Here is a 111,630-nt window from a genome sequence, read left to right as displayed (position 1 = left end):
ATTACCGTCTGGTCGACTTCCGTCGCAACGACAAGGATGGCATCGCTGCCATCGTCGAGCGTATCGAATACGATCCAAACCGTACTGCTCACATTGCCCTGCTGCGTTATGCAGACGGCGAGCGTCGCTACATCATCGCCCCTAAAGGCGTGAGTGCAGGCGACCAGCTGATCTCCGGTGCCCTGGCTCCAATCAAGCCTGGTAACACTCTGCAGCTTCGCAGCATCCCGGTCGGTAGCACCATTCACGCTATCGAGCTCAAGCCTGGTAAAGGTGCTCAGATCGCACGTTCCGCTGGCGCATCCGCTCAGCTGATCGCTCGTGAAGGTGTCTACGTGACTCTGCGTCTTCGCTCCGGCGAAATGCGTAAAGTACTGGCTGAGTGCCGTGCAACGCTGGGTGAAGTCTCGAACTCCGAGCACAGCCTGCGTTCGCTGGGTAAAGCTGGTGCCAAACGCTGGCGTGGCGTTCGCCCAACCGTTCGTGGTGTTGCCATGAACCCGGTTGACCACCCACATGGTGGTGGTGAAGGTCGTACCTCCGGTGGTCGTCATCCGGTATCGCCATGGGGCTTCCCAACCAAGGGTGCGAAGACTCGTGGTAATAAGCGTACCGACAAAATGATCGTCCGTCGTCGCAAGTAAATAGAGGGATACGACAGTGCCACGTTCTCTGAAAAAAGGTCCTTTTATTGATCTTCACCTACTGAAGAAGATCGAAGTGGCGGCGGAGAAGAACGATCGCAAACCAGTTAAGACCTGGTCTCGTCGTTCGATCATCCTGCCACAAATGGTCGGTCTGACCATCGCAGTACACAACGGCCGCCAACACGTACCAGTTCTGGTAAGTGAAGACATGGTTGGCCATAAACTGGGCGAGTTTGCCGGTACCCGTACTTATCGCGGGCACGTGGCAGACAAGAAAGCCAAGCGTTAAGGGGTAAGGAACGATGGAAGTAGCCGCTAAGTTGTCGGGCGCTCGAATCTCCGCCCAGAAAGCCCGCTTGGTCGCCGACCAGATTCGCGGGAAGAAGGTGGGCGAGGCGCTCAACCTGTTGGCTTTCAGCAGCAAAAAAGCCGCTGAGATCCTGAAAAAATTGCTGGAGTCGGCCGTAGCCAACGCCGAGCATAACGAAGGCGCAGACGTTGATGACCTGAAGGTCTCCACCGTTTTCGTCAACGAAGGGCGTTCGCTGAAGCGCATCATGCCACGTGCCAAAGGCCGTGCTGATCGCATCGTCAAGCGGTCTTGCCATATCACTGTCAAGGTTGCTGACAAGTAACGGAGTCGAAGAGATGGGTCAGAAAGTACATCCCATTGGCATTCGCCTGGGAATCGTCAAGGAGCACACCTCCGTCTGGTACGCAGACGGCCGCACTTATGCAGACTACCTGTTGGCAGATCTGAAAGTGCGTGAGTACCTCCAGGACAAATTAAAAAGCGCGTCCGTAAGCCGTATCGATATCCATCGTCCGGCTCAGACAGCACGCATCACCATCCACACCGCTCGTCCCGGCATCGTGATCGGCAAGAAGGGTGAGGATGTTGAAAAACTGCGTCAGGACCTGACCAAGCAAATGGGTGTGCCCGTGCACATCAATATCGAAGAGATCCGCAAGCCGGAACTCGACGGTATGCTGGTTGCCCAGAGCGTTGCTCAGCAGCTGGAGCGTCGTGTGATGTTCCGTCGCGCCATGAAGCGCGCCGTACAGAACGCCATCCGCATTGGTGCCAAGGGCATCAAGATCCAGGTGAGCGGTCGTCTCGGCGGTGCTGAAATCGCACGTACTGAATGGTATCGCGAAGGGCGTGTGCCACTGCACACCCTGCGTGCCGACATCGACTATGCCACTTACGAAGCTCACACCACCTACGGTGTGATCGGTGTAAAGGTTTGGATCTTCAAAGGCGAAGTAATTGGTGGTCGCCAGGAAGAGCTGAAACCTCAAGCACCAGCGCCTCGTAAAAAAGCTGCCAAGTAAGGGGTACGCCAAATGTTGCAACCAAAGCGTACGAAGTTCCGCAAGCAGATGACCGGCCACAACCGTGGTCTGGCACTGCGCGGTAGCAAGGTCAGCTTCGGCGAATTCGCGCTGAAAGCTGTTGCCCGCGGTCGTCTCACCGCCCGTCAGATCGAGTCGGCACGTCGTGCCCTGACCCGTCACGTAAAACGTGGCGGCAAGATCTGGATCCGTGTATTCCCGGACAAGCCGGTTACCAAGAAGCCTCTCGAAGTGCGGATGGGTAAAGGTAAGGGTTCGGTAGAATACTGGGTTGCCCAGATCCAGCCAGGCAAAGTCCTGTACGAGATCGAAGGTGTTTCTGAAGAGTTGGCGCGTGAGGCATTTGCCTTGGCGGCTGCAAAGCTGCCACTCGCCACCTCCTTTGTTAAGCGGACGGTGATGTGATGAAAGCGAATGAACTTCGTGAGAAATCAGCACAGCAGCTGAACGAGCAATTGCTCGGCCTGCTGCGCGACCAGTTCAATCTGCGTATGCAGAAAGCAACTGGTCAGTTGGGGCAGTCGCACCTGCTCTCGCAAGTTAAGCGTGACATCGCTCGCGTGAAAACTGTGCTCAACCAGCAGGCAGGTAAGTGATCATGGCTGAAGCTGAAAAAACCGTCCGCACGCTGACCGGCCGTGTCGTCAGCGACAAAATGGACAAGACCATCACCGTTTTGATCGAGCGTCGCGTCAAGCACCCGATCTACGGTAAATACGTTAAGCGTTCGACTAAGCTGCACGCGCACGACGAAACCAATCAGTGCCACATCGGCGACAAGGTCACGATTCGTGAAACTCGTCCGGTAGCCAAGACCAAGTCTTGGGCCCTGGTTGAGATCCTCGAACGTGCTGTGGAAGTCTAAGGGCTAGGGGTCGGAGAAATTTTATGATTCAGACTCAATCCATGCTCGATGTGGCCGACAACAGTGGCGCTCGCCGTGTGATGTGCATCAAGGTGTTGGGCGGTTCTCATCGTCGTTACGCCGGTATCGGTGACATCATCAAAGTGACCGTCAAGGAAGCCATTCCTCGCGGTAAAGTGAAGAAAGGCCAGGTGATGACTGCTGTTGTAGTCCGCACCCGTCACGGCGTTCGCCGTGCCGACGGTTCGATCATTCGCTTCGATGGTAACGCTGCTGTTCTGCTGAACAACAAGCAAGAGCCGATCGGTACCCGTATCTTTGGGCCAGTGACACGTGAACTTCGCGGTGAGAAGTTCATGAAGATCGTCTCGCTCGCCCCTGAAGTGCTGTAAGGAGATCCGACATGCAAAAGATTCGTCGTGACGACGAGATCATCGTGATCGCCGGCAAAGACAAAGGTAAGCGCGGTAAGGTGCTGAAGGTGCTCGCTGACGACCGTCTGGTCGTGGGTGGGATCAACCTGGTCAAGCGCCATACCAAGCCTAACCCGATGTCGGGCGTACAGGGCGGTATCGTCGAGAAAGAAGCGCCATTGCACGCTTCTAACGTAGCCATTTTCAACAGCGAAACCAGCAAGGCTGATCGCGTAGGCTTCAAAGTTGAAGAAGGCAAAAAAATTCGTGTCTTCAAGTCGACCCAAAAAGCGGTTGATGCTTGAACACTGCTAGGTAGAAGACCATGGCACGACTGAAAGAGATTTATCGGAAGGAAATCGCTCCCAAGCTTAAGGATGAACTTAAGCTGGCGAACGTGATGGAAGTTCCGCGCGTTACCAAAATCACCCTGAACATGGGTCTGGGCGAAGCGATCGGCGACAAGAAAGTCATCGAACACGCTGTGGCTGATCTGGAAAAGATCACCGGTCAGAAAGCCATTGTGACTTACGCTCGTAAATCCATCGCGGGCTTCAAAGTCCGTGAGGGCTGGCCGATTGGCGTCAAGGTCACTCTGCGCCGTGATCGTATGTACGAATTCCTGGATCGTCTGCTGTCGATCTCCCTGCCTCGGGTCCGCGACTTCCGCGGCCTGAATGCCAAGTCCTTCGATGGTCGTGGCAACTACAGCATGGGCGTGAAAGAGCAGATCATCTTCCCGGAAATCGATTACGACAAGATCGATGCTCTGCGCGGTCTGGACATTACCCTGACCACCACTGCCAAGAACGATGAAGAAGGCCGCGCGCTGCTGCGTGCTTTCAAATTCCCGTTCCGCAACTGATTGGAGTAGGACTAATGGCCAAGAAGAGCATGAAGAACCGTGAGCTGAAGCGTCAGCTCACCGTTGCCAAGTACGCCAAGAAGCGTGCCGAGCTGAAAGCAATCATCGTCGATCTGAACGCAAGTCCAGAAGCGCGTTGGGAAGCGACCGTAGCTCTGCAGAAGCAACCACGTGATGCAAGCGCTGCGCGCCTGCGTAACCGTTGCCGCCTGACGGGTCGTCCGCACGGTGTTTACCGCAAGTTCGGCCTTGGCCGTAACATGCTGCGTCAAGCTGCTATGCGTGGTGACGTACCAGGTCTGGTCAAAGCCAGCTGGTAACAACTGTCTAGCGTCGCCAGGCCGACGGGTCAAACCGTCGGTCAGTGCGAAGCCTGATAATGAATCAAGCCCCTTTTGGGGCTTGATTCATTTCTGGCCTAGGTCTAGAATTGCCGGCTCGCCTGAGCCCGTGTTTTTCAATAAACCGGTGTTGCTCGGCGATACGTTGTAGCCGCAAGGCTAATATTTTTTGTATCAGGAGCGTCTAGCCCATGAGTATGCAGGACCCGTTAGCGGACATGCTAACTCGTATCCGTAATGCCCAGATGGCCGAAAAGCCCGTTGTAAGCATGCCATCCTCCACGTTGAAGGTGGCTGTAGCCAAAGTCCTGAAGGACGAAGGTTACATTGCGGATTACCAGGTCAGCGGCGAAGTCAAGCCTTCGCTGTCTATCGAGCTGAAGTACTTCGAGGGCCGTCCGGTCATCGAGGAAGTCAAACGCGTCAGCCGTCCAGGCCTGCGTCAGTACAAGTCCTCCGACGATCTGCCAAAAGTTCGTGGCGGTCTCGGTGTGTCTATCGTCTCCACCAACAAAGGTGTGATGACGGATCGTGCTGCACGCGCTGCCGGTGTCGGTGGCGAAGTGCTTTGCACAGTGTTCTAAGGGGGGGATAGGTATGTCACGCGTAGCTAAGAACCCCGTCAAGCTGCCATCGGGCGTCGAAGTCAAACTCGTCGGTCAGCAGCTTTCGGTGAAGGGTACCAAGGGTACTCTTGAACTGAACGTCCATTCGTCCGTTGAAGTTGTTGAAGAGTCTGGTGAGCTGCGTTTCGCTGCTCGCAACGGCGATCAACAGACTCGCGCAATGGCCGGTACCACCCGTGCCCTGGTCAACAACATGGTCCAAGGCGTAAGCCAAGGCTTCGAGCGCAAGCTCCAGCTGGTCGGTGTTGGTTACAAGGCGCAAGTTAAAGGCTCGGTCCTGAACCTGGCACTTGGCTTCTCGCACCCGGTGGATTACGAACTGCCAAATGGCATCACCGCTGAGACCCCCAGCCAGACCGATATCCTGATTCGCGGTATCGACAAGCAGTTGGTTGGTCAAGTGGCCGCTGAGATCCGCGACTTCCGCCGTCCAGAGCCTTACAAAGGCAAAGGTGTGCGCTACGCGGACGAAGTCGTCCGTCGTAAAGAAGCCAAGAAGAAGTAGGGCATAGCAAATGACCGTCAAAAAAGTTACCCGACTGCGTCGCGCTCGCAAAGCACGCCTGAAAATGCACGAACTCGAAGTCGTGCGCCTCTGCGTGCACCGCTCTTCGCAGCACATTTATGCCCAGGTCATCTCGGCCGACGGCAGCAAGGTCCTGGCAAGCGCCTCGACCTTGGACAAAGAACTGCGTGATGCTGCCACCGGCAACATCGAGGCGGCCACTAAGGTTGGCAAGTTGGTTGCTGAGCGTGCTAAGGCCGCTGGCGTATCGCAAGTTGCTTTCGACCGTTCTGGCTTCAAGTACCACGGCCGTGTCAAAGCGCTGGCTGATGCTGCTCGTGAAGGCGGGCTGGAGTTCTAAGTTATGGCAAATAACGACCAAAAACGCGACGAAGGTTACATCGAGAAACTCGTCCAGGTTAACCGCGTTGCCAAGACCGTCAAAGGCGGTCGTATTTTCACCTTCACCGCGTTGACCGTGGTAGGTGATGGCAAAGGCCGTGTTGGCTTCGGTCGCGGTAAATCGCGCGAAGTACCTGCTGCTATCCAGAAAGCTATGGAAGCTGCTCGTCGCAACATGATCCAGGTTGATCTGGACGGCACCACCCTGCAGTACGCTATCAAGTCCGCCCACGGCGCCTCGAAGGTGTACATGCAGCCTGCTTCCGAAGGTACCGGTATCATCGCCGGCGGCGCCATGCGTGCCGTACTGGAAGTGGCTGGTGTCCAGAACGTTCTGGCCAAGTGCTACGGCTCGACTAACCCTGTAAACGTGGTTCACGCCACTTTCAAGGGTCTGAAGAGCATGCAGTCTCCTGAGTCCATCGCTGCCAAACGTGGCAAGCGTGTTGAGGAGATCGTCTGATCATGGCTACCGTTAAAGTAACGTTGATCAAAAGCGTCGCCGGCCGTCTCCCTAACCACAAGCTGTGCGTTAAGGGTCTGGGTCTGCGTCGCATCGGTCACACCGTAGAAGTCCTTGATACTCCCGAGAATCGCGGGATGATCAACAAGGCCTACTACCTGCTGCGCGTCGAGGGTTAATCGATGAAACTCAATGATCTGAGTCCTGCTCCAGGATCCCGTCCTGAGAAGCATCGTCCGGGCCGTGGTATCGGTAGCGGTTTGGGCAAGACCGGTGGCCGTGGCCACAAAGGTCAGACCTCCCGTTCCGGTGGCACCATCGCTCCGGGCTTCGAGGGTGGCCAACAGCCTCTGCATCGTCGTCTGCCGAAGTTCGGTTTCGTTTCCCTGAAAGCCATGGATCGCGCAGAAGTGCGTCTGTCCGAGCTGGCCAAAGTGGAAGGCGACATCGTTTCCGTGCAGTCCCTGAAAGATGCCAACGTGATCAACCAGAACGTACAGCGTGTGAAAATCATGCTGTCGGGCGAAGTGACTCGCGCTGTCACCATCAAGGGTATCGCCGTCACCAAAGGTGCACGTGCGGCTATCGAAGCAGCTGGCGGCAAGTTCGAGGAATAAATGGCTAAGCAAGGTGCTCTCTCAGCGCTCAGCAAAGGCGGGTTGTCCGAACTCTGGGCTCGACTGCGTTTCCTGTTCATGGCGATTATCGTCTATCGGATCGGTGCGCATATCCCAGTGCCAGGTATCAACCCGGACCGGCTGGCCGAACTGTTTCGACAGAATGAGGGGACCATTCTTAGCTTGTTCAACATGTTTTCCGGTGGTGCACTGGAACGGATGAGCATCTTTGCACTGGGGATCATGCCGTACATCTCGGCATCGATCATCATGCAGCTGATGACCGCCGTCAGTCCGCAACTGGAGCAGTTGAAGAAGGAAGGTGAGGCTGGTCGTCGCAAGATCAGCCAATACACCCGCTATCTCACCGTCATCCTGGCCCTGGTTCAAGCTGTCGGCATGTCCGTCGGCCTGGCCGGTCAGGGCGTTGCGTTCTCTGCAGACTTCGGTTTCCACTTCGTGGCCGTCACCACCTTTGTGGCGGGGGCGATGTTCATGATGTGGCTGGGCGAGCAGATTACAGAGCGCGGTGTTGGCAACGGTATCTCGATGTTGATTTTCGCAGGTATTGTTGCCGGTCTTCCGAGGGCGATCGGGCAGTCTTTCGAGTCTGCACGTCAGGGCGATATCAACATTTTCGCGTTGGTCGCCATCGGGTTGCTGGCTGTAGCGATCATCGGTTTCGTGGTGTTCATTGAGCGTGGCCAGCGTCGCATCGCTGTGCATTACGCCAAGCGTCAGCAGGGCCGCAAGGTCTTCGCTGCGCAGACCAGCCACTTGCCGTTGAAGGTGAACATGGCAGGCGTCATTCCGGCCATTTTCGCCAGCAGCATTCTGCTGTTCCCGGCTTCGCTGGGTTCCTGGTTTGGTCAGTCCGAAGGTCTGGGCTGGTTGCAGGACATCTCGCAGTCGATCGCTCCTGGTCAGCCGTTGAACATTCTGCTGTTTAGTGCAGGGATCATTTTCTTCTGCTTCTTCTATACGGCGTTGATGTTCAATCCGAAAGACGTAGCGGAAAACCTGAAAAAGTCCGGTGCCTTTATTCCGGGTATCCGTCCAGGTGAGCAGTCGGCCCGCTACATTGATGGCGTGCTGACCCGTTTGACCCTGTTCGGTGCTCTCTATATGACGGCGGTGTGCCTGCTTCCCCAGTTCCTGGTGGTCGCGGCCAACGTTCCGTTCTACCTTGGCGGGACCTCGTTGCTGATCGTGGTCGTGGTTGTGATGGACTTCATGTCGCAAGTACAATCGCACCTCGTTTCGCACCAGTATGAATCCCTGATGAAGAAAGCCAACCTGAAGGGCTACGGTGGCGGCAATATGCTGCGCTGAGAGACCCATAAGGTTCGAGGAGTTGGTGATGAAAGTTCGTGCATCGGTGAAAAAGCTGTGCCGCAACTGCAAGATTATTCGCCGCGAAGGTGTCGTTCGAGTAATTTGCAGCGCGGAACCACGTCATAAGCAGCGCCAAGGCTGATTGTGAGCTGTGTTTAAGCCCAGCAGCTAGTGCGCTGCTGGGTTGATTATTTGTTACTACAGCGATATTATCTCGCGCCCTATTTCTTGGCTTCCGGGGCGTAGGTAGCTGTCAACTGGAGTTCCACTGAATGGCCCGTATTGCAGGCGTTAACATTCCGGATAACAAGCATACTGTTATCTCGCTGACCTACATCTACGGTGTTGGTCGCACCACTGCGCAGAAAATCTGTGCAGTTTCCGGGGTCAACCCGGCCGCAAAGATCAAGGATCTGAGCGACGAGCAGATCGAACAACTGCGTGGCGAAGTAGCGAAGCTCACCACTGAAGGTGACCTGCGTCGCGAAATCAACATGAAGATCAAACGCTTGATGGACCTGGGCTGCTACCGCGGTCTTCGTCATCGTCGTGGTCTGCCAGTACGCGGTCAGCGTACCAAGACCAACGCACGTACTCGCAAAGGTCCGCGTAAGCCGATCCGCAAGTAATCGTTTTAGCGTTTCGACAGGAATATAGTCATGGCAAAACCTGCTGCTCGTCCTCGTAAGAAAGTCAAAAAGACAGTGGTTGATGGCATCGCCCACATCCACGCGTCTTTTAACAACACCATCGTCACCATCACCGATCGTCAAGGTAACGCGCTGTCTTGGGCTACCTCCGGCGGTTCGGGTTTCCGTGGTTCGCGTAAGTCCACCCCGTTCGCAGCTCAAGTAGCCGCCGAGCGTGCTGGTCAAGCCGCGCTGGAGTACGGTCTGAAGAACCTCGACGTTAACGTCAAGGGTCCAGGCCCAGGTCGTGAGTCCGCTGTCCGTGCATTGAACGGCTGTGGCTATAAGATCGCCAGCATCACCGACGTGACGCCAATCCCGCACAACGGGTGCCGTCCGCCGAAGAAGCGCCGCGTGTAATCCAGGAGACTGTAAGAAATGGCTCGTTACATTGGTCCAAAATGCAAACTTGCTCGCCGTGAAGGCACCGACCTCTTTCTGAAGAGCGGTGTTCGCGCACTCGAGTCCAAGTGCAACATCGAAGCAGCTCCAGGCATCCACGGTCAGCGCCGCGGTCGTCAGTCCGATTACGGCACCCAGCTGCGTGAAAAGCAAAAAGTACGTCGTATCTACGGTGTTCTCGAGCGTCAGTTCAGCGGCTACTACAAGCAAGCCGCGAGCAAGAAAGGTGCAACCGGTGAAAACCTGCTGCAACTGCTCGAATGCCGTCTGGACAACGTCGTATACCGTATGGGCTTCGGCTCGACGCGTGCCGAATCCCGTCAGCTGGTTTCGCACAAGTCCATCAGCGTAAACGGTCAGACCGTCAACGTGCCTTCGTATCAGGTGCGTGCTGGTGACGTTGTTGCTGTACGTGAAAAAGCTAAGAACCAACTGCGTATTGTCCAGGCTCTGGATCTGTGTGCCCAACGTGGCCGCGTAGAATGGGTAGACGTAGACACTGAGAAGAAATCGGGCGTTTTCAAAAGCGTTCCTGCTCGCAGTGATCTATCCGCCGACATCAACGAAAGCCTGATTGTCGAGCTCTACTCCAAGTAAGGGCTAGAAAATAGGTGCATCCATGCAGAGTTCGGTAAATGAGTTCCTGACACCCCGCCATATTGATGTGCAGGTTGTCAGTCCAACCCGCGCCAAGATCACGCTCGAGCCTCTCGAGCGTGGCTTTGGCCACACCCTGGGCAACGCGCTGCGTCGCATTCTGTTGTCCTCCATGCCCGGCTGTGCAGTAGTCGAGGCCGAGATCGACGGTGTACTCCATGAGTACAGCGCGATCGAAGGTGTACAGGAAGATGTCATTGAAATCCTGTTGAACCTCAAGGGCCTGGCTATCAAGCTGCACGGTCGAGACGAAGTTACGCTGACCTTGTCTAAAAAGGGTTCGGGGGTGGTTACCGCTGCCGATATTCAGCTGGATCACGATGTCGAGATCGTCAACCCCGATCACGTAATCGCTAACCTGGCGTCCAATGGCGTCCTGAACATGAAGCTCACCGTAGCTCGTGGTCGTGGTTATGAGCCGGCAGACTCGCGTCAGAGCGATGAAGACGAAAGCCGCAGCATTGGTCGCTTGCAGCTTGACTCTTCGTTCAGTCCGGTACGTCGTATCGCTTACGTGGTGGAAAACGCCCGTGTCGAGCAGCGTACCAACCTGGACAAGCTGGTTATTGATCTGGAAACCAACGGTACCCTGGATCCTGAAGAGGCTATCCGCCGCGCTGCAACCATCCTGCAACAGCAGTTGGCTGCGTTCGTCGACCTCAAGGGTGACAGTGAGCCAGTGGTAGTCGAACAGGAAGACGAGATCGATCCGATCCTGCTTCGTCCGGTTGACGATTTGGAACTGACTGTACGTTCGGCCAACTGCCTGAAGGCGGAGAACATCTACTACATCGGCGACCTGATTCAGCGCACCGAAGTAGAGTTGTTGAAAACTCCGAACCTGGGCAAGAAGTCCCTGACCGAGATCAAGGACGTATTGGCCTCCCGTGGTCTGTCACTCGGCATGCGCCTCGACAACTGGCCGCCGGCAAGTCTTAAGAAGGACGACAAGGCCACGGCCTGATCGTCGTAATCACCGAACGAGAGTTTGGTAAGGAATGAACCATGCGTCATCGTAAAAGTGGACGTCACCTGAGCCGTACCAGCTCCCACCGCAAAGCCATGTTCCAGAACATGGCGGTGTCGCTGTTCGAGCACGAGCTGATCAAGACTACCCTGCCGAAAGCCAAGGAACTGCGCCGCGTTGCCGAGCCGCTGATCACTCTGGCCAAGGTAGACAGCGTTGCCAATCGCCGTCTGGCTTTTGACCGTACCCGTTCGAAAGAAATGGTCGGCAAGCTGTTCAACGATCTGGGCAAGCGCTACGCCACCCGTCAGGGCGGTTACCTGCGTATCCTGAAGTGCGGTTTCCGCGCTGGCGACAACGCGCCTATGGCGTACGTCGAGCTGGTTGATCGTCCTGTTGGCGGCGCTGTAGAAGCTGCTGAATAAGACGTCAGTCTGATCACAAGAAACCGGGCCCTGTGCCCGGTTTTTTGTGGCCTGTGAATAGCTATTGCTTATGCCTATCAACATTTAACAATCAATCAATTTACCCTTGTAACGATTCTGGACGATACTCTGCCTCATGCCGATTAGCCGGCTGCATCGAGCCTGAGGAAGATAAATAATGAGCCAGAACAGAACCCTTACCACCGCCAGCGGCGCACCCGTTGCGGATAACCAGAACTCTCGTTCCGCAGGCCCGCGCGGCCCTCTGTTGCTTGAAGATTTTCACCTGATCGAAAAGCTGGCCCACTTCAATCGCGAAAATATCCCTGAGCGCCGTGTGCACGCCAAAGGCTCGGGTGCCCATGGCACCTTTACCGTCACGCGCGACATCACCCAATACAGCCATGCCCGGCTGTTTGAGGCGGTCGGCAAACAGACGCCGATCTTCCTGCGCTTTTCCACGGTCGGTGGCGAGCGTGGCTCGGCAGACACCGAGCGCGACCCGCGCGGCTTTGCGCTCAAGTTCTATACCGAAGAAGGCAACTGGGACATCGTCGGCAATAACACCCCGGTGTTTTTCATCCGTGATCCGATGAAATTCCCCGACTTTATCCACACCCAGAAGCGCCTGCCGCAAAGCAACCTGAAAAGTGCGCAGATGATGTGGGATTTCTGGTCGCATTCGCCTGAGGCGTTGCACCAGGTCACCATCCTGTTCTCGGACCGTGGCATCCCCGACGGCTACCGCCATATGCACGGCTTCGGCAGCCACACCTACAGCCTGATCAATGCCGCCGGTGAGCGTCATTGGGTCAAGTGGCACTACAAGACCCGCCAGGGCATCAAGAACCTGCCGCCGGCTGAAGCCGCACGTCTGGCCGGTACCGACCCCGATTACGCCCAGCGTGACCTGTTTGGCGCCATCGAGCGCGGCGACTTTCCGAAATGGCAGGTGTGCATCCAGCTCATGACCGAAGAGCAGGCCGCCAATCACTACGAGAATCCGTTCGATGTGACCAAGACCTGGTCGCAAAAGGAATTCCCGCTGATCGAAGTGGGCGAGCTGGAACTCAACCGTAACCCGCTCAATTACTTTGCCGAAGTCGAGCAGGCCGCCTTCGGACCGAGCAACATGGTGCCTGGCGTTGGCCTGTCGCCGGACCGTATGCTGCAAGGTCGCGTGTTCGCCTATGCCGATGCGCATCGCTACCGTGTCGGTACCAATCACCAGCACCTGCCGATCAACGCTGCGCTGAGCCCTGTGCACACCTATCAGCGTGACGGTGCCATGGCCCTGGGTGACAACGGTGGTGCCGCACCGAACTACGAGCCCAACAGCTACGCCGATGCGCCCAAGCAGGCGCCTCGCTACGCGGAACCTGCCCTGTCGCTCAGCGGCACGGCTGATCGTCATGACCATCGCGAAGACACCGACTACTACAGCCACGCTGGCAAACTGTTCAACCTGATGAACGATGAGCAGAAAGCCCTGCTGATCAGCAACATTGCCGGGGCCATGGCCGGCGTCAGCGACGATGTGGTGCAGCGTCAGTTGCAGCATTTCTTCAAGGCCGATGCCGCTTATGGTCAAGGTGTTGCCAACGCATTGGGCGTAACCTTGAGCTAAGTCGTAGTGATAAACAGAACCGCCCGCATTTGGGCGGTTTTTCGCATCTGGATGCCCGATTTTCGCAGCTTTTTATCGAATTATTGCGTCAACGGTCGTGACCTTGGAGAAGCCTTGGTTCAAAATACAGCCTTTCAGTAGGAGATGGACGGCGATGCAAGGCCACCCAGACGTAATCGATTATCTCAACACGTTGCTCACCGGCGAGCTCGCTGCCCGAGACCAATATTTCATCCACTCGCGCATGTACGAAGATTGGGGTTTCGCCAAGCTCTACGAGCGCATCAACCATGAGATGGAAGAAGAGGGCCAGCACGCCGACGCGCTGATCCGTCGGATCCTGATGCTCGAAGGCACGCCGCGCATGCGCCCGGACGACCTGGACGTCGGCACCACCGTGCCGGAGATGCTCGCCAGCGACCTGCGCCTGGAATACAAGGTGCGCGCCGCCCTGTGCAAAGGCATCGCGTTGTGCGAGCAGCATGGCGACTACATCAGCCGTGACATCCTGCGCGCCCAGCTGGCCGACACCGAAGAAGACCACACCTACTGGCTGGAACAGCAGATGGGCCTGATCAAGGCCATCGGCCTGCAGAACTACCTGCAATCGCAGTTCTGATTCAAGCGCCCATGAAAAAGCCCCTGCACGCTCTGTGTCAGGGGCTTTTTTCATGGCGCGGGATCAGGCGCGATCGCGCTCCAGCAGCGGCTTGAGGTAGTGCCCGGTATAGGACTGCTCCATCCCGGCGACCTGTTCGGGCGTGCCGACCGCAATGATCTGCCCGCCGCGTGAGCCGCCTTCAGGACCCAGGTCCACGAGCCAGTCGGCGGTCTTGATCACATCCAGGTTGTGCTCGATCACCACCACCGTATTGCCGTGGTCGCGCAGGCGATGCAAGACGTCGAGCAATTGCTGGATATCGGCAAAGTGCAGACCTGTGGTCGGCTCGTCGAGGATGTACAGGGTCTTGCCGGTGTCACGCTTGGACAGCTCGCGTGACAGCTTGACCCGCTGCGCTTCACCGCCCGACAGCGTGGTCGCCGACTGGCCCAGCTTGATGTACGACAGCCCCACATCCATAAGCGTCTGCAGCTTGCGCGCCAGGGCCGGTACGGCCTCGAAGAAGTCGCGGGCGTCCTCGATGGTCATTTCCAGCACCTCGTGGATGTTCTTGCCCTTGTACTTGATCTCCAGCGTCTCGCGGTTGTAGCGCTTGCTCTTGCACACATCGCACGGCACGTAGATGTCGGGCAGAAAGTGCATTTCGACCTTGATCAGACCGTCGCCCTGGCACGCCTCGCAGCGCCCACCCTTGACGTTGAAGGAAAAACGCCCAGGCCCGTAGCCGCGTGAACGTGATTCCGGCACTCCGGAAAACAGCTCACGGATCGGCGTGAACAGCCCGGTATAAGTCGCCGGATTGGAGCGGGGCGTACGGCCGATCGGGCTTTGATCGATGTCCACCACCTTGTCCAGGTGCTGCAGGCCATTGATGCTGTCATGCGCCGAGGCTTCCAGCGTGGTGGCACCATTCAGGGCCGTGGCGCTGAGCGGAAACAATGTGTTGTTGATCAGCGTCGACTTGCCCGACCCGGATACGCCGGTCACGCAGGTCAGCAGGCCGATGGGGATTTCCAGGTTCACATTGCGCAGGTTGTTGCCGCGCGCGCCCTTGAGGGTCAGCGACAGCTTCTTGTTGCGCGGTGTGCGCTTGGCCGGCACGGCAATCTTCACCCGGCCCGACAAGTACTTGCCGGTCAGCGAGTCAGGATGATTCATGACTTCATCAGGCGTACCCTCAGCCACGATCTGCCCGCCATGCACACCGGCGCCAGGGCCGATGTCCACGACGTAGTCGGCCAGGCGAATGGCGTCTTCGTCGTGCTCGACCACGATCACCGTGTTGCCGATGTCACGCAGGTGCTTGAGCGTGCCCAGCAGGCGATCGTTGTCGCGCTGGTGCAGGCCGATGGACGGCTCGTCGAGGATGTACATGACGCCCACCAGGCCCGCGCCAATCTGGCTGGCCAGGCGAATCCGCTGGGCTTCGCCCCCCGACAATGTGTCGGCGCTGCGGTCCAGGGTCAGGTAATCAAGCCCGACGTTGACCAGAAACTGCAGGCGCTCGCAGATCTCCTTGAGAATCTTGGCGGCAATCTCGCCGCGGCGTCCGGTCAGGGTCAGGCCGGCAAAATACTCGGTGGCATCACCGATCGGTATGCCGGTGACGGCCGGCAGGGTCTTGTCACCCACCCATACATGCCGCGCCTCACGGCGCAGGCGAGTGCCGCGGCAATCCGGGCAGGCCTGGGTGCTGAGCAACTTGGCCAGCTCTTCACGCACGCTGGCCGACTCGGTCTCGCGGTAGCGGCGCTCCAGGTTCGGCACGATGCCTTCGAATGCATGCGCACGCTTGACGATGTCGCCGCGGTCGTTGAGGTAGCGGAATTCCACGCTGTGGCTGCCGCTGCCGTGCAGCAGGACCTTCTGGATCTCGGCGGGCAACAGCTTGAACGGCTCGTCCAGGCTGAAGCTGTAGTGTTGCGCCAGTGAACCAAGCATCTGGAAGTAATACACGTTGCGCCGGTCCCAGCCGCGTATCGCCCCCTCGGCCAGGGTCAGCTCGGCATTGACCAGCCGCTTGACGTCGAAGAACTGCTTCACGCCCAGGCCGTCACAGGTCGGACAGGCGCCGGCCGGGTTGTTGAACGAAAACAGCTTGGGCTCCAACTCGCTGATCGCATGACCGCAGATCGGGCAGGCGAAGCGTGCAGAGAAAATCATTTCTTCGCCAGGCTCGTCGTCCATCGGCGCAACCCAGGCAATGCCATCGGCCAGTTGCAAGGCGGTCTCGAAGGACTCGGCCAGGCGCTGCTGCAGGTCGTTGCGTACCTTGAAGCGGTCGACCACCACATCAATGGAGTGCTTCTTCTGTTTATCCAGCTTCGGCACTTCATCGAGTTCGTACAGCTTGCCGTTGATCCGGGCCCGCACGAAGCCCTGGGCGCGCAGCTCCTCGAACACCGACAGGTGCTCGCCCTTGCGCTCGCGGACCACGGGGGCCAGCAGCATCAGCCGGCGGCCTTCGGGTTGCGCCAGCACCAGGTCGACCATCTGGCTGACGGTCTGGGCTTCCAGCGCAATATCGTGATCCGGACAGCGCGGCTGACCGACCCGCGCATACAGCAGGCGCAGGTAGTCGTAGATTTCGGTGATGGTGCCAACGGTAGAGCGCGGGTTGTGCGAGGTCGATTTCTGTTCGATGGAAATCGCCGGCGACAGGCCTTCGATGGTGTCAACGTCAGGCTTTTCCATCATCGACAGAAACTGCCGGGCATAAGCCGACAGCGACTCGACGTAGCGGCGTTGCCCCTCGGCATAGAGCGTGTCGAATGCCAGCGACGACTTGCCCGAGCCTGAAAGTCCGGTAATGACGATCAGCTTGTCGCGAGGAAGGGTCAGGTCGATATTTTTCAGGTTGTGGGTTCGAGCCCCACGAATCAGGATTTTGTCCACTGCGGCCTCGCTTGGCGGGCATAAACGACGGAGTATACGGCTCCACTGCAATGCGCGGCAAAGCGCCGCGTATGTGCTGTATGACGATGGGACTGGTAGAATCGCCGCCGGTTCACACGAGGTTTTTCCATGCAAGATCCCCATAGCGAACGCATGAGTGGCGTCGAGACCCGCGCCGCCGGTGGGCTGGCGCTGGTGTTTGCGTTCCGTATGCTTGGCATGTTCATGGTCCTGCCGGTCCTGTCGACCTACGGCATGGACCTGGCCGGCGCCACGCCTGCGCTGATCGGCCTGGCCATCGGCGCCTACGGCCTGACCCAGGCCATCCTGCAGATCCCGCTGGGCTTCATCTCCGACCGCATTGGCCGGCGCCCGGTGATCTACCTGGGCTTGCTGATCTTTGCCATCGGCAGCGTGGTGGCCGCCAACGCACATTCGATCGAGGGTGTGATCCTGGGCCGTGTGCTGCAAGGGGCGGGCGCCATTTCGGCGGCCGTGATGGCGCTGCTGTCGGACCTGACCCGCGAGCAGCACCGCACCAAGGCCATGGCCATGATCGGCATGACCATCGGTCTGTCGTTCGCCATCGCCATGGTCATCGGTCCGTTGCTCACCAGCGCCTTCGGCCTGTCGGGGCTGTTCCTGGCCACTGGCGGGATGGCCTTGCTGGGCATCCTGATCGTTGCCTTCGTCGTGCCCAAGGCCGGTGGCCCCTTGATGCACCGTGAGTCGGGCGTCGACAAGCAGGCCCTGGGGGCGACCCTGCGCCATCCGGACCTGCTGCGCCTGGACGTGGGCATCTTCGTGCTGCATGCCATGCTCATGTCCAGCTTCGTCGCTTTGCCGCTGGCGCTGGTCGAACGGGCCGGCCTGCCCAAGGAACAGCACTGGTGGGTGTACCTGACCGCGCTGCTGGTGTCGTTCTTCGCGATGATTCCGTTCATCATCTACGGCGAGAAGAAGCGCCGCATGAAGCGCGTGCTGCTGGGCGCGGTCGCGGTTCTGATGCTCTCTGAAATATACTTCTGGGCTTTTGGCGACACGCTGCGGACTCTGGTGATCGGCAGCGTGGTATTCTTCACCGCGTTCAACCTGCTCGAAGCCACGCTGCCTTCACTGATCAGCAAAGTGGCGCCAGCAGGCGGCAAGGGCACGGCCATGGGGGTGTATTCCACCAGCCAGTTCCTCGGCTCGGCGCTCGGTGGCATCCTGGGCGGCTGGCTGTACCAGCAAGGTGGCCTGGACGTGGTATTCCTCGGGTGTGCCGCCATGGCCGGCGTCTGGCTGATCGTCGCCATGACCATGCGCGAGCCGCCCTACGTGACCAGCCTGCGCCTGCCGCTGTCGGACCAGGCGCAACGCGAAACGGGCCTGGCACAACGCCTGATGTCCGTACCCGGCGTGACCGATGCAGTGGTCGTGACCGAAGAAGCAGCTATCTATATCAAACTTGATGCAAAACTATTGGATCGTGCGTCGCTCGAAAGGCTGGTCAACAATCCAGCCGCTCAAACGTGCGAAGCCTAGGAGAACGTTATGGCCCGTGGGGTTAACAAAGTCATATTGGTCGGTACATGCGGCCAGGATCCCGAAGTCCGTTACCTGCCTAACGGCAACGCCGTGACCAACCTGAGTCTGGCGACCAGCGAGCAGTGGACCGACAAGCAGAGCGGCCAGAAGGTCGAAAAGACCGAGTGGCACCGCGTGTCGATGTTCGGCAAGGTCGCCGAGATCGCTGGCGAATACCTGCGCAAGGGTTCGCAGGTCTACATCGAGGGCAAGCTGCAGACCCGCGAGTGGGAAAAAGACGGTATCAAGCGCTACACCACCGAGATCATCGTCGACATGCAGGGCACCATGCAGCTGCTGGGCGGCCGTCCACAGGGCGATGCCCAGCAAGGTCAGGGCGGCGGCGGTAACAACTACGCCCAGTCCGCACCGCGCCCACAGCAGTCGCGCCCGGCGCCGGCGCCTCAGCAGCAGCCACAGTCGTACGGCCAGCCACCGCAGCGCGAGTCGCGTCCTGCGCCTCAGCAGGCACCGCAGCCGGCTGCGGATTTCGACAGCTTCGATGACGATATTCCGTTCTAAGCGCCGCATTTCAGGGCTGTAACAACAAGAAGCGAAGCCATTGATCCGGCTTCGCTTTTTGCTGCCCGGACGTATGACATTGGCACGGGCGCAAGCGCGCTCAAGGGTCTTCAGTAAACAAAGAAACGCTGATGTAGAAGAACGTGATCGCGGGCCACCCGTCCCGTGTGTGCACCAGCGTTTCCTCGGACCCCATGCCGATCATGTACGGCCGGTGTGTTTTTTCATCGCGATAGAAATACGGGGTTGAATCCCAGCCGCAGCACATGAATCTGAGCGCAGGCAAGCCAAAGGCGTGGCGCATGTACTGTTCAGCCTCATGTGCATCCGAGCCTTTCACGCGGTAACGCGCCACGAAGGGTTTTCCCTGGATGTCGTTGTGCTGGGTGCATTCCAGCAACACGACAAATTCAGGCTTGTTGCTCAGTTGCGCGAGGAAATCCCCGCAGTGCGGTTGCGCCTTCGCGCCACCCGCCGAAATCAACAGCATCAGGAAGAAAAGGTCGTGGCACAGGCTTTTCACTGACATATTCATGGCCACGTTCGCGCAGGGTCTCTGAAGCCTTCACTTATCCAGATCACAGACGTCATTCACCTTGTCGCCAAGCGATTCGCGCAGCCAGGCGGTATGAAACGCCATGTCCTTGTCCTGGATATGCACCCAGAACCGCAGCCAGACCCGTTTGCCATCGGCATCGTCAAAGCACACCACGATATGAGAAATGGCGCTAAAGGCGGTCATCTTATAGGGGGCGACACCGAGGATGTTGCTGTAGGGCACACTGCCCGCCGTCGGCGCCCGGGCAGGTCGTTGCTGGGTGAAGGTGAAGCGCTGTTGCGGCGCATCGAAACAGAAGCCCAACCCTTCGGGCTCACCGTTCAGCCAGTACAGCATCCAGCCGGCCAGCATGACAGCCAGCGGTACCACCATGCAGGTCACAGCCGAATCGATCAGGTCGATATGCGCGGTCACCAGGCCTTGTCCGGGATAGAGCAAGTGAATGGAGATCACCACGGCCACGTACAGCGGAAAGGCCAGTAACAACGCCACGATGTACAGCATGGTGCCGAGCGAACTCAATCTGACCGTGTCGTCGCGGTCCTCCCAGATCGGCGGATGCCGCAGCGCTGAGGCTGTCGTGTCGGTCATGGCAGGTGGCTCGACCAGACTCGACGGAGGTGTGCTGTTCATGCGTCAGGCTCTTGAAAAGACCTGCCACTCATAGCGCCATTGTTTGAACCCGTCCATTGAAAGCGGCGCCGATGGCGCTTTTGTATTACGTGCTGTTGCCAAATGCACCCTGAATGCGAGCGGTTGTCGTGCCCTTGAGCGTGATCCTGTTCAAGGGCGGATCATGGCTACAAGCCACGCTCTGCAAGGTCCTGCACGGTTGTTACAGGTGTCGCCAGACTGCTGGAATGTAATCTTGATCGACGATATTCAAGCCATCGCAAGGCGTCTATGCCGCATGAAATCTTCCCGGGTCTGCGAACTTTGCGGGACGAATGGTAATCAGTTTCTGGTGGGCGAAGGCCCGTCCCTTGAATGTCGGTGCAGGAGGAGTGGCGTGGCGGCTCAGTTGAAGACCCTGATTCTGCTGTTAGTGTTGTCGTTTGCCGGCAGTCTGCCGTTGCAGGCGGCCGAGGTGCCGTCCCTGCCGATGGGCGCGGCGGCCGACCAGCCTGACGACAAGGCCGCCTCGGGACCTGCCGAGAAAGACGCGGCGCAGGAAAAAAGAGAAGCTGCACAGGAAAAGAAAGAGGCAGCGCAAGAAAAGAAAGAAGCCGCTCAGGCAAGGCAGGAGCAACAGGAAAAAAAGGCGGCAGCGGAAAAACCCGCCGAGGGGGAGCCGGCGCAACCGGAAATCCTGCTTCAGGGTGGCTTGCTCGGGGCCCTGAGCAGCAGCATCGAGGATGTGCAGCAGGCCCTGAACCTCGATGAAAACCTCTACGATACCTGGCGCGTCAGGGCCGACCGTGCCGCCAACGAACTGGGACGCCTGGTCAAGAAGCCGTCCGAGCGCAGCGCCTGGGAAATGGTCGGTGATTTCCTGCTGCTGTCGCTGGTGTGGATGGGCGCCTTTGCGATTCTGTTCGTGGTAGGACGCTTTCTGGCCCGTCGTCTCAATCGACGCGCATTCATGAGCACGCGCGTGCGCATCCAGGCGCTGTTGCGCTACATCCTGCCGTTTACGTTGCCGGCGGTCATCTGCCTGCCGCTGACCCTGTACATCAGCCAGATGCTGCCGTCCTCGGTCGGGCGGGCGCTGGCGCTGTGCTTTGCCTACGCCACCAGCAGCGGTATCTTTTCCACCTCCGTGCTGTTGTGCGTGATCGTGATGTTCAATGGCGGTCACAAGCGCACGGCGGTGCACATCATCCGCCAGTACAGCCCGCGACCGTTGTTCATCATCGGTTTTCTGGCCGCGCTGAGCGATGCCCTGACCAGTCCGCAGATTGCCCGGCAGTTCGGCAGTAACGTCACCACCAGCGTGGCGGTGTTCACCGGCCTGGTTGCCTCGGCCGTGTTCTGCCTGCTGGTAATCCGCATGCGCCGTCCGGTCGCGCACCTGATCCGCAACCGCTCGTTGACCAGCCGTATCCAGCAACCAGCCCTGCAGCAATCGCTCAAGGTCTTTTCCAGCCTGTGGCACTTGCCGATCCTGCTGATGATCCTGGTGTCGGCCATCAACCTGATTGGCGCGGGCGAAGACAGCCAGGAAACCCTGCGGTGTGCGTTGTTCACCACGCTGCTGCTGATTGCCACAGTGTTTCTCAGTACCGTCTTCCAGCATTTCTTCAGGGCGCCCGCCGACACGGGTGGGCGCAACACCCATGCCTACAAGGCCCGCCTGCTCAGCCTGCTGCATGCCTGCCTGCGCATCGGCCTGGCAATCACCTTCATTGAAATCCTTGGCCGGATCTGGGGGTTCTCGCTGTTCGAATTCGCCCAGCGCAACACACTGGGCCGGGCGATCAGCGACTCGCTGAGCAGCATCGGCCTGATCTTTCTGGTGACCTGGCTGCTCTGGGTGGTGCTCGACACCGCCATCCAGGAAGCGCTCAAGCCGCCGGTCAACCAGCGCTCGGGCCGCCAGCCCAGCACCCGCACCAAGACCATCCTGCCGCTGCTGCGCAACGCGATCAAAATCATCCTGGTGGTGATCTGCGCCATCACCACCATGGCCAACCTCGGCATCAACGTGGCGCCGCTGCTGGCCGGTGCCGGTGTCGTGGGCCTGGCGATCGGTTTCGGTTCCCAGCAACTGGTGCAGGACGTGATCACCGGCCTGTTCATCATCATCGAGGACACCTTTTCGATTGGCGATTGGGTGGTGCTCAGCACCGGCCACTCCGGCACCGTCGAAAGCCTGACGATCCGTACCGTGCGCCTGCGCGACGGCAAGGGTTTTGTACATTCGGTGCCGTTCGGGCAGATCAAGGCGGTGACCAACCAGTCAAGGCAGTTCGCCTATGCGTTCTTCTCGGTGCAGTTCACCTACGACACCGACATCGACGAAGCGCTGGCGCTGATCCGCGAAACCGGTCATTCGATCAGCGAAGACATTCTGCTCAAGCACAACCTGCAAGGCCCGCTGGAAGTGTTCGGCGTGGACCGCATGGACCTCAATGGCGTCGTGCTCACCGCGCAGTTCCGCACTTCGTCCGGTGGCCAGTACAGCGTCGGCCGGGCCTTCAACGAGCGCCTCAAGAAGCGGGTCGACCAGCATCCGAAGGTCAGCTTCGCGCAAACCTATCCACAGGTGGTCATGAGTCCTGGGGCGGCCCATGCCAGCCCGCCGACGCCTGCACTGGAAGGTCCGCCGGCGCCAGCCGCCACTTGACCTGCAGGCCTGTGCCCGGCTTGTCGGGCGCAGGCACCTTGCAACTGTTGGGCCTGGCCGGGCAACGTGATATGTTTGCAGACGTTTCTATTCCAATGACCTGATGAATTCGATACCGAGCCTGCTGACTTTATGCGAATGCGCCTTATGCTGTTGGGCGGCGGGAATGCCCTCGGGCAGGCGCTGATACGTCTGGGTGCCGAGGAAGACATTGGCTTCCTTGCACCGCGTCCGCCGCAAGAGGGCTGGGACGCTGCCAGCCTCACGCAACTGCTCGACGACACCCGCCCCGATGCCTTGATCAACCTGGCCTATTACTTCGACTGGTTCCAGGCCGGGACCGTGAGCGAAACACGCCTGAACGCCCAGGAACGCTCGGTCGAGCGCCTGGCCGAACTGTGCCAGCACCACAACATCATGCTGCTGCAGCCGTCCAGCTACCGGGTCTTTGACGGCTCGCGGGCCACGGCCTACAGCGAAAAGGACGAACCGGTGCCGCTGGGCCTGCGTGGCCAGGCGTTGTGGCGCATCGAACAGAGCGTGCGTGCGGCCTGCCCGCAGCATGTGCTGGTGCGCTTCGGCTGGCTGCTCGACGACAGCAGCGACGGGGTGCTGGGGCGTTTCCTCAAGCGCGCCGAAACGCCGCAGGAACTGTTGCTGGCCGATGACCGGCGCGGTAACCCGACACCGGTCGACGATGCCGCGCGGGTGCTGCTCTCGGTGCTCAAGCAACTGGACTGTGAAGCGCCACTGTGGGGTACTTATCACTATGCCGGTCACGAGGCCACCACGCCGCTGGCGCTGGGCCAGGCCGTACTGACCGAAGCGCGACTGCTGCACGCGCTGGCCATCGAGTCGCCGACCCCGCAGGCCCATGCCGCGCAAGCCGACGCCAACGAAGAGCCCCAGCACGCCGTGCTGGCCTGCAAGAAAATCCTTCACACCTTTGGCATCAAACCCCGTGCCTGGCGCGCCGGGTTGCCTGTTCTGCTCGACCGGTATTATCGACATGTCTGATGCGCCCATTCTCATCACAGGCGGTGCCGGCTTCATCGGCTCGCACCTGGCCGATGCGTTGCTGGACAAGGGGCATGCGGTGCGCATTGTCGACGACCTGTCCACCGGCAAGCGCAGTAACCTGGCGCTGGACAATCCGCGCCTGGAACTGATCGAAGGCAATGTGGCCGATGCCGCCTTGCTGGCGCGTGTCGCCCAGGGCTGTCAGGCCGTGGTGCACCTTGCCGCAGTCGCCTCGGTGCAGGCGTCGGTGGACGATCCGGTGTCCACTCACCAGAGCAACTTCGTCGGCACCCTGAATGTCTGCGAGGCCATGCGCCAGGCCGGCATCAAGCGCGTGCTGTTCGCGTCCAGTGCGGCGGTGTATGGCAACAACGGCGAAGGTGAACCGATCAGTGAAGACACGACCAAGGCACCGCTGACCCCGTATGCCGTCGACAAGCTGGCCAGTGAGCAGTACCTGGACTTTTATCGGCGCGAGCACGGCCTGGAGCCGGTGGTGTTCCGGTTCTTCAATATCTTCGGCCCGCGCCAGGACCCGTCCTCGCCGTATTCCGGCGTCATCAGCATCTTTGCGCAATACGCCAGCCAAGGCCTGCCGATCACGGTGTTTGGCGATGGCGAGCAGACCCGCGACTTTTTCTACATCGCCGATCTGGTCAAGCTGCTGCTCCAGGCCCTGGAGCAACCGGCCCCGCAACAAGGCGCGATCAATGTCGGCCTGAACCGCACCACTTCGCTCAACCAGTTGCTGGCCGCGCTTGAAGGCGTAGTCGGCAAGCTGCCGCCAGTGTCCTACCAGGCGCCACGCCAGGGCGATATTCGCCACTCCCGAGCCAATAACCAGCGCCTGCTGGAGCGCTTCGCAGTGGACACGCCGACACCTCTGGGCGAAGGCCTGGCCAGACTGCTGGGTCGCTGAGTGCAGGGATTGAATACTGCAATTTCTTTATGGGCGTAATCCGCAAGAAAGCAGTGTTGTGCTCTTTTTGAGAATCTTATGTAGGACTTTTCTTTAAAGCTGATAGCGGCTTGAAAGTGCATTTAAATACTCTGATATTTCCGCCCCTTATCAAAAGGGATACGCTCATGTCAGATAAATATATACGCGGCTATCATGGCGATGTGTTGCTTGCCGCATTGCCGTGTGAACATGAAGTTACATGTTTTACCGAGCATTACACGGCCTATCTGGAAACGGCCAGGGAAGATGAACAGTCCAGCAAGAACCTGGGCACCCTTCTGCAAATCATTGGCGTTCTGCTGGCGTTGGTAGGGCTTGTAGGTCTTGGCGGACCCTCGACGATTCAGGTCGGGCCAGGCGGTCTGACCTTCATTCAACTGATCCAGCTCTTCCCTGGCCCGCTCATGACCCTGGGTTTCTTCCTGATCACCATTGGCGCCTGGATCGGCCAGAAAGGTGCCGATCCTGCCCTGGGTGCCGAGGAGTACCTGCTAAAGGCCTGGCGCATCAAAATGTCCTGTGGCCATTATTGCGAGGAGCCTTTGGTGGTCACTGCAACAGCGCCCGATACGTTTGGTTTTGCGCTTGCCAGTGAGACGGCCGGTGACACCGCATCGGCTTGAGTGCGGGCTGAAACCAGATGCCCCGCACGACCCAAAAGCGTGTGCAGGGCATTTGCAACGGCCTGTCGGGTGCTTCTAAAAACGCGGCAATGACACGCAGGTAGTTTTTAGAAGTGCCCTGTATTGACTCAGAACTTGTAACCCACGCCTACCATGTACACCCACGGGTCGATATCCACATCGACCTTGGTCTTGCCGATGCTCAGCGCCGAAGGCCCGTCAACCGTGGCCTTGGTGTCGATGTCCACGTACCAGACCGAGGCGTTGAGCAAAAAGTTATCGGTCAGCAGGTAATCCACGCCGATCTGCCCGGCCAGGCCCACCGAGTCCTTGAGCTTGAGGTTGTTGAAGCCCTGGTCCTTGCGGTTGCCGGTCAGGTCGGTGTCGAAGAATTTCGTGTAGTTGATGCCCACGCCGACATACGGCTGCAAGGCCGAGGAGGGCGCCATCGGGTAATACTGCAACGACAGGGTCGGTGGCAATTGCTTGATGTCCGCCAGCTTGCCATCCAGGCCGGCACCCAGGCCGCTGACCGAAACAGTGTGGCTGAACGGCGTGGCGGCCAGCAGCTCAAGGCCCACATGGTCGGTCAGCATGTAGGCGAAGGTCAGGCCCAACTGGTTTTCACCGTCAAGCGAGGCCTTGGTGCCCGAAACCTTGCTGCCATCCAGGCTCAGTTCGCTGCTGTCTTCATGCGGATCAACGTGAGCGACGCCGGCGCGGACGATGAAATCACCCGGTTGGTAGGCCTGTGCAGCGGCAGGGACAGCGAGGGCGAGTGCGCACAGCGAGGCGCGCAGCAAGGAGGTGTTCATTGAGGCTCCAGAGCGTTTAAAAAGTCTGGTGTCATGGTAAGCACGCGTCTGGGACGCGGCTTTGACGCAGCTCAATGAAATCGTAATGAAGCCTGCAACCGGTCAGGAATCCGACAACTCATAAACAAAGATCTTGTCGGCGACCATCTGGTAACCGGCTTCGGCCAGCTCGCTGGTCGAGTGCCTGGCCTGCATCGGCCCCTCGATCCAGTACGGCTGGTACAGCTCTTCGACCTTGACCCCCAACTCGCTGGTGACATGCACGATCTGGTTGGCCGGCGGTGGCGGAACATGGATGCAGGCGCCGAAGTATGGCACCAGCAGGAATTCGGTCACCCGGCCTTCCTCGCTGACCTCCAGCGGCACGATGTATCCCGGCAGGCGCACCTGCTTGCCGTCCAGCGCCTTGACCACCGGCGCATCGGGCGCCACCTGGCTGGCGGCGGGCGCGGCCTCCATGGCCAGGGCATCGGACAGCTTGGACATGTCATGCAGCGGCTGGGTCACCGGCGCCACCACCGGTGCATCCGGCGGAATCATTTCGGCCCAGGTCAGCACGCGCGGCTCGGCGGCCCAGGACGACAAGGGCAGGCACAGCAGCAGGGCAGGCAGCAGGGAAAGCAGGCGCCGCATGGTCAACGTCCTCATAAGCGAATCGACAGCCCATCGGCCAGGGACTGCCGATAGGCACGCCAGGCAGGGATCACCCCCATCACCAGCGCAGCGCCAAGAATGCCAGCAAGCAGCGTCCATTCATATTGGCTCGGCCAGGAAAGCGGCAGGTACAGGCCGTATTCCGACTGTACGTAGCCTTGCGCCAGCGCGATGCCCAGGTACAGCAGCGCCACCCCGGCCAGTACGCCGATCAGGGCCAGGGCGAAAGCTTCCAGGATCAACAGGCTGGCGACATGCCAGGGGCGGGCCCCCACCGAACGTAGAATGGCCATTTCCCGGCGTCGTTCATTCAGGCTGGTGAGGATCGCAGTCAACATACCGATCAGGCCGGTCAGCACCACGAACAGCGAGATCACGAACAACGCTTTCTCGGCAGTACCCATCAGGCTCCACAGCTCCTGCAGTGCCACCCCCGGCAGAATCGCCAGCAGCGGCTCGCCCCGGTACTCGTTGATCTCGCGCTGCAGGGCAAAGGTCGAGATCTTGCTGTTCAGGCCCAGCATGACGGCAGTGATGGCCGTGGGTGTCAGGTCCATGTTGCGGGCCTGATCGGCAGAGACGCGCTCGTTGCCACGGGCGGGTGCCCCGTTGTGCCAGTCGATGTGGATCGCCTCCATGCCGCCGAGGCTGATGTGCAGCGTGCGGTCCACCGGGGTGCCGGTGCGCTTGAAGATACCCACCACCGTGAACGGCTTGTCGTCATGCTTGACCAGGCTGATCGCCGCCACGCCATGGGCCAGCACCAGCTTGTCACCGAGCTTGTAATGCAGTGCCTCGGCCACTTCGGCACCGAGCACGACCTCGAACGGGTCGCTCTGGAACGGTCGGCCCTGGGCCAGTTCCAGCGGCTGCTGGCGCCCATAACGGTAGTGCTCGAAGTAGCTCTCGTTGGTGCCCATCACCCGGTAGCCACGATGCGAATCCCCCAGTGAAATGGGAATGGCCCACTTCACCTGGCGATGCTGGGCGAAGTGCTCGAAGCTCTCCCAGCGAATATTGTTGGTGGCATTGCCGATGCGAAACACCGAATACAGCAGCAGATTGACCGAGCCTGAGCGTGCGCCGACGATCAGGTCGGTGCCGCTGACCGTGCTGGCGAAACTGGTGCGCGCCTCGGTGCGCACCCGCTCCACCGCCAACAGCAGGCACACCGACAAGGCGATGGCAAAGGCGGTCAGGAACGCGGTGAAGCGGCGGTTGGCCAGGCTGGCAAGCGCCAGACGAAACAGATACATCTCAATTCTCCACGACGACGGTGGCGCGATTGAGCTCGGCCAGCGACAGGTTGCGGTCGAACAACGGCGCCAGGCTCTGGTCATGGCTGACGAACAGCAGGCTCGCCCCGGCGTCGCGGCATTCGCTGAACAGCAAGTGCAGGAACGCTTCGCGTGCATCAGCGTCCAGTGCCGAGGTCGGCTCGTCGGCAATCACCAGTTCCGGCTGGCCGATCAGGGCCCGGGCGGCCGCGACCCGCTGCTGCTGGCCGATGGACAGCGAATCGGCGCGACGCGCCAGCAGGGCCGGATCTTTCAGACCCAGGTGATCAAGCAGGGCGACGGCGGCGTTGTCCACCGAGCCATGGCGATCCCGGGCACGCGCGGCACGGACCCTGGAAAAATGACACGGCAGCTCGACGTTCTCACGCACCGACAGGAAGGGCAGCAGGTTGAACTGCTGGAAGATATAGCCGGTGTGATCGACGCGGAAGCGATCCCGGGCGCTGGCCGACAAGCCTTTCAATTCCTGGCCCAGCAGGCGGATGCTGCCGCTGCCAGCGGTCTGCACGCCGCCCAGCAGGCCCAACAGGGTGGTCTTGCCACTGCCGCTGGGGCCTTTGAGAAACAGTGTTTCACCCGCCTCCAGGCGAAAGGCCGGAATCTCCAGCAGGGGTGGCTGGCCCGGCCAGTTGAAGCTCAGGTCCGACAGCTCGATCAATGCTTGGCTCATGGCCCGACTCGTACTCGGATGAAGATAAAACGAAACGACCGGGCAGGCCCGGTCGCAGGACCCATCAACCGCGTCAGAACTTGACGCTCGGGTTGGCGGCAATTACTTCGGCGCCGGACTGGCCGCCCGGCGAAATCAGCTGCACTTGCAGTTTCTTGGTGGCCGGGAAGGTCTTGAACACCTGGCTCAGGTCGAGCTTTTTCAGAATGGCCGGCGCATCGCAGGTAAAAATGTATTTGCCGTGGATCTCGCTGTGTTCGTGCTCGTGTGCAGGCTCGCCGGCCTTGGCGGGTTCGTCATGGTCATGATCATCGTCCTTGTCGCCGAACAGCGGGCTTTCCAGCTTGACCGACTGTGCCGAGCATTGAGCCGCCTCGGCAATGCTGAACAGGGCATTGGGCTTGAGCAACAGCTCACGGGCCTTGGCCACGGCGGCCTTGTCTGCGTCGCTGGCCGGGGCGTGCTCGAAGCCGACGATGTTCATGGCCGGGCTGTCGAATTGCAATTCCAGGGTCTTGCCTTCCAGCACCACGTCCAGGCGCCCGATGCCGTGCTCATGCGCACCCAGGCTGCCGTGCTCGTGATCATGGTCGTGATCGTGCTCAGGCGCGGCCTGAGCAAAGGTCAGGGGCAGCAGGGCAAACGGCAGGGCGAGCAACAGACGGCGCATAAGGGACTCCGGGTGGGGCGACTTGGATGTAATGTGATCTTATAACAATAGTTTGGCGAGGTGCCGGCTTTTTTCTGAACGCTTGCCAAACGCCAGCCATCAGCACGCCTGGGAAAGATGTGGGAGCATAGGCGTCTGATTGTCAAAGGGGCAGGGTATGGTACGGATTCGTGGAAGCATTGGTCAGTGGCCGGTTGATCTGACCCTTGAGCTGGATGACAGCGACTGGGCGCAATTGGGTGCGCATCTGGGGGGCGGACTCAAGGCGAGCACGCCCGCTACGCCCGCAGCACCTGAAGCGCCGCGCAGCCCGGCGACCCAGGATGATCGACTCTGGCAGGACGCGCAGCAACGGCTGCAACACGCTGGTGCTCTGAACGGCCCCGACCTGCTGGCGCAACTGGAAGCCTTGACCGGCAGCGCTGCCGCTGGCAAGCGTCTGTTGGTGCGCCTGCGTCACAGCACCAATGTCAAAGTCGAAAGCGGCGCAGATGCGCCGCTGTACCGCTGGGTCGGTGATTGTCCGTAATCAGTACAACGCGGCAAACAGCTTGCGCCGGTAAGTGGTGACCAGCGGGTGGTCGTTGCCCAGCAGCTCAAACACCTGCAACAGCGTCTTGTGCGGCAGGCCTTCGCTGTAGCTGCGGTTACGCATGAACAGCTTGAGCAGGCCTTCCAGTGCCGCTTCGTACTGTTGGCGGGACAGTTGCTGGATCGCCAGCTGATAGGCGGCTTCATCATCCTGCGGGTTCTGCGCCAGGCGGCTCTTGAGCTCGGCGCTTTCGGGCAGTTGCCTGGCTTGGGCCAGAAAGGTCAACTGAGCCTTGGCGCCGGCCAGTTCGGCCTTGTGAGCGTCTTCGCTCTTGACGGCGTCGAGCACGGTACGCGCTTCGTCCAGTTCGCCGCGTTCAGCCAGGCAACGTGCATACAGGATCAAAGCCAGCGCATGGGTGTTGTCTTCAGCCAGCAGCGCCTTGAGCTGCGCCTCGGCCTCGGCGAAGCGGCTTTCGGCAAACAGGGCCTGGGCCTGCTTGAACGGGTCGGCGCTGACCGGCGCCGGCAGGGCCACATGCGGCTCCAGCAACTTGCGGATTTCCGACTCCGGCTGCGCGCCGGCAAAACCGTCCACCGGCTGGCCATCCTTGAACAGCACCACGGTCGGCAAGCTGCGGATGCCGAAGCGGCCGACAATATCCTGCTCGGTGTCGCAGTTGACCTTGGCCAGAATCAGATTGCCCTGGTAGCTCTCGGCGATCTGCGCCAGCAACGGCATCAGCACCTTGCACGGCGCACACCACTCGGCCCAGAAATCGACCAGCACCGGTTGTTCGAAAGACTTCTCGATCACCTGCTGATCGAAGGTGGCGACGGTGACGTCGTAGATGTAGGAAGTGTCCTGGTTCATTGCGCGCCTCGCGAAATCGTAATGCCGCCAACTATAAAGGTCACAAGGCCTTGCCGGAAGCAGCACGCCGCCCTGGCGGGCAAAGCCGGCCGGGCGGCGATCTGTGTTCCCGGCTGAAGCCGATCAGTCAGGGCTGCAGATCAAGCATTCAGCGCCGGCCTGAATGCTTGCAAAAACTGGCTTGGCTGATTGATATCAGGCTCTTGTAGTACGACGCGCGTGATACAGGCTCACCTGCCGAAACTCGTGTGGCTCGGCCAGGTCCGGCAAGGTCAGGGCCTGCAGGCTGGCCAGCCGTTGATAGGCCGGATGCTGAAAGTCGCGCACCCGCGAGTCGGCCACCAGTGCTTCGCGGCCACGGCTCAAGAACTGATCGAGCAGTGGCAGGTTGGCGCGGTCGTACAGCACGTCCGCCACCAGGATCAGGTCGAAGCGATTGGCCTCGGCAAAAAAGTCCGCCGAATAGCCCAGTTCCACACCGTTAAGCGCGGCATTGGCGCGGCAGGCCGCCAGCGCCAGCGGATCCAGGTCGCAGGCGACCACTTCCAGAGCCCCGGCCCTGGCCGCTGCAATCGCCGCCACCCCGGAGCCCGCGCCAAAATCCAGCACCCGCTTGCCGGCTACCCATTCGCGATGTGCCGCCAGAAAGCGCGCCAGGGCCAGGCCGCTGGCCCAGCAGAAGCTCCAGTAGGGCGGCTCGTCGAGGATGCGCCGGGTTTCTTCAGGGCTGAACGCACGGTTCATGTTATCGGCATCAATCAGCCACAGGCGCAGGTCGGTGCCCGGCAACGGTGTGGCCACCAGTTGCGCGTCGCCGAGCAACGCACTCAGCGCCGCCTGCAGCGGCTTCACGGCGCCTTGACGAACTGCAACGGCCCCAACGCCTGGGTGGCCGGCTGGTCGATGCGCAGCGACGGCAGATGCAGGATCAACTGCCCCGACTGGCTGGCGCGCCCGCGCAGTTCGACGCGGGCGCCGGCCGGAAAGGCCTCGGGGTTGAAGCGTAACTGGAAGGGCAGGGACTGGCCGTTGCCCTTGAGCTGGGTGTTGGTCAGCAGTTTTTGCGGGCGGCCACGCTCGTCGATGACCAGCATGGCCAGCTCGACCTCGGCACCCGCCGGTACGCCGAGTAGTTGGCCGCTGAGCTCACGCTGGTAGGCCTGCAAGGGGCCTGGGCCTTCCGGGGTCTTTATAACCGGCACGGTTGCCGGGCGTGCCGCCGTTTGTTGTGGGGCATCGTTGCTGCTGCAGGCCGCCAGCAGGACGGCAAAACCGAGCAGCAAAATACGTGTGGGGGTCATGAAGGCTCCGGCGAAACGATAAGGGAACGGGCAACCGCTCTGGCAGGCAGTGGGATCAATAGCGGCAGTTTCATATTGCCGTGCCTGCGTGTCCATCCCTTGATGCATCTGTCGATGGCTTGTCTTGCCAGCGGGATGCGCTACCATGTCGCTCCTCTTTATCCAGTGGCTTGCCACCATGCATTGTCCGTTCTGCGCCGCCAATGACACCAAGGTCATCGATTCGCGCCTGGTTGCCGAAGGCGAGCAGGTCCGCCGCCGCCGCGAATGCCTGGCCTGCGGCGAGCGTTTCACCACCTTCGAGACCGCCGAACTGGTCCTGCCCCGCCTGATCAAGCAGGACGGCCGGCGCCAGCCCTTCGACGAAGACAAACTGCGCGCCGGCATGCAGCGGGCCCTGGAAAAGCGCCCGGTGAGCGTCGAGCGCCTGGAAGCGGCGCTGGCGCACATCAAGCACAAGCTGCGCGCGACCGGTGAGCGCGAGGTCAAGTCGCTGGTGGTCGGTGAGCTGGTCATGGCCGAGCTGCAAAAGCTCGATGAGGTCGCCTACATTCGTTTCGCCTCGGTGTACCGGCGCTTCCAGGACCTCAACGAATTTCGCGAAGAAATCGAGCGGCTGGCTCGTGAGCCGAGCAAGGAATGACCCCCGAACAGGCCGTTCTCGACGCCCATTACATGGCGCGCGCGCTGGAGCTGGCGCGCCGGGGGCTGTATTCGACTCATCCCAACCCGCGGGTCGGCTGCGTCATCGTTCGCGATGGCCAGGTGGTCGGCGAGGGCTGGCACGTGCGTGCCGGCGAGCCGCATGCCGAAGTGCATGCCCTGCGTGAAGCCGGCGAACGGGCCCGTGGCGCCACCGCTTATGTGACGCTTGAACCGTGCAGCCACCATGGCCGTACTCCACCGTGCGCCGATGCACTGGTCAATGCCGCCGTCGGCCGTGTGGTCGCGGCGATGCAGGACCCCAATCCGCAAGTGGCCGGCCGTGGCCTGCGACGGCTACAAGATGCAGGCATCGCCGTGCACAGCGGTGTGCTGGAAAACGAAGCGCGGGCGCTCAACCTGGGTTTCATCAAACGCATGGAGACCGGTCTGCCGTACGTGCGGGTCAAACTGGCGATGAGCCTGGACGGGCGTACTGCCATGGCCAGCGGCGAAAGCCAGTGGATCACCGGCCCCGACGCTCGCGCCGCCGTGCAGCGCCTGCGCGCGCAGTCGAGCGTGGTGCTGACCGGCGCCGACACGGTATTGATCGATAATGCCCGCCTGACCGTGCGTCCCGATGAACTGGGCCTGGCGCCCGACGTCACGGCCCTGGCAGTGGCCCGTCCGCCCCTGCGAGTGTTGATCGATGGCCGCCTGCGCGTGCCCCTGACCGCCAGCTTCTTTGCGGCCGGCCCGGCGCTGGTCGCGGCCTGCGCGACCGAAGCGTCCGTACCCGAGTACCGCGAGCAAGGCCATGAACTGTTGAACCTGCCGGGCAGCGGCGGGCATGTCGACCTGCAAGGCCTGCTGGTCGAGCTGGGCGCGCGCGGTGCCAACGAGGTGCTGGTCGAGGCCGGCTCGCGACTGGCCGGTGCCTTTGCCCGCCTCGGGCTGGTCGACGAGTTCCAGATCTTCATCGCCGGCAAGTTCCTCGGCTCCTCGGCCCGGCCCCTGCTCGACCTGCCGCTGGTGCAGATGAGCGAAGCGCTGGAACTGAACATCACTGACATACGCGCCGTCGGCAATGACTGGCGCGTCATCGCTCACCCGGCGCCGAGACGCAGCGTATAATTTCCGGCCTTGCCCGGACGCCCCTCGGCGTGCAGCCCGTTTTGCGGAGGACCTCCATGTTTACCGGCATCATTGAATCCATCGGCAGCATCCGTGCCCTGACCCCCAAGGGCGGTGACGTTCGCGTCTACGTCGAAACCGGCAAGCTCGACCTGGGCGACGTCAAGCTGGGCGACAGCATCGCCGTCAATGGCGTGTGCCTGACCGCCGTCGAGTTGCCCGGCGACGGCTTCTGGGCCGATGTCAGCCGTGAGACCCTGACCGTCACCGCGTTCGTCGATCTCAAGACCGGTAGCCGGGTCAACCTGGAAAAAGCCCTGACGCCAAGTTCGCGCCTGGGCGGGCACCTGGTCAGCGGCCATGTCGACGGCGTGGGCGAAATCGTCTCGCGCGAAGAAAATGCCCGCGCCATCCAGTTCCGTGTACGTGCGCCCAAAGAGCTGGCCAAGTACATTGCCCACAAGGGCTCGATTACCGTCGACGGCACCAGCCTGACGGTCAACGCCGTGCACGGCGCCGAGTTCGAACTGACCATCGTGCCGCACACGCTGACCGAAACCATCATGGCCGACTACCGCCCGGGCCGTAAGGTCAATCTGGAAGTCGACCTGCTGGCCCGCTACCTGGAACGCCTGCTGCTGGGCGACAAGGCCGCAGAGCCTGGCCATGGCGGCATCACTGAAAGCTTTCTGGCCGCCAACGGCTACCTGAAGTCCTGAATTAAGGGGGTGCCGCGTGGCGCTCAACACGATTGAAGAACTGATCGAAGACATTCGTCAGGGCAAGATGGTCATCCTCATGGATGACGAAGACCGCGAGAACGAAGGCGACCTGATCATGGCCGCCGAATGCGTCAAGGCCGAGCACATCAACTTCATGGCCCGCTACGCGCGCGGCCTGATCTGCATGCCCATGACCCGCGAGCGCTGCGAACTGCTCAAGCTGCCGCTGATGGCGCCGCGCAACGGCTCCGGCTTCGGCACCAAGTTCACGGTGTCGATCGAGGCCGCCGAGGGCGTGACCACCGGCATCTCCGCTGCCGACCGTGCCCGCACCGTACAGGCCGCTGCTGCCCGGGACGCCAAGGCCGAAGACATCGTCAGCCCTGGCCATATCTTCCCGCTGATGGCCCAGGCCGGCGGCACCCTGGCGCGTGCCGGGCACACCGAAGCGGCCTGTGACCTGGCGCGCATGGCCGGTTTCGAGCCCAGTGGGGTGATCTGCGAGGTGATGAACGACGACGGCACCATGTCGCGTCGCGCCGAGCTTGAAACCTTCGCGCTGGAACACAACATCAAGATCGGCACCATCGCCGACCTGATCCATTACCGGATGACCCACGAACGTACCGTTCAGCGGATTTCCGAGCAGCCGCTGGACAGCGAGCTGGGTCATTTCAACCTGGTCACCTACCGTGACTCGGTCGAAGGCGACGTCCACCTGGCGCTGACCCTGGGCAAGATCTGCGCCGAAGAAGCGACCCTGGTGCGGGTGCACAACATGGACCCGCTGCGTGACCTGATGCTGGTCAAACAGCCCGGCCGCTGGAGCCTGCGCGCCGCCATGACGGCGGTGGCCGAGGCCGGCAGCGGCGTGGTGTTGCTGCTCGGTCACCCGCTCGATGGCGACGTGCTGCTGGCGCACATTCGTGAAGCCACCGGCCAGCAGACGATCAAAATGCCGAGCACCTACAGCACCGTGGGCGCCGGCTCCCAGATCCTGCGTGACCTGGGCGTGCGCAAGATGCGCCTGATGAGTTCGCCAATGAAGTTCAATGCAATATCCGGTTTCGATCTGGAAGTTGTAGAATACGTCCCTTCTGAATGACAACCGCCGTGCGGACCCGGTAAAAGCTTCGGTTTTTGCAGGGTTTGCGTCGGTCATTGGCCATTTCTGACGTAACCTTTTTCAAAGTCCGCCATCTGGGCGGGCTTGCTCTTTAATACGAGACCCAGCCGAATGACCCTGAAGACCATCGAAGGTACCTTCATCGCCCCGAAAGGCCGCTACGCCTTGGTTGTGGGCCGCTTCAACAGCTTTGTCGTGGAAAGCCTGGTGAGCGGTGCCGTCGATGCGCTGGTTCGCCACGGCGTCAGCGAAAGCGACATCACCATCATCCGTGCCCCGGGTGCCTTCGAAATCCCGCTGGTGGTGCAGAAAGTTGCCCAGCGCGGTGAGTTCGCGGCCATCGTGGCCCTGGGCGCCGTTATCCGTGGCGGTACACCGCACTTCGAATACGTGGCTGGCGAATGCGTCAAGGGCCTGTCCCAGGTCTCGATGGAATTCGGCCTGCCTGTCGCCTTCGGCGTGCTGACCGTCGACACCATCGAACAGGCCATCGAGCGCTCCGGCACCAAGGCCGGCAACAAGGGCGCTGAAGCGGCCCTCTCGGCGCTGGAAATGGTCAGCCTGCTGTCGCAGTTGGAGGCCAAGTGATTTTCGACGACACCGATCAGTTCAACCCGCGCGAACCCAAGTCGCCCGATGCCGCCAAAAGCAAGAGCGCCAAGCGTCGCGAAGCCCGGCAGATGGCAACCCAGGCCCTGTACCAGTGGCAGATGGCGGGTCACTCGCTGAACGAAATCGAAGCGCAATTTCGCGTCGACAACGATTTCAGCAACGTCGACGGTGGCTATTTCCGTGAGCTGTTGCACGGCGTGGCGACCAACAAGACCGAAATCGACGCCGTGCTCAAGCCTTGCCTGGACCTGACCATCGATGAACTCGACCCGGTCGAGCTGGCCGTGCTGCGCCTGTCGACCTTCGAGCTGCTCAAGCGCATCGACGTGCCCTATCGCGTGGTGATCAACGAAGGCATCGAACTGGCCAAGGTCTACGGCTCCACCGATGGCCACAAGTTCGTCAACGGTGTGCTGGACAAGCTGGCGCCGAGCCTGCGCGCGGCTGAAGTGCAGGCTTACAAGCGCTGATCAGCGCCTGTAGCGCTATGGGTGCTTTAACGCAGCGATGACAACGCAGGTAGTTTTTAAAGGTGCCCATGGGTGAGTTCGAACTGATCCGTCATTACTTCGCCGCCGCGCCCTGTGCGCGGGCCGGCGATTCAGTGGTGCTGGGCATTGGTGATGACTGCGCGCTGCTGAGCCTGGCGCCGGGCGAGCAGCTGGCGGTGTCCACCGACACGCTGGTGGCCGGCGTGCATTTTCCGGCGGTCTGCGATCCTTTCCTGCTCGGCCAGCGCGCCTTGGGCGTATCGGCCAGCGACCTGGCCGCGATGGGCGCTCGCCCGATCGGTTTCACCCTGGCCCTGACCGTTGCCGATTTCAATGCCGACTGGCTGCAAGCCTTTGCCCAGGGCCTGAACCGCATGGCTGAAGGCTGTGACCTGCGGTTGATTGGCGGCGACACCACCCGCGGCCCCCTGAGCCTGACCCTGACCGTATTCGGTGCCGTGCCGACAGGCCTGGCCCTGACCCGCAGCGGTGCCCAAGTGGGCGATCTGTTGTGTGTGGGGGGCGCGCTGGGCGACGCCGCTGGCGCCTTGCCGCTGGTACTGGGCGAGCGTACGGCGGAGCCGGCGCTGGCCTTGCCGCTGCTGGCGCGCTACTGGTCGCCGCAGCCGCAACTGGCCCTGGGCCAGGCGCTGCGCGGCAAGGCCACGGCGGCGCTGGACATCTCCGACGGCCTGCTGGCCGACTGTGGGCATATCGCCAAGGCTTCCGGTGTGCGCCTGCTGGTCGAGCGCGAGCAGGTGCCGCTGTCGACCGCCGTGCTTGGCTTGCTGGGCGCGGATGCCGCGTACGAGGCGGCCCTCAGCGGCGGCGACGACTACGTGCTGGCCTTCACCCTGCCGGCTGAACACCTGCAGGCTTTGCAGGCCGAAGGTGGGGCGGTGCAGATCATTGGCCGGGTCGTGGCAGGCGAGGGTGTGGCCCTGATCGATGCCGATGGCCGGGACATCACCCCGGCGGTGCGCGGCTACCAACATTTTCGAGCGTCTGAGTGAATGACAACCCCGGCCCATCAACCGGGTCGCCGGGCCTGTGCAGGCCTGGTTGTCATGGCAAGGGCTGGTGTGGATCGTCGATCTGATCTAGCGTTTCGATCTTAACGTACGAATATTCGGCATAAGCGTCGCTTAGTACCTGCTGTTACAATGCGGCCCTTGCCAGTTCTCACATTTAGGAGCACACGGTGCCCGTCGTTTTTGTCGCCGCTTCCAAGCTGCCCACGCCTTTCGCGCAATTCACCATGCATGGCTTTCTTGAGTCGGCCACCGGGCGCGAGCACGTTGTCCTGAGCCTGGGCGACATCGCCGACGGTGCGCCGGTGCTGGGGCGCGTGCATTCCGAATGCCTGACCGGCGACGCCTTGTTCAGCCAGCGTTGCGACTGTGGCTCCCAACTGGAAGCGGCCCTGCGAGCCATCGCCAGCGAAGGCCGTGGCGTGCTGCTGTACCTGCGCCAGGAAGGGCGCGGCATCGGCCTGATGAACAAGATCCGCGCCTATGAACTGCAAGATGGCGGGGCCGACACGGTCGAAGCCAACGAGCGCCTGGGCTTTGCCGCCGACCAGCGCGAATACGCCATCTGCCTGCCGATGCTCCAGCACCTGGGCGTCGGGTCGCTGCGGCTGATGACCAATAACCCGCGCAAGGTCAAGGCCCTGACCGACATGGGCATCAAGGTGGCCGAGCGTGTGCCGCTGCACACTGGCCATAACCCGCACAACAAGCTGTACCTGGCCACCAAGGCCGGCAAGCTGGGGCACATGATGGGCAACGAACACCAGAGCGAGGTCGACCCGGCGTGACGCGCGGCCAGGTCTACCAGCGCCTGGAGCTGGCCTGGTGGCGGCAACTGGGCCTGACCCTGGCGCCGTTGCTGCTGGCCTGCGTGTTCTTCACCGTCTCGGAGCCCGGCATCCTGGCGCTGTTGCTCTTTATAGCCGGTGTCGGCTCGCTGTTGATCAGCTTCAAGCTGTACGGCGCCTACAAGCGGGCACTCGACCTGACCCGCGCTGCCCTCGACACCTCCGACGAACCCGCCGCCTGGCTCAGGCTCGCCGCCGTACGCCGCACCGCCTTCCTGGCCGCCAGCCTGCCGGCCTGGTTCGCCGCCGTCGGCGTGCTGTTCAGCCTGCACGCCGTGCCGGTGGTGCTGCTGGCGCTGGCCAGCCTGGGACTGTTGCTGCTGTACCGTATCCCGCCATTGGTGCCGGTGCCGCCGGTGGCTTGAAGGGTTATTCATAATTGCCCTGCCAGACCCTCTCGGTGTACTTCACCGTAGGCCGCAGGACGGTATGTAAAAAAGCCAGATACTGCTCCAGCAGATCATCATCAGGAAAGCGGACATCAAAGCCCTGCGGTACATCCGTGCAGTGATGGACGATGATGCGGTACTTGCGGTCCACCGTGACGAAGTGAAACTCGTCCCAGGGCAGGCCTGGATGATGCCTGGGCTCGGGACGTTGCCACGACATCAAGGCCCCTCCGGTGCCCACCAGAACGATGCCCTTGAACAGGTCTTCGGTGTAGTCGGGGTAATAGAGGCAGTCGTCGCTTTCTATGTGGTCAGGGTAAACCCGGTAGTTGAAGAGGGTTTTTTGAAGAATCATGGCAATAAAAGCCCATGACAGTAGCAGCATGCCGGGGATAAGCCATAGCCCCAACGCTTGGTCATCTTCATCACCGGTATAGAATGCCCAGAGGACAAAAACAATATTCAGCGCTGGTCCTGTCAGGCAAACACCAATGTTTATTGTTTTTTCTTTAGGTGATTGGTCGAGTGCTTTCAGTGACCAGTTCATTAGAGTTTTATGTTTTTCGTGCTGGGCTTTTTTGTTGGTTGACGTTTCAGATATCATTTGTGTATTTCTTTTATATGCTGTTTTTGGCTTCGCTGGTTCAGGTGGGTTTCAGTGTCGTCCTGATTTGCAATTCTTTATTCTCTAAGTTCGTGATTTGACTGCGGTCATCACAAGTTCGTGCGGTCTTGTAAGGGGGGCGATATTCTGGCGTGAGGCTGTTGGTTCATTTTTTCTATAACTCCGCATGCTCCAACTAAAATTGCCAGTGGCTTGAGGTTCTACTGGTAGCTCCCCGGCCAGACCTTCTCGGTATATGTCACGGTTGGCTTGAGCACCGTACGCAAAAAAGCCAGGTACTGTTCGAACAGGTCGTTGTCGGGAAAGCGGACTTCAAAGCCTGGCGTCACGTCAGTGCAATGGTGGACGATGATGCGGTACTTGCGGTCCACTGTGACGAAGTTGAACTCGTCCCAAGGCAGGCCTGGATGATGCCTGGGGTCGGGGCGTTGCCACGACATCAAGGCCCCGCCGGTGCCCACCAGAATGAACACCGACGATGCCCTTGAACAGGTCTTCGGTGTAGTCGGGGTAATAGAGGCAGTCGTCGCTTTCTATGTGGTCAGGGTAAACCCGGTAGTTGAAGAGGGTTTTCTGGCGGACCATGGCCAGAATTCCGAAGGAGGCTAAAAGCATACTGACGGTGATTGAAATCGGAAATCCATAGCTCTCGACGGTGCTGAGATCAGTCAGCCAGAGTATGTAGGCCAGGAAAGCGCCAGGTGCACCAAAAGAAAACAGGGCGAGAAATCTTCTGTCGCTAGGCGATTGATCGATTGCCTTGATTGACCATGTCATCAGTGTTGAGGCTTCTTTGTCGGTAATCTGTTCTGCCGTTGAGTTATTAGTGCTCATCATCTCATCCATCTGAAACTTTTGATGGTGTCGGCAATGCTGTTGCCAAGACGCTCTCCCGGCCCGCTCGGGCTGAGAGGCTGTCTTGAAAGACTTCATTGTCAATCATGAAATCAGGTAGATCTCCCACGCGCCCTCACGGGTCTCGTTCCTGACTTGCAGTTCAGTGTTCTCGGCACCATTGATTGCACGACTGCCCTTACGATTCAGCGCAATTTGATAAAGGTAACCAATGTCCTGCGGCGCGGCTTTCAGGATGTTATCGGGGTACCAGATCTGCAGCTCCAGAAAATCGGCATCCGGCTCGACGGGTATCCAGGTTTGCCAGATGACACCGTCATCCTTGTCCAGGGTTGCTCCGAAGGGGATGATGTATTCCGACGGTGGCCTTTGATTATTGATGTCTCCCCATTTTGCCGGGTTTCTATAAGTGCCTTTGTCAAGAAAACTTTCCTTGATCGGGAACGCCATTTTTTCTGCGCCCAGCAGGCCGTAAGCCCTCTTGCTGATAATCGCATCGAAGCCTATGACTTGATCACGCAAGGCATTAGGGAAACGGATTTGTACCCAGGCACCGTTCTTTTCAGCGACGGGGATGGAATCGCCTTTGCCAATGTTCATGTCGTAATAGTGCTCGGTACTCTTGACCAGCACCTCAGGGCTCAGCTCTATTTCCATGAAGGCGCGCTTTTCTTCAATCTGGCCCTCCAGTGTGTCGGGGTAGCGGTACTTAGGCGTGTGGGACCAGCAGCACTTTCTCAGCCATGAGCCGATGGTGTCCTGCTTTAAGTAATTAATGAGTACTGTCATAAAAAGATAGGCGCCGCCTATGATCATCATAGTGACGGCAAACCAAGGTCCCATCACCATCGCCGCAAAGCGGGCGTTAAAAATTGCCCTTATATATAAACCCCCACCAAAGCCCATGGCAGCTACAGAAAACATTTTCATACCAATGAATAGTTTTTCTTCTTCCGTTTGAGCCCGTTTTTGATCATCCCGAAGATCCCATAGCTCCAATCCAGCAGCTGCTATCGCAAATATCCCCGTTCCTAACAGCCTTGTTCTAAAACCGCTGACGGCTTCAGCCCACACCGGATTTCCCCGAGCTCTCCAATAAGCCGCTGAATGATCCAGTATGGATATATTCTTTCCGCCAATTACCACCGGCTTCGCGCCCCTCACCACCGACCACGGCGATTCCAGATACAACGCCGTCAACAGGTTGAGGCTCCACGCCAGGCTGTACGCCACCTTGGCCAGGTCCTTTTGCGTCAGGGTTCCATCGCGGCTCAGGTCCCGCCATATGAAGGCGGTGTTGATGAAGTTGAGGATGATCACGCCCCAGCTGATGCTGGCGCCATGAACGCCCAGGTGTTTGCTCCAGGCCTGCATGTGTTTTTGCCAGTCCTTGAGCGTGTGTTTGCCCGATTGTATGAAGGCACGAATGTCTTCCTGCAGCAGGCGGGCATATTGATTGTTCTGGTAGTCCAGCAACGCTGGCCGGCTGGCTTCATGGGCGCGCAGGCGTGCGTTCATGGTGCGCAGGGCCTGCATGCGGCTGCGCCGGACGTAGGGACGCTCCGGATAGGCCCATTGACGTTTCAGTTGCGTAAGCTGTCGCTCCAGAGAGGCCAATGTACTTTTCCATTGCTGGACCTTGTGGCCGATATTCGCGTCGATTTCGGGTTTTCCCGGCGAGTTAGTGATGACCAGGTTAATCAGGAGATTACGTATCAGCGCCACCAGGCTCTGTTGCTTGCCGGTGGCCAGGCGGCTGTCCGCCGCAGCAAACGCCATGACCAGACCTTCGGCGGCCTGCTTGCCAGCCCCGCTGACCAAGGCTCGCAGGGCCTTGAAGCCGTCCTGCACCGGTTGCTTCAGCGCTTTCATCCACGGTGCATCGGCAAAGCCGGGATGGTTGAGCACGGCGTTCAGCTCGCCCGCGCGCGTGGCCAGGTTGGTCATGTCATTGAGGCCGTTGAGCAGCTTGTTGGCCTGGGTGTGCAGGGCTTCTTTCAGGCCTGGCGAAAAACCGTAGCGCGCGGTGCCGAACAAGCTGCTGTTGGTGTCTTCCTGTTCTTGCAGCCAGTCGCTGCCATGCAGGTCCTGAGGGTAGAGGGCCAGCAGGTTTTCCAGCGTCGTCATCAGGTAGTGCAGGGAGTCGGTATTGGCGATGTCGACAAACAGCGCTTCAGGGTCATTGCCGATGTGCACGGCCCAGCGTTCGAAGTCGGCCAGCGTGTCCTTGATCTGTTGCAGCAGGCGCTGTTGGGCGGGTTGCTGTTGCCTCAGGTGGGTGCGTGCGCCTTCAAGGTTCACTTCACGGCGCCACTTGCTGCGCTGCAGCCATGACTCGATGTCTCGGGCCGGCGGGGTGACGCCATAGCGCTTGAAAAGCGCCTCACGCAGGGCCTCGCTCCTGGCGCGTGACACAAAGTGGATTTCCGGCGCGGCGGTGGCGTTTTCTTCGAGGATGCGTTCTTCAAGCTCGTATTGCTCCAGATACGCTTCCAGCTCCAGCAGGTACGTGTGCGTCCTCACCGGATCGCCGCGTACCGCGTCCGGCAGGCCGGTGTCTGGCTGGTCGGGCATGCCGCACAGATGGGTCACAAGGGTCGCCATCTGTGAGCGATGCTCATGCGTGCCCTGCCAGTCCTGATAAGCCACCTGATCGGCTGCCAGTTGCAGGCCCAGGTCATTGAGAACGGCCAGCGGGTCATCCAGGGCGATCAGCAGGGCGCTGTCCTTGTCCGGCACGCTGCCCAGCCAGCAGACATCAGCCCCCAGCGGGACCCAAGCGGCCTTGCCCGACGACGGATTGAAAGGCGGTTGGGTGCTGGGAATGGCTGAGTCATAGAAGCGCAGGTCTTCATTGACCTGGTAATAATCGATGTCGGCCACGGCTTCGGCGATGTTGCGCAGTGGCAAGGTGCCGGGCTCGTTCATGGTGACGCAGTAGCTCGCCAGGTCCAGGCGTTTCATGCGTGCCGCCCGGCTGCCATCGTGGGAGCGCAGGTGTTCGCAGGTCCGCCAGGTCCATTGCAGGGGCGAATAGGCAATGTGCAGGACGTGCTTGCGCGGGTAGAGCAGGTAGAGCTGCGCCTCGTCAGTGTCGCTGCCCACGCGGGTGTCCTGACCCAACTGGGCCTCGCGCCAGACAATACGTCGCAGGCCGGCATCGGTGGCCGAGTAGGTGTATTCGTGCAATGTCCCGGCGGTTTCGTCGAATACATAGACATAACCGTCGTAGAGCTGGCGCAACGTATAGCGGCGGCTTTTCAGCGCCGGCAGGCGCGGCCAGTTGCCTGACTTGAGCAGCGGCTTGAAGACCGTGGGGTAGGGGTCGTAGCGCGAGCGGTCCAGGGCATAGCGCACCGGGACGATGGCGATGTGCGGACCCTTGAACGGGCACAGGCTGGTGCCAGTGGCGGGAGTCTTGTCGAAGAGAGTGGCGCGGTGCTGCCGAGGGGTTCCGAGCTTATCGGCCATGGGGCGGTCTCCTTGTGATGATGTCTGCCACGACAGCCCGGGAGGCAGACGCCATCGCCAGACACTGAGTCTGGACATAACAAGAACCGTGCCCTTGTTTAATTTTCTCTTTAAATCAAATGGTTAAGTATTCAATACAAAGTGATTGATCGTTTCTTGATCGATTTTAAAGATGAAAGCGCGCAACACCTTGCCAGGCCTGTGCAAGCCGTTGCGCATTCGTCTGCAGGCTTCATGATGCGCGGGGCAGGGGAAGGTGCCCACACCGTTATCCACCGCCCGGTGAGCAATGGTTTGCGCGCCTGGACGAAAAAGCCCCGGCTCTTGCGAGTCGGGGCTTTGGTGCATCAAGCGTACCGGTAAGGGCTTGCTTCAGGCCTTGCAGATCAGCGCCAGGCGCTCACGGATGGCCGTTTCGATACCGGCGGCGTCCAGTCCGCACTCGGCCAGCATCTGCGCCGGCTTGGCGTGTTCGACATAGGCATCCGGCAGGCCCAGGTGCAGGACCGACTTGAGGATATTGGCCCGGGCCAGGCATTCGCTGACGGCCGAGCCGGCGCCGCCCATGATCGCGTTTTCCTCAAGCGTGACCAGCAGCTCATGACCGGCGGCGGCTTCGTGCACCAGGGCTTCGTCCAGCGGCTTGACGAAGCGCATGTCGATGACCGTGGCATCGAGTTTTTCTGCCACCTGCAGGGCTTCGGTCAGTTGCACGCCGAAGGCCAGGATAGCAACGCCCTGGCCCCGACGACGGACCACACCCTTGCCGATCTCTACCGGCTCGAGGCTGGCTTCTATCGGGGTATTCGGGCCGGTGCCACGCGGGTAGCGCACGGCGGCGGGACCGGTGTGCAGGTAGCCGGTGCTGAGCAGCTTGCGCAGTTCGTTTTCGTCGCTGGGCGTCATGATCAGCATGCCGGGGATGCAGCGCAGGTACGACAGGTCGAAGCTGCCGGCGTGGGTCGGACCGTCTTCGCCGACCAGGCCGGCGCGGTCGATGGCGAACAACACGTCGAGGTTCTGCACCGCCACGTCATGCACCAGTTGGTCATAGCCGCGTTGCAGGAAGGTCGAGTAGATCGCCACCACCGGCTTGCTGCCTTCACAGGCCATGCCGGCGGCCAGGGTCACCGCATGTTGCTCGGCGATGGCCACGTCGAAGTAGCGCGACGGGAAGCGCTCGCTGAACGCCACCAGGTCCGAGCCTTCTTTCATCGCCGGAGTGATGCCGACCAGGCGTGGGTCGTGCTCTGCCATGTCGCAGATCCACTGGCCGAACACGCCGGAATACTTGGGGCCAGAGGCCTTTTTGGGCGCTACGGCGGGGGCGTCGAGCGGGTCGAGCTTGGTGATCGCATGGTAGCCGATGGGGTCGACTTCGGCCGGGGCAAAGCCCTTGCCCTTCTTGGTCACCACGTGCAGGAACTGCGGACCCTTGAGGTCACGCATGTTGCGCAGGGTGGCGATCAGGGTCGGCAGGTCGTGGCCGTCGATCGGGCCGATGTAGTTCCAGCCCAGTTCCTCGAACAGCGTGCCGGGCACCAGCATGCCCTTGGCATACTCTTCGGTGCGCCGGGCAATTTCCCAGGCACCGGGCAGGCGCGACAGCACTTTCTTGCTGCCTTCGCGCATGCTGGTGTAGGTGCGGCTGGACAGGATCTTGGCCAGGTAGTTGGACAGGCCACCGACATTGCGCGAGATCGACATGTCGTTGTCGTTGAGAATCACCAGCATGTCGGCGTTGACTTCCGGCGCGTGGTTCAGCGCCTCGAATGCCATGCCGGCGGTCAGCGCGCCGTCACCGATGACAGCGATGGACTTGCGCTCGACGCCCTGCTGGCGGGCGGCCAGCGCCATGCCCAGCGCGGCGCTGATCGAGGTGCTGGAGTGGCCGACGCCAAAGGTGTCGTACTCGCTCTCGCTGCGCCGCGGGAAGGCGGCAATGCCGTCCTTCTGGCGCAGGGTCGACATGCGCAGGCGGCGCCCGGTCAGGATCTTGTGCGGATAGGCCTGATGGCCGACGTCCCAGACCAGGCGGTCGTCAGGGGTGTCGAATACATAATGCAGGGCGATGGTCAGCTCGATGACGCCAAGGCCTGCGCCAAAGTGGCCGCCGGTCTGGCCTACGCTGTAAAGCAGTTCAAGGCGCAGTTCATCGGCCAGGGTTTCCAGCTCGGCTTCACCCAGGCGGCGCAGTGCGTCCGGTGTATCGACTCGATCGAGCAACGACGTGACGGGGCGCTCGCGGGGAATGTCTTTGAACGTCTTGGGCATCAGGCGGATCGTTATAGTAGAGGACGCGGCAGTTTACCCTATGCGTTGCAGGCTGCCCATGAAGTGCGTCGAGGTGGATGATCAGGGCTGAAACGTTGGACGTGGCAAATCTGTATTGATTCGCCACAGCGCGACGTGCGGTGCGATTCAGTTGCGCCGCTCGACGATATAGCGCGCCAGCAGCCGCAAGGGCTCGGCGGCGGTATCGAAGGGCTGCAGCGCTTCAAGCGCCTGGTCGCGCAGTTGCAAGGCATACGCCTTGGCCGCGTCCAGGCCCAGCAATGCCGGGTAAGTCGGCTTGTCACGGGCGATGTCGGCGCCCTGGCGTTTGCCCAGCGTCGCTGTATCACTTTCGACGTCGAGAATATCGTCCTGCACCTGAAATGCCAGGCCGACGGCGCGGGCGTAGACCTGCAAGGCATCGAGGCGCGCGGCATCGCCATGACCGCTGGCCAGGGCGCCGAGGCGCACGCTGGCTTCGATCAGCGCGCCGGTCTTGTGCCGGTGCATGTTTTCCAGCGCCGCCTGATCCAGCTTCAGGCCCACCGAGCCCAGGTCGATGGCCTGGCCACCGACCATGCCGGCGGGCCCTGCGGCCTGCGCCAGGGTCTGGACCATCTGCAGGCGGGTTTCGGCATCACGGGTGTTCAGGCGTGAGTCAGTAAGTGCGGTAAATGCCAGGCTCTGCAGGCCGTCACCGGCCAGGATCGCGCAGGCTTCATCGAAGGCCTTGTGGGTGGTGGGCTGGCCACGGCGCAGATCGTCGTCATCCATGGCCGGCAGGTCGTCATGCACCAGCGAGTAGGCATGGATCAACTCCACCGCGCAGGCCGCGCCATTGGCGTCCTCGGCCACGCCGCCCAGGGCCTCGCACGCGGCATAGGCCAGCAACGGGCGAACCCGCTTGCCGCCGTTCATCACGCTGTAGCGCATGGCGGCGTACACACGGTCGAGTTCAGCAGCCGGGGCCTGGAACAGCGGCTCAAGGGCCGTGTCGACGCGTTTCTGGCACAACGCCTGATAGGTCGCAATCATTCGGCTTGATCCGCATCGAAAGGCACTTCGGCCAGTTCACCGTCGCGCTCGAGCAGCACCTGGACCTTTTGCTCGGCCTGGGCCAGGGCACTCTGGCAGTCGCGGGTCAGGCGCACGCCCTGTTCGAAGGCGGTCAGCGAGTCTTCCAGTGACAGTTCACCGTTTTCCAGGCGCTCTACCAGTGTTTGCAGATCGGCGAGGGACTGTTCGAAATCCAGTGCAGCTTTCTTGCGGGCCATGAGGGCGGTTCCGGTAGAGATTTAACCGGGCGACACTAGCAGAGCCGCGCCATCGGGGCAAATGGCGACTGGCTGCTTTGAATGTTGCCCAGAGGGCGGCTCAGCGAAAGATTTACGCGGCCCTTGGGCCGTGGTGATGTTCCGCACGTGCCAAGGCCTGCGCTGGCAGGTCGGGTTGCACCTGTGGTTTGATCCGCAAGCCATTTCAAGAGATCGAGTGCATGACCCTGTTACCCGTGTCGGGCCTGTCAGTGCTGTTGCTCATGGGCGCCCAGGCTGCATGGGCTTTCGACCCTGAGCTGCACCGTGCCTATACCCGGCAGGCTGTTGCCGCCTGGGCCGGTTGCGCCAGCCTGCTACCTGAGGTCGGCGCAGCATTGGCCGCCGGCACCGATGCCGAGGATACCGGTGTGCTGACGGCCTGGCAGCGGCTTACCCATTGGCACTTCTACAACCGTGACGGCAAGCTGCTGCCGTTCTGGTTCATCGACCGTAACATTGACCGGATCTTCGCCCTTCGTGTCGAAGCACTGGAGCAGTTGCTCCAGCAGAAGCGGCCGCCGATTACCGAGGTGTATGAGCAGGCCGGCCGGGTTCTGCACTATATCCAGGACATGAGCGTGCCGGCCCATGTGGTGCCGGTCTTTCATGTCGCTGGCAGCGCGGACCCTTTCGACAGCTTCAAGCGCCGCGAAAGCCTGCCGGCCTTCAGCCTGAGCCTGGATGAATGTCAGCAATTAAAAGCAGAAACGGCAACGGCCCCGGCCTATTTGCACACACTGCTCAATGAGGCTGCCGAGTCGACCTTGCGGGCGATCGGCCAAAGACCGTCCGGCCCTGAAATGGCTGAAAACGCATGGCAGCGCTACTGGGCCTGGCCTGCGCGCGACCCTGACGAAGCGGCCAAGGGCTGGGGCGAGTACGGGACTTGTACCTTCGCCCTCGGCCCGGTCAACCCGGGGTGTAAAAGCGAAGCCGAGCTGCAGGCATTCTTCGAGCAGCAATACCGGCAAACGCTGTGGAACTCGGTGCGTGTCCTGGCCTACCTGTCCAGGCGCGTCGAGCCGTAGGGTCCGGCCCAGGCCGTACTACAGCGCTGCAAACCCCGCCTGCAGGTCAGCCAGCAAGTCTTCAGGATCTTCCAGGCCGATCTGCAAGCGCAGCACTTGCCGCGCGCGGCCTTCGGCAAACACGCCCACTTCGCTCACCAGGCTCTCGTAGCCGCCCCATGAGTAACCAATGCCGAACAACTGCAAGGCACTGACGAAGCGGTCAGTGGTGCCCGGTGCAGCGCTTTTGAATTCAAAGCTGAGCAAGCCGTTGCAGCCATGAAAGTCACGTTTCCAGAGGTCATGACCCGGATGTTCAGGCAGCGCCGGGTGCATGACGCGCGCCACCTGTGGCTGGGCCTGCAACCACTGAGCGATGCGCAGGGCGTGCTGCTCATGCAGGGCCAGACGTGCGGCCAGGCTGCGAGCGCCGCGTAGCACCAGGTAGGCATCGTCGGGGCTGACGGTACTGCCGGTGGCAATCTGCATCGTTTTCAAGGTGCCGAAATGCGCCTCGGTGGTGCTGATGCTGCCCATCATCACGTCCGAGTGCCCGGCCACGTATTTGGTCAGGGCCATCAGCGAAATGTCGGCGCCCAATGCCAGCGGCTTGCACAGCACACCCGAGCCCCAGGAGTTGTCTACCGCCAGCAACAGGTCGCGGGCCTTGCACAGCGCGGCCAGGGCCGGCAGGTCGGTCATGGCGAAAGTCTGTGAACCGGGCACTTCGGCGTAGATCATCCGGGTGTTGGGCTTGATCAGCGCTTCGATATCACTGCCGTTGGCGGCGTAATAATCGAACTCGATACCGAATGCCGTCAGCAGCGTACGCGCCAGGCGTCGCACCGGGGCGTATACCGCGTCGGTGATCAGCACATGCTGACCGGGGCGCAGAAAGGCCTGGAACACCTGGGCCACCGCATTCAAACCTGTGGGGTACAGGCAGGTGCCGTGGGCGCCTTCGAGTGTGTTGATCAGGTCTTCCAGGGCAAAGGCGGTGGGGTTGCCGTTGGCGGCGTAGGTCAGCGAGCGCTCGCTGTGCGCCCGCTGCGCTTCGGCCTCGCGCAGGCTGGCGAGGCTGTCGAACAAGACGGTGCTCATGCGCACCACCGGCGGGTTGACCGGTAATCCCGGACCGCTGTCGGCGCTGCGCCCGCGTTGGGTGAGCGCGGTGGCAGCGCGGGGATCGTTGGAAGGGGGCATGGCGGGCTCCGCAGCAGAGGAATGTGCCGCCATGTTATCCCGTGGTGAACACTGTCAGAAATCGTAACTCACGCTGGTGTAGTAAAACGCGCCCTGAGCCCCTTCCGGTGAGGTGATGCTGTACTTGGGCACGCCATACAACTGCGTCCCTTCAAGCTTGTCCGGGTGGCTGTCGAACAGGTTGATCGCGCCCACGGTGAGCTTCACGCCCTTGGCGAAGGTGTACGACACGTCCAGGTCGGTGACCCATTGCGCGCTGAAGGTCTGGTCCAGTGCCGGGTTGGTCGCGTTGCGGTTTTTCCACTCGCCGTAACGACGCTGCGCCACGTTCACGCCCCAGTTGCCGTAGTTCCAGTTGGCGCCGAGGGTAAACTTGTTTTCCGGTGTGCCTTCTTCGATCAAGCCTTGCGTGTTGCGACCCACGATCTGTGACCCCCCGATGCTGCCGACATCGTGTAGCGCGGTGATTTTGGTGTCGTTCTGGCTGAAGCCGGCGCTCAGGTTGAGGCTGCCGAATTCGTTGAGGTTCAGGCGGTAGTTACCGGTCAGCTCGATACCGTTGGTGCGGGTGTCGGCCACGTTGGTGTAGAACGCCGCGCTCTGGATATTGCTGTACTGGGTGCCGGCGAAAATCGGCGCGACCACGGCGCTGGTCAACTGATCCGACAGGGTGATGCGGTTGTCGATTTCGATGCGATAGGCATCCAGCGTGACCGAGGCGTTTTCCAGCGGTCGCCAGACCAGGCCCAGCGAGAAACTGGTCGATTCTTCAGGCTTGAGTGCCGCACCGCCCAACAGGCGCGCTTCGGCACTGTCGGCGCGCAGCAGACGTTGCTGCACTTCGACCCAGTTGCCGCTGCCGGCCGGTTGTTCGACGGCCTGCACGCTGAACGACGACAGGCCGCTTTGCACCAGCGACGGCGCGCGATAGCCGGTGCTGGCAGTGGCGCGTGCGGCGATCTGTGGCGTGAAGTCATAGCGCAGCGACAGCTTGCCGTTGGTGGTGTCGCCAAAGTCCGAATAGTGCTCGGAGCGCACGGCAACACCGGCCTGGAATTTCTCGGTGACTTGCGCTTCGACATCGACATAGCCGCCGAAGACCTTGCGGTCCAGCGAAGCGGCGTCGACCTGGGTGATGCCCGAGTAGTAGCCAGGAATGCGCCGCCCGGTGATCGGGTCGACACTGTTGAACAGCGGCCCGTTGGCCCAGCCCTCGGCCTGTCCGGCGGTCAGTTCGTAGTTCTCTTTGCGCCACGCCAGGCCTGCCGACACGGTCAGCGGCTTGTAGAACAACGTGTTGTCGAAATCGCGCACCCAGTCCAGGGTCACGTTGGTCTGGTCGAACTCACGCTGGCCGGTGTAGATTTTCGACGGGCTGGCCGCGCCGTAGCTGGCGTTGATCGCGTTGCGGTCGGTCGACTCCAGGGTGTCGTTGCCGTAGTTGACCGCCAGGTCGAACTTGCCCAGTTGCTCGTTCTCGTACCGCAGGCCACCGGTGGCGGCGTAGTCTTCGAGGTTGTAGCGCGTAACCGGAATACGCCCGTCCGGGAAGCGTGCCAGGGCCACGCTGCCGTAGTTGGCGCTGAGGGTGGTGGGCGGATCGTAGAAGCTTTCGGCGTCGGTGTTTTTGTGCCCGTAGCTGGCAAAACCGTAGGCGGTCAGCGAATCGGTCAGGCTGATTTCGCTGTTGGCAATAAAGTTGTACTGGTCCGAGACATTGCCTGAGCCCCAGCGCCAGTGGCGATAGCCGTTGTTCTGCTCGCGGTCGGTGTTGATGTTCGGGGAGCCTGCGTAAAAGATCCGGTTGTCGTCGCGGGTGTCGTTGGCCGGGTCCTGGCTGCCGGCATCGAAGCTCAGGGTCAGGAAGCCGTCGTTGGGCAGGGCGAAGCCTTTCCAGCCGCTGAGTTTGCGTTGCAGGCCGTCGCCCTTGCTGTAGCCGCCGAAGCGGTAGCCGATGTTGCCGCCGTCGTCACGCTCCTTGAGCACGATGTTGATCACTCCGGCAATGGCATCGGAGCCGTACTGCGCCGCCGCCCCGTCGCGCAGGATTTCGACCCGCTCGATGGCACTCAGCGGAATCAGGCTCAGGTCCACGGCCGCCGCTCCGCGGGCGTTGACCACGCCCTGGCGGGTGACGTTGGCGCTGCTGTGACGGCGCTTGCCATTGATCAATACCAGCACCTGGTCAGAGGCCAGGCCGCGCAGCGAAGCACCTTGGGCAATGGAGCCGGCAAACGCACCTTGTGGTGATTGCGGGAAACTGAACGATGGCGACAGCGCCGTCAGTGCGGTTTGCAGGTCGCTGGCGCCGGTGGTTTGCAGTTGCGCGCCAGACAGCACATCGACCGGGGCTGCGCTTTCCAGTGCAGTGATGTCGCTGCGGCGGGTGCCGACCACGACCACGGTGTCCAGTTGGCCGCCCTTGTCGCTGGCCGCGGGTGCCTGGGTTTGTGCAGCCAGCGCCGGCAAGGCGAGGCCGCTGGCGATCAGTGCAATGGCACCGGCCAGAGGGTTGAGACGCACGTTCATGATGACCCCTGTTGAAAAGGAAAACGGTGTGCCCGGGTTGTCCCTTCTCGACACCTTTCTGACACCGGCGCGTACGAGCGGCCGGCGCATGGTGATGGTTAGAAGCGTTGTGTGGCGCTGATGCCCACAGTGCGAGGATCGCCATAGACAATCACGTTCTGCCCGACGCCGCCGTTGGGCCGGCCGTGCACCTGGTATTCACGGTTGGTCAGGTTGTTGGCGAAACCAGTGACGCTGAGTTTTTCGTCGGGGCTGAACCAGGTCAGGCGCGCATTGGCCAGCGTGTAGTGCGGCTGGCTGAGATCCTTGTCGGCACTGCTCTGGCGGTCTGCCAGAAAGTATTCCTTGTCACGAAAGCTGATATCGCCACCCACCACCAGCTTGCCGCCGACCTGCAGGGGAATGGTGTAGTCGCCGCCCAGCGATACCACGTACTTGGGCGAGCGCACAAAGCTGTTGCCGCTGTAGTCGCCAGTCACCGCACCGGTGCTCGGGTTAACGTTCTTGAAGTCGGTGTATTCGGTGTCCAGGTACGACAGCGCCGCCCGCAGGTGCAGGTACTCGGTCGGCTGGCCTTCCAGTTCCAACTCCGCGCCCTTGACTGTGCCCTTGGCGCCATTGGTCAATGCGGTGGTGAGAATGCCGTTGTTGACCGTCAGCAGGTTCACCTGGATGTCGGAATAGTCGTAGTAGAAAACGTTGGCGTTGGCGATCAAGCGGCCCTGGAACCACTCCGATTTCAATCCCAGTTCGTAGGCGTCCAGTTCTTCGGGATCGACGGTGCTCAACTGCGCGAGGCTGGTGGACAGGCCGGTGTTGAAACCGCCGGAGCGAAAGCCGTGAGCATAACGGGCGAACACCCGGACGTTGTCGTTGATGCGGTACTCGGGCGTCAGATCATAGGTCCATGCGTCCCAGGTCTTGTCGCGTTCGCTGCTGCCGTTGCTGCCGGCTGCCCCGAGCGGCATCAGTGGGCCGCTGGCGCTGGCGCGGGTCAGTTGCGTCAGGTTCAGGTCGATGTCTTTCTTTTCCTGGGTATAGCGCAGGCCGCCGGTAAGGGTGAAATTGTCGGTCAGGTCGAAGGCTACGTTGCCGAACAGCGCGTAGCTGTCGGTGCTGTGATCGAAGTTCAGGTCGCGAAACACCGTAGCACCGGTCTGGTTGGAGCCGGTGCCATTGGGCAGGGGACCGGGGGCGATGCTGCGGGTGCCGCTGCTGTCCAGGTCTTCGTGGAAATAATGTGCACCGGCCAGCCAGCGCAGTTGCTCCTGTTGCGGCGAAGCCAGGCGCAGTTCCTGGGAGTACTGGCGGTACTCGTTGTCGCTGCGCGAGGTGCCATTGACTTCATAAGGGGTGTAGTCGCCATCGCTGACCGACTTGCTGCGAATGTTGTCGTAGGCGCTGATCGAGGTCAGGGTGTAGTCGCCCAAGTGCCAGTTGAGGGTCAGCGAGGTGCCATCGTGATCCAGGCGTGAGCTTTCCTTGACGTTGAGCTCGATGCGTCGGCCTTCGGGGCGCTGGTAGCCGACGTTGTAATAAGTGCCCACTGGCAGCGAGCCATTGCTGCCGTCGCCCTTGTATTGGCGGCTGTGGATTTTCCACAGGACGTCCAGGTCCTCGTTCAATTGCGCCAGGAACTGCACGCGGGCAGCCTTTTTGTTGACGTCGCCGTAGGTCTGGTCGGTGGTCAGGTTCTTGCTGAAACCGTCGCGCTCCTCGGAATACAACGACACGCGGGCGGCGAGTTTCTCATCGACCAGCGCGCCGCCCAGGGCACCGCTGAGGATGCGCTCGTTCTTGCTGCCAAAGCCCAGGGTGCCGTAGCCGTTGGTGTCGAAGCCGGGCTTTTTGGAAATGATGTTCACAGCGCCCGCGGTGGTGTTTTTGCCGTACAGCGTGCCTTGCGGGCCACGCAGGATCTCGATGCGTTCCAGGTCGAACAGCGGGCCGCCACCGGCAATGGGCGCGTTCAGGTAGACGTCATCGGCATAGATGCCCACCGGGTATACGGTGGCCGGACCGGTGTCGCCGGTGCCCAGGCCTCGGATATACCAGCGTGGGCGCCCGTCGCCGTCGGGGTTCTTGGCCGCCGCATTGGGCACGAAGGTGGTGATATCGCCCATCGAGCGCACGCCGTCGGCGGTGATGCTCGATCCATTGACCACTGACACCGCTGCCGGAATCTCCTGGACGGTCTCTTCGCGGCGTTGTGCGGTGACCGTGACGGTCTTGAGGGCCGGCGCTTCGTTGGCATTCGTGCCGACGGGCTCTGCGGCCCAGGCAGCACCGGTACCGGCGCCGCTCAAGGCCAGGGTCAGCCAGATACCCTGGGTGATCGGATTGATCTTCAACATGATGAAATCCCCGTAGACGCAAGAAAGACTCGCCGTGATGGCGGCTGCGCATTCTTCCAGGAGTGGGATGCGCTTTATGTTCTACAGGGAGATAGCAGGGTTTATGCCAGTTGTGAAAAAAGCGTAATTCGATGTTTTAAATTTTTAAGTTATTGATATTTATAGATTTTTTATTTCGTGAATCACGCCGGATTCAGCCGTTGCGTCTGCATCGCCAGCCGCTGCTGATAGGTTGCTTCTGGAGCAGCACCGCATTGCTGGATGTGAGACAGGCAGCGGTCTGATGCGCTCCCTGTCTGTCCGTTTCAGTCCGGCACCCTCAAGGCGCTTTTCTGACCAGTGCGGGGTTCTTGGCGGAGTCGGCGCTCTCGAACAAAAACGAGAAGTCCGACGCCAGTGTGCGGCTGCCGGCCACTTTGGCGTTCTTGTGGCAACCGTCGCATGACGTGTTCTGGATGTAGGTTTCCAGTGTGGTGTTGGCGGCCGGCACGCTGCCTTCGCTGTTGAACGTGCCATAGACCAGCGGCACGGTTGCACCGGCACCCGGTTCCGGTGTCGGCGCGCTGGTCGAGCCGTCCCACAGCACATTGATCAGCTTGTAATACTGGAAGACCGACTTGCCGCCAGTGCGTTCAGCGATGGAGGCCTGAACCGCGCTGTTCAGGGCATTCATGTAATCGGTCAGCGGGTTGACGCGGGTAACCTGCACCGGGGTGCTGCGCGGGAAATTATCCGTGCAGCCTGAGCCGTTACAGGTGATGCGCTCCTGGTTAGGCGTGCAATCGCTGCCCTTGCAGTTGGGGTTATTAAAGGTGTAGCCGGCAGCCGGTGCCGGACCAATGTCGGGTACGTTGTCGATATGCTCGAACGTGGTCCAGACAAAATCGAGCATGCTCTCGGTCTTGTGGATGATATGCAGCCCCACCAGGCCCACGACTTCCTGGGTGCATTCGCCGGTGTCGGGGCGTTGTACCCAGGTCACGCTGGTCAGGTAGCGCGGGTACAGGTGTGGCTTGCCGGTGAGAATGCGCCACGCTGCCTTGAGTTCGAAGGCGCCCAGTTGTTCCTGCGGCACTGGCTGTGCCGGCGGGGTGCGAAAATGTGCACCGGCTGGCAATGACAGCCCTTGCGGGCTATTGCCGTCCAGGTTCTGCGCGACCCGCAACTGGTCGGCGGCGTCGTACAGCGAATGGCTGACGATGTAGTCGAACTCGGCCTTGCCCACCTTGCGCTCGAAGAACACCAGCTTGCCGGACTGATCGGTCAGCCAGCCGCCGGTGGCCTCCAGGGTCGGGTCGGGCGTGGTATTCGGGGTGCTGCTGGACACATGAAAGCGATGCTTTGAGCTGACCGCGCTTTCCGAGGTGGCCGTCAGAAACTTGCGTGCGCCGACGTGCAGGGTTTGCAGCGACGCTTTGGCCTGGCAACCGACCGGTGCCGGGGCTTGCACGCCCCAGGCCGAAGGCGGTGTGGCACCTGGCAGAAAGATATCGTTGGCATCCTTGTAGCTGGCCCACAGGGGCGCGATGCTCATCGGTTGGCTGGCCGTGTCCGGCACGCCGAACTGGCTGACCGGGCTGTGAGTATCGGGCTCGCCGGCCAGCGTCGGATTGGTCGGCCAGCCCGGATTGACCGGCCAGTTCATGGCAATGAACATCTGCCAGGCGTAGCAGTTGAGGCCTTTCTGGGCGGGCAGAAACGGCGAGTCACTGGTCAGGAAGCTGCCGCTGGTGGGGTCGAACACCAGTTGTTGTACACATTGCTCCGGTGTTTGCGGGTTGAGTGCAGCGTGTGTGTCTGGCGCACCGACCGCCCACGACAGCCCGGTGAGCAATAGCGAGAGCAGGCCGACCCGGCTGCCTTTCTGAATAAACGTCAATAAGCACATGATCCTGCTCCCTGGATTCGGGTAGCCCGCGCAACGCTCGATCAATACCGGTTGCGCGGGCGGTGTCCATCAAGCCTGAGCGGCGTACACCACGGCCAGTGAGCTGGCCCATGGATGCTCGGCGTCCGTTGGGTTGGCGGGTTCGTCAGGGTTGAGCGCGCGCACCTGAACCCGGCCAGGTGCGGCATCGGCCGCCACAGTGATGGTCATGACATAGCCTTGACTGCCACCGCCTGCATCTTTCAAAAACTCGGTAACCTGTGCGGTCACGCCCGGATTGGAGAACTGGATTCGGGCATTGGTCGCCGTGGTGTCGGCTTGCGCGCCACTGACGAGCAGCACGAACGGATGGCTGCTGCCCGTCGTCAGCCCGGCGGGCAGGTCGCTGAGCGACTGGCCGTAAAACAGGTCCAGCGGCAGCAGTTGTGAGGGTGCCGGTTGCAGCCCTGTGCTGCGGTCGGCCACGCAGTTCTGGATCGCCGGAGAGATGTCGTCGAGCGCGGTCGCCGACAGCGCAACTTTCATCTGATTGGCAATCACCCCGACATACTCGATCTTCTTGCCATCGACGGTGATGTCGTTGATCGAGAAGCCAGCGCTCTCAGGCACCTCGAAGACCGCATGCAGGATCTGGTCGCTCTTGAGCGGACCGGTCCCGGCAGTGCCTCGGGTAATTTTCCAGTACTGGCTGACGTCCTGCCCTTGTGGGCCTTTCCAGTTGGCGAAGCTCTTGGGCTGTTGCAGGTACAGGCCCACCGGGTTGCTCAGCGAAATGTTGCTGCTGGCCGCCAGACTGTTGGCAACGTAGCCAATGTGAGGGTCCGAGTTACGGAAGTTCTGCCCGTATTTGGCACAGCAGATCAGTGTCTGTGCGTTGGTGGTGCTGGCATCGGAGCGCTGAATGGTCGCTGCCCCCGCCAGATAGATCTCGGCACTCAAGGTGTTGGGGCCGGAGGTCAGGTGCAGGGCGCCGCCATACTGGCCCGGAACCCGGGCGGTTCCGGAGTTCCACTTGTTGGTGACGTCATAGGCAGGCAATCCGGTGGTGGGGTCGATCACCGGCTCGCCTTGCTTGCCGGTCGGCTGGTCGGACGCGTAGCGCAGGTACAGGTCTTCGATGTGTACTGCCTCATCCACATAGGTCCGATACAGGCTCAGCACGGCCTGCGGGTTGATGCGCCACATGGTCAGGTAATAGGCCGGGTTTTCGCAGGTGAACATGATGCTGCGCATGTTGCCATTGGCATCGCGCGTGATCGACCATTCGCAGTACTCATCCAGCCAGCCGCGCGGGCCGTAGGGGCTGAACGCTTTGTAAGGACCGTTCCAGTCGATCTGCGGGCAGCGAATGGTCGGCAGGGTCAACAGTGCTTCGTTGTCCTGAGGGTTGTAGAGCGTGACGGTGGTGCCATTGATCTCGATTTCACCGTTATCGGCCAGCGCCATGACCTGGTCCTGGGTCAGCGGCTTGCCGGCCAGTTGTGGATTGGCTGCCGAGCCTGGCTGGGTCAGGTACATAAGCAGGCGGTTGGGAAACGGTGTCCAGTCGATCACCGCCGGGCTGTCACCAAAGCCGCTGACCAACGGGTTGTAGTAGCCCGAGCGCGGTGCGTCATACAACCCGGTCCAGGGGTTACCGATGATCGCCGCTTCGGTCCAGCCTGCCAGGTTGTTGTTCCAGTCGGTGTTGAATTGCGCCAGCTCCTGTTCCAGGCCCAGTTGTTGATAGTCCTTTGGGGCCTGTTCGGCGGGGGAGGTGAATTGGGTGAAAGGCGTGCTCATTAAAAATCTCCAACTGCAAGGGGTGAGTCAACGGGAGCAGTAACCGCAACCTTGATGAAGGTGCGGCCAGAAACCGGCGGGGATCCCTCCACGCCGTGTGCGCGGTGGCAGGCTGGAAATGGCGCGATGCGTTCGGCGATATCAAAGGGCGAATGGGGGTCCATGCGCCAGCCCTGGTTAACCCAGCGACGAAAGATTTCCAGGGATTTATGACGCGGCCATGGGCCATCGCCGACAAATGCCGACACCGGCTGGCTAGCCAGGTGCTGATAGAGCGCGGCCCAATGCTGCCTGACGGAGGCAGGCTGCTTGAGGTCTATGGCAGCCCTTGGCAAGGGGTATATCCAGCACAGCTGAGTCAACAGCCGCTGAATATCCGTCGTCCATGTCGGTTTGGTGACACTCATCGTTCCTTCTCCGAGCCATGCCCGTTTCGCTTACGGGCTGCCAGTGGTGCGGACAATGATGGTAATTTGCCGTCACGAAGATTTTGTGCAAAGTGCATCGCCCTGGCGCAGGATCTTTGCAATTTTTCAGGGAGAACGCTGTAAACATGACAGACGCGATAGATCTGAGGATTTTGAGCCGACTGCAGAAGGACTGCACTCAAAGTCTGGAGCTGCTGAGCGACCACGTGGGGCTGTCACCGACCAGCTGTTACCGGCGTATCAAGCGCATGGAAGACAGCGGCCTGATTCGCGCCAGAGTCGCGGTGCTGGATGAAAAGAAACTGGGCATCCAGGTCACCGCGATGTTCATGATCAAACTCGACAAAGACACTGCCGACGTCGATCGACGCATGCAGCAGATTCTTGCCACGCGCCCGGAGGTCCAGGAGTGCTACCTGGTCACCGGGGAGTTCGACTTCGTGATGGTGGCCAAGTTGCGCGATGCCAGTGAATACACTAATTACATCTACAACTTTCTGGAAACCTACCGGGATATTTCGATCAGGACCTACTCTTCGACCCTGGTCATTCGCACGGTAAAGAAATCCCTTGAATTGCCGCTCAATGGTGTGGAGTCGGGTTGATTGGCACCCTACACCGCCAGGCGCGACGTGGCGCCGATCACCTTTTCCAGCACGCTGAAGTCCACCCAGTCATTCACATTGAAATGCCGGGGAATGAAATCCCAGCGGTACAGAAAATCAGTGAAATCCTGCAGCGCATCGATCGAGCGGCGGTCCAGGGTCGTGCGCAAGCGGCGGTGCGCGTCTTCACCATACGCGGCGGCCACCCAGTACTCGCTGGTGTTCAACTCGCGCGCCAGGTAACGGCGGGTTTCTTCAGGGTTGGCCCAGGCCCACTGCTCGGTACGCAGCACCACATCGACGATGCGCGTGCAGGCGTCGAAGTGGTTGTCGAACAGGTGCGAGTCCACGGTCAGTGCCCGTGGCGTGCCGTTGTTGCAGCGGATCAGCGGGTCAGGGTGCGAGCCGGTATCGACCACCACGTGCAGGCCAAATTCATTGGCCAGTTGGGCGGCGTGGGCACCTTTGAGAAAGATCGCATCGATGTCGCCGCGCAGCAGGCCGATCAGTTCGTTATTGCGCTTGCGGATCACGCCGACATCCAGGCTGACTTCCGAGCCGTACACATGATGCTTGCGCTCGTCGCTGTAGGTGCCGCCATACGGGTAGTCGACCAGCTCGACATCGGCGACGCTCAGACCTTCCAGCAGCAGGGCGTTTTCCAGGCCGCGCAGGGCCTGGGCGCGGGTAAAGTCGATCTGCACGTTGGCCCATTTCGGCAGGCCGAAGCGGCGGTTCTTCAGGTCGCGGGTGGTCTTCACGCCGCTGTCGACGGTGGTCAGAATCAGTTGCACCTCGTCGCTCCACGACAGGCCCAGCAAGTGCGTCGGCACGCCGCTGGAATAGGCCCAGATCGCCGGAATATTACCGCCATGGCGCACCGAGTTGGGCAGGTGATGGTCGTAGTGGGCTTCACGCACCTCGCGCTCGCTGGATTCGCGCAGTGACTGAATAGTGGTGCCGTACGGCGCAAAAGCCTCCGCCAGACGGCCGGACTGTACGGCAATGCCAAGCCCGGTGGGCACCGGGCTGTGGGTGTACCAGAGGGTTTCGAGTGCTTGGCTCATAAAAGTCCGATCGTGTTCGTTTTAAAAGGCGTCAACCTGCCTGTCGGGCAAGGCTCAGCGCATCCAGAGGGCGAGTGTCGATCCAGTCGCGGACATCGAAGCGTTGCTCGATGAACTGCCAGCGCTGAAGAAAATCGGTGAAGTCCTGCAGGCCATCGATGGCCTGCTCGCTGAATTCGGTGTTCAGGCGCTGGTGCGCGTTTTCGCCATAGGCGGCCGTGACCCAGTACTCGCTGCTGTTGACCTCCCACGACAGAAAACGTCGCGTGTCCTGCGGGTGCTGCCGCGCCCAGTGTTCGGCGCGCAGCACAGCCTCGAGAATGCCGGTGGCGACGTCGAAATGGTGGTCCAGCAGGTGCTGGTCCACGGTCAGCGTGCGCGGTGTGGCGTTGTTGCTGCGAATCAGTGGCTCGGGGTGCGAGCCGGTATCGATCACCGTGACCAGCGAAAAATCATGCGCCAGTTGCGCGCCATGTGCGCCCTTGAGAAAGATCGCATCCACTTCGCCGCGCAGCAGGCCGACCAGTTCGGCGTTACGGGTTTCGGGGCGGTGGCCGGTAACCAGCGTGCCGTCCACCGCCTGGGCCTGGGTGTCGCTGAAGGTGCCACCGTGGACATAGTCGACCCGTTCGACATCACGCACTTCGAGGCCTTCGAGCTTCAAGGCATTCTCCAGGCCGCGCAGTGCCTGGGCACGGGTGAAGTCGATCTGTGCGTTGCGCCAGTGCGGCAGGCCGAAGCGCCGGCCCTTGAGGTCTTTGACCGTGGTGATGCCGCTGCCGGGACGGGTGAGGATCAACTGTACTTCATCGACCCACGACAGGCCGATGACCCGGGTTTCGCGGCCTTGGGCGCGGGCCCAGATGGCCGGTATGTTGCCGCCGTGGCGTACCGAGTTACGCAAGGTGTGATCGAAGTGCGACTCGCGCACGCTTTGCTCGCTGGACTCGCGGATCGATTGCAGCGCGGTGCCCAGGGGTTCCAGCGCCTCTTTCAGCCAGCCTTTCTGTACCGCCAGGCCAAGGCCGGTGGGCACCGGGCAGCGGGTGTACCAGAGTGTGTCCAGGGGCTGCGTATTCTGGGGCTGACTCATACGGTGGTTCCTGTTGGATAAACGGGGCTGCGTTGCTGCACCAGCGGCAGGACTTCCTGGCCGATGCGCAAGGCTTCTTCAAGGTGCGGGTTGCCGGCCAGGATGAACGTTGAAAAGCCGGCGTCGCGGTATTCGCTCAAGCGCTCTGCGATCTGTTCATGGCTGCCGACCAGGCCCACCGTCGGGCCTGGCTTGGCCTTGGCGAAACCGGCCCACAGGTTCGGGCCGATGATCAGGTCTTCGAAGCGGTCGATATTCTGGTGATAGGCCGTCTGCCGCGCGCCGCCCACCGAATCAGAACCGCGTCCCGCTGCTGGCTGAGCACCAGGGGTATGAAAACGCTCGAACTGGCGGCGCAGGTCGGACCAGGCCAGCGCCTCGGTTTCTCGGGCGAACAGGTCGACACGCAGGCCGAAACGCACGCTGCGTCCCTGACGGTCGGCCAGCTCGCGCACCCGCTCGATGTGCGGCGCCAGTTTATCCACCGGCTCCGCCCAGTTCAGGTAGACATCGGCGTGGCGGGCGGCGACGTCCAGTGCGGCATCCGAGAACCCGGAGAAATACACACCGGGCTTGCGCTCGTGTTGCAGCCCTGGCGGCAGGCCGCCGTTCTCCAGGCGATAAATCTTGCCTTCATACGAGAAGCGCTCGTTGTGCCACAGGCCGTCGATCACATCGAGAAATTCGCCTGTGCGCTTGTAGCGCAGGTCGTGTTCGAGAAAATCACCCTGAGCGCGCTGACCGGCCGGGCTGCCGCCGGTGATGATGTTCCAGTCCAGTCGCCCGTTGCTGAGGTTCTGCAGAATTGCGGCCTGTTGCGCGGCATAGGCGGGCAGGGTCCAGGTGGCCTGGAAGGCAACCAGAAAACGAATGCGCCGGGTCTCACGGGCCAGCGCCGCTGCGACGATCCAGGGCTCGGGGCCGGTGGGCAGCAGCGCGCCTTCGAAGCCTGCCAATTCTGCGGCTTTGGCCACCTGGGCGATGTAGTCGATGTAGCCAAAGCCGTCGGGCGAGCCATCGGCCAGCCGTCCGGGAGCAATATGGCCTGGGCGATGGCGCGGGTTGCCGCGGTTATGGTTGTCGGTGCTCAATTGCGGGCCGTCGGTACCCAATGGCAGGCGCCAGAAAAATTCAGTGCTCATAAGGGCGTCTCGAGTAAAGGTTTGCGGTGGGTGGCGCCGATTTCATCGATCGATCTGGCCGAACTGCGCTGCCAGGTGCTGTAGAGCATCGCGTACGGGCCGTCTTGCTCGATCAGTTGTCGATGCGGGCCGAGTTCGACCAGTTGGCCTTCGCGAATCACCGCTATGCGGTCGGCGTCGCGAATGGTTGCCAGGCGGTGGGCGATGATGATCGCCGTGCGCCCCAGGCACAGTCGGCGCAGGGCCTTCTGGATACGGCGCTCGGTGTGGACATCCACCGCCGAGGTGGCCTCGTCGAGCACCAGCACCACCGGGTCCGCCAGATAGGCACGGACCAGGCAGACCAATTGCCGCTGGCCATGGCTGAGGTACGAACCCAGCGGGCCGACTTCGGTATGGTACTGATGCGCCAGGCGTTCCAGCACCTCGTCGGCGCCCAGCTCACGCGCAGCGGCGATCAACGTGTCGTCGTCGGCCTGTGGGGCGGCCATGCGCAGGTTGTCGAGGATGCTGCCGCTGAACAGCACATTGTCCTGTAGCACCACCGCTACATTGCGGCGCAGGTCATGCTGGGCCACCTCGCGCACATCCAGGCCGTCGAGGCGCACCGCGCCGCCCTGCACGTCGTAGAAGCGCGTCAACAACTGTACCAGCGTGCTTTTGCCATGCCCGGACGGGCCGACAATCGCCAGCACTTCGCCGGCCTCGATCACCAGGTTCAACTGGTTGATCACCGGTCGTGTGGCGTTGGGGGTATAGGCAAAGCGCACGTCTTCGAAGATCACTTGGCCACGCGCCTTGCCCAGCGCGCGCGGCTGCTGCGGATCGGTGACCTGCGGTGCTGTGTCGAGCAGCAGGAAGATACGTTGCGCCGAAGCGGAGCCGGTGGCGTAGCGCTCGAACAGGTCCGACAACTCTTGCAGCGGGCCGAGAAACAGCATCACGTAGAACAGGCTTTCGGCAACCTGGCCGACGGTCACGCTGCCCTGTGCCAGACCGTGTGCGCCGACCAGCAACAACACCGCCATGGCCGCCGCCGCCAGCAACGCGGTAAACGGCGCGAACCAACCCGAGCGCAGGCTGCCGCGAATCAGCGACCGGTTGAAGTCATCGAGCAGTTGCCGGTAGCGGCGCAGGTTGGGTTCCTGACGCACGCACTGTTGCAGCATGCGCGCACCGCCGACGCTTTCGACCAGGTGTGCGGTAAAGCGGCTGCGGTTCTCGGCCACCGTGGCCCAGTTGCGCTGCGAGATGCGCTTGAACGCCCAGGTGGCGATGAACAACAAGGGTACGGCGCCGGCCAGGCTGAGCAGGAACAACGGCGAAATCAGCCACAGCATCACCGCCGCTCCGCTGCAGCGCAGCAACGCGCCGAGCAGTTCCGGCGGGCCCTGGATCACCAGCGGCTCAAGGCTGTCGACGTCACGGTCGACCCGGGAAATGATCCGTCCCGCCTTGGTCCGGTCGAAGTAACCGACGCTCAGCGCCTGCACATGGGCAAACACCCGTATGCGTAAATCATTGAGTACGCGAATGGCCGCGTGACCTGCGATGTATTGCGAGACGCCGGCCAGGGCAAAGCGTGCCACCCAGCTGATTGCCAGGCCTGCGCCCAGCCAGCCGATCAGCATCATGTCGGCGATCCACTGGCCGTCCTGCTGGATCAGCCCGCGATCAAGCAGCTCGCGCACGAACCACGGGCGCAGGAACACGGTGAACACCAGCGCCAGCTCCAGGCCGATGACCAGCAGAATCGAGGCACGGATCGGTTTCAACAACGGCAGCAGGCGGCTGAACATGTTGCGGTCCAGGGCTTTTTTGGCCAGCAACTCTTCGATTTCGATGTCGCTCAGGGCTTGTTGGCCCCGCAATGGCTTAGCCATGTTCGATCCCCAGCAGGTCGCGGTAGTACGGGTTGCGTTGCAGCAGTTCCTCGTGACGGCCGCTGTCGGCGATGTGTCCGCCTTCGAGCATCAATACCCGGTCGGCGAGCAGAATGGTCGACAGCTTGCTGGAGATGACCAGCAGCGTGGTGACCCGCCCGTGGCTGTGTGGCAACTGACGAATGTTGTCCAGTACGCGGCGTTCGCTGATCGCGTCCAGCGCGCTGGTGGCGTCGTCCAGGCACAGAATGTCGGGGCGGGCGAGCAGGGCGCGGGCCAGGTTCAGGCGCTGGCGCTGGCCGCCCGACAAGGTCACGCCCTTGTCACCCAGCGGCGTTTGCAGGCCTTGCGGCAAGCGCTCCAGCACATCTTCGGCCGAGGCCATGCGCAGCGCTTCCAGCAGTTCATCATCGCTGGCGTTCGGTGCGCCGAGGCGCAGGTTGGCGGCCAGGGTGTCGGAAAACAGAAAGCTCTCTTGCGGCACCACATGCACCCGCTGGCGCAGCGGGTCGAGTTGCAGGTCGCGCACATCCTGCCAGCCGGCTTCGCAGGAACCGACCAGCACGCGACCTGCATTGACGTCGACCAGGCGCGGCAACAGGCTGGCCAGCAAGCTCTTGCCGGTGCCGGTGGCGCCGACCAGCGCGACGATTTCACCGGGGTGCAGGGTCAGCGAACAGTCGCTCAAAATCGAACGCCCACCACCGGGTGCCTTGATCACCACCTGCTCAAGCTTCAGACCCAGCGGGGTGTTGGGCAGGTTGCCGGTGGAGCCGGTAATCGCCGGTTGTTCATCGAGCAACTGCCAGATGCGCTCGGCCGAGGAGCGCGCATCGGCAAAGGTCTGCATCACCCGACCGATGCCTTCGATACGAAACACCAGCGTGGTCACGATCAGCAAGGCGGCGACCAGTTCACCGACATTGACCTGGCCGGTGCTGACCAGGTGCGCGCCGTAGACCAGAATCCACACATGACTGAGTGCGACCACCGCCTGCGGTAACGGAATGCGCGAACTGGCATAAGCCAGCGCCTGGCGGGCATGCACGGTAAACGCAGTGACCTGGCTGGCAAAGCTGTCGATGCGCCGTTGTTCCAGCGCAAACGACTTGATCACCCGCACGCCGCTGATGCCTTCGCTCAGGTCCTGGTTGACCCGGTCGTAAGCGGCGCCGACGGCGCGGTCGAGGCTGACCAGATGCTCGGTCTGCAAGACGAAAATCGCCAGCCCCACCAGCGTCAGCAACAACGGCACCAGGCCCAGCAGCGGGTCGTACCAGCTCAGCAGGCCCACCGCCGCCAGCACCACCAGCGGGGTATCGAGTACCTGCCGCCAGAAGTTGATCAGCGCATCGCGGACCTTGTCGGCGTCGCGGGTGGTACGGGTGATCGTCTCGCCCATGCCGTGCTGCCAGTGATAGCCCAGATGCAGGTTCTGCACCTGCGCCAGAATGCGCTCGCGCAGGCGCGTCAGCAGCTCCTGGCTAAGCACCAGCGCCAGCACGCCGGCGGCGTACTGCACGACACCGCGCGCCAGCGCGACACCGACGATCAGCCACAGCCAGTGCCAGGCCAGCGAATCGTTGAAGCTGCCGTCGTCGAGGCGTACCACCGCGCGCCCGGCGTTGACATCGTTGATGGCGTGGCCGACCAGCCATTGCTGCCAGACCAGGCCTATGTTGACGCAAATGAACAACGCAGCGGTCAGCCCGAAACGCCACGGCATTTCACGGTAGATGGCCAGGCTGCGCAGCAGTGGGTGTTTGTTGATCACATGAAAAACTCAAAGTGTTCGATGGAAATGGATGTCACAGATCGCATGGCAGACACTGGCCCTGTAGGCGCGCGCTCCTACCAGGTACGGCGGTCGACTCAGGCTTTGCGGCTGGCGCCTTCGGCCTGTTTGGCGTTAAGGATCGCGGTGTATTCGCCGGGGTCGATGCCGTTCAGGTAGTAGTTGCCCACGTGGTGCAGGCGCCAGCGGATCGGGTCGTGGGTGGTGTGGACCCGCGCGTTGCGCCAGAAGCGGTCCAGGTTCCATTTGCTCAAGGTTGAACTGGCGCCCAGCAACGAGAAAATGTCGCTGGAGATTTTCAGCGAGGCGCCGTCCGAATGCGCACGTGCCGTGGCCACCGACAGAATCAGTTCGTCTTGCAGCTCTTTGTTGTCCGGGTCCAGGTTGTGCCGGTCGAACACCTGTGCGGCCTCGCGCAGCAAGGACTCGGCGGCGCGCAGGGCCACGGCGTATTCGCCGATCTGCTTGATGATGTGCGGCTCTTCATTGGCCCGCTCGACGTTGCTTTCCACCCAGGGTCGGGCGTGGTGCTTGAGATAGTCGACGGCAGCGCTCAGGGCGCCTGAGGCAATGCCGGTGTCTATGGCGGCATGCAGAATCTGCGGAAAGGTCAGGCCGGTGCGTTTCATCGGGCCTTCGCGGCGGGCAATGTAGTCTTCGTCCAGCTCGATGTTGTCGAAGATCACCGTGCCGCTGACCGAGTTGTTCTGGCCGAATGCCTCCCAGTCATCGACCAGGGTCAGGCCGGGCGTGTTGCGGTTGAGCAGCACGCCAGCGCCACCGGTGTCGCTGGCGGCGGTCAGCGAGATCCATTCGGCCAGATAAGAGCCGGTGGAGTAGAACTTGCTGCCGTTGAGCACCAGCTTGCCGTCTTCGCGGCGCTCTACACGGGTCTTGAGCGAAAACTTGTTCTTGCCACCGACTTCCGCCAAGGCATTGCCGAAGCGTTTGCCCGCCAAGACATCGGCAATCAAACGGTCGCGTACCGCCTCGGTGTAGCCGGTGAAGATGCCGCGCAGCATCACGTTATGAATCTGCAACAACTGGCCCACGCCGCCGTCGGCCACCGAAATCAGGCGCACGGTTTCGACGATGGTCTGCACCGACGCGCCCAGGCCACCGAACGCCTTCGGTACGCCAATCGCGGTCAGGCCGCTTTGCGACAGCAGCTCGGCCTGACGCCACGGCAGGGTGTTGTTATTGGCCGGGTCCGCCGCCAGCCGGGCGATTTCCACGGCGACTTCCCTGGCGGTAGCAATGGCCTGCGCTTCGCTGTGCAGGCGCTGGGCCTGCTGTTCGATGGACGAATTGTTATGGGCCGTACTCATGACTTCACCTTCTTGCTGATTCCAGAATGTCCCGGCAGTGCCTGTTCGCTGCTGAAGCAGCCCTACGGGATTGGTGTTGGAGCGTTGCAATGGGTTGAGCAAGTTCTGCGCCAGTGTGCCGGACAGCGTGGCAAGCCTTCTGTTTCGCGGCTTTCAGGGCAGGGGTGAGGCTTTCTGCAACGGGGGTGTTGCTGGAGCAGCACCCTGCGGCAGGCGATTGCTGATCTGCCAGCAGTCGCGCTGCAGCGTTGCTGGCAGATCAGCAATTGATTCTGTCCTGTCAGCGGTAATTTAATTTTTTTCTTTATTAATCAATGGCTTGAATATTTGGCATGAGCGTTGCGTTAGTACAGGTATTGGCCAGCCATCCTGGCCCCGACCGAACACCTGGAGCTTTCCATGACTCACGCTGCAACGCTGGAGCAAATCTGGTTCACCCGCTGCCCGGTGCCGACCGCCTCGGGGCTGGCGTATCAACTCGGCTGGCTGGGCGAAGAATTCGCCGCCGATGGCCTGCCGGTGTCGACCCTGCAAGAAGCTAAACAGTTGGGCCGTCATCACTACGATCACGACCTGCCGGGCCTGTTTCGCGAAGGCGGCAACGTCCCGGCCCTGGCGGCCCGCGCTGCCGGTGCGCCGAGCCGGCTGATCGGCCTGACCTGGATCGAAGAGTGGCAGACCATTCTGGTCCGTCCCGACTCCGGCATCCGCAGCGCGCAAGACCTCAAGGGCAAGCGCCTGGCGCTGCCGGCGTGGGGCGAGAACCGTCCGGGCAGCATCGCCCGTGCCATGAGCCTGCACGGCTACAAGGGCGCACTGTCGCTGGCCGGCCTGAGCTTCGACGATGTCGAACTGGTCGAGGTGGCGCTGCAATCGCAGACCGATGCGGCAACCCCGCAACTGGGCCTGCAACGCCTGTGGTCGGGCCTGGATTACCTGGTACGCGGCGACGTCGATGCGGTGTATGTCAAAGGCGCCTCGGCGGCCGATGCCGCGCAGCGTCTGGGCCTGGTGGTCGGTATCGACCTCGACCAGATTACCGATCCGCGCTACCGCATCAACAACGGCACGCCACGGCCGATTACCGTGCATCAAAGCCTGCTCGACCACCATTTCGATGTGGTCGTGCGCTTTCTGGCGCAAACCCTGCGCGCCGCTGAATGGGCCGCCGGCAACCGCGAGGCGCTCAACCGCATTCTCGAAGAAGAAACCAAGGCCGGCAGCGCCGGCGTGGCCGAAGCCTATCGCGGCGACTTCCACACCACCCTGGCGCCGGACCTCTCGGCCCAGCGCCTGGCATTTCTCGACGTACAGAAAAAATTCCTGCACCTGCACGGCTTTCTCGAACGCGATTTCGACATTGCCGGCTGGGTCGACCATGCCCCTCTCAAAGCTGCCCATGAATGGTTGGCCACGCGCCGCGCCTGACCCCGGAGAACTTGCACATGACCACTGCTACTGCTGAACGCAGCCTCACCGCTGAGCAACATGCCTTCGTCGACAATGTGATCCTGGAAGCCGAGCAGGCGTTCACCGTGTTCCGCGAAACCAACACCATCACCGCCAACGGCACCGTGGGCTTTATCGAGCGCATTCCGGGCACCGAGCTGCTGGTGTCGGTCAACTACCCAGGCCCGTGGAACTACCGCAAGCCGCTGACCGCCACGGTCACCGACTTTGACGGCAACGTGCTGCATGGCAAGGGCCGCGGTGGTCCGGGGCGCTACACCAGGCTGTTCCAGCAACACGCCGACGTCACTACCATTTCCCACGTGCACTCGCCGTACCTCGGCGCCTGGGCGCAAACCCAGCGCACCCTGCCGTTCAACTATGTGCCGGTGCAGCGCTTCCAGCTGGCCCGCGAACTGCCGGTGTACGTCGACCGTCGCCAGCAGGAAGTCGACTTCATCATCGACAGCCTCGCGAAGAATCCCTTCACCCCGGCAATCCTGGAAGCCAACGGCGGCGCCACCGTGTGGGGCAAGAAAGGCCTGCGCGACCTGGCCGAGTTCATCGTGCTGCTGGAAGAGGGCGCGCAGATCCAGTTGCTCGCCGAAGCCATCGGCGGCTCGCGTGCCTTCGGTCCTGGCGTGCTGACTCAGCAATGGAAGATGAGCGGCCTGTTCGAGCAGGCCACCGCCTTGAACCTGGTACCGGCCATCGACCGCCGCGACTGATCGACAGCGCTTATTACAAGGACTGCAACCATGGCCGTGAAAATTCTCTGGTACCTCACCACCCCCGACGGGCCGTACCCGTGGGAGCCCGAAGGGCGCTGGCACACCGATTTCGAACACCTCAAGCAACTGGCCGTGGCCAGCGACCGTCTGGGCTACTACGGCTCGTTGCTGGGTTCGAGCCCCAACGAAAGCCTGGCCGTCGCTGCTGCGCTGATCGACGCCACCAAGCGCCTGCGCTTTCTGGTGGCCCAGCATCCCGGCGAGCTGTCTCCAGCGGTGTTGGCCAAGTGGGCGTTGACCTTCGATCAGTTCTCCAACGGTCGCTTGCTGTTCAACGTGGTCAACGGCAATGACGCCGGTTTGGCGACGCTGGGCGTGCATTACCCGCACGACGAGCGCTATGACTTCAGCCTTGAATACTGGAAGGCGTTCAAGAGCATTTATGCCGGTGAAACCGCAGGCTTCGACGGCCAGTACGTCAAGCTTGCACCGCGCCCGTCCGGCGCTGCCGGCCATCCATTGGGCGGCTGGCATGCGCCGCTGCAAAGGCCGGGTATTCCGCTGTGGGGCGCTGGCACCTCGGGTCCTGGCGTGGCGCATTCGGTGCAGTTGCTCGATGTGTACCTGAGCTTCGCCAACACCCCGCCGAAACTGGGCGAGAAGTTCCGTCGCGTGGCCGCAGAGGCGGCGAAGATCGGCCGCGAGCTGACCTTCGGGACGCGCCTGCAAATCATCGTCCGCGAGACCGAAGAAGAGGCCTGGGCACACGCTGAGAAACTGCTGCAACGTACCTCGCTGCAAACCGCGCTGAATGCCGTACAGCGCCAGTTGCCGGCGGGCGAAACCCTGGAAACCTTCCACAGTGACGACCCGCAGATCCAGCGCAATGTCGAGACCCTGCGCAGCGGCAAACTGCCCAAGGCCCGCGATCTGGAGATCTACCCCAACGTCTGGGTCGGCCCGAGCCTGTTCGGCTTCAACATTCTCGGCCCGGCCGCCGGCACCTATCTGGTCGGCAGCGCCAAGCAGGTCGCCGAGCGGATTCGCGAATACGAAAGCCAGGGCACCTCGGCGTTCATCCTCTCCGGCTTTCCGCTGATCGACGAAGCCCATCGCGTCGCCGATCTGCTGCTGCCGTTGCTGGACCTGGACCATGGCTTCGAGGTGCCGTCGCTGGGCGTTGCCAGGCAAAAGATGGAGTCAGCATGAGTCACGAATTTCCCCGTCGTACCTTTCTCGGCAACAGTCTGGCGGTCGGTGGCGGCCTGCTTTTGGGCGGCTTGCTAGGCGGTTGCGACAACAATGCCAAAGCGCCTGCACCAGCCGGTGCCGCCGCTGCGTTGCTGACGCCGGTGCGTGGCGGGCGTCTGCGGGTTGGCATCATCGATGGCGATCAGGCCGGCAACCTCGATGCGCACAAGCCGGTGGGCGGCGGGATCATTCGTGGCTGGGCGCTGTACAGCAAGTTCTGGGAATGGAACCCGGACGTCAGCACACGCCTGGCCCTGGCCGAGTTCGCCGAACCGAATGCCGACGCCAGCGCCTGGACCATTCGCCTCAAGCAGGGCCTGGAATTTCACCACGGCAAGACGATCACTTCCGAAGACATGCTGTTCTCGATCCTGCGCCTCACCGACCCCAAACTGGCCTCGCCGTATGCCGGCCTGGTCGGCGCCATCGACCGTCAGGCGCTGCGCAAGCTCGACGAGCGCACGATCGAGATCCGCTTCAAGGAAGGCCAGAGTTTCTTCCCGCTGGATGAAACCCTGATCAGCTTCGGCGGCATCGTGCCCACCGACTATGACCCGGTCACCAATGTGGTGGGCGCCGGCCCCTACAAGCTGAAAAGCTTCATTCCCGGCCAGCGCTCGCTGTACACCCGTTTCGAGAACTACTACAAACCCGGCCAGCCGTATGCCGACGAGCTGGAAATCATTGAATTCAAGGACCAGGTCTCGCGCCTGGCGGCCCTGCGCGCCGGGCAGATCGACGTCGCCAGCGGCGTCACCGCCGAGCACACCGCGACCATCAAGGCCGACTCGCGCCTGAAGCTGTATGCCTCGCCGACCACCTCGTTCAGCGGCTTCAACCTCAATGTGGCCAAGGCGCCGTTCGACCACCCCAAAGTCCGTGAGGCCTTCCGCCTGCTGGCTGACCGCGAAGAGCTGGTGGCGCGTGCGCTCAACGGTTTTGGCCGCATCGGTAACGACCTGTACTCACCGCACGACCCGACCTTCAACCACGCCATCGCCCAGCGCGGCCATGACGTCGAGCGCGCCAAAACCCTGCTGCGCGAAGCCGGCCACGAGAACCTCAAGGTCGAATTCACCACGCCGCCGGGCGGCACCGCCAACGCCGCATTGGTGTTTGCCCAGCAGGCCAAGAAAGCCGGGGTCGAGATCAAGGTCACCCAGGTCGACAACTCGGTGTTCAACGGCCCGCAGCGCGACAACTGGGTGATGTCGCCCGCGTCGACTCCGGCGCGTGGCTTTCTCGCCACTGCACTGCACAACGAGGCGCCGACCGCGATCTACAACCGCAGCAACTTCCACGACCCGCGCTTCGATGAGCTGTTTCTTGAAGCGCTGGCGCAGCCGGACCTGGAAAAACGCAAAGTGCTGGTCCATGAAGCCCAGCGCATCCAGCACGAGCGGGGCTCGCTGCTGATCTGGGGCTTTGCCGATATCCTCGACGCCGCTTCGACCAGGGTCGGCGGCCTGACCCCGGAGCAGACCACCTTCGCCTCGTGGCGCTTCGACAGCCTGTGGTTGAACAATGTCTAGACACGCACACCGTCACTCGCGCTTTCAGGCACCGGCCTGGTTGTCGTGGTTCTTCGGCCGGCTCGGATATGGCCTGCTGACTGCCTGGCTGATCAGCCTGGTGGTATTCATCGCCACCCAGGCGCTGCCCTCGGACCCGGCGCGGGTGATTCTCGGCCCCGACGCGCCGCTGGAAAGCGTGCTGACCCTGCGCCAGCAACTGGGCCTGGACCAGCCGATTCTCCTGCAATACGGGTACTGGCTGCTTAAGACCCTGAGTGGCGACCTCGGCACCTCGCTGGACTCGAACTCGGCGGTCAGCAGCATTCTGTTCGGCCGCTTCGGCAACACCCTGGCGCTGATCCTCGGTGTGCTGCTCACCGCCGTGCCGCTGGCCCTGGCGCTGGGCGTGGCCTTGGCGTTGCGACGCGACAGCCGCATTGACCGCTGGGCGCTGTCGCTGCTGATCTTCCTTAAGGCCACGCCCAGCTTTTTGCTGGCCATTGGTCTGGTGCTGCTGTTTTCGATGCCGCACATCGACTGGCTGCCGGCGGTGTCGATCCTCGATCCGGACAAGGGCTTGCTTGAGCAGTTGCGTTTTCTGGTGTTGCCGATCGTAGCGCTATCGCTGTCGGCACTGCCGTACCTGACCCGCATGGTGCGCGCCTCGATGATCGAGGCGCTGGAATCGGACTATGTGATCGCCGCGCGCTTGCGTGGCGTGCCGGAGCGGCGGATTGTCTGGCTGCACACCCTGCCCAACGCGCTGATTCCGGCCATTCAGGGCGTGGCACTGACCCTGCGCACACTGATCGGCGGCGCGCTGCTGGCCGAGGTGATTTTCAGTTATCCCGGCATCGGCACCACGCTGAACTCGGCCATCCAGATGCGCGACCTGCCGCTGATTCAGGCCGCCGTGCTGGTCACCACGCTGGGCGTGGTACTGGTCAACCTGCTGGCCGATCTGCTGACCGTCTTGCTGACCCCGAAACTGCGCACCGCTCGCAAGGTGCGCATGATCAATCGCAACCGCCGTGGCATCCGCCCTTGGTGGCGGCGCACGCCGGCCCGTCAGGCCGGATGAGGACTGTGTAATGAGCGCTTTTTCTGCGACTGCCCGCTGGCGCCTGCTGTGGCGCGAACCCCAAGTGCGACGTGGCCTGATCATTACCTTGCTGGTGGTCGTGGTGGCGGTGTTCGGCCCGTTGCTGGCGCCGCATGCACCCACCGACATGCTCGGTCCGGTGTACGGAGCGCCGGCTGCGGATGCCTGGCTGGGCTTTGATTTTCTCGGCCACGACGTGCTGTCGCGGTTGCTGGCCGGCGGTTTGTCGGTGCTGTGGATGTCGATGGCCGCGGCCTTGGTCGCGCTGCTGGTCGGCACCAGCCTGGGCCTGGCAGCGGGCTTTTCCCGGCGGCGGCTGGACCAGGCGATCATGTGGGGCGCCGATGTGTCGCTGGCCTTTCCCGACCTGATCCTGGTGCTGCTGATCGTCTCGATGCTCGGTCGCCAGCCGTGGCTGATCGTGCTCACCGTGTCGATTGCCTTTATCCCCAGCGTGATCCGTCTGGCGCGCGGCAGCACCGTGGCGGTGGCCAGCCAGGAGTTCGTCGAGGTCGCGCAGATGATGGGCTATTCGCCGTGGCGCATTCTTTTCAAGGAGATCCTGCCGAACATCCTCACGCCGCTGCTGGTGCACTTCGGCAACATGCTGACCTGGGGCGTGGGCATTCTTTCGGGTCTGAGCTTTCTCGGTTATGGCGTCGCGCCACCGGCCGCCGACTGGGGCCTGATGATCAACGAAAACCAGGCCGGCCTGCTGGTCCAGCCCTGGCCGGTGCTGGTGCCGGCGCTGATGATCGGCATCTTCGCCTATGGCACTAACATCCTTGCTGAAGGCATCGGCCGCAGCACGGCGCGGATCGGGGACAAACAACCATGAGTGTGATCGCCGAAATGAGCCTTGAACAACGTGCGGCGATTGCCGCGAGCCGCACGCTGCAGACGCTGGAAGCGCCTGTATTGCGTGTCGAGGGCTTGCGCGTCGAGCTGAACGCGCAGGTCGATGTGCTGGCCAATGTCTCGTTCAGCCTGCAGGCCGGGGAAATCGTCGGCCTGGTCGGCGAGTCCGGCTCCGGCAAGACCACGCTGGCCACCGCGTTGCTGGCCCATGCCCGGCGCGGTGCGCGGATTGCTGGCGGGCGCATTGACATCGCTGGCCAGTCACTGCTGCAACTGGCCGGCGAGGCCCTGCGTCAGGCGCGCGGCAGCCTGATCGGCTATGTGCCGCAAGACCCGGCCACCGCGCTTAACCCGGCCTTGCGCATCGGCACCTTGCTGCGTGAAACCCTCGCCGCCCACGACGCCAGTGTGAGCCGCGACCAGCAACGCCAGCGCCTGCAAGAGACGCTGCGTGATGTGGGGTTACCGGACGACGAACAGTTTCTCAAGCGCTTCGCTCATCAACTGTCGGGCGGTCAGCAACAGCGTGTGCTGCTGGCGCTGGCCTTTGTATTACGGCCACGCCTGATCGTGCTCGATGAACCGACCACCGCGCTGGACGTGACCACCCAGGCGCACATTCTGGCGACCCTGCGGCGCTTGTGCAAAAGCCAGGGCGTGGCGGCGGTGTATGTTTCCCACGATCTGGCGGTGATCAAGGACTTGGTCGACCGGGTGATGGTCATGTACGCCGGTCGTCTGGTCGAAACCGCCAGCCGCGAAGCGCTGTTCAGCCATCCCGCGCACCCGTATACGCGTGGCTTGCTGGCAGCGATCCCCGATGTGGCCGAGCGCCGCGAGATCAACGCGATTCCCGGCCACGCCCCCGCGCCCGGTCATCGTCCACAAGGCTGCGCCTTCGCCCCACGCTGCCCGCGCAGCACCAGTGCCTGCGGCCAGGGCGAGCCGTTGCTTCATGGGCTGAATGACCAACAGCGTGTGGCCTGTTTGCACCCGCACCATGAAGCGCTGGCGCTGGTGACCCAGGCGCCGCTGGCTACGCAGGTCAGCGACGCCGCTGAGCGCCAGTTGCTTGAAGTGGCCCATCTGGATGTCGCCTACGACCGTCAGGTGCTGTTCGATATCTCGCTGAGTATTCAGGCCGGCGAATGCCTGGCGCTGGTCGGTGAATCGGGCTCGGGCAAGACCAGCCTGGCTCGCACCCTGGCAGGGCTGGGTGAAAATGCCCAGGGCGCGCTGCGTTATGCCGGCCAGCCGCTGAGCCTTGAGGCCCGCCAGCGCACGCCGGACTTGCGTCACCGGATTCAGTACATCTTCCAGAACCCGTATCGCGCCCTGAACCCGAGACAAACCGTGGGCGAATGCCTGAGCGCGCCGCTGGCGCACTTCTTCGGCGTCAAGGGCGCCGCCGCACGAGAGCGGGTCGAGGCGGTGCTCAAACGCGTGTCGTTGCCGATTACCACTGCGCAGTCGTACCCGCACAGCTTGTCGGGCGGCGAACGCCAGCGCGTGGCGATTGCGCGTGCTTTGATCTGCGAACCGGAGTTATTGATCTGCGACGAAGTGACCTCGGCGCTGGACGTCTCGGTGCAAGCCTCGATCCTGGCGTTGTTGCGCGAGCTGCAACGCGAGGGCCTGACCTTGCTGTTCGTTACCCACGACCTGGGCGTGGTACGGGCAATTGCCGACCGGGTGGTGGTCCTAAAGTCCGGCCGCATTCTGGAGCAGGGCCCGGTGGAGCAGGTCCTGGACCGGCCGCAGGACGATTACACCCGCACACTGGTGAGTAACTCGCCGACGCTGGTATAGACCCGCTTTGTTGTCCTTGGCTGCTCCTGATTGGCTGATTTAAATAGATATAGAAATCACCGCCTGTAGCGCGCTTGCCCGCGACTGGGCGCGAAGCGGCCATAAAAATTGATTAAACGCCACAAATTTACGACTGCTGCGCAGCCGGTCGCGGTGGTCCGGCATTCCGGCAAGCGCGCTCCTGCGGGAGTTGTGCCGGGCATTAAATATCGGCCTTGCACAAATCCCGCAGGACGGGCTACCTGAGGTTTACGAAGCCCGCTGCAACGCCCGTCGCCGCGCTTCTTCTCTTACCGCCGGAATGATCCAGCGGCCGTAATCGACGGTGTCGTACAGCGGGTCATAGCCGCGATTCAGGAACGTCGTCACCCCAAGGTCCACATAGTCGAGCAACGCTTCGGCCACGGTTTCCGGCGTACCGACCAGTGCGGTGGTGTCACCGTAGGCGCCGACCGCGCTGGCGGTGGGCATCCACAGGGCGCGGTCGTGGCGGTCGCCGGCGGCGGCTGCGGCGAGCAGGCGTTCGGAGCCTGTGCCTTTGGTGCGGTTGCGCCACGGGCTGCCTTCGGCGAACTGCGGGTTGGCCTTGATCTGCGCCAGAATCTGCTCGGCGCGCTGCCAGGCGAGGTCCTCGGTGGCGCCCAGAATCAGCCGTACCGACAGGCTGACCCGTGGCGCGGGCTTGCCTTGCGTGCTGGCGGCGGTGCGCAGTTTGGCGATTTGCTCGGCCACGCCGCTCAGCGGTTCGCCCCACAGGGCATAGAGGTCGGCGTGTTTGACGGCGATCTGGTAAGCGATGTCGGACGAGCCGCCAAACGAGATCGGGATGTGCGGTTGCTGCACGGGTTTGACCGGCGAGAACGCGCCCTGGATCTTGAAGTACTGGCCGTCGAAATCGAACGGCTGCTCTTCGGTCCACAGACGCCGGACGATTTCCAGGTATTCGTCGGCGCGCTTGTAGCGTTCGGTCTTGTCAGCGAGAAAGTCGCCTTCCTGCGGTTCGGCGGTAATCCCGGTAATGGCGTGCAGGCGCAGGCGACCGCCGCCGGTGGTGTGGTCCAGCGTGGCAAAGGCGCGGGCGGCCACGGTCGGCGCGGTCAGGCCCGGACGGTGGGCGATCATGAAGCCCAGGCGTTCGGTCTGCGAGGCGGCATACGCGGCGATTTGCAGACTGTCGGCGCTGCCTGGGCCGCTGGCGATCAGTACCCGGTCAAAGCCTGCCTGTTCATGGGCACGGGCGTGATGGCGGATAAACGGCAGGTCGAAACCTGCGGTGCGCTGGCCGTGGGTTTCGGACCACTGGCGCGGGAAAATCATCCCGACGAATTCGATGGACATGCGTTGCTCCTTGTAAAAGTCAGAACTGGTAATCGACCTGGGCCAGCACGGTGCGGCCCTGCATCGGTTGCAGGAAGGTGTTGGTGGAACCGACCAGACCGCTGACAAAGTTCAGCTCGTCGGTGAGGTTGAGCACCCGCAGCGTGCTGCTCCAGGTCGGCTGGCGGTAGTAAATGGCGAGGTCCAGGTTGTATTCGTTGGGGATCTGCACGGTCTTGCTCAGGTTCAGGTACCAGTGGCTGGTCCACCAGCCTGACAGTTCGGCGCCGAAGCCGTTGTCGAAGCGGTAGTCGACAAAACCCGAGGCGGTGTACTGGGGAATCTGCACCGCATCGAACTTGCCCGACGGGCGCTGGCTGAGCGCATTGTTGTCGCCGAACACGGTGCCGTTGTCGGGCACGAACCCTGCCGAGGCAAAGCCTGCCTGCGAGGTGAACTCGTTGTAGGCCTTGAGTTTCGACAGGTTGATGCTGGTGCGCAGGTGCTCGGTGGGCTGGTAGCGAATCGTCGATTCCACACCTTTGATGATCAGCCGGGCGATGTTGTTATTGCTGTCGGGCGACTGGTCGCGTTCCTGCTTGAAGCCGGCCAGCGAGAAGAACAGCGTGTCGGGGATCGCATCGACTTTCAGGCCGACTTCATGCAGCACCGACAGGCTTTTGAATTGCAGCGGGTTGAGCAGGTTGGCGCCTGCGCCGCTGCCCCAGCCGATACCGTTGGAGAAGAACCCGGTGTTGACTGCCAGCGAGCGGTCGAAGGTGTAGTACAGCGTACTGTTGTCGGTGGGCTTGATGTACGGGCTGAGCTGCACCGAGAACAGCCGGTAGTTGTCGCTGTCCTTGCGCGGGCTGGCGCCAGGCAGGGCGAACGGGTTTTCGATGCGTGCATCGATCCAGCTGCGGCTGGCGCCGATGTTCAGGCCCACGCGCTCGTTGAAACGCAGATTGTGCTGGCTGAACAGGGTCTTGGTGGTCCATACGCTGTCGGCGGTGTAGGGCGCCACAGATTCGGCGTACAAGCCGTGACCGGCCGGGTACATGGCCGGCAGGTTCAGGTAGCCGTAATAGTCGGAAAATTGCGCCACGCCGGGCTGGCCGATCCAGGCGCCTTCGCCGCCGGCCGGGTTGCTGCCGGTCAGGCCAAGCAGATCGCCAGGGTTCTTGGTCGAGGAGTCCTGAGTCAGGTCGTAGGCGTAGAGATTGCCGCCAAAACTGTTGTTGGCGGCAATCGACTGGTTGGACTCGCGGCGATAGATCAGCCCATTGTTGCTGTCGTCGACGACCTTGATGCCGAACAGCTCGCCTTCGCTGCGCCAGCGAAATTCGAAGCGGTTGTCGAAGATGTTGTCTTTGGATTGCACATTGAACGAACCCAGCGCATCAGTGACGTCGTTGGAGCGTTCGTAGAAGGTGCTGTTGGCCAGGGTGATGTCTGGCGTCAGGTCCCATTCGGTGCGCAACTGGGTGATGAAGCGCCGCGAGCTGCTTTCGTCCTCGGCGCGCTGGCTGGTCTGTGATGACAGCGAGGTCAGGCCATTGCCGGCAAGGTTCGGATCGTACACCCAGCCGCGCACGCTGCCGGGGCTGGCCTGGGTGTTGGGCGACGCGGTCTGGAAGCTGTTGTTGACCACGGTGTACTGGCCCTGGGCGTTGCGCTGGCGTTGTACCCAACCGGTGACGGGCGCGTTGGTGGCGCCCGATTGCAGGACTGGCGACCACAGCGTGCTGCCGTTCTGGATGATCGGCGTGGCGCGGCCGGCGTAGTACGTGCCGTGGTCCACCAGCGCCTGGGTGGCGCGGTTCCAGCCGTGGGTGATGTTGTAGTCGTAATAGTCGTCGTAGCTGGCGTTCCAGTTGACCCGCACGCCGTCGCCGCGCCAGGCGAAGGCGCCGTAGAAGGCGTTGAAGTTATTGTCGACGTTGTCGTAGTAATCCTGGTTGCGCTGCTGGGTCATGCTGAAGCGATAGGCCAGGCTGTCGGACAGGGGACCTGTGGTGTCGACGCTGTATTTGCCCGAGCCGCGTGACGTCGCGCCGGGATTCCAGCCACCGAGTTCGGCACTGATACGGGTGCGCTGTTCGTCGAAGTCGGGCTTCTTGCTCAGGTAGTTCACGTAGCCGCCGCTGCCTGTCACCGAGCCATAAGTGACCGACGAGGGACCGGCGACGATGTCGGCGCCTTCGATACCGTTGAAGTTGGCCGGGTGGCGTACGGCATAACCGCGCTGGCCGTCATGAAAGACCTCCGAACCCTGGCCGCGAAATTGCGGCGCCAGTCCCGCGTTCTGGCCGCCGCCGCGGGTGATGCCCGGTGCGTATTTGACCAGGTCGTCGCTGCTGCGGATCGGGTCCCTGGCCAGTTGTTCGGCATTCACCTGGCTGACCGAACGCGGGGTGTCCAGCACCGTTGCCTGCAGGCCGCCATACACTGAGGTGGGAGCGCGTACCGGGACGATGGCGGTGTCGGGATCAGCCTTTTTCGCGACCTCGACGGTAACCACCGCCAGTGTCGGCGTATTGCCCTGTTCGATGTCGGCCCGGGCCTGAGCCGGCAGGTGCGCAAGCACCACCACCGAGAGCAGGCTGCGCGTAAAGCCCGCCACGGCGGGGGATAAGGCAATTGCAGGCATGAATCTCTCCTTGCCCGGCGGGATTGCCCCGCCAGGGGTGATTGGCGATAAGGAACTGCTGAGGCGCGTGGCGGCGTCAGGTCTTGCCGTTCAGCCACAGGTTGTCAAAGCGCCAGGTGCTGAACTGGGTATGTTCGGGGCCGGCACCGCCGACATGGCTGGCAAAACCGTCGAGCTGGTCGGTGTAGCCCCAGATCAGCAGGCCGCCACGGTCGTACTGGATACGCTGCAGTCGATGAACCAGGGCGGTGCGTTTGACTAGGTCCGGCTGGGCCATGGCCTGGTAAAACAGCCGGCCGAATTCCGGGTCCTGGAACTGGGTTTTGTTGGCGACGGCGAACGGTGCGTCGGTGTGGATCGCGCTGGCGAGAAACGGCGCGCCGATGCTGCCGCCAGTGCTCAGCGGCCATTCGGTTTTCTGCGGACCCTGGAAGGTCGGCAGGTCGACTTGCCTGACCCTCAGCGTGACCCCGGCTTCGCGGGCCTGTTCAGCCAGCACCAGGGCGGCCGACAAGCCGCTGCCGGGCGTGGTCACCAGTTCGACATCGAGGTGTTCCTGGCCCGCTTCCTTGAGCAGTCGGCGCGCCGTTGCAATGTCGAACGGACGCGCCGGAATGCTGTGATCGAAGGTCGGATCGCTCGGCGAGTACAGGTCGTTGGCGACCCGGCCCTGGCCGTTGAGCGCACGCTTGACCAAGTTGTCGCGGTTGGCCAGCAAGCGAAAGGCTTGGCGCACACGCGGGTCGTCGAACGGTGGCCTGGCGGTGTTCATGTCGAACGACAGCCAGTTGCCGGTCACCGAGGTCACCAGCTTGATGCGCGGGTCGCGGCGCAGCACATCGAGCTGTTCGCTGGGCATGCCGTTGGCCATGTCGATCTGCCCGGCGCGCAGGGCGGCCAGGCGTGAAATCTGGTCCTTGAAGTCGATGATTTCCAGCTCGTCGGCATAGGGCTTGCCGTGCTTGAAGTAGTTCTCGAAGCGGGTGAACACCGAGCGCTGGCCCGGCGTAAAACTCTTGAGTTTGTAAGGCCCGGCCCCGACCGGGTTGGTCACCGGGTGATAATCCACTGGCACTATGCCACCGAAGTTGACCCAGGTTTCTGCCAGCGGGAAGTAACTGCGCCCATCGCGAAAGCTCAGGCGAATGGTGCGCTTGTCGAGTTTGACCAGATTGTCGCGGTCGACCCAATGCAGCAAGGCGGCATAGGGCGAGGCCAATTGCGGGTCGGTCAGGCGGCGCACCGAGAAGATCAGGTCGTCGGCGTCGATGGTCTTGCCATGATGGAACTCCAGGTCCTGACGCAGGCGCAGGGTCCAGGTCCTGGCATCGGCGCTGACGTCGGCTTCTTCGGCCAGGGCCAGGCGTGGCTGCATGGTTTCGTCCCATTCCCACAGTTTGCTGTACAACGCAAAGCCACGCACCACGCCACTGCCGACCGGCTTATGGGCATCCAGATTGCCGCTCTGGTTGCCGTCCAGGATCCCCAGGCGCAGCCGCCCGCCGTGTTGCGGTTGGCCCTGGGGGCGGGCATTAACCTGGCCGGCCGGCGCCCCGGCGTCGCAGCCGACCAGCACCCCGCTGCTGCCCAGCATCAGGCCGGTGCCCAGCAGGACACTGTTATTGAGCAAGCGTCGGCGGCTGATCGGATAGTCCATGCCGGTTGTTCCTTATTGGTTGTACTTCAGTGAGCGTGGGCGGCGTGCACGGGAGCAATGCTGGCCGAGCTTTGCACCAGGGCGGCCCGCTCGTGCTTGAAGTGCGGCAGGATGTGCTGGCCCAGGCGATAGGCTTCTTCCAGGTGCGGGTAACCAGCCAGGAAGAACAGTTCAAGCCCCAGCGCGTTGTATTCGCGGATGCGCGCAACGACATTCTCGTAGCTGCCAACCAGTGCACAGCCGGGTGGCACGCCGATGTAGCCGAAGCCGGCCCAGACATTGGGGTAGATGAAGAAGTCGTCGTACTGTTTGATGTCTTCGCGCTGGCCGAACTGCTCTTCGTAGCTGAGCTTGCGTGCCGTACGCAGGCCGGCATGGGCGGCGACGGCCTTGGCCGCGCCGCGCCGGATGCCGTCGTCGAAGAAGCGTCTGGCTTCGGCATGGGCGGCCTCTTCGGTTTCGCGGGTGATGACATCGATCGACAGGCCGAAGCGAATGTCATGCCGGCCATGCTTGAGTGCTCGTTCGCGCACATCGACGATCAGGGCGGCGATCTGCTCGGGGTGCTCGGCGCGCATCAGATAGTAGTCGGCGTGCCTGGCGGCGAACTCGCGAGCGGCAATCGAGGAACCGGCCGTGCAGATCACTGGCAGCTGTGCTTTGTTCAGCGGATGACGCAGGCCACCGCCTTCGGCGCTGTAGTACTTGCCCTGATAATGAAAGTTTTCGTTGTGCCAGTAGCCTTTAACCACATCGAGAAATTCGGTGGCGCGGTCATAACGTTCATCGTGGCTGCTGAAATCGCCGACCTGACGCTGCATCGCGTCCGAGCCGCCGTTGATGATGTTCCACACCAGACGGTTGCCGGTGGCGCGCTGGTAGGTCGCCGACTGCTGCACCGCGACCCACGGGGTGTAGTGGTAAGGCTGGAAGGCGGTGACGAACTTCAGCGTGCGGGTTTCACGCGCCAGTAGCGAACACACCGTCCACGGCTCTTCGCCGCTGGGAGCGTTGACCATCAGCACGCCACCAAACCGGTTGATCTCGTTGGCGCGGGCGATCTGGCCCAGATAATCGATGTAGGTAAACGGATCACCCACGGCAAAGTCCGATACCGCGCCGGTGCCGTCTGAGGGTCCCCAGTCGCCGCGGTTGCGCGGGTCGCCTGGCAAGTATTGGGTTTCGCCGTGCAGCGGCAGGCGACTGAAGAATTCGATGCTCATGGTGAACGTTCCGAGGTGAATGTTAAATGCGCAGGCGCGGCCAAGGCCGGTCTTGCATTAGCCGGCGACGGGTTCGCACACGGCTGTGACGGGCTGATCGGCAATCACCTTTTTCGCAAACGGGATCGAGTCCTTGAGCGAGGCATTCACCGTTTCGCTGTGGCCCAGGCCCTTGTACAGATGGCCTTCAACCACGGAGCCGGCGTTGCAGGCGTCCTTCATCAGTTTGAGCTGGGTCTCAGCCGCCGGGGTCTTGTCCTCGGCGCCGGTGCCGATGAAGATCGGCTGGGCCAGCTTGAGGGTCGGATAGGCGATCTGGTCCTGCCAGGGCTTGAGCCTGGCGCCATCGTTATCCTTGCGCGCCTGGGCCGGGGTCAGGCCCAGCGCCAGCACATCGCTGGTCAAGGACGCCAGGCAACTGGTGCGCGCCTGTTCGAACAACGGCAAGGCCCGCTCGGTGTAGTGGTCCCTGGGGTCAATGCCAGGGTCATACTGCTGCGCGGCCAGCAAGGTGTAGAAGCCGTAGGTCAGCGCGGCGTCAACCTTGGTCGGGTCCTGGTTGCCGACGCTTCTGGTGCCCACGGTGTAGATTACGCCTGTGCCGACGCTGCCTTTGACACCCAGCTCCGGTGCGTAGGTGGCGGCATAGGCGCCGGCCGCAAAGGCCCCGGCACCGCCTTGCGACTGACCGACGATCAGTACCTTGTTAGCCAGTCCCGGCACGGCTGTGGTCACTGCCCGGGCGGCGTCGAGAATGCCGTAGGCGGCGGTGCGTGCGTTCAACAGCGGATGTCCGCCGGGCACGCCCAGGCCTTGGTAGTCGGTGGCGACGACGGCAAAGCCTTCCTTGAGCCAGCGCGCCAGGTACTGCACGTCACGGTACGAGCGCCCGCTCCAGGACGGCGCGCAGATATCGGCCACGCCCACGGTGCCGTGGCCCCAGCTCACCACCGGCCAGCCGCCGGCCGGCGGCGTGCCCTGCGGAATGAACAGTGCACCGGAAACCACAATGGGCGTCTTGCCATCGAGACCGCTCAGGGAGGTGTAGAGAATCCGTTGCTGCGAGGCGGCGCCCGGCAGGCTCAGGGTTGCTTCCAGTGGTTCGCTGCGCAGCAGTTTGCCGGGGGTGGCCGGAATGACGTCTTGCCAGGTGTAGAACGCCGAGACCCGGCCGTCGCCCTGCAGCGGGTCTGGTGTGGGCGTATACACACCGTCGGCCAGCGCATGGATCGAGATCGCCACGGCCAGAGTGGCCACGGCGTACTTGAGGGGAGTGAAGAGTGTCATCGGATTTTCCTTGTGCGACAGGTTCGCGAAGCGAGTGCCGGGTATTGCCGGCTTGTCAGCACAGGAGCAGGTTGCATGCCATGCGGCAAAAATTACGCTGCAGCCCTTGTAATACGTGGCTCTGCAGAAAATGGCGGGTGCCTGGGGTGTTGCCTGGGACGCAGCCTGATGCTGAGCTCAGGACACTCGTTGCTGACCGGTTGCTGCTGGGGCAGCAGCCCGCTGGATTTAATCGGCTTATATTCTTTTTAAGAATAAACAAATGCTAATTAACAATTAATTGGACTATTCATTTTCATGTAAAGATGGCTTCGCGCTTTCACTGCCAGGTATGCAACATGTCGCTGCTGACCCACCCTCATGCCCGAGAACTGACCAAGTCAGTCCGTGCCACCGTGCTGGTGTTCAAGGACCCTCGTTCGCAGGAATTGCTCAGTCGTATCGAGCGTCTGGCGCCCAGCGAAGCCAACACCCTGATCGTGGGTGAAACCGGTACGGGCAAGGAGCTGGTGGCCCGGCATATCCATCATCTGAGCCGTCGCGGGCGCGAGTCGTTCGTGGCCGTCAACTGTGGTGCGTTTGCCGAGTCGCTGGTAGAGAGCGAGCTGTTCGGACACGAGAAGGGCGCGTTCACCGGGGCAACCAACAGCAAGGCCGGCTGGTTCGAGGCCGCCAATGGCGGCACGCTGTTTCTCGACGAAATTGGCGACCTGCCATTGAATATGCAGGTCAAGCTGCTGCGCGTGTTGCAAGAGCGTGAAGTGGTACGCCTGGGCTCACGTACACCCATTCCGATCAATGTGCGGCTGGTGGCGGCCACCAACGTCAACCTGGCCGATGCCGTGGTGGCCGGGCATTTTCGTGAAGACCTTTTCTACCGCCTGCACGTGGCGACCATCCGCCTGCCGCCGTTGCGTGAACGGCCGGGCGACATCCTGCCGCTGGCGGAATTCTTCATTGGCGAGCACTGCCAGCGGCTGGGCTACAACCGTGCGACCTTGAGTGTCGACAGCGAGCGCAAGTTGCTGGAGCACAGTTGGCCGGGCAATATCCGTGAGCTGGAAAACGCCATTCATCATGCCTTGCTGGTGTGCCGTAACGAGCGCGTGCAGCCTGTCGACCTGCACCTGGTCGACATGCGTTCCTCAGGCATCCGCCAGGAAGAAGCTGTACAGGCGGCTGCTCGTCCGCTGGCACCGCCGGCCAATCTCGAAAGTGCTTTGATCGGGTTGTTCGAGAAGAACATTCCGGATTTGTACGAACACATAGAAGAGACACTGTTTCGCACCGCCTACCGTTTCTGCCACGGCAACCAGCTGCAGACTGGCCGCCTGCTGGGCATCAGCCGCAACATCGTGCGGGCGCGGCTGGAAAAGATCGGCGAGCTGGCCAAGACCGAGTAGGGCAGGTGGGGTACGCCTTGGCCGGCAAGATCACTATGCGGTGTCTGCTTCCCGGTTGAAGTCGGCATTACAGGCCGTGCCTCGGCGGCTCACCATCCGGCTGGCCACCAGGCCGACCTCGAACAGCAGCCACATCGGCACCGCCAGCATCGTTTGCGAGAACACGTCCGGCGGGGTAAGGATCATGCCCACCACAAAGCAGCCAACGATCACATAGGCCCGGCTTTTGCTCAGGGTCTGCACATCGATCATGCCGGCCCATACCACCAGGAAGGTCGCCACCGGAATCTGGAACGCCAGGCCGAAGGCCAGGAACAGCGCCAGGATGAAATCCAGGTACAGCGCGATGTCGGTCATCATTTCCACGCCCTCGGGCGTGACGCTGGCGAAAAAGCCGAACATCATCGGGAACACCAAAAAGAACGCGAAGGCCATGCCGGCGTAGAACAGGGTCACGCTGGCCACCAGCAAGGCGATGGCGATGCGGCGCTCCCGGCGATACACCACCGGCGCGACCATGCCCCAGACCTGGTGCAGGATCAGTGGCATGGCCACGAACAGCGCCAGCATCAGGGTCAGCTTGAACGGCGCCATCAAGGGCGAGGTCACGCTGGTGGCGATCATGCTGGCGCCGGCGGGCAGAAAGGCACGCAGCGGGGCCGAGATGGCGGTGTACAGGGTCTGGGCGAAAGGAAACAGGCCGATGAACAGCAAGACAATCGCCAGCAGGCAACGCAGCAGGCGGCTGCGCAACTGACGCAGGTGACTGACTACCGCGATGGGAGCGTGATGTTCCAGGGCATTCATGAGGTCGATTGTCCGTTGCTGGCGTGAGGCGTGCCGGCCGGCGGGTCGAGGCGGATGCCTTCACGCAGTTCCTGTTCCAGCGCGATCAGGGGTGCCTGGTCGAGCGACTGGCGCAGTTGCTCGGCATCCAGTTCGCGTTCCATCTGCCGCTTGATGCCATTGAGCGCGCGCTTGGTCTGGCCCATCCAGCGCCCGGCGGTACTGGCGGCCTTGGGCAGGCGCTCAGGCCCCAGCACCAGCAGGGCGACGGTGCCGACCAGCAGCAGTTCGGTAAAGCCGATCTCGAACATCAGTGCTTGCTGTCGGCTTGGTGCGCGGCGGTGCGGCTGGCATCGTTCAGGCTGCCTTTGCTTGCCAGGGTGTCGTCGCCCTTGGTTTCGTCATGGCCCATGGAGCTGCGAAAGCCCTTGATGGTTTCGCCCAGGTCCGCGCCCAGGGTGCGCAAACGCTTGGTGCCAAACAGCATGAAGACCAGCACGAGAACGATCAGCAGTTGCCAGATTCCGATACCACCCATGAAACGCACTCCAGGTCATTGATTATGAAAATGAACAGGCATCTTGCCGAGGCCATGTGACGAGGCTGTGACATTTTTGCGTGGTTTTCATGAGCCTGTTACCCGGTTGCAACATTGCCGGTGTTGACTGTCGGTCCGCAGGTTTGAAAGCAGGTAGGAGTCATGCGCAGGCAACAGCAGGGCGCGGCGTTATTGATGGTACTGGTGGCCCTGGCGATGCTGGCCGGCGGGCTGACCTGGCTGGTGGCGCAGGGGCGCCAGCAGGTCGACGGTGTACGCCTGGTGCAACAGCGCATCCAGGCGCGGGCGGTGGAAAAGGCCGCGCTGGCGTTTACCGAGCAGGCGCTCAAGGACCCGCTGTGGCGCGCCAGCCCGATGTTCTGGCAGGCCTTGCGCGGCCAGCCGTTGAGCTATGACTTCGCGGGCGGGAAGTCCAGTATCCGCATTGTCGACCTGCACACCTGCTTCAACGTCAACAGCCTGATCGGCCCGCAAGCGGACCGGGCGCGCAACCAGTTGTTGTACCTGCTGGGTGATGACATGGCGGCCGAGCGCCTGGCCGACAGCCTGATCGACTGGCTGGACGCCAACCATCAGGCGCGCCTGCACGGGGCGGAAAACCCGGAGTATTCACGCCAGTCACCGGCGCGCATGGCGGGCAATCAGCCAATGGCCGACATCAGCGAGATGAACCTGATGGCCGTGCCCGGCGCCCGCGCCACCGGCTCGCTGTGTGTGCTGCCGGACAGCGAAGGCTGGCAGCTCAACGCCAATGCTTTGAACCTGGAGCATTTGCCGTTGCTGGAGGCCCTCTATGAAGGCGAGATCCCGCGCGCGCAACTGACCCGCCTGATCACCGGCCGCCCGCCTGGCGGCTACAAGGACGCCAGTGACCTGCGCAGCGCCATGGGCGCAATGGACGACGAAGCCTTTGCCCGATTGAGCGAAGGCTTGCTGCTCAACGGTGATCACTTTTTGCTGCAGATCGAAACCACGCTGGACGGCCAGGCGTTTCGCAGCCAGTACCGGGTCCAGGCCCGCGGGGTGGTGAAATGGCACAGCCGGGTGCCGGCGCAACAGATGGTGGTGCGGGGACGGGAACTCTAGGGGCTGCGTAGGGCCGGCTTTAGCCGGGAACACAGTCACCACCGATTTACGCCTGCACGTCTGAAACCTTTTGCACCACGTTACTGCCGCTTCTTCGAGAGGCAGATCCTATCTTTGCCTTCCTTTTCTCTGGAGGGCAATGGAATGCCTGTTCATCATCACGCCCATTATCTGCGTCTCGGTCGCCATTCTATTCATGGACAGATTTATCTGGTGACGTGTGTTGTACGCAATCGCGACGCTGTGTTTTCCAATTTATGGATAGGTCGTCGACGGGTGACTGAGATGCGTAGCCTGCATGTGGCAGGCTACGTGCGGTCGCTGGCTTGGGTGGTTATGCCTGATCACGTGCACTGGCTGTTTGAGGTGAGGTCCGGTTCTTTGAGCCAGTTGATGCAACGGCTCAAAGGGCGCAGCGCGTATGTGATCAACAAGCATTTCGGTAACAAGATGCTGTGCGGGCAGAAGGGCTATCACGACCATGCCGCCAGGCGTGATGAGGATGTATTGAAAATGGCGCGCTATGTGATCGCCAATCCGATACGCGCCGGATTGGTACAGCGCGTAGGTGACTATCCGTTGTGGGATGCGGTCTGGATCCCGTAGGAGCTGCTTCAGCAGCGAAGGGCAGCACCGCAGATCTGCGGTGCCTGCTTCCCGGCTGAAGCCGGTCCTACGGGCTGAAGCGGATCGCCGCCCGGCCGGTCTTGCGGGTTGAAACGGGTGATATCAGACGCCCAGTTCACCCCCGTCGGCGCGCTGGATCACCACGGTCGAGGCCCGTGGACGTACGGTGCCAACGGTGACGTCGGTGGCCACGTCGGTGGACGGCCAGTTGCCCGGGTGCTGGATGTTGATGAACATGGTCTTGTTGTCCGGGGTGAAGGTCACGCCGGTCACTTCCGAGCCATTGGGGCCGACGAAGAAGCGGCGCAGGTCGCCCTGGTTGCTGGCATTGACCGGAACCTGCTTGCCGGCGGCGTCGACCATGTTGCTCGGAATCACGGCCAGCATCTGGTCGTTGGTGTAGCTGGTCAGGGTCGACTCGCCGTTGTCGGTCTGGATCCACAGGATGCCACGGCTGTCGAAGGTCATGCCGTCGGGGCTGGCGAACTGGTTGAGTTCGGTCAGGCCCGAGCGGTTGAGGTCGGCGGTGCCGGCAGCGTTGGCGCCGAAGACGAAGATGTCCCAGGTGAACGAGGTCTGGTTGTCGGCGTCATGCCAGCGGATCACGTGGCCGTGCTTGTTGTTGATCCGTGGGTTGGCGGCGTTGGCGGTGGTGCGGCTGGTGTTGTTGGTCAGGGTCAGGTACACGTCGCCGTTGACCGGGTTCACGGCTGTCCATTCCGGGCGGTCCATCGGTGTGGCGCCCACGGCGTCGGCGGCACCGCGGGTGTTGAGGATGATGCCCGGCAGGTCGGTGAACTTGGCGCCCAGGGTGCTGCCGTCGGTGGTGGCGGTGGTGGCTTCGAGCAGCAGCCAGGTGCCGGTGCCGTCAGCGTTGAAGCGGGCCACGTACAGCTTGCCGCTGTCCATGTACTTGGCGCCAGTGGCCAGGCGGTCGGTCGGGTTGGCGTCGGCGGCGGTCCACAGGGCGGTAGAGACGAACTTGTAGAGGTATTCGTTCTGCGAGTCGTCGCCCATGTAGAACACCACCGGCTTGCCCTCGGTCAGCAGGCCCGGCCAGCAGCCTTCGTGACGGAAGCGGCCCAGCGCCGTGCGCTTGGTGGCGACGCTGGTGGCGCTGTACGGGTCGATCTCGACAATGTAGCCGTAGGTGCTGGCTTCGTTGCGGTAGTCTTCAGTGGCACTGGCACCGCGCGGGGTGATGTTGAAGCGGCTGAATTCGTCGTTGACTTCGCTGCTGTCGCCGGCCGCGGTTTCCCAGTCATAGTTGGTGCTGGAGGTGGCCACGCCGATGCGCTTCTGGTCGGCCGGGACAGTGCCCTTGTTGAGGAAGATGCCTGGCCAGTTTTCTTCGCACGTCAGGTAAGTGCCCCATGGCGTGTAACCGTTGCCACAGTTGTTGTTGGTGCCGCGGGTACGGGTGCCGTCCGGCGAGAACTTGGTCTTGACGTGCGCGGTGCCCTTGAGGGGGCCTGCGATGTTCATCACCGAATCGGTGGTCAGGCGACGGTTGAGCGGGTCATTGTCGACGATCTGCCAGCGGCTGCCGACCTTGCGAACGCGGAACACACCGGCGCCATGGGCGTTGATTTCCTTGCGCACTTCCTCGGCCGGGCGCTTGCCGGCGACCAGGGTCGGGCCTTTGGGGTGCAGGGCTTTCTCATCGATGTACTCGTAGTTGATGGCAATGATGCCTTCGGTCGAGCTGCCATTGATGGGGAAGTAATGAATGCCGTCGTGGTGCATGCCGGCGGCGTTGGCCTGGTCGGCGGAGGTGTTGGTGCCGTCGCTTTTCCAGGCATTGGCGCGGCTGTTGAACGGCGTGCCCCACGGGGCCAGGACGTGGGCGACGTAGCCGGCAGCCACGGTGCAGGCATCGGTGCGTGAACCTGGAATCGAGTTGAAGCCCAGCTTGAGCTTGGGCACTTCCGGGGTCGGGGTCACCGGCTCGGCGACATCGTCGTCATCGGAACCGCCACCGCTGTCGAAGCAGCCGGTCAGGCCGGTGCCGGCAATCAGGGCGATTGCAGCCCCCAGGCCACCGCGCACCACGCTGCGCCGGCTCAGGAAGGTGTCGATCACCGATTCCATCGGCTCATTGACGCTCAGGTTACGGTTCAGGTTATCGCCGGTGTCACGACTCATTCATCAGGTCCTTTTATGAAAGCAGGAATAAGTAAGGAGCCGCGAACTTTAGGAGCCAAGTGTGATGATTTATTGGCAGTTTGGTTAAGTTGTTACACAGGTTCATCTGTGTTTGTTTCAATTTGTTTCTTGGTGGGGGCTTCTTTGTGCTTTTTACAGGGCCCCTTCTTGCGCGCTCGTGTGCCCCGCAACCTGCTGATTAAAAGGGCTTTACCCTTTATTCAGACGATAGGCGTGCCAGAGCAGGCGCCTGTGCGACGTCCAGAGGGCACTTGCAAGCGCACTGGCCTTATTGCAGGTGTGAACAGGGGCTTTCAGTGACCACTGACGGCACAAATGATGGCGAGGTAGTTGCAAAACTGCCATCAAACTGTCATTTGCCATCGCCAATATGCCGCCCCTGTACTGAGACAGTCCCAGGGTGCGTAAACAAATGGTTTCGATGGTGCGACGCGATGTATTGGGGTGGATGACGGTCGGTGCCATGGCGCCGTGGCTGTCGGCCTGCTCGTCGTTGGCCGGACCGTCGGGCAGTGGCGGGCAGGTCGACCTGTTGTATGTCGCCGACACCCTGGATGCCCGCCAGCCCGGCAAGCCTGTGGTCCCGGCCACCCGTCTGGGCCCGGCCACGCGCATCGGCCAGGCGCCATGGATCAGCGGCCCCAATGCCCGCGCCGCCAACCCGGGCAATCGCACCCTCGACAGCCTGCTTGACGCCAACCTGACCGGCCCGTTGCAGACCGGGGGCTATCCGGTGCTGGGTGCGCTGTTGCAGCGCATGCGGCTTGAGGCCGGTGAAGGCAACAGCCTGACCCTGGAAAATGGCCAGTGCTGGAACGGCAGCGGCCTGGCCTACCTGACCCAAGGCGTGTCGGGCGTGCAGGGCAGTGCGCTGCTGGGCACCGAAGTGCGGGTCAGCAGCGATGAACGCCTGCTCTGGCCCCACGCCTGTGCCGGTCTGTACCGCCAGTACCAGCACCCGGTGCTGGGCGCCGGGCTTGGCAGCGAAGCGGCCCAGCGCCTGGGCACGCAAGCGCTGACCCTGTTCAAGCGCGGCGGCGTGCGCATCGCCGTGGTCGGGGTGACCGACCCGTATGCCCGTGACCAGAAAGCTTCCCTCAAACACTGGCTGGACAGCCTGCAACCGGTGTTCGAGCAGGCCCGCAGCGAGGCCGATCTGGTCATCGCCCTGGCTGATGTCGGCACCGGCCCCGCGCTGTGGCTGGCCGAACGCATCAGCCAGATCGACATCATGCTCGGCGCCCGGGGCCAGGATTTCTGGCCGCAACCGATCGAAGCCTTGCAGGCATCGGGCAAGCGCGTGCCGGTGGTGCTCGGTGGCGTGCGGGCCAGCGGTGCATTTCGCATTCGCTGCCAGCAGGTGGCCGGCAACTGGCAGTTCGCGGCGCAGTTTCAACCGGCGCTGGACAGTGCCTTGAGTGTCAGCGATCAGGTCCCGGCGCAACGTATTCGTCAATTGGCGCAGCAGCAACGCGCCGCGCATGCCGGCTGGCTCGACCAGCCCTTGGCGCAGGCCCCGGAAAACCTGTGGCGCCGCGATGTGCGCGGCGGCAGTTGGGACCGCCTGCTGCATCAGGCACTGGCCGGGCCATCAGGCGGTGCCGTGCTGTTGCCGGGCTTGCGCTACGACTATCCCCTGGAGCGCGGACAGACCATCACCCGCGAACACCTGCTCAGCCTGACCGGCAGCTACCCGGCGCCGGTGGTTGACGTGGCTGCCAGACAGGTGCCCAACGTACTGGAAAATGCTGCCGAGCAACTGTTCGGTGAGCCGCTGTTGCTGGACAACAGCCAGGATCTGCCACGCTGGTTCGGTCAGGACTGGCAAGTGATCTACAGCGCCAGCGGCAAGCGCATCAGCGGTGTCGGCGAGCCACTCGGGCAATGCCGCACCTTTGGCCTGGGCTTCGAGGCGCAGGCCGGCCAGCCGCTGTGGCAGCACCTGGAACAGTGGCTGCGTGAGCAACCCCAAGGCTGGCAGCTGGCGAGCCTGCCGTTGCCGCAGATGCGCTATGTGCAAGGCCATCCAGGCTGGCACCCACGCGAGCTGTCCCGTTGAGCCGGCTGACCGCGCTGAGCCATCTGCTGCTGGTCGTCTTGTGCGGCTGGCTGGCAGCGCAATGCGTGGTGCAACTCTGGCATGGCCATGCGCCGACGGCCGTGGCACCAGCGCTTCTGGCACCTGCGCCGCAATTGCTCGGCGCGCACTGGCACCGCGAGGCGGTGAATACCGGCGAGCTGCCGCTGACCCGTCTGCCCATCGAATACATCGGCAGCCTCAAGGCGCGTGACCTGGCGGCCACGGTGGTGGTGCTGCGCTACGAACAACGCCAGCGCACCCTGAGCCGCGGCCAGCGCCTGGCCCCCGGCATCGTCCTGCAGGACATCGACGAGCGCGGCCTGATCTTCGATAACCATGGCCAGCGCGAGCGCCTGCCGTGGCCGGCACAACGTCCACCTTTCGGCATCCGGCAACAGGGATAAGCATGATTTACGACCGCTGCAAGCCACCATTGCGTCTCGCCCTTTTGCTCTGTGCCCTGGGTCTGGGCCTGGGCACCGTGCAGGCCGAAGAGGACCCGGTGTACGAGGTCAACTTCGTCGACACCGAATTGTCCGAGTTCATCGACAGCGTTTCGCGCATCACCAACACCACCTTCATCATCGACCCGCGGGTCAAGGGCAAGGTGACGGTGCGCAGCATCGAGATGCTCGGCAGCGACGAGATCTACGCCATCTTCCTGTCGCAACTGCGCGCCCAGGGCTTTGCCGCCGTGGACCTGCCCAACGGCAGCGTGAAGATCGTGCCCGACGAAGCCGCGCGGCTGGAGCCGGTGCCGGTGGAATCGGGCCGCAGCACCCGTCAGTACAAGACCGGCCAGGCCAATGACGGCATGGCCACCCGGGTGTTCAACGTGCGCAATGCGGCCAGCGAGCAGATGCTCAATATCCTCAAGCCGTTGATTGATCCGCGTGTCGGCGTCATTACCCCGTACCCGTCGGCCAACCTGCTGGTGATCACTGACTGGCGCAGCAACCTGGACCGCATCGACACCTTGCTCGGGCAACTTGATCAAGTCAGCCAGGAGCCGCTGGAAGTCATGCCGCTCAAGAACGCCAGCGCCAACGACACCGCGCTGCTGGTCACCCGCCTGCTGGCCCGCGAACAGGGCGCCGACAGCGCGCAAGTGGTCGCCGACCCGCGCAGCAACGCCCTGCTGGTGCGTGGCAGCACCGACAGTCGCCAGCGCGTGCGCGCCTTGCTCAGCCAGCTCGACAAACCGCGCGATGCCTTGCACAGCAGCAACACCGTGGTCATGTACCTGCGCCACGCTAACGCCGCCGAAGTGGTAAAGGTGCTGCGTGGCCTGGGCCAGGAACAGGCCGCCATGCCCGAAGGCACGGCACCCGAGGGCGAGAAGCCGCCAATGGTCAGCACCAGTGGCGTGCGCATGGAGTATGAAGAGGGCACCAACGCGGTGGTGATGGTCGGACCCGACAGCGAACTGGCGGCCTACCGCAGCATCGTCGAACAACTGGACATTCGCCGCGCCCAGGTGGTGGTCGAGGCGATCATTGCCGAAGTGTCCGACACCCGCGTGCAGGAGCTGGGCGTGCAGTGGCTGTTCCAGCACGACAGCCTGGGCGGCGGCGCCTTCAACTTTCCCGGCAACAATGCCGCCAGCGTCGCCGCCGTCGGTGCCCTGGCGCAGAACGGCGACAACGGCGCGCTGGCTGAATTGCTGGCCGGTGTGCAGGGCGCCACGGCCGGGATTGGCAACCTCAGCGGCGGCGGCCTGAATTTCCTGGCGCTGATCAATGCGCTCAAGGGCCAGAGCGGCTTCAACCTGTTGTCGACCCCGACCCTGCTGACCCTGGACAACGCCGAGGCCTCGATCCTGGTCGGCCAGGAAGTGCCGTTCGTGACCGGCTCCGTGACCCAGAACAACGCCAACCCGTACCAGACCATCGAGCGCAAGGAGGTCGGTGTGAAGCTGCGCATCAAGCCGCAGATCAACATCGACAACACGGTGCGCATGGACATCGTCCAGGAAGTCTCATCGATTGCCGACAGCGCCTCGGCCAGCGATGTGATCACCAACAAGCGCGAGATCAAGACCAAGGTCATGGTCGCCGACAACGGCCTGGTGGTGCTGGGCGGGTTGATCGGTGACGAGAGCACCGACAGCGATCAGCGCGTGCCGTTTCTCGGTGACATTCCCGGGGTCGGCCGGCTGTTTCGCTCCAGCGCCACGCAGCGGGTCAAGCAGAACCTGATGGTGTTCATCCGTCCGCGCATCGTGCGTGACGACCAGACCCTGGCCCAGTTGAGCAGCGAGAAGTACCGCAACCTCAAGACCAGCACCAACCTGGCTTTGCCCGAGCAGGCCGCCGGCGACACCCTGTTGCAGCTGTTTCCGTCGAGCCGCGAGCGGCTGGGGGCGGTGGCCTGGTGAGCGGCTTGCTGCCCTATCGCCTGGCACGCCAGGCCGGTGTCGCACGAGTGCCGGCCGAGCCGGGCTGGCAGTTGTGGCTGCGCGCCGGGGCCGACACCGACATCATTCAGGAAGTGCTGCGCGTGCATGGCCGGCCCACAGCGGTCGAGCACCTGAGCGTGGCGGACTATGACCAGCGCCTGGGCACGCTGTACCAGGCCGGCGAGTCGGCCACCGCGGCGCTGATCGAAGGCATCGGCGAGCGGGTCGACCTCGACAGCCTGATGAGCGAGCTGCCCCGGATCGAAGACCTGCTGGAAAACGACAACGACGCCCCGGTGATCCGCTTGATCAACGGCCTGTTCGGCGAGGCGCTGCGGGTGCAGGCCTCGGACATTCATGTCGAGACCTTCGAAGCCAGCCTGGTGATCCGCCTGCGCGTCGACGGTCATTTGCGTGAAGTGCTGCGTCCGCCGCGGGCGCTGTCGGCCATGCTGGTGTCGCGCATCAAGGTCATGGCGCGCCTGGACATCGCCGAGAAGCGCCAGCCCCAGGACGGCCGGATCACCTTGCGTGCCGGTGGCCGTGAGGTGGACATCCGGGTGTCGACCCTGCCTGGCATTCATGGCGAGCGGGTGGTGATGCGTGTGCTCGACAAGCAGGCCAGCCTGTTGAACCTGGCCAACCTCGGCATGCCCGAGGCGGTGCAGCGCGGCCTGCGTGCCTGCCTGGCGCGGCCTAACGGCATCGTGCTCAGCACCGGGCCGACCGGCTCGGGCAAGACTACTACCTTGTATGCCAGCCTCAACAGCCTCAACGATGGCTCGTGCAACATTCTGACCGTCGAAGACCCGGTGGAATACGCGATCACCGGCATCGGCCAGACCGCGATCAATCCCAAGGCCGGCCTGACCTTTGCCAGTGGCCTGCGCGCCATCCTGCGCCAGGACCCGGATGTGATCATGCTCGGCGAGATCCGCGACCGCGAGACCGCGCAGATTGCGGTGCAAGCCAGCCTGACCGGGCACCTGGTGCTGTCGACCCTGCACACCAACAGCGCCGTCGGCGCCGTCACGCGCTTGCGCGACATGGGGGTTGAACCGTTTCTGATCGCCTCCAGCCTCAAGGGCGTGCTGGCCCAGCGGCTGGTGCGGCGCCTGTGTTCATGCGCGGTGCCGCAGCCTTTGCAAGCTGCCGAGCGGGCGCTGTGGCCGGAGTTGGGCGAACTGAGCGAAAGCTTTCACCCGCAAGGCTGCGAACGCTGCCACGGCAGTGGCTACGAGGGGCGCATCGGCCTGTATGAATTCATCGAGCTGGACGACGGGCTGATCCGCCTGCTCTACGACGGCGCCAGCGAAGTGGTGATGCATGACTACCTCAAGGACAAACGCCAGAGCCTGGCGGACATGGCCTGCGATTGCCTGCGACGCGGCGAGACCAGCCTGGCCGAAGTGCTGCGTGCGGTGCGGGGCTGATTGATGCCGACCTACGCTTATCACGCCCTGGACCAGGCCGGGCGCAGCCGCAAGGCCAGCCTGCAGGCCGAGAACGAACGCCATGCCCGGCAACTGCTGCGCGAGCAGGGCTTGTTTGCCCGCAGCCTGCAAGTGCAGGACACCACCACGCGGTTGCCGCGCAACCAGCGCCTTAACCATAGTCAGTTGTGCGAACTGACCCGGCAACTGGCGACCCTGGCCAGCGCCGGTATTCCCCTGGTTGATGCCCTAGCAACGCTGGAGCGGCAACTGGCGCAGCCGGCAATCCGCAACCTGCTGGTGGCGGTGCGTGGCACGCTGGGTGAGGGCCATAGCCTGGCGCAGAGTCTGCGTCGCCAGGGCGGGCTGTTCGATGATCTGTATTGCGCGCTGGTCGAGGCCGGTGAGCGTTCCGGCAAGCTGGCGCCGGTGCTGGAGCGCCTTGCCGATCACCTTGAACAGGTGCAGCGTCAGCGGCACAAGGCCCGTACCGCGATGATCTACCCGGCAGTGCTGATGCTGGTGTCGCTGGTCGTGGTGATCGGCCTGATGACCTTTGTAGTGCCAAAACTGACCGAGCAGTTCAGCCACAGCGGGCAAACCCTGCCGCTGGTCACCCGCGTGCTGATCGGCCTCAGCGACGGGCTATTGCTGGTCGGGCCCTGGTTACTGGCGCTGGTGGTGCTGGGTGGCATGGGCGCCGGCGTGCTGCTGCGCAAGGCGCATTGGCGCCTGCGCCGCGACCGCGCCTTGCTGGGCTGGCCGAAAGTCGGTGCCTTGCTGAGCGTGCTGGAAAGCGCCCGGCTGGCGCGCAGCCTGGCGATCCTGGCCGGCAGCGGCGTGCCCTTGCTCGAAGCCCTGCAGGTGGCCACCGCCACGGTCGGCAACCGCGAGGTGCACCGCGCCCTGCAGACCGTGCGCGAGCAGGTCGAGGGCGGCGTCAGCCTGCACCGTGCCCTGAGCGGTGCCGGGCACTTTCCGCCGTTGCTGTTGAACATGGTGGCCAGTGGCGAGGCCAGCGGCACCTTGCCCGACATGCTCGAGCGGGTGGCTGATAACCAGGAGCGTGGCTTCACCCGTCAGGTGGACACGCTCATGGCCCTGTTCGAACCCCTGATGATTCTGGTGATGGGCGCGGTGGTGTTATTCATCGTGCTCGCGGTGCTGCTGCCGATCATGCAGCTCAACCAGGGTCTGTCTTTCTGATATGGAGAAGCGATCTATGCCTCGTTTGCGCAACCAGCGCGGTTTTACCCTGATGGAAATCATGGTGGTGATTTTCATCATCGGCCTGCTGATCGCGGTGGTCGCGCCCAGCGTGCTCGGCAATCAGGACAAGGCCATGCGCCAGAAGGTGCTGGCCGACCTGTCGACGCTGGAGCAGGCGCTGGACATGTACCGCCTGGACAACCTGCGCTACCCGACCACCGAGCAGGGCCTGGGCGCGCTGGTCAAGGCACCGACGGCCGAGCCGCTGGCCCGGGCCTGGCGCGCCGATGGCTACATTCGCCGGCTGCCGGACGATCCGTGGGGCAACGCCTATCGCTACCGCGCGCCGGGTGAGCACGGGCGCATCGACATCTATTCGCTGGGTGCCGATGGCATCGACGGCGGCGAGGGCACCGACAGCGATATCGGTAACTGGAGCCTGTGAGGTGAACCGCGCGCGCGGCTTTACGCTGCTTGAACTGCTGGTGGTGATGCTGATCATCGGCCTGTTCAGTGGCTTGAGCGTGGCCTGGCTCAACGGCGCGCCGGCGCCGGCCGTGCAGGCGCTGGAACAACTGGCTGCGCAGGCGCAACACCAGGCCGCCCTGGCCCGGCACAGCGGGCAACCGATGGGGCTGCGCTGGACCGGCAAGCAGCCGGAGTTCGTGCGTTTCGAGCAGCAGCGCTGGGTGGCCCAGCCGTGGCGCGCCGAATCCTGGCCGACCCAGCTGTCAGCCAGTTGGCCGGCCAGCCAGGTGCCACAGGTGGTCTTTACCGCGCATGGCGTGGCGAGTGCGGCAAGTCTGCAATGGCAATGGGCCGAAGGCCGCCAGCGCTGGCAGTGGCTGAGCAATGATCGTCTGGTGCGGATTGATGGGCCATGAAGCGCCAGCGTGGGTTCACCTTGCTGGAAGTCATGGTCGCGCTGGGCATCGCCGCGATGATGACGGTGATGATCAGCCAGTTATTGCGTCAGCGTATCGCGGTGCACCAGGCGGTGCAGCAGCACCGGCTTGGCAGCTTGTGCGCGCGCGAGCTGGAGGCGCGCTTCGGCGTCGAGCAATACTGGCCTGCGGGCAAGCAGGTGCGGGGCGAACTGCGCCAGGGGCCGCACACTTGCCATTGGCGCCTGGACCTGGCCATGACCCGTGGGGTCAAGGATCTGCGCCGTGGCGAGCTGGCGCTGTTTGCCGCCCGTGACGAGCGTGAGCCGCTGGGGCATTTCACCGTGTTTCTGGTGCGTCCGCAATGAGGCCTCAACGCGGCCTGACCCTGATCGAACTGCTGGTGGCACTGGCCCTGACGGCGGTGCTCGGGGTGTTGCTGGCGGCCTTGGTCAACGGCTGGGTCAAGGTACGCGAACAACTGAACGAGCAGGACGATCAACCCCGGGTGCTGGAATTCTGCCTGGCGCTGGAGCGGCGGTTCGACAGCCTGGTGCTGCGCCAGTTATATGAGCAGCGCCTGCCGTTGCCGCAGGGCTTGCTCGACTGGCAACCCGCGACACCGCAATTGGCCTGGGTGACCCTGAGCGCCTGGCCGCAGGCGGGCGGCACATCCAGGCTGGAGCGTCAGCGCTTGACGTTCGAGGCCCGTGAACGACGGCTGAGCCTGCAAACGTCCGCCGATGTGTATGCGGTCGGCGCGCCGAACTGGCAGCGCCGCGAACACCTGGATGAGGTCAGCCAGGTGCAGTTCGGTTTCTATCAGGGCAATCGCTGGCTGGCGTTTCCCTCCACCGTCGCCAGCCTGCCGACCCGCGGGGTGCGGCTGGAATTCAACTACCACGGAGCCCCTTATGTGTGCACCTTCAATCTGCCCGACACCCGACCATGAGCCGGGGGCACGCGATGTCTGAGCGTTGGTCCCTGCGCCGGCGCGACACCCGTGGCTGGCTGCTGGTACGCCCGGGCCTTGCGCCAGATCGGCCCTGGCAGTGGCGGCGCTGGCCGGGTGAGGAGGCGGGCGACTGGCCGCCGCCGGCCGGTCATGCGCAGCGCGATCGGGTGGCACTGGTGCTGCCGGCCGCCCGGTGCAGCCACTTTCTGGTGCCCGCCCCGCCGGGCCTCAAGCGTCATGAATGGCCCCTGTTGCTGGACGATCAGTTGCAACAGCCCAGCGAGCAGGTCCAGGTGTTTGCCTTGGCGCGCGTGGCCGGGCACTTGCAGTTGCTGGTGGTCGAGCGTGCCAGGGTCCAGGGCTGGCTGGCCGATGCGCAGGCACTGGGTATCGAGCCCGAGGCGGTGTGGGCGCAGATGCAACTGATGCCACCGGCCGGGGCCGGCGAGGTGCTGGCCTGGCATTGTGGTGAAGAAACCTGCCTGGTGCGTGGCGATGCCGAGGGCCGGCAGCAGTGGCTGGTCTGGCCGACGGCACTGGGCGATGTGCCCGAGGACTGGCGAACCGACGCCGAGGCCTTCAGCGGTGTGTGGCCACAGCGTTGGGCGGCACTGGAGCGTTTGCCGAATCTGCTCGAACCTCGTCGCACCCGGATACGGCCTGGCGGCTGGCTCACGCCCTTGCAGCGCCGGCTGACGAGGTGCGCTGCGCTGTTGGGGCTGTGCTGGGCCATGTTGGCACTGGTGCAGTTCGTTAATCAGGTGCCGGTCTGGAAGGCACAGGTCCAGGCGCTGGCGGGGCCGGTGTCGACGGTGCAGCAGGCCACGCGCAGCCTGGCGCGGGTGCAGGCTGAACAGGCTGACTGGCGCGTGCGCCAGGAACAACTGGTGGTGCTGGAGCAGGGCCTGGACCGCTGGTTGGGTGCGCAACAGGACTGGGGCGTCGCGGGCAGTCATTTCGATGGGCGTACCTGGCGCCTGGTGCTGGGCGGTCATGCGCGCAGCCAGGTCGCGCCGCCACCCGCTTCGAACTGGCAGGATCTGGCGCAGACCGCCGGCGCAACGGCCAGTGCCGAGCCGAGCGAGAACGGCGCGCAACTTACCGTACGTTTTGACCTGGGGGCGTTGCCATGAATGCATTGTTCGTGCGTTTTTCCCATGGCTATGCGGCCTTGCCCGCGTCGCGTCGTTACCTGTTGCTGGGCGGCTGGGTGGTGGTCCTGACCCTGATCCTGGTGCTGATCGGCCGGCCGTTGATCGACTATGGCAAGGACCTGCGCCAATGGCAGCGTCTGGCCGCGCAGGCCCAGGTGCTCAAGCCGGCCGGCGAGTTCGACAACGCCCGCTGGCAGGCACTGGCCGGTGCCCATGGCGTGACCCTGACCGGCGTCGAGCCACGCGGCGATGTCTGGCAATTGCAGGGTGAAGTGGCCCGGGCCGACAGCCTGGCGCACCTGATGCGCAGCATTGAAGAGCAGGGCGCCCGGCCCTTGCGCTGGAGCCTGGAGCGCCGTGGTGCAGGCCTGGTGTTCAATCTGGATGTCAGCCGCCACGGAGGGCAACCTTGAGCCGTCGTCTATGGCTGGCCGGGGGGCTGGTCTTCGGTCTGACCCTGCTGCTCAACTTGCCGGCGGCCTGGGCCTTGCGGCTGATCGACTGGCCACCTGGCTGGCAGCCCGCGCAGGTCAGCGGCTCGGTGTGGAACGGCCAGGCGCAGCAGGCCGGTGCACTGGGGCCGCTGGCCTGGCAACTGCGCCCGTGGCGCGCACAACTGGAGACGGGGTTGGCGCAGCAGCACTGGACGCTGACGGTCAGTGGCTGGCCTTGGCATTGGCAGGCGCAATTGCTACCGGGCGCCGCAGTGGCGGGGGTGAACAGCCCTTACCTGATCGGCGGGCAGTGGCAAGGCCGGTTACAGATTGACGGGCGCGGTGCGCGTTGTGTCGGTGCCTCGGGTCAGGTGCAAGGGCATGACGTCGGCCTGCTGACGCCCTGGACCCTGGCCGTGGGCGAGGTGCGCTTGAATGTGGAATGTCAGCAAGGGCTGCAAGGGCTGGCTGACGTGCAGCGCGAAGGCGAACACCATCTGCAGGCCCGGCTCGAGACCGACGGTGGCGGTATTCGGGTGAGCGGGCAGGTCACGCCGCAGGCGGCACTGACACCTTTACTGGTGCAGGCCGGACTGCTCAAGGCCGGCGATGAGCGTTTTGAAAAAGTGTTTGGCGCCGTCAGGCGCTGAATCGGCCAGCAAGATCCATACACCTGCTGCGCCTGTTACATAGCCATCGCCAGCAAGCCCCCTCCCACAAGAGCCCCCTCCAGCAGGCATCGGCCGCTTCTTCTTGGCTGACCGACATTGACCCCGCGCATTGCCGTCTGACAAAAGGCAGGGCTTATGCCTGAAACAGCCTCTTCATGTCTGAAAACGACACACCAGAAAAACCTGTAGACACATTGTCTAACGTAAATTTATAGTCGTTATACAGATTGTAGACACAGCAGGGTGTTCTCGGGGTCGAGTCCTCCGGAGTTATTCGGGAAATGCTCTGCCAGCCCTCGGGGTTCAGGCAGGCAAGTGTCTGCGACAGAGTCCGATCGTGCATTGGCCAGGCAAGTCGAACAATAAAACTCAGGTTCCTGAAATGACGAAAATCACCCATTTGCCCGCCGACGATGCTTCCTGTGGCTGGTATCACCTCAGTCGCGCCCGGCAGCCAAAGCCTGCTCATTACGGCAAGAGTGCCGCCCGCTGGGTGGTGGTCGGGGCCGGGTTTACCGGCCTGGCGGCGGCGCGGCAACTGGCGCTCAATTTTCCTGATGACGAGATCGTGCTGGTCGAAGCGCAGGAAGTGGGGTTCGGCACCTCCGGGCGCAACGCAGGCTTTGCCATCGACCTGCCACACGACATCGGCGCCGAGGACTACATCGGCGACCTGGCCACCGCCAACATCAACATGAAGCTCAACCTCGCTGGCCAGTCGCTGCTGCGCGAGGTGGTCGAGCGTCACGGCATCGACTGCCAGATGAAGGCGTGCGGCAAGTACCAGGCCGCCATCGAGGATCGCGGCATTGCGATTCTCGACGCCTACCGGCGCGGGCTGGACAAGCTGGGCCAGCCTTATCAGGTGATCGAAGCGGCCGAGATTCCCGAGCACATCGGCACGCATTTCTACCGCAAGGCACTGTTCACGCCGGGCACGGTGCTGGTCCAGCCTTCGGCGCTGGTCAAGGGCCTGGCCGACACGCTGCCGGCCAATGTCACGCTGTACGAGCACACGCCGATCACCCGCGTCGACTATGGCGACAAGGTCGTGCTGGGCCATGCCAACGGCACCATCACCGCCGACAAACTGGTGCTGACCAACAATGCCTTCGGTATGAGCTTCGGCTTTCTCAAGGGCAAGATGCTGCCGGTGTTCACCTACGCCAGCCTTACCCGGCCACTCACTGACCAAGAGCAGCAGCGCCTGGGCGGCAAACCGTACTGGGGCGTGATTCCGGCCGACACGTTCGGCACCACGGTGCGCCGCACGCCAGACAACCGCCTGCTGATTCGCAACAGCTTCAGCTTCAATCCGAACGGGCGCAGCAACCCCAAGTACCTGGAGCGCTTCGTGAGCCGCCATCGCGCATCGTTTGCGGCCCGCTTTCCGATGTTGCCGCAGGTCGATTTTCAATACACCTGGGGCGGTGCGCTGGCGTTGTCGCGCAACCACGCGGGGCATTTCGGCGAGCTGGCGCCGAATGTCTATGGCGCGCTGTGCTGCAACGGGCTGGGCATTACCCGCGGCACCGTGACCGGCACGCTGCTGGCCAACTGGCTGGCCGGCCAGCGCAATGAATTGACCGATTTCCTGCTGGGCTCTGCAGGCCCCAACGGCAACCCGCCCGAGCCGTTCCTGTCCATGGGCGTGAACATCAACCTGATGTGGGGACAGCACCGGGCCGGCCGGGAAAGCTGAGGGGTCGCAAGGTACGGGTTACAGGTTTGAGAGGCTTCGGGATTGAACATGAGTTTGGCCCTGCGGGCGTGCTCGGCCCGATTTTCTGAAGACTGGAGATAATAATGACAACGCTCTCTACCTCGATCGAAGATGTACCGCTCAATGGCTTTCACAAGCTGTTGACCGTGCGCAGCGGCGGTGGCTCGTTTGTCGATGGCTATGTGCTGAGCATCATTGGCGTGTGCATGGTGCAAATGACCGCGGCGCTGGGCCTGAGCAGTTTCTGGCAAGGCATGATTGCGGCGTCGGCCCTGATCGGGATTTTCTTTGGCGGCTTCCTGGGCGGCTGGCTGACCGACCGGTTCGGGCGCCAGCGCATTTTCTTTGTCGGTCCGCTCCTGTTCATGCTGTGTTCGGTCGCTCAGTTCTGGGTCGAGTCGGGCGAAGTACTGTTCCTGCTGCGGTTCATGATCGGCATTGCCGTGGGCATTGAATACCCGGTGGCCACCTCGCTGCTGGTGGAGTTCCTGCCGAAAAAATACCGTGGCCCACGCCTGGCAACCCTGACCATCTTGTGGTTTGCCGGGGCGGCCACCGCCTACCTGGCGGGTGATTTCATTCTGCGTCATGGCGGCGAGGATGCCTGGCGCCTGGTGCTGGCCAGCGCGGCGGTCATTGGCGCGGCCCTGTTCCTGATTCGCCTGGGGACCCCGGAGTCGCCGCGCTGGTTGCTCGGCAAAGGCCGGGCCGGCGAAGCAGAGCGCGTCATCAAGGCGGTCTACGGCCCTGGGTTTTCGTTGCAGAACCTGCCCGAACAGCCCGAGGAGAAAAAGCTTTCGGTACTCAGCCTGCTGCACTCGGGCTACGGCAAGCGCATGTTGTTCGTCACCATGTTCTGGAGCTGCTCGGTGATCCCGGTGTTTGCCGTGTACGCCTTCGCGCCCAAGGTGCTGGCGGCGCTGAACCTTGAAGGTGACTGGGCTTCGTTCGGCTCGGTGGCGATCACATTCCTGTTCGTGGTGGGCTGTGTGGTCGCCACCAATCTGATCAATACCATGGGCCGGCGCAGCATGCTGATCAACAGCTTCCTGTTTTCGGGCCTGGCGCTGCTGGGGCTGGCGACCTTTCACGATGGATCCGAAATCCTGGTGCTGGCCCTGTTCGGTGCCTACGCGCTGTTCATTGGCGGCGCACAAGTGCTGCAGCTGGTTTACCCCAATGAGCTGTTCCCGACCGACATTCGCGCGTGCGCCGTCGGTGTCGGCACCTCGTTGTCGCGCATCGGTGCGGCCATCGGCACCTGGCTGGTGCCGATGTCGCTGGACAGCTTCGGCATTGGCACAACCCTGTACGCCGCCGCCGTCGTGACTCTGGTCGGGCTGGTGTTTGCCGTGGCGCTGGCCCCGGAAACCCGCTCGTTGAACCTGCAACAGGCTGCATCCCTGACGTGACGAAAAACAGCCACGTCGTTTGAGCGTGGCTTCCATTTCATTGTTCTGCTGCTCCACTGGAGGTCACCCTGTGAAATTCGAAGGCATCTATACCCCGGCCATCACCCCCCTCAAGGCAGGCGGCGCGATCGACGCACCGGCGTTTGCCCAGGTCCTTGAATACCTGATCGAGCAGAAGGTGCACGGCATCATCATCGGCGGCTCGACCGGCGAGTACTACGCGCACACCGCTCAAGAGCGCTTCGACCTGGCCGCCCAGGCCCGCGATGTGATCAACGGCCGCCTGCCGCTGATCATCGGCACCGGTGCCATCCGCACTGAAGACGCGGTGGCGTTTGCCGAGCATGCCAAGTCGATCAAGGCTGACGCGCTGCTGGTGGGTACGCCGCCCTACGCGCTGCCGACCCAGCAGGAAATCGCCCTTCACGTCAAAGCCGTGGACCGCGCGGCCGGCCTGCCGATCATGCTCTACAACTACCCGGGCCGCATGGGCGTGGCCATGGGCGACGAGTTCTTCGATGCCGTGGCCGACGTGCAGAACATCGTGGCCATCAAGGAAAGCACAGGCGACATGAACCGCCTGCACCGCATGGCCGTGACGTACCCGAACGTCGCGCTGTCGTGTGGCTGGGATGACCAGGCGCTGGAGTTTTTCGCCTGGGGCGCGCAGAGCTGGGTGTGTGCCGGCTCCAACTTCATCCCGTGCGAGCACGTGGCACTGTATGAAGCCTGCGTGATCGAGAAAGACTTCGCCAAGGGCCGCCGCATCATGGCCGAGATGATGCCGCTGATGGACTTCCTGGAAACCGGCAAGTTTGTCCAGACCATCAAGTACGGCAGCGAGCTGAGCGGCCTGTACACCGGTGGCGTGCGTGCGCCGCTGCAGGGCCTGACCGACGAAGAGAAACAGACCTTCAGAGAGGTCATTACCGTGCTCAAGCGCAATATCGCGCAAATCACCGGAGGTGCATGAACATGGCCGAGCTCTTGAGTAAAGAACAGTACGCCGCGATTGCCGCTGGTCTGACGTTCCCGACCCAGTCGTTCATCGATGGCGGGTTCTGCGATGCGCTGTCGGGCAAGACATTCCCGACCACCAACCCGGCCACCGGCGAACTGCTGGCCAATATCGCCGCCGGTGCCAGTGAAGACGTCGACCTGGCCGTGGCTGCAGCCAAGCGTGCCTTTGACGATGGCCGCTGGAGCAAGCTGTCGCCCGGTCAGCGCAAGCACATCCTGCTGGCTTTCGCCCAGTTGCTCGAAGACAACGCTCATGAGCTGGCGGTGCTGGAAAGCCTGGACAGCGGCAAGCCGATCCAGGAATGCCAGAACGTCGATGTGCCGGAAACCATCCACACCCTGCGCTGGCACGCCGAGTTGATCGACAAGATCTACGACGCCACGGCCCCGACCGGTTCGGCCGCCGTGAGCATGGTGGTGCGCGAGGCCATCGGTGTGGTCGGCCTGGTGCTGCCGTGGAACTTCCCGCTCTTGATGCTGGCCTGGAAAATCGGCCCGTCGCTGGCCGCCGGTTGCTCGATCGTGGTCAAGCCGGCCAAGGAAACCACCCTGACCGCCCTGCGTGTCGCTGAGCTGGCGCATCAGGCCGGTGTTCCGGCCGGGGTGTTCAACATTGTTACCGGCGGTGGCCGCGAGGTGGGTGAGCCGATCGGCCGTCACCCCGATATCGCCGGCGTGAGTTTCACCGGCTCCACCGACACGGGGCGTCTGTTTCTCAAGTACGCGGCCGAGTCGAACCTCAAGCGCATCGTGCTGGAACTGGGCGGCAAGAACCCGGCCGTGGTCATGAACGACGTCGAGGACATCGACGAAGTGGCCCAGTACCTGGTGGCTGGTGCGTTCTGGAACATGGGTGAGAACTGCTCGGCGTCTTCGCGCCTGATCGTGCACGCCGATGTCAAGGACGCACTGCTGGCGCGCATCAAGGTGCATGTACGTGATTGGCAACTGGGCGACCCGCTGGACCCGGCCAATCGTTTGGGCGCGATGGTCAGCAAGTCGCACTTCGAGAAGGTTCGTTCGTACCTGGAGTATGCCGTCGAGCAGCAGCTCAATGTCGTCGAGGGTGGCAAGACCCGTGATGGCGTGTTCATCGAGCCGACCATCGTCGATGACGTGGCGCCGGGCAGTCGTCTGTTCGTCGAAGAGATCTTCGGCCCGGTGCTGAGCGTCACCACCTTCACTACGCTTGATGAGGCCATTGCCCTGGCCAACGACACCGTCTACGGTTTGGCGGCTTCGGCCTATACCAGCAGCCTGCGCAATGCGCTGCGTCTGTCTCGCGAGATTCGTGCCGGGATCGTGACCGTGAACTGCTTCGGTGAAGGCGATGCCTCGACGCCATTCGGTGGCTATGGAGAGTCGGGTTTTGGCGGTCGTGACAAGTCCATCTGGGCGCATGATCAATACACGGAAATCAAGACCATCTGGATCAATGCCAATTGATGTAATCGCGGCGGTCAGTTGACCTGAAAGCGATCACCGGCACCACGCTGTCGGTGATCGTGGCCGTGTCCTCGCACCGGTAATCACCGGTTGCCCCTCTGAAATTCGAACATCTCCCGTGTCTCAACCCATGCTCCGGAGTGATCCTTGTTCCGGGGCATGTTTTCGTCCGCTTGATCGTCACTGCCGTAAGCGTCAGGTGGCTGGCTGTTCAGGCGGTATGCCTGACCCGGACAGGGCAAAGGCATGACAGGGGAAAATGGCCCCTTGGGTTCGGGACATGAATGCCTGCGTTTCTCTGTAGCGTTTTCCTACAAGTTATGAGGAAACGGCTGATAGCCTTTTCCTGCACAAAATATCGATCATACGCGCTGTTCACAACCGGTCATCAAGTCCTGCAGTCCGCCTCGATCGTGCTCCTATAAACATCCTCCTGTCTTGCTTGCCGAGTGCGGCAGGCGTGCGGATATCCGGCGTTACAGGCGTTCATTCCCCCAACTGGCTGGGCCTTATCATGTTGTTATCAAATTTCCCCGGTATCGCCCGATGGCGTGACCTGGTCATCAATCTTGTCGCCAAGGACATCAAGGTCCGCTACATGGGCGCCACCCTGGGTTTCATCTGGTCACTGGGCAACCCGCTGGCCGTGACCCTGACGTATTACCTGGTCTTTACTTATATTCTGCCCAGTACCCAGGACCGTTTTGCCCTGCACCTGGTGACGGGCCTGGTGCACTGGATGTTACTGGCCCAATTGCTTTCGCAAAGTGGTGAATGGCTGATCCATAACGGCAATCTGATCCGCAAGCTGCGCTTTCCGCGTCTGTTGTTGCCGCTTTCGGGGGCCTTGACCATCCTCGTGTTCTGGAGTGGCGTCATGGTGGTGTACGTGGCGCTGTTCTCGCTGTTGGGCGGTGTCGTGACCCCGGCCCTGTGGTTCTATCCGCTGGTGCTGGTGTCGTTCATGGCCTTTCTAATGGGGGCCGGCCTGGCCATCAGCGTTATGCAGGTCACGATGCGCGACATCAAGCACCTGATCGACGTACTGGTGCCGTTGATGTTCTGGATGACGCCCATTGTCTGGGTCACCTCTTCGTTGCCAGCCGAGATTGCACGGGTGGTCGCGTTCAATCCGGTGGCGCCGTATTTCAACAGCTTCAAGGCCATCCTTCATGAGGGCGTCGCCCCGCCCGCCAGTGATCTGCTGCTGTGCGTGGCACTGGGCACGGTGTCGCTGGTGATCGGGCTTCTGGTATTCAGAAACGTTGACAGTCGGGTCGAATACTTATGAGCAGCATTGTCATCGAGGCACAAAACCTTACCAAGCACTTCACCCTGCGCCATAACCGGGGCGGTTTGAAACAACGGTTCCTGGGACTGTTCCAGTCTCGGCATCGCGAGCAGGTCGAGACATTCACGGCCTTGAACGACGTGTCGCTGACCTTGCGCAAGGGTGAGTCGCTGGCCCTGGTCGGGCATAACGGGTCGGGCAAAAGTACCTTGCTGCAGTTGCTGTCCGGCATTCTCGTGCCCAGCAGCGGCATGCTCAAGACCTGTGGCCGCGTCGCACCCTTGATCGAACTGGGCGTGGGTTTTCATCCCGACTTGACCGGTGAAGAAAATATCTACCTTAACGCCAGCCTGTTTGGCCTGAGCAATCGACAGACACGCGCGCGCTTCAATGACATCGCCGACTTTTCCGGGTTGGGGCACTTTATCGATCAGCCGGTCAAGCATTACTCGTCGGGTATGTACATGCGTCTGGGGTTTTCCGTTGCCGTTCATGTCGAGCCACAGATCCTGTTGGCCGATGAAGTCCTGGCGGTGGGTGATGAGGCTTTCAGGAACAAATGTCGCCAGCGTATCCGTGACATGCAGGACGAAGGAATGGCGCTGATCCTGGTGACTCATTCAAGCGACGAAGGCCGGCAGTTCTGCCAGCGCTACCTGACCCTCGAGCAGGGGCGGGTCATCGATCAAGGCTCTTTTTAAAGGCGTTCATCGACCTGCATGGTCAACATCTCGTCCACTCTCAATGAACGGGTGTTGCGTAGGGGCCGAATCTGCACATGTCGCATCGAGCCTGCACGGCACCACCCGCTGAAAGCCCAGAATCAGCCTCAAGCATTCGACACAGGGAACATGCGATGAAACAAGCACAGCTCAAGGATATGGTCAAAGGTTGGTTCATTGGTGATTTTGAGCCTGCTGCATTCAATACGCCGGCTTGCGAGGTCGGGATCAAGCATTACAAGGCAGGCGATGAAAAGGCCGCTTACTATCACAGAGTCGCCACTGAAATAACGGTACTGCTCTCGGGTAGCGTCAGCATGCGTGGCCACATCTGGAGTGCTGGCGATATCGTCGTCCTTGAACCCGGTGACATCACCGCCTTTAAGGCGCTGTCCGATGCCGTTACTGTGGTTGTGAAAGTGCCGGGTGTTCTCGATGATAAATACGTTATCTGACTCATGAAAACGATTCTTCTGCAGCCTCATCCACGGCTTGGTTACGTAGCGTTGGACAGGCTGCGTACACTTGCACCTGAGCTGCCCTTGATGCGTGAGTGCCCCCGAATGCGTGCCCATGCCGTGTCACCTGTCTGACCTGCTGCAGTTCGGTGCCCGTGAAGCCATGCGTGATTTCTGGCAGCAGCCGTTGATCGAATCTGGCGACTTGTTGAATTAAAGGCCCTGTCGCAATTCCTTTGGCAGCTTTACGGTCTATTCACCTGCGCGCCGGGTGCTGGAGCAGGCCATTCTGCTGAGGGCCATGCACAAGAAAGGCATAAAGGTGCACCTCGGCAATCCTTCTCAGGTAATCATGAACCATCTGAAACTCTGCGACAGGGTCTTGTCGGGCGTAGGCACAGGCGCATGTCTGCGGGTTCTCAAGCGTCGTTGGCCGAGTTTTTCAGTGTGGTCAGCCTGATGATGGAGGCCTCTATCAGCGCGTGAGCCGTATCCAACTGATGCGCCACCAGGCGACCCGATGGACGTGGTCCGGTTATGGAGTAAGGATTGGCCACTTTATAGGCATTGATGGCTGCCCGGTTAAGGTGCCTGGAGGCCTTTATCAATGCCTCCCTGAAGTTCAGGCCTGGGCTGACCATGATCTCGTCTGGATCAAAAAGGTTACTCAGGCGGGGCGTGTCTTGGGGCGGCAGGATCATGCGGTGTCCTCTTTGTCGGGATCAAGGCCGTTTGCACCGTCGGCCAGAGGGGGCGATGTCTGGTTTTATCAGGTGCTGCGCCGGTGAAAAACCTTAGTCATGCTTGAGGGGCGCCACAAGCAAGCGCTACGGAATCAGACGCTTCCTACAACGTGACAAGTAATCGGTAGAGGCTGCGTGAGCGCATCCTATATAAAGAACAGCCTGCTTCTGAAGAAAGTTTGGGATGGGGGTTGACGGAGGTTTTGAATACTGTATTATTCGCCTCCCGCTGACGAGAGATCTGAAGCGCAAGTGGTTGAAGTTGAAAGAGAAAATCTGAAAACTTCCGAAAATAATCACTTGACATGTTACACAGGCGCTGTAGAATGCGCGCCTCGGTTGAAGCGAACAGCTCAACCAACCGCTCTTTAACAATTGAATCAAGCAATTCGTGTGGGTGCTTGCGGTGT

General features: G+C 62.2%; 113 protein-coding genes and 1 pseudogene (1 of these 114 only partly in view). 74 read left to right on the top strand and 40 right to left on the bottom strand.

From position 1 onward, the window contains the following. The 26 genes from rplB to bfr form a co-directional block, all read left to right on the top strand. Window positions 1-644 carry the 3' portion of a 50S ribosomal protein L2 gene (rplB, locus tag ASF84_RS28390; protein ID WP_082481378.1) on the top strand. 181 nt of this gene lie to the left of the window's left edge, so only the last 644 of its 825 coding nucleotides appear in the window; its start codon lies off the left edge, out of view; the stop codon is at window positions 642-644. A gap of 16 nt (window positions 645-660) precedes the next feature. After that, window positions 661-936, top strand: coding sequence for a 30S ribosomal protein S19 (gene rpsS / locus ASF84_RS28385; RefSeq protein ID WP_082481376.1), 276 nt, complete (start codon window positions 661-663; stop codon window positions 934-936). A gap of 13 nt (window positions 937-949) precedes the next feature. After that, a complete protein-coding gene (gene rplV / locus ASF84_RS06045; protein ID WP_045484127.1) occupies window positions 950-1,282 on the top strand; it encodes a 50S ribosomal protein L22 in 333 nt (110 codons plus the stop codon). Window positions 1,283-1,295: 13 nt separating this feature from the next. Then, entirely contained in the window at window positions 1,296-1,982 is a 687-nt protein-coding gene (gene rpsC, locus ASF84_RS06040; protein ID WP_056836276.1) for a 30S ribosomal protein S3, read from the top strand. A 12-nt stretch (window positions 1,983-1,994) separates the two neighbouring features. Beyond that, window positions 1,995-2,408, top strand: a complete 414-nt coding sequence (rplP, locus tag ASF84_RS06035; RefSeq protein ID WP_009397508.1) for a 50S ribosomal protein L16 — start codon at window positions 1,995-1,997, stop codon at window positions 2,406-2,408. Beyond that, complete coding sequence (gene rpmC / locus ASF84_RS06030) at window positions 2,408-2,599, top strand: 50S ribosomal protein L29 (protein ID WP_002555481.1); 192 nt, start codon at window positions 2,408-2,410, stop codon at window positions 2,597-2,599. Before rplP ends, rpmC begins: the two co-directional genes overlap by 1 nt. A gap of 2 nt (window positions 2,600-2,601) precedes the next feature. Further along, entirely contained in the window at window positions 2,602-2,868 is a 267-nt protein-coding gene (rpsQ, locus tag ASF84_RS06025; protein WP_056836323.1) for a 30S ribosomal protein S17, read from the top strand. Between the two features lie 23 nt (window positions 2,869-2,891). Beyond that, a complete protein-coding gene (rplN, locus tag ASF84_RS06020; protein WP_045484118.1) occupies window positions 2,892-3,260 on the top strand; it encodes a 50S ribosomal protein L14 in 369 nt (122 codons plus the stop codon). Window positions 3,261-3,271: 11 nt separating this feature from the next. Beyond that, window positions 3,272-3,586: a 50S ribosomal protein L24 gene (gene rplX, locus ASF84_RS06015; RefSeq protein ID WP_056836274.1), complete on the top strand. Its 315-nt coding sequence runs from the start codon at window positions 3,272-3,274 to the stop codon at window positions 3,584-3,586. A 20-nt stretch (window positions 3,587-3,606) separates the two neighbouring features. After that, window positions 3,607-4,146 (top strand): 50S ribosomal protein L5, encoded by a 540-nt coding sequence (gene rplE, locus ASF84_RS06010; protein WP_056836272.1) that lies wholly within the window; start codon window positions 3,607-3,609, stop codon window positions 4,144-4,146. 14 nt (window positions 4,147-4,160) lie between these two features. Beyond that, on the top strand, window positions 4,161-4,466 hold the full coding sequence (gene rpsN / locus ASF84_RS06005) for a 30S ribosomal protein S14 (RefSeq protein ID WP_056836271.1): 306 nt from the start codon (window positions 4,161-4,163) through the stop codon (window positions 4,464-4,466). A gap of 212 nt (window positions 4,467-4,678) precedes the next feature. Further along, the gene (gene rpsH / locus ASF84_RS06000) at window positions 4,679-5,071 is read left to right on the top strand and encodes a 30S ribosomal protein S8 (RefSeq protein WP_056836269.1); all 393 of its coding nucleotides are present in this window, start codon (window positions 4,679-4,681) and stop codon (window positions 5,069-5,071) included. A gap of 13 nt (window positions 5,072-5,084) precedes the next feature. After that, window positions 5,085-5,618, top strand: coding sequence for a 50S ribosomal protein L6 (gene rplF / locus ASF84_RS05995; protein ID WP_056836267.1), 534 nt, complete (start codon window positions 5,085-5,087; stop codon window positions 5,616-5,618). Between the two features lie 10 nt (window positions 5,619-5,628). Continuing rightward, window positions 5,629-5,979 carry a 50S ribosomal protein L18 gene (rplR, locus tag ASF84_RS05990; protein ID WP_056836265.1) on the top strand — a complete coding sequence of 117 codons (351 nt, stop codon included), beginning with the start codon at window positions 5,629-5,631 and terminating at the stop codon, window positions 5,977-5,979. A 3-nt stretch (window positions 5,980-5,982) separates the two neighbouring features. Next, window positions 5,983-6,483, top strand: a complete 501-nt coding sequence (gene rpsE, locus ASF84_RS05985) for a 30S ribosomal protein S5 (RefSeq protein WP_056836263.1) — start codon at window positions 5,983-5,985, stop codon at window positions 6,481-6,483. A gap of 2 nt (window positions 6,484-6,485) precedes the next feature. Beyond that, window positions 6,486-6,662 carry a 50S ribosomal protein L30 gene (gene rpmD / locus ASF84_RS05980; protein WP_056836260.1) on the top strand — a complete coding sequence of 59 codons (177 nt, stop codon included), beginning with the start codon at window positions 6,486-6,488 and terminating at the stop codon, window positions 6,660-6,662. 3 nt (window positions 6,663-6,665) lie between these two features. Next, window positions 6,666-7,100 (top strand): 50S ribosomal protein L15, encoded by a 435-nt coding sequence (gene rplO, locus ASF84_RS05975; protein ID WP_056836258.1) that lies wholly within the window; start codon window positions 6,666-6,668, stop codon window positions 7,098-7,100. Beyond that, window positions 7,101-8,432, top strand: coding sequence for a preprotein translocase subunit SecY (gene secY, locus ASF84_RS05970; protein WP_056836255.1), 1,332 nt, complete (start codon window positions 7,101-7,103; stop codon window positions 8,430-8,432). It begins immediately after the preceding gene. A gap of 28 nt (window positions 8,433-8,460) precedes the next feature. Continuing rightward, window positions 8,461-8,577: a 50S ribosomal protein L36 gene (gene rpmJ / locus ASF84_RS28380; RefSeq protein ID WP_002555468.1), complete on the top strand. Its 117-nt coding sequence runs from the start codon at window positions 8,461-8,463 to the stop codon at window positions 8,575-8,577. A 130-nt stretch (window positions 8,578-8,707) separates the two neighbouring features. Next, on the top strand, window positions 8,708-9,064 hold the full coding sequence (gene rpsM / locus ASF84_RS05965) for a 30S ribosomal protein S13 (protein WP_056836253.1): 357 nt from the start codon (window positions 8,708-8,710) through the stop codon (window positions 9,062-9,064). Between the two features lie 30 nt (window positions 9,065-9,094). Next, window positions 9,095-9,484: a 30S ribosomal protein S11 gene (gene rpsK, locus ASF84_RS05960; RefSeq protein WP_002555466.1), complete on the top strand. Its 390-nt coding sequence runs from the start codon at window positions 9,095-9,097 to the stop codon at window positions 9,482-9,484. Window positions 9,485-9,502: 18 nt separating this feature from the next. After that, window positions 9,503-10,123, top strand: coding sequence for a 30S ribosomal protein S4 (gene rpsD, locus ASF84_RS05955; RefSeq protein WP_056836251.1), 621 nt, complete (start codon window positions 9,503-9,505; stop codon window positions 10,121-10,123). A gap of 22 nt (window positions 10,124-10,145) precedes the next feature. Beyond that, window positions 10,146-11,147 (top strand): DNA-directed RNA polymerase subunit alpha, encoded by a 1,002-nt coding sequence (locus tag ASF84_RS05950; RefSeq protein ID WP_056836250.1) that lies wholly within the window; start codon window positions 10,146-10,148, stop codon window positions 11,145-11,147. Between the two features lie 41 nt (window positions 11,148-11,188). Beyond that, window positions 11,189-11,575, top strand: a complete 387-nt coding sequence (gene rplQ / locus ASF84_RS05945) for a 50S ribosomal protein L17 (protein ID WP_056836247.1) — start codon at window positions 11,189-11,191, stop codon at window positions 11,573-11,575. A gap of 178 nt (window positions 11,576-11,753) precedes the next feature. Further along, window positions 11,754-13,202 carry a catalase gene (locus ASF84_RS05940; protein ID WP_056836245.1) on the top strand — a complete coding sequence of 483 codons (1,449 nt, stop codon included), beginning with the start codon at window positions 11,754-11,756 and terminating at the stop codon, window positions 13,200-13,202. A gap of 154 nt (window positions 13,203-13,356) precedes the next feature. After that, the gene (bfr, locus tag ASF84_RS05935; protein WP_056836243.1) at window positions 13,357-13,821 is read left to right on the top strand and encodes a bacterioferritin; all 465 of its coding nucleotides are present in this window, start codon (window positions 13,357-13,359) and stop codon (window positions 13,819-13,821) included. A gap of 63 nt (window positions 13,822-13,884) precedes the next feature. On the opposite strand, the gene uvrA is transcribed toward bfr, so the two are convergent. Then, window positions 13,885-16,719: an excinuclease ABC subunit UvrA gene (gene uvrA / locus ASF84_RS05930; RefSeq protein ID WP_056836241.1), complete on the bottom strand. Its 2,835-nt coding sequence runs from the start codon at window positions 16,717-16,719 to the stop codon at window positions 13,885-13,887. A gap of 129 nt (window positions 16,720-16,848) precedes the next feature. Between uvrA and ASF84_RS05925 the strand changes: the two genes are divergently transcribed. Continuing rightward, a complete protein-coding gene (locus tag ASF84_RS05925; protein WP_056836239.1) occupies window positions 16,849-18,246 on the top strand; it encodes an MFS transporter in 1,398 nt (465 codons plus the stop codon). Window positions 18,247-18,255: 9 nt separating this feature from the next. Beyond that, on the top strand, window positions 18,256-18,810 hold the full coding sequence (locus ASF84_RS05920) for a single-stranded DNA-binding protein (RefSeq protein WP_056836237.1): 555 nt from the start codon (window positions 18,256-18,258) through the stop codon (window positions 18,808-18,810). A 100-nt stretch (window positions 18,811-18,910) separates the two neighbouring features. On the opposite strand, the gene ASF84_RS05915 is transcribed toward ASF84_RS05920, so the two are convergent. Together ASF84_RS05915 and ASF84_RS05910 are read right to left on the bottom strand one after the other, a co-directional pair. After that, window positions 18,911-19,345 carry a DUF4952 domain-containing protein gene (locus tag ASF84_RS05915; protein ID WP_082481373.1) on the bottom strand — a complete coding sequence of 145 codons (435 nt, stop codon included), beginning with the start codon at window positions 19,343-19,345 and terminating at the stop codon, window positions 18,911-18,913. A gap of 30 nt (window positions 19,346-19,375) precedes the next feature. Beyond that, window positions 19,376-20,002: a hypothetical protein gene (locus ASF84_RS05910; protein WP_056836234.1), complete on the bottom strand. Its 627-nt coding sequence runs from the start codon at window positions 20,000-20,002 to the stop codon at window positions 19,376-19,378. 376 nt (window positions 20,003-20,378) lie between these two features. Here ASF84_RS05910 and ASF84_RS05905 point away from each other — a divergent pair, with 376 nt between their 5' ends. The 4 genes from ASF84_RS05905 (at window position 20,379) to ASF84_RS05890 (ending at window position 25,259) form a co-directional block, all read left to right on the top strand. Beyond that, complete coding sequence (locus tag ASF84_RS05905; protein ID WP_056836232.1) at window positions 20,379-22,655, top strand: mechanosensitive ion channel family protein; 2,277 nt, start codon at window positions 20,379-20,381, stop codon at window positions 22,653-22,655. 132 nt (window positions 22,656-22,787) lie between these two features. Beyond that, window positions 22,788-23,672, top strand: a complete 885-nt coding sequence (locus ASF84_RS05900; protein ID WP_056836230.1) for a sugar nucleotide-binding protein — start codon at window positions 22,788-22,790, stop codon at window positions 23,670-23,672. Beyond that, on the top strand, window positions 23,665-24,594 hold the full coding sequence (locus tag ASF84_RS05895) for an NAD-dependent epimerase/dehydratase family protein (RefSeq protein WP_056836228.1): 930 nt from the start codon (window positions 23,665-23,667) through the stop codon (window positions 24,592-24,594). Before ASF84_RS05900 ends, ASF84_RS05895 begins: the two co-directional genes overlap by 8 nt. Before the next feature lie 167 nt (window positions 24,595-24,761). Next, window positions 24,762-25,259, top strand: coding sequence for a hypothetical protein (locus tag ASF84_RS05890; protein ID WP_056836226.1), 498 nt, complete (start codon window positions 24,762-24,764; stop codon window positions 25,257-25,259). Window positions 25,260-25,387: 128 nt separating this feature from the next. On the opposite strand, the gene ASF84_RS05885 is transcribed toward ASF84_RS05890, so the two are convergent. The 5 genes from ASF84_RS05885 to ASF84_RS05865 form a co-directional block, all read right to left on the bottom strand. After that, on the bottom strand, window positions 25,388-26,074 hold the full coding sequence (locus ASF84_RS05885) for an OmpW/AlkL family protein (RefSeq protein ID WP_056836224.1): 687 nt from the start codon (window positions 26,072-26,074) through the stop codon (window positions 25,388-25,390). A gap of 102 nt (window positions 26,075-26,176) precedes the next feature. Then, window positions 26,177-26,707 carry a DUF3299 domain-containing protein gene (locus tag ASF84_RS05880; protein WP_109514267.1) on the bottom strand — a complete coding sequence of 177 codons (531 nt, stop codon included), beginning with the start codon at window positions 26,705-26,707 and terminating at the stop codon, window positions 26,177-26,179. 11 nt (window positions 26,708-26,718) lie between these two features. Beyond that, on the bottom strand, window positions 26,719-27,984 hold the full coding sequence (locus tag ASF84_RS05875; protein ID WP_056836220.1) for an ABC transporter permease: 1,266 nt from the start codon (window positions 27,982-27,984) through the stop codon (window positions 26,719-26,721). 1 nt (window position 27,985) lies between these two features. Then, entirely contained in the window at window positions 27,986-28,696 is a 711-nt protein-coding gene (locus tag ASF84_RS05870; protein WP_056836218.1) for an ABC transporter ATP-binding protein, read from the bottom strand. Window positions 28,697-28,769: 73 nt separating this feature from the next. Then, a complete protein-coding gene (locus tag ASF84_RS05865) occupies window positions 28,770-29,366 on the bottom strand; it encodes a DUF2796 domain-containing protein (RefSeq protein WP_056836216.1) in 597 nt (198 codons plus the stop codon). A gap of 157 nt (window positions 29,367-29,523) precedes the next feature. Between ASF84_RS05865 and ASF84_RS05860 the strand changes: the two genes are divergently transcribed. Next, a complete protein-coding gene (locus ASF84_RS05860) occupies window positions 29,524-29,895 on the top strand; it encodes a hypothetical protein (RefSeq protein WP_056836214.1) in 372 nt (123 codons plus the stop codon). Here ASF84_RS05860 and trxA read toward each other — a convergent pair whose 3' ends face one another. The 3 genes from trxA to ASF84_RS05845 all read right to left on the bottom strand — a co-directional run bounded on the left by trxA (window position 29,896) and on the right by ASF84_RS05845 (window position 32,072). Continuing rightward, window positions 29,896-30,771 (bottom strand): thioredoxin, encoded by an 876-nt coding sequence (trxA, locus tag ASF84_RS05855; RefSeq protein WP_056836212.1) that lies wholly within the window; start codon window positions 30,769-30,771, stop codon window positions 29,896-29,898. 195 nt (window positions 30,772-30,966) lie between these two features. Then, a complete protein-coding gene (locus ASF84_RS05850) occupies window positions 30,967-31,623 on the bottom strand; it encodes a class I SAM-dependent methyltransferase (protein WP_056836210.1) in 657 nt (218 codons plus the stop codon). Next, window positions 31,620-32,072, bottom strand: coding sequence for a YbaY family lipoprotein (locus ASF84_RS05845; RefSeq protein ID WP_056836209.1), 453 nt, complete (start codon window positions 32,070-32,072; stop codon window positions 31,620-31,622). The genes ASF84_RS05850 and ASF84_RS05845 overlap by 4 nt, the downstream gene beginning before the upstream one ends. A gap of 178 nt (window positions 32,073-32,250) precedes the next feature. Here ASF84_RS05845 and nrdR point away from each other — a divergent pair, with 178 nt between their 5' ends. The 9 genes from nrdR (at window position 32,251) to ASF84_RS05800 (ending at window position 39,043) form a co-directional block, all read left to right on the top strand. After that, window positions 32,251-32,715 carry a transcriptional regulator NrdR gene (nrdR, locus tag ASF84_RS05840; protein WP_056836321.1) on the top strand — a complete coding sequence of 155 codons (465 nt, stop codon included), beginning with the start codon at window positions 32,251-32,253 and terminating at the stop codon, window positions 32,713-32,715. Beyond that, window positions 32,712-33,848 (top strand): bifunctional diaminohydroxyphosphoribosylaminopyrimidine deaminase/5-amino-6-(5-phosphoribosylamino)uracil reductase RibD, encoded by a 1,137-nt coding sequence (ribD, locus tag ASF84_RS05835; RefSeq protein WP_056836207.1) that lies wholly within the window; start codon window positions 32,712-32,714, stop codon window positions 33,846-33,848. Before nrdR ends, ribD begins: the two co-directional genes overlap by 4 nt. 56 nt (window positions 33,849-33,904) lie before the next feature. Further along, window positions 33,905-34,567: a riboflavin synthase gene (locus ASF84_RS05830; protein WP_056836205.1), complete on the top strand. Its 663-nt coding sequence runs from the start codon at window positions 33,905-33,907 to the stop codon at window positions 34,565-34,567. A 16-nt stretch (window positions 34,568-34,583) separates the two neighbouring features. Then, window positions 34,584-35,675, top strand: a complete 1,092-nt coding sequence (gene ribBA / locus ASF84_RS05825; RefSeq protein ID WP_056836203.1) for a bifunctional 3,4-dihydroxy-2-butanone-4-phosphate synthase/GTP cyclohydrolase II — start codon at window positions 34,584-34,586, stop codon at window positions 35,673-35,675. Window positions 35,676-35,807: 132 nt separating this feature from the next. Next, window positions 35,808-36,284 carry a 6,7-dimethyl-8-ribityllumazine synthase gene (gene ribH / locus ASF84_RS05820; protein ID WP_056836201.1) on the top strand — a complete coding sequence of 159 codons (477 nt, stop codon included), beginning with the start codon at window positions 35,808-35,810 and terminating at the stop codon, window positions 36,282-36,284. Beyond that, window positions 36,281-36,778 (top strand): transcription antitermination factor NusB, encoded by a 498-nt coding sequence (gene nusB, locus ASF84_RS05815; protein ID WP_056836199.1) that lies wholly within the window; start codon window positions 36,281-36,283, stop codon window positions 36,776-36,778. The genes ribH and nusB overlap by 4 nt, the downstream gene beginning before the upstream one ends. 68 nt (window positions 36,779-36,846) lie before the next feature. Beyond that, complete coding sequence (thiL, locus tag ASF84_RS05810) at window positions 36,847-37,812, top strand: thiamine-phosphate kinase (protein ID WP_056836197.1); 966 nt, start codon at window positions 36,847-36,849, stop codon at window positions 37,810-37,812. Window positions 37,813-38,000: 188 nt separating this feature from the next. Further along, the gene (gene ribA / locus ASF84_RS05805; protein ID WP_056836195.1) at window positions 38,001-38,618 is read left to right on the top strand and encodes a GTP cyclohydrolase II; all 618 of its coding nucleotides are present in this window, start codon (window positions 38,001-38,003) and stop codon (window positions 38,616-38,618) included. Then, window positions 38,615-39,043, top strand: a complete 429-nt coding sequence (locus tag ASF84_RS05800; protein WP_056836193.1) for a hypothetical protein — start codon at window positions 38,615-38,617, stop codon at window positions 39,041-39,043. Before ribA ends, ASF84_RS05800 begins: the two co-directional genes overlap by 4 nt. Before the next feature lie 4 nt (window positions 39,044-39,047). Here the strand turns inward: ASF84_RS05800 and ASF84_RS05795 are convergent, their stop codons facing one another. From ASF84_RS05795 to ASF84_RS05770, 6 genes are all read right to left on the bottom strand, one after another. Then, window positions 39,048-39,671 (bottom strand): hypothetical protein, encoded by a 624-nt coding sequence (locus tag ASF84_RS05795; protein WP_056836191.1) that lies wholly within the window; start codon window positions 39,669-39,671, stop codon window positions 39,048-39,050. A 221-nt stretch (window positions 39,672-39,892) separates the two neighbouring features. Beyond that, window positions 39,893-40,165, bottom strand: a complete 273-nt coding sequence (locus ASF84_RS05790) for a hypothetical protein (RefSeq protein WP_056836189.1) — start codon at window positions 40,163-40,165, stop codon at window positions 39,893-39,895. A gap of 466 nt (window positions 40,166-40,631) precedes the next feature. Next, the gene (locus ASF84_RS05785; protein ID WP_056836185.1) at window positions 40,632-44,018 is read right to left on the bottom strand and encodes a T6SS effector BTH_I2691 family protein; all 3,387 of its coding nucleotides are present in this window, start codon (window positions 44,016-44,018) and stop codon (window positions 40,632-40,634) included. Between the two features lie 372 nt (window positions 44,019-44,390). Further along, window positions 44,391-46,292: a 1-deoxy-D-xylulose-5-phosphate synthase gene (gene dxs / locus ASF84_RS05780; RefSeq protein ID WP_056836183.1), complete on the bottom strand. Its 1,902-nt coding sequence runs from the start codon at window positions 46,290-46,292 to the stop codon at window positions 44,391-44,393. Between the two features lie 147 nt (window positions 46,293-46,439). Beyond that, a complete protein-coding gene (locus ASF84_RS05775; RefSeq protein ID WP_056836182.1) occupies window positions 46,440-47,327 on the bottom strand; it encodes a polyprenyl synthetase family protein in 888 nt (295 codons plus the stop codon). Continuing rightward, window positions 47,324-47,566, bottom strand: a complete 243-nt coding sequence (locus tag ASF84_RS05770; RefSeq protein ID WP_056836180.1) for an exodeoxyribonuclease VII small subunit — start codon at window positions 47,564-47,566, stop codon at window positions 47,324-47,326. The genes ASF84_RS05775 and ASF84_RS05770 overlap by 4 nt, the downstream gene beginning before the upstream one ends. Before the next feature lie 221 nt (window positions 47,567-47,787). Here ASF84_RS05770 and ASF84_RS05765 point away from each other — a divergent pair, with 221 nt between their 5' ends. Further along, on the top strand, window positions 47,788-48,636 hold the full coding sequence (locus ASF84_RS05765) for a hypothetical protein (protein ID WP_056836178.1): 849 nt from the start codon (window positions 47,788-47,790) through the stop codon (window positions 48,634-48,636). An 18-nt stretch (window positions 48,637-48,654) separates the two neighbouring features. Here the strand turns inward: ASF84_RS05765 and metC are convergent, their stop codons facing one another. The 6 genes from metC to ASF84_RS05735 form a co-directional block, all read right to left on the bottom strand. Further along, the gene (gene metC / locus ASF84_RS05760) at window positions 48,655-49,818 is read right to left on the bottom strand and encodes a cystathionine beta-lyase (protein ID WP_056836176.1); all 1,164 of its coding nucleotides are present in this window, start codon (window positions 49,816-49,818) and stop codon (window positions 48,655-48,657) included. 54 nt (window positions 49,819-49,872) lie between these two features. After that, complete coding sequence (locus ASF84_RS05755; protein WP_056836173.1) at window positions 49,873-52,347, bottom strand: TonB-dependent receptor plug domain-containing protein; 2,475 nt, start codon at window positions 52,345-52,347, stop codon at window positions 49,873-49,875. 98 nt (window positions 52,348-52,445) lie between these two features. Further along, a complete protein-coding gene (locus ASF84_RS05750) occupies window positions 52,446-54,701 on the bottom strand; it encodes a TonB-dependent receptor (RefSeq protein WP_056836171.1) in 2,256 nt (751 codons plus the stop codon). Window positions 54,702-55,020: 319 nt separating this feature from the next. Next, window positions 55,021-56,589 carry a hypothetical protein gene (locus ASF84_RS05745; RefSeq protein ID WP_056836169.1) on the bottom strand — a complete coding sequence of 523 codons (1,569 nt, stop codon included), beginning with the start codon at window positions 56,587-56,589 and terminating at the stop codon, window positions 55,021-55,023. Window positions 56,590-56,658: 69 nt separating this feature from the next. Next, the gene (locus ASF84_RS05740; protein ID WP_056836167.1) at window positions 56,659-58,371 is read right to left on the bottom strand and encodes a hypothetical protein; all 1,713 of its coding nucleotides are present in this window, start codon (window positions 58,369-58,371) and stop codon (window positions 56,659-56,661) included. Continuing rightward, entirely contained in the window at window positions 58,371-58,778 is a 408-nt protein-coding gene (locus tag ASF84_RS05735; protein ID WP_056836165.1) for a hypothetical protein, read from the bottom strand. Before ASF84_RS05735 ends, ASF84_RS05740 begins: the two co-directional genes overlap by 1 nt. A 146-nt stretch (window positions 58,779-58,924) precedes the next feature. Here ASF84_RS05735 and ASF84_RS05730 point away from each other — a divergent pair, with 146 nt between their 5' ends. Beyond that, window positions 58,925-59,404 (top strand): Lrp/AsnC family transcriptional regulator, encoded by a 480-nt coding sequence (locus ASF84_RS05730; protein ID WP_082481371.1) that lies wholly within the window; start codon window positions 58,925-58,927, stop codon window positions 59,402-59,404. 8 nt (window positions 59,405-59,412) lie between these two features. Here the strand turns inward: ASF84_RS05730 and ASF84_RS05725 are convergent, their stop codons facing one another. The 6 genes from ASF84_RS05725 to ASF84_RS05700 form a co-directional block, all read right to left on the bottom strand. Next, window positions 59,413-60,471 (bottom strand): ABC transporter substrate-binding protein, encoded by a 1,059-nt coding sequence (locus ASF84_RS05725; protein WP_056836164.1) that lies wholly within the window; start codon window positions 60,469-60,471, stop codon window positions 59,413-59,415. A gap of 31 nt (window positions 60,472-60,502) precedes the next feature. After that, window positions 60,503-61,564, bottom strand: coding sequence for an ABC transporter substrate-binding protein (locus ASF84_RS05720; RefSeq protein ID WP_056836162.1), 1,062 nt, complete (start codon window positions 61,562-61,564; stop codon window positions 60,503-60,505). After that, on the bottom strand, window positions 61,561-62,706 hold the full coding sequence (locus tag ASF84_RS05715; RefSeq protein WP_056836160.1) for an LLM class flavin-dependent oxidoreductase: 1,146 nt from the start codon (window positions 62,704-62,706) through the stop codon (window positions 61,561-61,563). Before ASF84_RS05715 ends, ASF84_RS05720 begins: the two co-directional genes overlap by 4 nt. Next, entirely contained in the window at window positions 62,703-64,589 is a 1,887-nt protein-coding gene (locus tag ASF84_RS05710) for an ABC transporter ATP-binding protein (protein ID WP_056836158.1), read from the bottom strand. The genes ASF84_RS05715 and ASF84_RS05710 overlap by 4 nt, the downstream gene beginning before the upstream one ends. Continuing rightward, complete coding sequence (locus tag ASF84_RS05705) at window positions 64,582-66,363, bottom strand: ABC transporter ATP-binding protein (RefSeq protein WP_056836156.1); 1,782 nt, start codon at window positions 66,361-66,363, stop codon at window positions 64,582-64,584. Before ASF84_RS05705 ends, ASF84_RS05710 begins: the two co-directional genes overlap by 8 nt. 98 nt (window positions 66,364-66,461) lie before the next feature. Next, the gene (locus tag ASF84_RS05700; protein ID WP_056836154.1) at window positions 66,462-67,712 is read right to left on the bottom strand and encodes an acyl-CoA dehydrogenase family protein; all 1,251 of its coding nucleotides are present in this window, start codon (window positions 67,710-67,712) and stop codon (window positions 66,462-66,464) included. Between the two features lie 399 nt (window positions 67,713-68,111). Here ASF84_RS05700 and ASF84_RS05695 point away from each other — a divergent pair, with 399 nt between their 5' ends. Genes ASF84_RS05695 through ASF84_RS05665 form a run of 7 tightly spaced genes read left to right on the top strand, consistent with a single transcriptional unit; the run spans window position 68,112 to window position 76,426 of the window. Then, entirely contained in the window at window positions 68,112-69,140 is a 1,029-nt protein-coding gene (locus ASF84_RS05695; RefSeq protein ID WP_056836152.1) for an ABC transporter substrate-binding protein, read from the top strand. A 17-nt stretch (window positions 69,141-69,157) separates the two neighbouring features. Then, window positions 69,158-69,889 (top strand): class II aldolase/adducin family protein, encoded by a 732-nt coding sequence (locus ASF84_RS05690; RefSeq protein ID WP_056836317.1) that lies wholly within the window; start codon window positions 69,158-69,160, stop codon window positions 69,887-69,889. A 30-nt stretch (window positions 69,890-69,919) separates the two neighbouring features. Then, a complete protein-coding gene (locus tag ASF84_RS05685) occupies window positions 69,920-71,101 on the top strand; it encodes an LLM class flavin-dependent oxidoreductase (RefSeq protein WP_056836150.1) in 1,182 nt (393 codons plus the stop codon). Further along, the gene (locus tag ASF84_RS05680; protein ID WP_056836147.1) at window positions 71,098-72,675 is read left to right on the top strand and encodes an ABC transporter substrate-binding protein; all 1,578 of its coding nucleotides are present in this window, start codon (window positions 71,098-71,100) and stop codon (window positions 72,673-72,675) included. Before ASF84_RS05685 ends, ASF84_RS05680 begins: the two co-directional genes overlap by 4 nt. Beyond that, window positions 72,668-73,738: an ABC transporter permease gene (locus tag ASF84_RS05675; RefSeq protein WP_056836145.1), complete on the top strand. Its 1,071-nt coding sequence runs from the start codon at window positions 72,668-72,670 to the stop codon at window positions 73,736-73,738. The genes ASF84_RS05680 and ASF84_RS05675 overlap by 8 nt, the downstream gene beginning before the upstream one ends. 10 nt (window positions 73,739-73,748) lie before the next feature. Further along, a complete protein-coding gene (locus tag ASF84_RS05670) occupies window positions 73,749-74,597 on the top strand; it encodes an ABC transporter permease (RefSeq protein WP_056836143.1) in 849 nt (282 codons plus the stop codon). A gap of 14 nt (window positions 74,598-74,611) precedes the next feature. After that, complete coding sequence (locus ASF84_RS05665; protein WP_056836315.1) at window positions 74,612-76,426, top strand: dipeptide ABC transporter ATP-binding protein; 1,815 nt, start codon at window positions 74,612-74,614, stop codon at window positions 76,424-76,426. 249 nt (window positions 76,427-76,675) lie between these two features. On the opposite strand, the gene ASF84_RS05660 is transcribed toward ASF84_RS05665, so the two are convergent. The 5 genes from ASF84_RS05660 to ASF84_RS05640 form a co-directional block, all read right to left on the bottom strand. Then, a complete protein-coding gene (locus ASF84_RS05660) occupies window positions 76,676-77,764 on the bottom strand; it encodes an LLM class flavin-dependent oxidoreductase (protein WP_056836141.1) in 1,089 nt (362 codons plus the stop codon). A 19-nt stretch (window positions 77,765-77,783) separates the two neighbouring features. Then, window positions 77,784-80,393, bottom strand: coding sequence for a TonB-dependent receptor (locus tag ASF84_RS05655; protein WP_056836139.1), 2,610 nt, complete (start codon window positions 80,391-80,393; stop codon window positions 77,784-77,786). Window positions 80,394-80,469: 76 nt separating this feature from the next. Further along, window positions 80,470-82,050 carry an ABC transporter substrate-binding protein gene (locus tag ASF84_RS05650; protein WP_056836137.1) on the bottom strand — a complete coding sequence of 527 codons (1,581 nt, stop codon included), beginning with the start codon at window positions 82,048-82,050 and terminating at the stop codon, window positions 80,470-80,472. 26 nt (window positions 82,051-82,076) lie between these two features. After that, entirely contained in the window at window positions 82,077-83,273 is a 1,197-nt protein-coding gene (locus ASF84_RS05645) for an LLM class flavin-dependent oxidoreductase (RefSeq protein WP_056836135.1), read from the bottom strand. A 57-nt stretch (window positions 83,274-83,330) separates the two neighbouring features. Next, window positions 83,331-84,560: a lipase family protein gene (locus ASF84_RS05640; protein ID WP_056836133.1), complete on the bottom strand. Its 1,230-nt coding sequence runs from the start codon at window positions 84,558-84,560 to the stop codon at window positions 83,331-83,333. A gap of 338 nt (window positions 84,561-84,898) precedes the next feature. Between ASF84_RS05640 and ASF84_RS05635 the strand changes: the two genes are divergently transcribed. Further along, on the top strand, window positions 84,899-85,963 hold the full coding sequence (locus ASF84_RS05635; protein WP_056836131.1) for a sigma-54 interaction domain-containing protein: 1,065 nt from the start codon (window positions 84,899-84,901) through the stop codon (window positions 85,961-85,963). Between the two features lie 33 nt (window positions 85,964-85,996). On the opposite strand, the gene tatC is transcribed toward ASF84_RS05635, so the two are convergent. From tatC to tatA, 3 genes and pseudogenes are all read right to left on the bottom strand, one after another. Then, window positions 85,997-86,770 (bottom strand): twin-arginine translocase subunit TatC, encoded by a 774-nt coding sequence (gene tatC, locus ASF84_RS05630; protein ID WP_056836129.1) that lies wholly within the window; start codon window positions 86,768-86,770, stop codon window positions 85,997-85,999. Beyond that, complete coding sequence (tatB, locus tag ASF84_RS05625) at window positions 86,767-87,060, bottom strand: Sec-independent protein translocase protein TatB (protein WP_056836127.1); 294 nt, start codon at window positions 87,058-87,060, stop codon at window positions 86,767-86,769. Before tatB ends, tatC begins: the two co-directional genes overlap by 4 nt. Before the next feature lie 91 nt (window positions 87,061-87,151). Continuing rightward, window positions 87,152-87,287 (bottom strand): annotated as a pseudogene (tatA, locus tag ASF84_RS30125) (twin-arginine translocase TatA/TatE family subunit); the annotation flags it as partial. Window positions 87,288-87,449: 162 nt separating this feature from the next. Between tatA and gspK the strand changes: the two are divergent. Both gspK and ASF84_RS05610 read left to right on the top strand, forming a co-directional pair. Continuing rightward, complete coding sequence (gene gspK / locus ASF84_RS05615) at window positions 87,450-88,394, top strand: type II secretion system minor pseudopilin GspK (RefSeq protein WP_056836123.1); 945 nt, start codon at window positions 87,450-87,452, stop codon at window positions 88,392-88,394. A 144-nt stretch (window positions 88,395-88,538) separates the two neighbouring features. Then, window positions 88,539-89,000, top strand: a complete 462-nt coding sequence (locus ASF84_RS05610) for an REP-associated tyrosine transposase (protein WP_056836121.1) — start codon at window positions 88,539-88,541, stop codon at window positions 88,998-89,000. 123 nt (window positions 89,001-89,123) lie between these two features. Here the strand turns inward: ASF84_RS05610 and ASF84_RS05605 are convergent, their stop codons facing one another. Beyond that, a complete protein-coding gene (locus tag ASF84_RS05605; RefSeq protein ID WP_056836119.1) occupies window positions 89,124-91,166 on the bottom strand; it encodes a PhoX family protein in 2,043 nt (680 codons plus the stop codon). A gap of 433 nt (window positions 91,167-91,599) precedes the next feature. Here ASF84_RS05605 and ASF84_RS05600 point away from each other — a divergent pair, with 433 nt between their 5' ends. The 20 genes from ASF84_RS05600 (at window position 91,600) to ASF84_RS28985 (ending at window position 110,694) form a co-directional block, all read left to right on the top strand. After that, window positions 91,600-93,246: a hypothetical protein gene (locus ASF84_RS05600; protein ID WP_056836117.1), complete on the top strand. Its 1,647-nt coding sequence runs from the start codon at window positions 91,600-91,602 to the stop codon at window positions 93,244-93,246. A 5-nt stretch (window positions 93,247-93,251) separates the two neighbouring features. Further along, window positions 93,252-93,671 (top strand): hypothetical protein, encoded by a 420-nt coding sequence (locus tag ASF84_RS05595; protein WP_056836313.1) that lies wholly within the window; start codon window positions 93,252-93,254, stop codon window positions 93,669-93,671. Window positions 93,672-93,673: 2 nt separating this feature from the next. Continuing rightward, window positions 93,674-95,644: a type II secretion system secretin GspD gene (gspD, locus tag ASF84_RS05590; RefSeq protein WP_056836115.1), complete on the top strand. Its 1,971-nt coding sequence runs from the start codon at window positions 93,674-93,676 to the stop codon at window positions 95,642-95,644. A gap of 5 nt (window positions 95,645-95,649) precedes the next feature. Then, complete coding sequence (locus tag ASF84_RS05585; protein WP_082481380.1) at window positions 95,650-97,098, top strand: GspE/PulE family protein; 1,449 nt, start codon at window positions 95,650-95,652, stop codon at window positions 97,096-97,098. Window positions 97,099-97,101: 3 nt separating this feature from the next. After that, window positions 97,102-98,304, top strand: coding sequence for a type II secretion system inner membrane protein GspF (gene gspF, locus ASF84_RS05580; RefSeq protein WP_056836110.1), 1,203 nt, complete (start codon window positions 97,102-97,104; stop codon window positions 98,302-98,304). Between the two features lie 16 nt (window positions 98,305-98,320). Further along, complete coding sequence (gene gspG, locus ASF84_RS05575; RefSeq protein WP_056836109.1) at window positions 98,321-98,752, top strand: type II secretion system major pseudopilin GspG; 432 nt, start codon at window positions 98,321-98,323, stop codon at window positions 98,750-98,752. 1 nt (window position 98,753) lies between these two features. Continuing rightward, the gene (locus tag ASF84_RS05570) at window positions 98,754-99,191 is read left to right on the top strand and encodes a prepilin-type N-terminal cleavage/methylation domain-containing protein (protein WP_156684160.1); all 438 of its coding nucleotides are present in this window, start codon (window positions 98,754-98,756) and stop codon (window positions 99,189-99,191) included. Continuing rightward, complete coding sequence (locus ASF84_RS05565) at window positions 99,188-99,559, top strand: prepilin-type N-terminal cleavage/methylation domain-containing protein (protein ID WP_056836106.1); 372 nt, start codon at window positions 99,188-99,190, stop codon at window positions 99,557-99,559. The genes ASF84_RS05570 and ASF84_RS05565 overlap by 4 nt, the downstream gene beginning before the upstream one ends. Next, complete coding sequence (locus ASF84_RS05560; protein WP_056836104.1) at window positions 99,556-100,143, top strand: PulJ/GspJ family protein; 588 nt, start codon at window positions 99,556-99,558, stop codon at window positions 100,141-100,143. The genes ASF84_RS05565 and ASF84_RS05560 overlap by 4 nt, the downstream gene beginning before the upstream one ends. 14 nt (window positions 100,144-100,157) lie before the next feature. Next, window positions 100,158-101,279, top strand: coding sequence for a hypothetical protein (locus tag ASF84_RS05555; protein WP_056836102.1), 1,122 nt, complete (start codon window positions 100,158-100,160; stop codon window positions 101,277-101,279). Continuing rightward, window positions 101,276-101,713, top strand: coding sequence for a type II secretion system protein GspM (gene gspM, locus ASF84_RS05550; protein WP_056836100.1), 438 nt, complete (start codon window positions 101,276-101,278; stop codon window positions 101,711-101,713). Before ASF84_RS05555 ends, gspM begins: the two co-directional genes overlap by 4 nt. Continuing rightward, window positions 101,710-102,384 carry a type II secretion system protein N gene (gene gspN, locus ASF84_RS05545; protein ID WP_056836098.1) on the top strand — a complete coding sequence of 225 codons (675 nt, stop codon included), beginning with the start codon at window positions 101,710-101,712 and terminating at the stop codon, window positions 102,382-102,384. The genes gspM and gspN overlap by 4 nt, the downstream gene beginning before the upstream one ends. Before the next feature lie 403 nt (window positions 102,385-102,787). Beyond that, complete coding sequence (locus ASF84_RS05540; RefSeq protein WP_056836095.1) at window positions 102,788-104,107, top strand: NAD(P)/FAD-dependent oxidoreductase; 1,320 nt, start codon at window positions 102,788-102,790, stop codon at window positions 104,105-104,107. A 104-nt stretch (window positions 104,108-104,211) separates the two neighbouring features. Beyond that, entirely contained in the window at window positions 104,212-105,540 is a 1,329-nt protein-coding gene (locus ASF84_RS05535) for an MFS transporter (protein WP_056836093.1), read from the top strand. Between the two features lie 70 nt (window positions 105,541-105,610). Further along, the gene (locus tag ASF84_RS05530) at window positions 105,611-106,513 is read left to right on the top strand and encodes a dihydrodipicolinate synthase family protein (protein ID WP_056836090.1); all 903 of its coding nucleotides are present in this window, start codon (window positions 105,611-105,613) and stop codon (window positions 106,511-106,513) included. A gap of 2 nt (window positions 106,514-106,515) precedes the next feature. After that, complete coding sequence (locus tag ASF84_RS05525) at window positions 106,516-108,006, top strand: aldehyde dehydrogenase (protein ID WP_056836309.1); 1,491 nt, start codon at window positions 106,516-106,518, stop codon at window positions 108,004-108,006. A 514-nt stretch (window positions 108,007-108,520) separates the two neighbouring features. Then, a complete protein-coding gene (locus tag ASF84_RS05520; RefSeq protein ID WP_056836088.1) occupies window positions 108,521-109,297 on the top strand; it encodes an ABC transporter permease in 777 nt (258 codons plus the stop codon). Next, entirely contained in the window at window positions 109,294-109,998 is a 705-nt protein-coding gene (locus ASF84_RS05515) for an ABC transporter ATP-binding protein (RefSeq protein ID WP_056836086.1), read from the top strand. Before ASF84_RS05520 ends, ASF84_RS05515 begins: the two co-directional genes overlap by 4 nt. 155 nt (window positions 109,999-110,153) lie before the next feature. Next, window positions 110,154-110,474, top strand: a complete 321-nt coding sequence (locus ASF84_RS05510; RefSeq protein WP_056836084.1) for a hypothetical protein — start codon at window positions 110,154-110,156, stop codon at window positions 110,472-110,474. A 94-nt stretch (window positions 110,475-110,568) separates the two neighbouring features. Further along, the gene (locus ASF84_RS28985; RefSeq protein ID WP_156684158.1) at window positions 110,569-110,694 is read left to right on the top strand and encodes a WavE lipopolysaccharide synthesis family protein; all 126 of its coding nucleotides are present in this window, start codon (window positions 110,569-110,571) and stop codon (window positions 110,692-110,694) included. A 202-nt stretch (window positions 110,695-110,896) separates the two neighbouring features. Here ASF84_RS28985 and ASF84_RS05505 read toward each other — a convergent pair whose 3' ends face one another. Together ASF84_RS05505 and ASF84_RS29600 are read right to left on the bottom strand one after the other, a co-directional pair. Next, on the bottom strand, window positions 110,897-111,178 hold the full coding sequence (locus ASF84_RS05505; protein ID WP_056836082.1) for a hypothetical protein: 282 nt from the start codon (window positions 111,176-111,178) through the stop codon (window positions 110,897-110,899). Between the two features lie 145 nt (window positions 111,179-111,323). Next, window positions 111,324-111,630 (bottom strand): hypothetical protein (locus ASF84_RS29600; protein ID WP_236709375.1); only part of this gene is annotated, 307 nt, incomplete at its 5' end.

Origin of the sequence: Pseudomonas sp. Leaf127, from assembly GCF_001423155.1 — a bacterium.
GTDB classification, from domain to species: Bacteria; Pseudomonadota; Gammaproteobacteria; order Pseudomonadales; family Pseudomonadaceae; genus Aquipseudomonas; species Aquipseudomonas ovata.
Note: the sequence above shows the minus strand (reverse complement) of the source record. Positions and strands in the feature narration are given on the sequence as shown.

What these genes read in the sequence shown, in the direction of transcription:
- ASF84_RS05650 (WP_056836137.1), bottom strand. Translation starts at nt 82,050, where the DNA reads ATGGACTATCCGATCAGCCGCCGACGCTTGCTCAATAACAGTGTCCTG.
- rpsH (WP_056836269.1), top strand. Translation starts at nt 4,679, where the DNA reads ATGAGTATGCAGGACCCGTTAGCGGACATGCTAACTCGTATCCGTAAT.
- ASF84_RS05535 (WP_056836093.1), top strand. Translation starts at nt 104,212, where the DNA reads ATGACAACGCTCTCTACCTCGATCGAAGATGTACCGCTCAATGGCTTT.
- rpsN (WP_056836271.1), top strand. Translation starts at nt 4,161, where the DNA reads ATGGCCAAGAAGAGCATGAAGAACCGTGAGCTGAAGCGTCAGCTCACC.
- rplO (WP_056836258.1), top strand. Translation starts at nt 6,666, where the DNA reads ATGAAACTCAATGATCTGAGTCCTGCTCCAGGATCCCGTCCTGAGAAG.
- ASF84_RS05845 (WP_056836209.1), bottom strand. Translation starts at nt 32,072, where the DNA reads ATGACCCCCACACGTATTTTGCTGCTCGGTTTTGCCGTCCTGCTGGCG.
- dxs (WP_056836183.1), bottom strand. Translation starts at nt 46,292, where the DNA reads ATGCCCAAGACGTTCAAAGACATTCCCCGCGAGCGCCCCGTCACGTCG.
- ASF84_RS05560 (WP_056836104.1), top strand. Translation starts at nt 99,556, where the DNA reads ATGAGGCCTCAACGCGGCCTGACCCTGATCGAACTGCTGGTGGCACTG.
- ASF84_RS05865 (WP_056836216.1), bottom strand. Translation starts at nt 29,366, where the DNA reads ATGCGCCGTCTGTTGCTCGCCCTGCCGTTTGCCCTGCTGCCCCTGACC.
- ASF84_RS05925 (WP_056836239.1), top strand. Translation starts at nt 16,849, where the DNA reads ATGCAAGATCCCCATAGCGAACGCATGAGTGGCGTCGAGACCCGCGCC.
- rplV (WP_045484127.1), top strand. Translation starts at nt 950, where the DNA reads ATGGAAGTAGCCGCTAAGTTGTCGGGCGCTCGAATCTCCGCCCAGAAA.
- ASF84_RS05610 (WP_056836121.1), top strand. Translation starts at nt 88,539, where the DNA reads ATGCCTGTTCATCATCACGCCCATTATCTGCGTCTCGGTCGCCATTCT.
- ASF84_RS05870 (WP_056836218.1), bottom strand. Translation starts at nt 28,696, where the DNA reads ATGAGCCAAGCATTGATCGAGCTGTCGGACCTGAGCTTCAACTGGCCG.
- ASF84_RS05515 (WP_056836086.1), top strand. Translation starts at nt 109,294, where the DNA reads ATGAGCAGCATTGTCATCGAGGCACAAAACCTTACCAAGCACTTCACC.
- rpsD (WP_056836251.1), top strand. Translation starts at nt 9,503, where the DNA reads ATGGCTCGTTACATTGGTCCAAAATGCAAACTTGCTCGCCGTGAAGGC.
- ASF84_RS05950 (WP_056836250.1), top strand. Translation starts at nt 10,146, where the DNA reads ATGCAGAGTTCGGTAAATGAGTTCCTGACACCCCGCCATATTGATGTG.
- ASF84_RS05765 (WP_056836178.1), top strand. Translation starts at nt 47,788, where the DNA reads ATGACCCTGTTACCCGTGTCGGGCCTGTCAGTGCTGTTGCTCATGGGC.
- ASF84_RS05710 (WP_056836158.1), bottom strand. Translation starts at nt 64,589, where the DNA reads ATGGCTAAGCCATTGCGGGGCCAACAAGCCCTGAGCGACATCGAAATC.
- ASF84_RS05605 (WP_056836119.1), bottom strand. Translation starts at nt 91,166, where the DNA reads ATGAGTCGTGACACCGGCGATAACCTGAACCGTAACCTGAGCGTCAAT.
- ASF84_RS05510 (WP_056836084.1), top strand. Translation starts at nt 110,154, where the DNA reads ATGAAACAAGCACAGCTCAAGGATATGGTCAAAGGTTGGTTCATTGGT.
- ASF84_RS05565 (WP_056836106.1), top strand. Translation starts at nt 99,188, where the DNA reads ATGAAGCGCCAGCGTGGGTTCACCTTGCTGGAAGTCATGGTCGCGCTG.
- ASF84_RS05730 (WP_082481371.1), top strand. Translation starts at nt 58,925, where the DNA reads ATGACAGACGCGATAGATCTGAGGATTTTGAGCCGACTGCAGAAGGAC.
- ASF84_RS05795 (WP_056836191.1), bottom strand. Translation starts at nt 39,671, where the DNA reads ATGATATCTGAAACGTCAACCAACAAAAAAGCCCAGCACGAAAAACAT.
- ASF84_RS05555 (WP_056836102.1), top strand. Translation starts at nt 100,158, where the DNA reads ATGTCTGAGCGTTGGTCCCTGCGCCGGCGCGACACCCGTGGCTGGCTG.
- ASF84_RS05860 (WP_056836214.1), top strand. Translation starts at nt 29,524, where the DNA reads ATGGTACGGATTCGTGGAAGCATTGGTCAGTGGCCGGTTGATCTGACC.
- gspG (WP_056836109.1), top strand. Translation starts at nt 98,321, where the DNA reads ATGCCTCGTTTGCGCAACCAGCGCGGTTTTACCCTGATGGAAATCATG.
- rplP (WP_009397508.1), top strand. Translation starts at nt 1,995, where the DNA reads ATGTTGCAACCAAAGCGTACGAAGTTCCGCAAGCAGATGACCGGCCAC.
- ASF84_RS05725 (WP_056836164.1), bottom strand. Translation starts at nt 60,471, where the DNA reads ATGAGCCAAGCACTCGAAACCCTCTGGTACACCCACAGCCCGGTGCCC.
- metC (WP_056836176.1), bottom strand. Translation starts at nt 49,818, where the DNA reads ATGCCCCCTTCCAACGATCCCCGCGCTGCCACCGCGCTCACCCAACGC.
- ASF84_RS05525 (WP_056836309.1), top strand. Translation starts at nt 106,516, where the DNA reads ATGGCCGAGCTCTTGAGTAAAGAACAGTACGCCGCGATTGCCGCTGGT.
- ASF84_RS05665 (WP_056836315.1), top strand. Translation starts at nt 74,612, where the DNA reads ATGAGCCTTGAACAACGTGCGGCGATTGCCGCGAGCCGCACGCTGCAG.
- ASF84_RS05895 (WP_056836228.1), top strand. Translation starts at nt 23,665, where the DNA reads ATGTCTGATGCGCCCATTCTCATCACAGGCGGTGCCGGCTTCATCGGC.
- ASF84_RS05505 (WP_056836082.1), bottom strand. Translation starts at nt 111,178, where the DNA reads ATGATCCTGCCGCCCCAAGACACGCCCCGCCTGAGTAACCTTTTTGAT.
- rplQ (WP_056836247.1), top strand. Translation starts at nt 11,189, where the DNA reads ATGCGTCATCGTAAAAGTGGACGTCACCTGAGCCGTACCAGCTCCCAC.
- rplN (WP_045484118.1), top strand. Translation starts at nt 2,892, where the DNA reads ATGATTCAGACTCAATCCATGCTCGATGTGGCCGACAACAGTGGCGCT.
- tatB (WP_056836127.1), bottom strand. Translation starts at nt 87,060, where the DNA reads ATGTTCGAGATCGGCTTTACCGAACTGCTGCTGGTCGGCACCGTCGCC.
- rpsK (WP_002555466.1), top strand. Translation starts at nt 9,095, where the DNA reads ATGGCAAAACCTGCTGCTCGTCCTCGTAAGAAAGTCAAAAAGACAGTG.
- ASF84_RS05890 (WP_056836226.1), top strand. Translation starts at nt 24,762, where the DNA reads ATGTCAGATAAATATATACGCGGCTATCATGGCGATGTGTTGCTTGCC.
- rpmD (WP_056836260.1), top strand. Translation starts at nt 6,486, where the DNA reads ATGGCTACCGTTAAAGTAACGTTGATCAAAAGCGTCGCCGGCCGTCTC.
- ASF84_RS05700 (WP_056836154.1), bottom strand. Translation starts at nt 67,712, where the DNA reads ATGAGTACGGCCCATAACAATTCGTCCATCGAACAGCAGGCCCAGCGC.
- gspK (WP_056836123.1), top strand. Translation starts at nt 87,450, where the DNA reads ATGCGCAGGCAACAGCAGGGCGCGGCGTTATTGATGGTACTGGTGGCC.
- rplF (WP_056836267.1), top strand. Translation starts at nt 5,085, where the DNA reads ATGTCACGCGTAGCTAAGAACCCCGTCAAGCTGCCATCGGGCGTCGAA.
- ASF84_RS05880 (WP_109514267.1), bottom strand. Translation starts at nt 26,707, where the DNA reads ATGCGGCGCCTGCTTTCCCTGCTGCCTGCCCTGCTGCTGTGCCTGCCC.
- ASF84_RS05875 (WP_056836220.1), bottom strand. Translation starts at nt 27,984, where the DNA reads ATGTATCTGTTTCGTCTGGCGCTTGCCAGCCTGGCCAACCGCCGCTTC.
- ASF84_RS05785 (WP_056836185.1), bottom strand. Translation starts at nt 44,018, where the DNA reads ATGGCCGATAAGCTCGGAACCCCTCGGCAGCACCGCGCCACTCTCTTC.
- ASF84_RS05735 (WP_056836165.1), bottom strand. Translation starts at nt 58,778, where the DNA reads ATGAGTGTCACCAAACCGACATGGACGACGGATATTCAGCGGCTGTTG.
- thiL (WP_056836197.1), top strand. Translation starts at nt 36,847, where the DNA reads ATGGGTGAGTTCGAACTGATCCGTCATTACTTCGCCGCCGCGCCCTGT.
- ASF84_RS05885 (WP_056836224.1), bottom strand. Translation starts at nt 26,074, where the DNA reads ATGAACACCTCCTTGCTGCGCGCCTCGCTGTGCGCACTCGCCCTCGCT.
- bfr (WP_056836243.1), top strand. Translation starts at nt 13,357, where the DNA reads ATGCAAGGCCACCCAGACGTAATCGATTATCTCAACACGTTGCTCACC.
- rpsC (WP_056836276.1), top strand. Translation starts at nt 1,296, where the DNA reads ATGGGTCAGAAAGTACATCCCATTGGCATTCGCCTGGGAATCGTCAAG.
- rplE (WP_056836272.1), top strand. Translation starts at nt 3,607, where the DNA reads ATGGCACGACTGAAAGAGATTTATCGGAAGGAAATCGCTCCCAAGCTT.
- ASF84_RS05920 (WP_056836237.1), top strand. Translation starts at nt 18,256, where the DNA reads ATGGCCCGTGGGGTTAACAAAGTCATATTGGTCGGTACATGCGGCCAG.
- ASF84_RS05830 (WP_056836205.1), top strand. Translation starts at nt 33,905, where the DNA reads ATGTTTACCGGCATCATTGAATCCATCGGCAGCATCCGTGCCCTGACC.
- rplX (WP_056836274.1), top strand. Translation starts at nt 3,272, where the DNA reads ATGCAAAAGATTCGTCGTGACGACGAGATCATCGTGATCGCCGGCAAA.
- ASF84_RS05695 (WP_056836152.1), top strand. Translation starts at nt 68,112, where the DNA reads ATGACTCACGCTGCAACGCTGGAGCAAATCTGGTTCACCCGCTGCCCG.
- secY (WP_056836255.1), top strand. Translation starts at nt 7,101, where the DNA reads ATGGCTAAGCAAGGTGCTCTCTCAGCGCTCAGCAAAGGCGGGTTGTCC.
- ASF84_RS05910 (WP_056836234.1), bottom strand. Translation starts at nt 20,002, where the DNA reads ATGAACAGCACACCTCCGTCGAGTCTGGTCGAGCCACCTGCCATGACC.
- ASF84_RS05770 (WP_056836180.1), bottom strand. Translation starts at nt 47,566, where the DNA reads ATGGCCCGCAAGAAAGCTGCACTGGATTTCGAACAGTCCCTCGCCGAT.
- gspM (WP_056836100.1), top strand. Translation starts at nt 101,276, where the DNA reads ATGAATGCATTGTTCGTGCGTTTTTCCCATGGCTATGCGGCCTTGCCC.
- ASF84_RS05680 (WP_056836147.1), top strand. Translation starts at nt 71,098, where the DNA reads ATGAGTCACGAATTTCCCCGTCGTACCTTTCTCGGCAACAGTCTGGCG.
- ASF84_RS05750 (WP_056836171.1), bottom strand. Translation starts at nt 54,701, where the DNA reads ATGTTGAAGATCAATCCGATCACCCAGGGTATCTGGCTGACCCTGGCC.
- ASF84_RS05635 (WP_056836131.1), top strand. Translation starts at nt 84,899, where the DNA reads ATGTCGCTGCTGACCCACCCTCATGCCCGAGAACTGACCAAGTCAGTC.
- ASF84_RS05715 (WP_056836160.1), bottom strand. Translation starts at nt 62,706, where the DNA reads ATGAGCACTGAATTTTTCTGGCGCCTGCCATTGGGTACCGACGGCCCG.
- ASF84_RS05640 (WP_056836133.1), bottom strand. Translation starts at nt 84,560, where the DNA reads ATGACACTCTTCACTCCCCTCAAGTACGCCGTGGCCACTCTGGCCGTG.
- ASF84_RS05600 (WP_056836117.1), top strand. Translation starts at nt 91,600, where the DNA reads ATGGTTTCGATGGTGCGACGCGATGTATTGGGGTGGATGACGGTCGGT.
- ASF84_RS05520 (WP_056836088.1), top strand. Translation starts at nt 108,521, where the DNA reads ATGTTGTTATCAAATTTCCCCGGTATCGCCCGATGGCGTGACCTGGTC.
- trxA (WP_056836212.1), bottom strand. Translation starts at nt 30,771, where the DNA reads ATGAACCAGGACACTTCCTACATCTACGACGTCACCGTCGCCACCTTC.
- ASF84_RS05655 (WP_056836139.1), bottom strand. Translation starts at nt 80,393, where the DNA reads ATGCCTGCAATTGCCTTATCCCCCGCCGTGGCGGGCTTTACGCGCAGC.
- ribD (WP_056836207.1), top strand. Translation starts at nt 32,712, where the DNA reads ATGACCCCCGAACAGGCCGTTCTCGACGCCCATTACATGGCGCGCGCG.
- rpmJ (WP_002555468.1), top strand. Translation starts at nt 8,461, where the DNA reads ATGAAAGTTCGTGCATCGGTGAAAAAGCTGTGCCGCAACTGCAAGATT.
- ASF84_RS05675 (WP_056836145.1), top strand. Translation starts at nt 72,668, where the DNA reads ATGTCTAGACACGCACACCGTCACTCGCGCTTTCAGGCACCGGCCTGG.
- ASF84_RS05940 (WP_056836245.1), top strand. Translation starts at nt 11,754, where the DNA reads ATGAGCCAGAACAGAACCCTTACCACCGCCAGCGGCGCACCCGTTGCG.
- ASF84_RS05755 (WP_056836173.1), bottom strand. Translation starts at nt 52,347, where the DNA reads ATGAACGTGCGTCTCAACCCTCTGGCCGGTGCCATTGCACTGATCGCC.
- rpsQ (WP_056836323.1), top strand. Translation starts at nt 2,602, where the DNA reads ATGGCTGAAGCTGAAAAAACCGTCCGCACGCTGACCGGCCGTGTCGTC.
- ASF84_RS05900 (WP_056836230.1), top strand. Translation starts at nt 22,788, where the DNA reads ATGCGAATGCGCCTTATGCTGTTGGGCGGCGGGAATGCCCTCGGGCAG.
- gspF (WP_056836110.1), top strand. Translation starts at nt 97,102, where the DNA reads ATGCCGACCTACGCTTATCACGCCCTGGACCAGGCCGGGCGCAGCCGC.
- ASF84_RS05745 (WP_056836169.1), bottom strand. Translation starts at nt 56,589, where the DNA reads ATGTGCTTATTGACGTTTATTCAGAAAGGCAGCCGGGTCGGCCTGCTC.
- rplR (WP_056836265.1), top strand. Translation starts at nt 5,629, where the DNA reads ATGACCGTCAAAAAAGTTACCCGACTGCGTCGCGCTCGCAAAGCACGC.
- ASF84_RS05690 (WP_056836317.1), top strand. Translation starts at nt 69,158, where the DNA reads ATGACCACTGCTACTGCTGAACGCAGCCTCACCGCTGAGCAACATGCC.
- tatC (WP_056836129.1), bottom strand. Translation starts at nt 86,770, where the DNA reads ATGAATGCCCTGGAACATCACGCTCCCATCGCGGTAGTCAGTCACCTG.
- ASF84_RS05915 (WP_082481373.1), bottom strand. Translation starts at nt 19,345, where the DNA reads ATGAATATGTCAGTGAAAAGCCTGTGCCACGACCTTTTCTTCCTGATG.
- nrdR (WP_056836321.1), top strand. Translation starts at nt 32,251, where the DNA reads ATGCATTGTCCGTTCTGCGCCGCCAATGACACCAAGGTCATCGATTCG.
- rpsE (WP_056836263.1), top strand. Translation starts at nt 5,983, where the DNA reads ATGGCAAATAACGACCAAAAACGCGACGAAGGTTACATCGAGAAACTC.
- ASF84_RS05660 (WP_056836141.1), bottom strand. Translation starts at nt 77,764, where the DNA reads ATGTCCATCGAATTCGTCGGGATGATTTTCCCGCGCCAGTGGTCCGAA.
- ASF84_RS05645 (WP_056836135.1), bottom strand. Translation starts at nt 83,273, where the DNA reads ATGAGCATCGAATTCTTCAGTCGCCTGCCGCTGCACGGCGAAACCCAA.
- ribH (WP_056836201.1), top strand. Translation starts at nt 35,808, where the DNA reads ATGACCCTGAAGACCATCGAAGGTACCTTCATCGCCCCGAAAGGCCGC.
- rpsM (WP_056836253.1), top strand. Translation starts at nt 8,708, where the DNA reads ATGGCCCGTATTGCAGGCGTTAACATTCCGGATAACAAGCATACTGTT.
- ASF84_RS05685 (WP_056836150.1), top strand. Translation starts at nt 69,920, where the DNA reads ATGGCCGTGAAAATTCTCTGGTACCTCACCACCCCCGACGGGCCGTAC.
- ASF84_RS05740 (WP_056836167.1), bottom strand. Translation starts at nt 58,371, where the DNA reads ATGAGCACGCCTTTCACCCAATTCACCTCCCCCGCCGAACAGGCCCCA.
- rpmC (WP_002555481.1), top strand. Translation starts at nt 2,408, where the DNA reads ATGAAAGCGAATGAACTTCGTGAGAAATCAGCACAGCAGCTGAACGAG.
- ASF84_RS05540 (WP_056836095.1), top strand. Translation starts at nt 102,788, where the DNA reads ATGACGAAAATCACCCATTTGCCCGCCGACGATGCTTCCTGTGGCTGG.
- ASF84_RS05720 (WP_056836162.1), bottom strand. Translation starts at nt 61,564, where the DNA reads ATGAGTCAGCCCCAGAATACGCAGCCCCTGGACACACTCTGGTACACC.
- gspD (WP_056836115.1), top strand. Translation starts at nt 93,674, where the DNA reads ATGATTTACGACCGCTGCAAGCCACCATTGCGTCTCGCCCTTTTGCTC.
- ASF84_RS05670 (WP_056836143.1), top strand. Translation starts at nt 73,749, where the DNA reads ATGAGCGCTTTTTCTGCGACTGCCCGCTGGCGCCTGCTGTGGCGCGAA.
- ASF84_RS05775 (WP_056836182.1), bottom strand. Translation starts at nt 47,327, where the DNA reads ATGATTGCGACCTATCAGGCGTTGTGCCAGAAACGCGTCGACACGGCC.